The 111155-nt window shown below is 63.6% G+C and carries 113 protein-coding genes and 1 pseudogene (2 of these 114 cut by a window edge); 49 read left to right on the forward strand and 65 right to left on the reverse strand.

The window, feature by feature from the left end; translation table 11 throughout:
* The 3 genes and pseudogenes from GQA94_RS04695 to GQA94_RS04705 all read right to left on the reverse strand — a co-directional run.
* Window positions 1-628: the 5' portion of a 4-hydroxyproline epimerase gene (locus GQA94_RS04695; protein ID WP_158186986.1), read on the reverse strand. The gene continues 350 nt to the left of window position 1, outside the view; the window shows 628 of its 978 coding nt (coding positions 1-628); it begins with the start codon at window positions 626-628; its stop codon lies off the left edge, out of view.
* A gap of 134 nt (window positions 629-762) precedes the next feature.
* Window positions 763-1425: pseudogene (locus GQA94_RS04700) on the reverse strand (GntR family transcriptional regulator); the annotation flags it as partial.
* Between the two features lie 107 nt (window positions 1426-1532).
* Window positions 1533-2480 (reverse strand): LysR family transcriptional regulator, encoded by a 948-nt coding sequence (locus tag GQA94_RS04705; RefSeq protein ID WP_158186988.1) that lies wholly within the window; start codon window positions 2478-2480, stop codon window positions 1533-1535.
* 200 nt (window positions 2481-2680) lie between these two features.
* On the opposite strand from GQA94_RS04705, the gene GQA94_RS04710 reads away from it, so the two are divergent.
* The 3 genes from GQA94_RS04710 (at window position 2681) to GQA94_RS04720 (ending at window position 6772) form a co-directional block, all read left to right on the forward strand.
* The gene (locus tag GQA94_RS04710) at window positions 2681-4096 is read left to right on the forward strand and encodes an acetyl-CoA carboxylase biotin carboxylase subunit (RefSeq protein WP_158186989.1); all 1416 of its coding nucleotides are present in this window, start codon (window positions 2681-2683) and stop codon (window positions 4094-4096) included.
* A gap of 10 nt (window positions 4097-4106) precedes the next feature.
* A complete protein-coding gene (oadA, locus tag GQA94_RS04715; RefSeq protein WP_158186990.1) occupies window positions 4107-5921 on the forward strand; it encodes a sodium-extruding oxaloacetate decarboxylase subunit alpha in 1815 nt (604 codons plus the stop codon).
* A 155-nt stretch (window positions 5922-6076) separates the two neighbouring features.
* Window positions 6077-6772, forward strand: coding sequence for a carbonic anhydrase (locus tag GQA94_RS04720; protein WP_158186991.1), 696 nt, complete (start codon window positions 6077-6079; stop codon window positions 6770-6772).
* A 22-nt stretch (window positions 6773-6794) separates the two neighbouring features.
* Here the strand turns inward: GQA94_RS04720 and GQA94_RS04725 are convergent, their stop codons facing one another.
* The 3 genes from GQA94_RS04725 to GQA94_RS04735 all read right to left on the reverse strand — a co-directional run bounded on the left by GQA94_RS04725 (window position 6795) and on the right by GQA94_RS04735 (window position 8836).
* Window positions 6795-7583 (reverse strand): substrate-binding periplasmic protein, encoded by a 789-nt coding sequence (locus GQA94_RS04725; RefSeq protein ID WP_158186992.1) that lies wholly within the window; start codon window positions 7581-7583, stop codon window positions 6795-6797.
* 252 nt (window positions 7584-7835) lie between these two features.
* Window positions 7836-8288, reverse strand: coding sequence for a thioesterase domain-containing protein (locus tag GQA94_RS04730; protein WP_158186993.1), 453 nt, complete (start codon window positions 8286-8288; stop codon window positions 7836-7838).
* 143 nt (window positions 8289-8431) lie between these two features.
* Window positions 8432-8836, reverse strand: a complete 405-nt coding sequence (locus GQA94_RS04735; protein ID WP_158186994.1) for a YkgJ family cysteine cluster protein — start codon at window positions 8834-8836, stop codon at window positions 8432-8434.
* A 195-nt stretch (window positions 8837-9031) separates the two neighbouring features.
* Here GQA94_RS04735 and GQA94_RS04740 point away from each other — a divergent pair, with 195 nt between their 5' ends.
* The 5 genes from GQA94_RS04740 (at window position 9032) to GQA94_RS04760 (ending at window position 14219) form a co-directional block, all read left to right on the forward strand.
* Entirely contained in the window at window positions 9032-11491 is a 2460-nt protein-coding gene (locus GQA94_RS04740) for a glycogen/starch/alpha-glucan phosphorylase (RefSeq protein WP_158186995.1), read from the forward strand.
* 205 nt (window positions 11492-11696) lie between these two features.
* Window positions 11697-12707, forward strand: a complete 1011-nt coding sequence (locus tag GQA94_RS04745) for a class 1 fructose-bisphosphatase (RefSeq protein ID WP_158186996.1) — start codon at window positions 11697-11699, stop codon at window positions 12705-12707.
* A gap of 3 nt (window positions 12708-12710) precedes the next feature.
* Window positions 12711-13316: a DUF924 family protein gene (locus tag GQA94_RS04750; protein WP_158186997.1), complete on the forward strand. Its 606-nt coding sequence runs from the start codon at window positions 12711-12713 to the stop codon at window positions 13314-13316.
* Window positions 13317-13410: 94 nt separating this feature from the next.
* Window positions 13411-13665, forward strand: a complete 255-nt coding sequence (locus GQA94_RS04755; RefSeq protein WP_158186998.1) for a hypothetical protein — start codon at window positions 13411-13413, stop codon at window positions 13663-13665.
* Window positions 13666-13676: 11 nt separating this feature from the next.
* Complete coding sequence (locus GQA94_RS04760; RefSeq protein WP_158186999.1) at window positions 13677-14219, forward strand: lipocalin family protein; 543 nt, start codon at window positions 13677-13679, stop codon at window positions 14217-14219.
* A gap of 37 nt (window positions 14220-14256) precedes the next feature.
* Here the strand turns inward: GQA94_RS04760 and GQA94_RS04765 are convergent, their stop codons facing one another.
* Window positions 14257-14688: a hypothetical protein gene (locus tag GQA94_RS04765; protein ID WP_158187000.1), complete on the reverse strand. Its 432-nt coding sequence runs from the start codon at window positions 14686-14688 to the stop codon at window positions 14257-14259.
* 80 nt (window positions 14689-14768) lie between these two features.
* Between GQA94_RS04765 and pip the strand changes: the two genes are divergently transcribed.
* Window positions 14769-15740, forward strand: coding sequence for a prolyl aminopeptidase (gene pip, locus GQA94_RS04770; protein ID WP_158187001.1), 972 nt, complete (start codon window positions 14769-14771; stop codon window positions 15738-15740).
* Window positions 15740-16177, forward strand: coding sequence for a D-aminoacyl-tRNA deacylase (gene dtd, locus GQA94_RS04775; protein WP_158187002.1), 438 nt, complete (start codon window positions 15740-15742; stop codon window positions 16175-16177). Before pip ends, dtd begins: the two co-directional genes overlap by 1 nt.
* A 21-nt stretch (window positions 16178-16198) precedes the next feature.
* Here the strand turns inward: dtd and GQA94_RS04780 are convergent, their stop codons facing one another.
* The 10 genes from GQA94_RS04780 to ubiE all read right to left on the reverse strand — a co-directional run bounded on the left by GQA94_RS04780 (window position 16199) and on the right by ubiE (window position 22666).
* On the reverse strand, window positions 16199-16618 hold the full coding sequence (locus GQA94_RS04780; RefSeq protein ID WP_158187003.1) for a UPF0158 family protein: 420 nt from the start codon (window positions 16616-16618) through the stop codon (window positions 16199-16201).
* Between the two features lie 107 nt (window positions 16619-16725).
* Entirely contained in the window at window positions 16726-17433 is a 708-nt protein-coding gene (locus GQA94_RS04785) for a 16S rRNA (uracil(1498)-N(3))-methyltransferase (RefSeq protein ID WP_158187004.1), read from the reverse strand.
* Window positions 17430-18233, reverse strand: a complete 804-nt coding sequence (tatC, locus tag GQA94_RS04790; RefSeq protein WP_158187005.1) for a twin-arginine translocase subunit TatC — start codon at window positions 18231-18233, stop codon at window positions 17430-17432. The genes GQA94_RS04785 and tatC overlap by 4 nt, the downstream gene beginning before the upstream one ends.
* Window positions 18230-18634 carry a Sec-independent protein translocase protein TatB gene (tatB, locus tag GQA94_RS04795; protein ID WP_158187006.1) on the reverse strand — a complete coding sequence of 135 codons (405 nt, stop codon included), beginning with the start codon at window positions 18632-18634 and terminating at the stop codon, window positions 18230-18232. The genes tatC and tatB overlap by 4 nt, the downstream gene beginning before the upstream one ends.
* A gap of 6 nt (window positions 18635-18640) precedes the next feature.
* Window positions 18641-18871, reverse strand: coding sequence for a twin-arginine translocase TatA/TatE family subunit (gene tatA, locus GQA94_RS04800; protein ID WP_158187007.1), 231 nt, complete (start codon window positions 18869-18871; stop codon window positions 18641-18643).
* Between the two features lie 24 nt (window positions 18872-18895).
* On the reverse strand, window positions 18896-19228 hold the full coding sequence (locus GQA94_RS04805; RefSeq protein ID WP_158187008.1) for a phosphoribosyl-ATP diphosphatase: 333 nt from the start codon (window positions 19226-19228) through the stop codon (window positions 18896-18898).
* The gene (gene hisI, locus GQA94_RS04810; protein ID WP_158187009.1) at window positions 19221-19616 is read right to left on the reverse strand and encodes a phosphoribosyl-AMP cyclohydrolase; all 396 of its coding nucleotides are present in this window, start codon (window positions 19614-19616) and stop codon (window positions 19221-19223) included. The genes GQA94_RS04805 and hisI overlap by 8 nt, the downstream gene beginning before the upstream one ends.
* Before the next feature lie 49 nt (window positions 19617-19665).
* Window positions 19666-21276 (reverse strand): ubiquinone biosynthesis regulatory protein kinase UbiB, encoded by a 1611-nt coding sequence (gene ubiB, locus GQA94_RS04815; protein WP_158187010.1) that lies wholly within the window; start codon window positions 21274-21276, stop codon window positions 19666-19668.
* On the reverse strand, window positions 21273-21896 hold the full coding sequence (locus GQA94_RS04820) for a ubiquinone biosynthesis accessory factor UbiJ (RefSeq protein WP_158187011.1): 624 nt from the start codon (window positions 21894-21896) through the stop codon (window positions 21273-21275). The genes ubiB and GQA94_RS04820 overlap by 4 nt, the downstream gene beginning before the upstream one ends.
* Window positions 21896-22666 (reverse strand): bifunctional demethylmenaquinone methyltransferase/2-methoxy-6-polyprenyl-1,4-benzoquinol methylase UbiE, encoded by a 771-nt coding sequence (gene ubiE, locus GQA94_RS04825; RefSeq protein ID WP_158187012.1) that lies wholly within the window; start codon window positions 22664-22666, stop codon window positions 21896-21898. The genes GQA94_RS04820 and ubiE overlap by 1 nt, the downstream gene beginning before the upstream one ends.
* 257 nt (window positions 22667-22923) lie before the next feature.
* On the opposite strand from ubiE, the gene GQA94_RS04830 reads away from it, so the two are divergent.
* Window positions 22924-23202 carry a polyhydroxyalkanoic acid system family protein gene (locus GQA94_RS04830; RefSeq protein ID WP_158187013.1) on the forward strand — a complete coding sequence of 93 codons (279 nt, stop codon included), beginning with the start codon at window positions 22924-22926 and terminating at the stop codon, window positions 23200-23202.
* A 21-nt stretch (window positions 23203-23223) separates the two neighbouring features.
* Here GQA94_RS04830 and GQA94_RS04835 read toward each other — a convergent pair whose 3' ends face one another.
* The 5 genes from GQA94_RS04835 to trmL form a co-directional block, all read right to left on the reverse strand.
* On the reverse strand, window positions 23224-23598 hold the full coding sequence (locus tag GQA94_RS04835) for a gamma-butyrobetaine hydroxylase-like domain-containing protein (RefSeq protein ID WP_158187014.1): 375 nt from the start codon (window positions 23596-23598) through the stop codon (window positions 23224-23226).
* A 139-nt stretch (window positions 23599-23737) separates the two neighbouring features.
* Window positions 23738-25081 carry an ATP-dependent protease ATPase subunit HslU gene (gene hslU, locus GQA94_RS04840; RefSeq protein ID WP_158187015.1) on the reverse strand — a complete coding sequence of 448 codons (1344 nt, stop codon included), beginning with the start codon at window positions 25079-25081 and terminating at the stop codon, window positions 23738-23740.
* Between the two features lie 173 nt (window positions 25082-25254).
* Window positions 25255-25791, reverse strand: a complete 537-nt coding sequence (gene hslV, locus GQA94_RS04845) for an ATP-dependent protease subunit HslV (RefSeq protein WP_158190027.1) — start codon at window positions 25789-25791, stop codon at window positions 25255-25257.
* 133 nt (window positions 25792-25924) lie between these two features.
* Entirely contained in the window at window positions 25925-28288 is a 2364-nt protein-coding gene (locus tag GQA94_RS04850) for an FdhF/YdeP family oxidoreductase (protein WP_158187016.1), read from the reverse strand.
* A 130-nt stretch (window positions 28289-28418) separates the two neighbouring features.
* Window positions 28419-28880: a tRNA (uridine(34)/cytosine(34)/5-carboxymethylaminomethyluridine(34)-2'-O)-methyltransferase TrmL gene (gene trmL, locus GQA94_RS04855; protein WP_158187017.1), complete on the reverse strand. Its 462-nt coding sequence runs from the start codon at window positions 28878-28880 to the stop codon at window positions 28419-28421.
* Between trmL and GQA94_RS04860 the strand changes: the two genes are divergently transcribed.
* On the forward strand, window positions 28879-29334 hold the full coding sequence (locus tag GQA94_RS04860; RefSeq protein WP_158187018.1) for a hypothetical protein: 456 nt from the start codon (window positions 28879-28881) through the stop codon (window positions 29332-29334). The genes trmL and GQA94_RS04860 overlap by 2 nt on opposite strands.
* 26 nt (window positions 29335-29360) lie before the next feature.
* Here GQA94_RS04860 and ntrC read toward each other — a convergent pair whose 3' ends face one another.
* From ntrC to glnA, 5 genes are all read right to left on the reverse strand, one after another.
* Window positions 29361-30797 carry a nitrogen regulation protein NR(I) gene (gene ntrC, locus GQA94_RS04865; protein ID WP_158187019.1) on the reverse strand — a complete coding sequence of 479 codons (1437 nt, stop codon included), beginning with the start codon at window positions 30795-30797 and terminating at the stop codon, window positions 29361-29363.
* Window positions 30794-31876: a nitrogen regulation protein NR(II) gene (glnL, locus tag GQA94_RS04870; RefSeq protein WP_158187020.1), complete on the reverse strand. Its 1083-nt coding sequence runs from the start codon at window positions 31874-31876 to the stop codon at window positions 30794-30796. The genes ntrC and glnL overlap by 4 nt, the downstream gene beginning before the upstream one ends.
* A gap of 167 nt (window positions 31877-32043) precedes the next feature.
* The gene (locus GQA94_RS04875; protein ID WP_158187021.1) at window positions 32044-32679 is read right to left on the reverse strand and encodes a DUF4124 domain-containing protein; all 636 of its coding nucleotides are present in this window, start codon (window positions 32677-32679) and stop codon (window positions 32044-32046) included.
* The gene (locus tag GQA94_RS04880; protein ID WP_158187022.1) at window positions 32676-33203 is read right to left on the reverse strand and encodes a DUF4124 domain-containing protein; all 528 of its coding nucleotides are present in this window, start codon (window positions 33201-33203) and stop codon (window positions 32676-32678) included. Before GQA94_RS04880 ends, GQA94_RS04875 begins: the two co-directional genes overlap by 4 nt.
* Window positions 33204-33427: 224 nt before the next feature.
* Entirely contained in the window at window positions 33428-34834 is a 1407-nt protein-coding gene (glnA, locus tag GQA94_RS04885; protein WP_045160239.1) for a glutamate--ammonia ligase, read from the reverse strand.
* A gap of 343 nt (window positions 34835-35177) precedes the next feature.
* On the opposite strand from glnA, the gene thiI reads away from it, so the two are divergent.
* Both thiI and typA read left to right on the forward strand, forming a co-directional pair.
* Window positions 35178-36632: a tRNA uracil 4-sulfurtransferase ThiI gene (thiI, locus tag GQA94_RS04890; protein ID WP_158187023.1), complete on the forward strand. Its 1455-nt coding sequence runs from the start codon at window positions 35178-35180 to the stop codon at window positions 36630-36632.
* A gap of 161 nt (window positions 36633-36793) precedes the next feature.
* Window positions 36794-38605, forward strand: coding sequence for a translational GTPase TypA (gene typA / locus GQA94_RS04895; RefSeq protein WP_158187024.1), 1812 nt, complete (start codon window positions 36794-36796; stop codon window positions 38603-38605).
* Window positions 38606-39712: 1107 nt separating this feature from the next.
* Here typA and GQA94_RS04900 read toward each other — a convergent pair.
* Window positions 39713-40792, reverse strand: coding sequence for a serine hydrolase domain-containing protein (locus GQA94_RS04900; protein WP_158187025.1), 1080 nt, complete (start codon window positions 40790-40792; stop codon window positions 39713-39715).
* 195 nt (window positions 40793-40987) lie between these two features.
* On the opposite strand from GQA94_RS04900, the gene GQA94_RS04905 reads away from it, so the two are divergent.
* Window positions 40988-41446 (forward strand): DUF3859 domain-containing protein, encoded by a 459-nt coding sequence (locus GQA94_RS04905; RefSeq protein ID WP_158187026.1) that lies wholly within the window; start codon window positions 40988-40990, stop codon window positions 41444-41446.
* A gap of 136 nt (window positions 41447-41582) precedes the next feature.
* On the opposite strand, the gene GQA94_RS04910 is transcribed toward GQA94_RS04905, so the two are convergent.
* From GQA94_RS04910 to GQA94_RS04920, 3 genes are all read right to left on the reverse strand, one after another.
* Window positions 41583-42029, reverse strand: coding sequence for a DUF2147 domain-containing protein (locus tag GQA94_RS04910; RefSeq protein ID WP_158187027.1), 447 nt, complete (start codon window positions 42027-42029; stop codon window positions 41583-41585).
* A gap of 174 nt (window positions 42030-42203) precedes the next feature.
* Complete coding sequence (locus GQA94_RS04915) at window positions 42204-43823, reverse strand: NAD(P)/FAD-dependent oxidoreductase (protein ID WP_158187028.1); 1620 nt, start codon at window positions 43821-43823, stop codon at window positions 42204-42206.
* A 241-nt stretch (window positions 43824-44064) separates the two neighbouring features.
* On the reverse strand, window positions 44065-44793 hold the full coding sequence (locus GQA94_RS04920) for a carbonic anhydrase (protein WP_158187029.1): 729 nt from the start codon (window positions 44791-44793) through the stop codon (window positions 44065-44067).
* Window positions 44794-45091: 298 nt separating this feature from the next.
* Between GQA94_RS04920 and GQA94_RS04925 the strand changes: the two genes are divergently transcribed.
* The 3 genes from GQA94_RS04925 to GQA94_RS04935 all read left to right on the forward strand — a co-directional run bounded on the left by GQA94_RS04925 (window position 45092) and on the right by GQA94_RS04935 (window position 47384).
* Complete coding sequence (locus GQA94_RS04925) at window positions 45092-46360, forward strand: PQQ-dependent sugar dehydrogenase (RefSeq protein WP_158187030.1); 1269 nt, start codon at window positions 45092-45094, stop codon at window positions 46358-46360.
* A 91-nt stretch (window positions 46361-46451) separates the two neighbouring features.
* Window positions 46452-46769, forward strand: a complete 318-nt coding sequence (locus GQA94_RS04930) for a c-type cytochrome (protein WP_158190028.1) — start codon at window positions 46452-46454, stop codon at window positions 46767-46769.
* Window positions 46770-46925: 156 nt separating this feature from the next.
* The gene (locus GQA94_RS04935) at window positions 46926-47384 is read left to right on the forward strand and encodes a DUF1456 family protein (protein ID WP_158187031.1); all 459 of its coding nucleotides are present in this window, start codon (window positions 46926-46928) and stop codon (window positions 47382-47384) included.
* 80 nt (window positions 47385-47464) lie between these two features.
* Here the strand turns inward: GQA94_RS04935 and GQA94_RS04940 are convergent, their stop codons facing one another.
* Window positions 47465-47851: a DUF4168 domain-containing protein gene (locus GQA94_RS04940; RefSeq protein WP_158187032.1), complete on the reverse strand. Its 387-nt coding sequence runs from the start codon at window positions 47849-47851 to the stop codon at window positions 47465-47467.
* 151 nt (window positions 47852-48002) lie between these two features.
* On the opposite strand from GQA94_RS04940, the gene GQA94_RS04945 reads away from it, so the two are divergent.
* Together GQA94_RS04945 and GQA94_RS04950 are read left to right on the forward strand one after the other, a co-directional pair.
* Window positions 48003-49490: an ATP-binding protein gene (locus tag GQA94_RS04945; protein ID WP_158187033.1), complete on the forward strand. Its 1488-nt coding sequence runs from the start codon at window positions 48003-48005 to the stop codon at window positions 49488-49490.
* Complete coding sequence (locus GQA94_RS04950; RefSeq protein WP_158190029.1) at window positions 49483-50877, forward strand: sigma-54-dependent transcriptional regulator; 1395 nt, start codon at window positions 49483-49485, stop codon at window positions 50875-50877. The genes GQA94_RS04945 and GQA94_RS04950 overlap by 8 nt, the downstream gene beginning before the upstream one ends.
* Before the next feature lie 42 nt (window positions 50878-50919).
* Here GQA94_RS04950 and GQA94_RS04955 read toward each other — a convergent pair whose 3' ends face one another.
* The 6 genes from GQA94_RS04955 to GQA94_RS04980 form a co-directional block, all read right to left on the reverse strand.
* Window positions 50920-53289, reverse strand: coding sequence for a putative bifunctional diguanylate cyclase/phosphodiesterase (locus GQA94_RS04955; RefSeq protein ID WP_158187034.1), 2370 nt, complete (start codon window positions 53287-53289; stop codon window positions 50920-50922).
* Complete coding sequence (locus GQA94_RS04960; RefSeq protein WP_158187035.1) at window positions 53276-54364, reverse strand: polyamine ABC transporter substrate-binding protein; 1089 nt, start codon at window positions 54362-54364, stop codon at window positions 53276-53278. The genes GQA94_RS04955 and GQA94_RS04960 overlap by 14 nt, the downstream gene beginning before the upstream one ends.
* Window positions 54365-54535: 171 nt before the next feature.
* Window positions 54536-55111 (reverse strand): antibiotic biosynthesis monooxygenase, encoded by a 576-nt coding sequence (locus GQA94_RS04965; RefSeq protein WP_158187036.1) that lies wholly within the window; start codon window positions 55109-55111, stop codon window positions 54536-54538.
* Window positions 55112-55405: 294 nt separating this feature from the next.
* The gene (locus tag GQA94_RS04970) at window positions 55406-56407 is read right to left on the reverse strand and encodes an ArsA family ATPase (RefSeq protein WP_158187037.1); all 1002 of its coding nucleotides are present in this window, start codon (window positions 56405-56407) and stop codon (window positions 55406-55408) included.
* Window positions 56398-56661: a cory-CC-star protein gene (locus GQA94_RS04975; protein ID WP_158187038.1), complete on the reverse strand. Its 264-nt coding sequence runs from the start codon at window positions 56659-56661 to the stop codon at window positions 56398-56400. The genes GQA94_RS04970 and GQA94_RS04975 overlap by 10 nt, the downstream gene beginning before the upstream one ends.
* Entirely contained in the window at window positions 56658-58340 is a 1683-nt protein-coding gene (locus GQA94_RS04980; protein ID WP_158187039.1) for a carbon starvation CstA family protein, read from the reverse strand. Before GQA94_RS04980 ends, GQA94_RS04975 begins: the two co-directional genes overlap by 4 nt.
* A 562-nt stretch (window positions 58341-58902) precedes the next feature.
* Between GQA94_RS04980 and GQA94_RS04985 the strand changes: the two genes are divergently transcribed.
* Genes GQA94_RS04985 through GQA94_RS05020 form a run of 8 tightly spaced genes read left to right on the forward strand, consistent with a single transcriptional unit; the run spans window position 58903 to window position 65679 of the window.
* Window positions 58903-59397 (forward strand): Na+/H+ antiporter subunit E, encoded by a 495-nt coding sequence (locus tag GQA94_RS04985; protein ID WP_233270217.1) that lies wholly within the window; start codon window positions 58903-58905, stop codon window positions 59395-59397.
* Window positions 59397-59648 carry a monovalent cation/H+ antiporter complex subunit F gene (locus GQA94_RS04990; protein ID WP_158187041.1) on the forward strand — a complete coding sequence of 84 codons (252 nt, stop codon included), beginning with the start codon at window positions 59397-59399 and terminating at the stop codon, window positions 59646-59648. The genes GQA94_RS04985 and GQA94_RS04990 overlap by 1 nt, the downstream gene beginning before the upstream one ends.
* Entirely contained in the window at window positions 59641-59937 is a 297-nt protein-coding gene (locus tag GQA94_RS04995) for a cation:proton antiporter (RefSeq protein WP_158187042.1), read from the forward strand. Before GQA94_RS04990 ends, GQA94_RS04995 begins: the two co-directional genes overlap by 8 nt.
* Window positions 59930-60841 carry a hydrogenase subunit MbhD domain-containing protein gene (locus GQA94_RS05000; protein WP_158187043.1) on the forward strand — a complete coding sequence of 304 codons (912 nt, stop codon included), beginning with the start codon at window positions 59930-59932 and terminating at the stop codon, window positions 60839-60841. Before GQA94_RS04995 ends, GQA94_RS05000 begins: the two co-directional genes overlap by 8 nt.
* Complete coding sequence (locus GQA94_RS05005; protein WP_158187044.1) at window positions 60838-61119, forward strand: NADH-quinone oxidoreductase subunit K; 282 nt, start codon at window positions 60838-60840, stop codon at window positions 61117-61119. The genes GQA94_RS05000 and GQA94_RS05005 overlap by 4 nt, the downstream gene beginning before the upstream one ends.
* A complete protein-coding gene (locus GQA94_RS05010) occupies window positions 61116-62540 on the forward strand; it encodes a complex I subunit 5 family protein (protein ID WP_158187045.1) in 1425 nt (474 codons plus the stop codon). Before GQA94_RS05005 ends, GQA94_RS05010 begins: the two co-directional genes overlap by 4 nt.
* Window positions 62537-64033, forward strand: coding sequence for a complex I subunit 5 family protein (locus tag GQA94_RS05015; protein WP_158187046.1), 1497 nt, complete (start codon window positions 62537-62539; stop codon window positions 64031-64033). The genes GQA94_RS05010 and GQA94_RS05015 overlap by 4 nt, the downstream gene beginning before the upstream one ends.
* Window positions 64030-65679 (forward strand): complex I subunit 5 family protein, encoded by a 1650-nt coding sequence (locus tag GQA94_RS05020; RefSeq protein WP_158187047.1) that lies wholly within the window; start codon window positions 64030-64032, stop codon window positions 65677-65679. Before GQA94_RS05015 ends, GQA94_RS05020 begins: the two co-directional genes overlap by 4 nt.
* A gap of 195 nt (window positions 65680-65874) precedes the next feature.
* Here the strand turns inward: GQA94_RS05020 and GQA94_RS05025 are convergent, their stop codons facing one another.
* The 6 genes from GQA94_RS05025 to GQA94_RS05050 form a co-directional block, all read right to left on the reverse strand.
* Window positions 65875-66228: a hypothetical protein gene (locus GQA94_RS05025; RefSeq protein ID WP_158187048.1), complete on the reverse strand. Its 354-nt coding sequence runs from the start codon at window positions 66226-66228 to the stop codon at window positions 65875-65877.
* Window positions 66229-66479: 251 nt separating this feature from the next.
* On the reverse strand, window positions 66480-66923 hold the full coding sequence (locus tag GQA94_RS05030) for a ketosteroid isomerase-related protein (protein ID WP_158187049.1): 444 nt from the start codon (window positions 66921-66923) through the stop codon (window positions 66480-66482).
* 82 nt (window positions 66924-67005) lie between these two features.
* Window positions 67006-68403 (reverse strand): ATP-binding protein, encoded by a 1398-nt coding sequence (locus tag GQA94_RS05035; protein ID WP_158187050.1) that lies wholly within the window; start codon window positions 68401-68403, stop codon window positions 67006-67008.
* Window positions 68400-69077, reverse strand: coding sequence for a response regulator (locus GQA94_RS05040; protein ID WP_158187051.1), 678 nt, complete (start codon window positions 69075-69077; stop codon window positions 68400-68402). Before GQA94_RS05040 ends, GQA94_RS05035 begins: the two co-directional genes overlap by 4 nt.
* Window positions 69078-69150: 73 nt before the next feature.
* Window positions 69151-69753 (reverse strand): outer membrane protein, encoded by a 603-nt coding sequence (locus GQA94_RS05045; RefSeq protein WP_158187052.1) that lies wholly within the window; start codon window positions 69751-69753, stop codon window positions 69151-69153.
* A gap of 115 nt (window positions 69754-69868) precedes the next feature.
* Window positions 69869-70879 carry an SDR family oxidoreductase gene (locus tag GQA94_RS05050; RefSeq protein WP_158187053.1) on the reverse strand — a complete coding sequence of 337 codons (1011 nt, stop codon included), beginning with the start codon at window positions 70877-70879 and terminating at the stop codon, window positions 69869-69871.
* A gap of 335 nt (window positions 70880-71214) precedes the next feature.
* On the opposite strand from GQA94_RS05050, the gene GQA94_RS05055 reads away from it, so the two are divergent.
* On the forward strand, window positions 71215-72366 hold the full coding sequence (locus GQA94_RS05055; protein ID WP_158187054.1) for an acyltransferase family protein: 1152 nt from the start codon (window positions 71215-71217) through the stop codon (window positions 72364-72366).
* Here the strand turns inward: GQA94_RS05055 and GQA94_RS05060 are convergent.
* The 5 genes from GQA94_RS05060 to GQA94_RS05080 form a co-directional block, all read right to left on the reverse strand.
* The gene (locus GQA94_RS05060; RefSeq protein WP_158187055.1) at window positions 72352-72792 is read right to left on the reverse strand and encodes a hypothetical protein; all 441 of its coding nucleotides are present in this window, start codon (window positions 72790-72792) and stop codon (window positions 72352-72354) included. The genes GQA94_RS05055 and GQA94_RS05060 overlap by 15 nt on opposite strands.
* A gap of 38 nt (window positions 72793-72830) precedes the next feature.
* Window positions 72831-73760: a hypothetical protein gene (locus GQA94_RS05065; RefSeq protein WP_158187056.1), complete on the reverse strand. Its 930-nt coding sequence runs from the start codon at window positions 73758-73760 to the stop codon at window positions 72831-72833.
* 22 nt (window positions 73761-73782) lie between these two features.
* Complete coding sequence (locus GQA94_RS05070) at window positions 73783-74271, reverse strand: curli production assembly protein CsgB (RefSeq protein ID WP_158187057.1); 489 nt, start codon at window positions 74269-74271, stop codon at window positions 73783-73785.
* A 118-nt stretch (window positions 74272-74389) separates the two neighbouring features.
* Complete coding sequence (locus tag GQA94_RS05075; protein ID WP_158187058.1) at window positions 74390-74800, reverse strand: CsgE family curli-type amyloid fiber assembly protein; 411 nt, start codon at window positions 74798-74800, stop codon at window positions 74390-74392.
* On the reverse strand, window positions 74788-75372 hold the full coding sequence (locus tag GQA94_RS05080; RefSeq protein WP_158190030.1) for a helix-turn-helix transcriptional regulator: 585 nt from the start codon (window positions 75370-75372) through the stop codon (window positions 74788-74790). The genes GQA94_RS05075 and GQA94_RS05080 overlap by 13 nt, the downstream gene beginning before the upstream one ends.
* A gap of 475 nt (window positions 75373-75847) precedes the next feature.
* On the opposite strand from GQA94_RS05080, the gene GQA94_RS05085 reads away from it, so the two are divergent.
* Both GQA94_RS05085 and GQA94_RS05090 read left to right on the forward strand, forming a co-directional pair.
* A complete protein-coding gene (locus GQA94_RS05085; protein WP_158187059.1) occupies window positions 75848-76159 on the forward strand; it encodes a hypothetical protein in 312 nt (103 codons plus the stop codon).
* A gap of 124 nt (window positions 76160-76283) precedes the next feature.
* Window positions 76284-76577 (forward strand): hypothetical protein, encoded by a 294-nt coding sequence (locus GQA94_RS05090; protein ID WP_158187060.1) that lies wholly within the window; start codon window positions 76284-76286, stop codon window positions 76575-76577.
* A 64-nt stretch (window positions 76578-76641) separates the two neighbouring features.
* Here the strand turns inward: GQA94_RS05090 and serA are convergent, their stop codons facing one another.
* Window positions 76642-77871, reverse strand: coding sequence for a phosphoglycerate dehydrogenase (gene serA / locus GQA94_RS05095; RefSeq protein ID WP_158187061.1), 1230 nt, complete (start codon window positions 77869-77871; stop codon window positions 76642-76644).
* Window positions 77872-78068: 197 nt separating this feature from the next.
* On the opposite strand from serA, the gene GQA94_RS05100 reads away from it, so the two are divergent.
* The 4 genes from GQA94_RS05100 to GQA94_RS05115 all read left to right on the forward strand — a co-directional run bounded on the left by GQA94_RS05100 (window position 78069) and on the right by GQA94_RS05115 (window position 82210).
* Entirely contained in the window at window positions 78069-79463 is a 1395-nt protein-coding gene (locus tag GQA94_RS05100; RefSeq protein ID WP_158190031.1) for an FAD-binding oxidoreductase, read from the forward strand.
* A gap of 65 nt (window positions 79464-79528) precedes the next feature.
* Window positions 79529-80194, forward strand: a complete 666-nt coding sequence (locus GQA94_RS05105) for a fumarylacetoacetate hydrolase family protein (RefSeq protein ID WP_158187062.1) — start codon at window positions 79529-79531, stop codon at window positions 80192-80194.
* A gap of 103 nt (window positions 80195-80297) precedes the next feature.
* Window positions 80298-81209, forward strand: coding sequence for an SdiA-regulated domain-containing protein (locus GQA94_RS05110; protein ID WP_158187063.1), 912 nt, complete (start codon window positions 80298-80300; stop codon window positions 81207-81209).
* A gap of 95 nt (window positions 81210-81304) precedes the next feature.
* Window positions 81305-82210 carry an SdiA-regulated domain-containing protein gene (locus GQA94_RS05115; RefSeq protein ID WP_158187064.1) on the forward strand — a complete coding sequence of 302 codons (906 nt, stop codon included), beginning with the start codon at window positions 81305-81307 and terminating at the stop codon, window positions 82208-82210.
* 44 nt (window positions 82211-82254) lie between these two features.
* Here the strand turns inward: GQA94_RS05115 and GQA94_RS05120 are convergent, their stop codons facing one another.
* Together GQA94_RS05120 and rpiA are read right to left on the reverse strand one after the other, a co-directional pair.
* Window positions 82255-82599, reverse strand: coding sequence for a YegP family protein (locus GQA94_RS05120; protein WP_158187065.1), 345 nt, complete (start codon window positions 82597-82599; stop codon window positions 82255-82257).
* Between the two features lie 103 nt (window positions 82600-82702).
* Window positions 82703-83374, reverse strand: coding sequence for a ribose-5-phosphate isomerase RpiA (rpiA, locus tag GQA94_RS05125; RefSeq protein ID WP_158187066.1), 672 nt, complete (start codon window positions 83372-83374; stop codon window positions 82703-82705).
* Window positions 83375-83542: 168 nt separating this feature from the next.
* Between rpiA and ilvA the strand changes: the two genes are divergently transcribed.
* The 4 genes from ilvA (at window position 83543) to GQA94_RS05145 (ending at window position 87341) form a co-directional block, all read left to right on the forward strand.
* A complete protein-coding gene (gene ilvA / locus GQA94_RS05130; RefSeq protein ID WP_158187067.1) occupies window positions 83543-85057 on the forward strand; it encodes a threonine ammonia-lyase, biosynthetic in 1515 nt (504 codons plus the stop codon).
* 111 nt (window positions 85058-85168) lie between these two features.
* Window positions 85169-85609: a DUF2269 family protein gene (locus tag GQA94_RS05135; RefSeq protein WP_158187068.1), complete on the forward strand. Its 441-nt coding sequence runs from the start codon at window positions 85169-85171 to the stop codon at window positions 85607-85609.
* On the forward strand, window positions 85609-86877 hold the full coding sequence (locus GQA94_RS05140) for an SDR family oxidoreductase (protein WP_158187069.1): 1269 nt from the start codon (window positions 85609-85611) through the stop codon (window positions 86875-86877). The genes GQA94_RS05135 and GQA94_RS05140 overlap by 1 nt, the downstream gene beginning before the upstream one ends.
* On the forward strand, window positions 86874-87341 hold the full coding sequence (locus GQA94_RS05145; RefSeq protein ID WP_158187070.1) for a DUF2269 family protein: 468 nt from the start codon (window positions 86874-86876) through the stop codon (window positions 87339-87341). The genes GQA94_RS05140 and GQA94_RS05145 overlap by 4 nt, the downstream gene beginning before the upstream one ends.
* Here GQA94_RS05145 and GQA94_RS05150 read toward each other — a convergent pair.
* Window positions 87338-87991, reverse strand: coding sequence for an HAD family hydrolase (locus tag GQA94_RS05150; protein ID WP_158190032.1), 654 nt, complete (start codon window positions 87989-87991; stop codon window positions 87338-87340). The two genes, GQA94_RS05145 and GQA94_RS05150, sit on opposite strands and share 4 nt — an antisense overlap.
* 179 nt (window positions 87992-88170) lie before the next feature.
* Between GQA94_RS05150 and GQA94_RS05155 the strand changes: the two genes are divergently transcribed.
* Window positions 88171-88650, forward strand: a complete 480-nt coding sequence (locus GQA94_RS05155; protein ID WP_031310843.1) for an RNA pyrophosphohydrolase — start codon at window positions 88171-88173, stop codon at window positions 88648-88650.
* Between the two features lie 19 nt (window positions 88651-88669).
* A complete protein-coding gene (ptsP, locus tag GQA94_RS05160) occupies window positions 88670-90943 on the forward strand; it encodes a phosphoenolpyruvate--protein phosphotransferase (RefSeq protein ID WP_158187071.1) in 2274 nt (757 codons plus the stop codon).
* Here ptsP and GQA94_RS05165 read toward each other — a convergent pair.
* Entirely contained in the window at window positions 90940-91719 is a 780-nt protein-coding gene (locus GQA94_RS05165) for an NRDE family protein (RefSeq protein WP_158187072.1), read from the reverse strand. The genes ptsP and GQA94_RS05165 overlap by 4 nt on opposite strands.
* A gap of 182 nt (window positions 91720-91901) precedes the next feature.
* Between GQA94_RS05165 and GQA94_RS05170 the strand changes: the two genes are divergently transcribed.
* From GQA94_RS05170 to GQA94_RS05185, 4 genes are all read left to right on the forward strand, one after another.
* Window positions 91902-92684 (forward strand): sulfite exporter TauE/SafE family protein, encoded by a 783-nt coding sequence (locus GQA94_RS05170; RefSeq protein WP_158187073.1) that lies wholly within the window; start codon window positions 91902-91904, stop codon window positions 92682-92684.
* 10 nt (window positions 92685-92694) lie between these two features.
* Window positions 92695-93495: a prolipoprotein diacylglyceryl transferase gene (lgt, locus tag GQA94_RS05175; RefSeq protein WP_158187074.1), complete on the forward strand. Its 801-nt coding sequence runs from the start codon at window positions 92695-92697 to the stop codon at window positions 93493-93495.
* Window positions 93496-93600: 105 nt separating this feature from the next.
* Window positions 93601-94395: a thymidylate synthase gene (locus tag GQA94_RS05180; protein ID WP_158187075.1), complete on the forward strand. Its 795-nt coding sequence runs from the start codon at window positions 93601-93603 to the stop codon at window positions 94393-94395.
* Between the two features lie 93 nt (window positions 94396-94488).
* Complete coding sequence (locus GQA94_RS05185) at window positions 94489-95262, forward strand: ParA family protein (RefSeq protein WP_158187076.1); 774 nt, start codon at window positions 94489-94491, stop codon at window positions 95260-95262.
* Between the two features lie 9 nt (window positions 95263-95271).
* Here the strand turns inward: GQA94_RS05185 and GQA94_RS05190 are convergent, their stop codons facing one another.
* Genes GQA94_RS05190 through GQA94_RS05210 form a run of 5 tightly spaced genes read right to left on the reverse strand, consistent with a single transcriptional unit; the run spans window position 95272 to window position 99870 of the window.
* On the reverse strand, window positions 95272-96255 hold the full coding sequence (locus tag GQA94_RS05190; protein ID WP_158187077.1) for a branched-chain amino acid ABC transporter permease: 984 nt from the start codon (window positions 96253-96255) through the stop codon (window positions 95272-95274).
* Window position 96256: 1 nt separating this feature from the next.
* Window positions 96257-97144 carry a branched-chain amino acid ABC transporter permease gene (locus tag GQA94_RS05195; RefSeq protein ID WP_158187078.1) on the reverse strand — a complete coding sequence of 296 codons (888 nt, stop codon included), beginning with the start codon at window positions 97142-97144 and terminating at the stop codon, window positions 96257-96259.
* A complete protein-coding gene (locus GQA94_RS05200) occupies window positions 97144-97854 on the reverse strand; it encodes an ABC transporter ATP-binding protein (protein WP_158187079.1) in 711 nt (236 codons plus the stop codon). The genes GQA94_RS05195 and GQA94_RS05200 overlap by 1 nt, the downstream gene beginning before the upstream one ends.
* Window positions 97847-98659, reverse strand: coding sequence for an ABC transporter ATP-binding protein (locus GQA94_RS05205; RefSeq protein ID WP_233270218.1), 813 nt, complete (start codon window positions 98657-98659; stop codon window positions 97847-97849). The genes GQA94_RS05200 and GQA94_RS05205 overlap by 8 nt, the downstream gene beginning before the upstream one ends.
* 2 nt (window positions 98660-98661) lie before the next feature.
* A complete protein-coding gene (locus GQA94_RS05210) occupies window positions 98662-99870 on the reverse strand; it encodes an ABC transporter substrate-binding protein (RefSeq protein ID WP_158190034.1) in 1209 nt (402 codons plus the stop codon).
* A gap of 635 nt (window positions 99871-100505) precedes the next feature.
* On the opposite strand from GQA94_RS05210, the gene GQA94_RS05215 reads away from it, so the two are divergent.
* Both GQA94_RS05215 and GQA94_RS05220 read left to right on the forward strand, forming a co-directional pair.
* A complete protein-coding gene (locus GQA94_RS05215; RefSeq protein WP_158187080.1) occupies window positions 100506-101411 on the forward strand; it encodes a response regulator in 906 nt (301 codons plus the stop codon).
* Window positions 101412-101578: 167 nt separating this feature from the next.
* Entirely contained in the window at window positions 101579-102475 is an 897-nt protein-coding gene (locus tag GQA94_RS05220; protein ID WP_158190035.1) for a peptidoglycan DD-metalloendopeptidase family protein, read from the forward strand.
* A 75-nt stretch (window positions 102476-102550) separates the two neighbouring features.
* Here the strand turns inward: GQA94_RS05220 and GQA94_RS05225 are convergent, their stop codons facing one another.
* From GQA94_RS05225 to glcC, 6 genes are all read right to left on the reverse strand, one after another.
* A complete protein-coding gene (locus tag GQA94_RS05225; RefSeq protein WP_158187081.1) occupies window positions 102551-103891 on the reverse strand; it encodes a hemolysin family protein in 1341 nt (446 codons plus the stop codon).
* A 97-nt stretch (window positions 103892-103988) separates the two neighbouring features.
* Window positions 103989-105290, reverse strand: a complete 1302-nt coding sequence (phoR, locus tag GQA94_RS05230) for a phosphate regulon sensor histidine kinase PhoR (RefSeq protein WP_158187082.1) — start codon at window positions 105288-105290, stop codon at window positions 103989-103991.
* 126 nt (window positions 105291-105416) lie between these two features.
* Window positions 105417-106106 carry a phosphate regulon transcriptional regulator PhoB gene (phoB, locus tag GQA94_RS05235; protein WP_158187083.1) on the reverse strand — a complete coding sequence of 230 codons (690 nt, stop codon included), beginning with the start codon at window positions 106104-106106 and terminating at the stop codon, window positions 105417-105419.
* A 130-nt stretch (window positions 106107-106236) separates the two neighbouring features.
* The gene (ubiA, locus tag GQA94_RS05240) at window positions 106237-107133 is read right to left on the reverse strand and encodes a 4-hydroxybenzoate octaprenyltransferase (RefSeq protein WP_158187084.1); all 897 of its coding nucleotides are present in this window, start codon (window positions 107131-107133) and stop codon (window positions 106237-106239) included.
* A gap of 62 nt (window positions 107134-107195) precedes the next feature.
* The gene (locus GQA94_RS05245) at window positions 107196-107735 is read right to left on the reverse strand and encodes a chorismate--pyruvate lyase family protein (protein WP_158187085.1); all 540 of its coding nucleotides are present in this window, start codon (window positions 107733-107735) and stop codon (window positions 107196-107198) included.
* A 122-nt stretch (window positions 107736-107857) separates the two neighbouring features.
* On the reverse strand, window positions 107858-108628 hold the full coding sequence (glcC, locus tag GQA94_RS05250) for a transcriptional regulator GlcC (protein ID WP_158187086.1): 771 nt from the start codon (window positions 108626-108628) through the stop codon (window positions 107858-107860).
* A 234-nt stretch (window positions 108629-108862) separates the two neighbouring features.
* Here glcC and glcD point away from each other — a divergent pair, with 234 nt between their 5' ends.
* The gene (gene glcD, locus GQA94_RS05255; protein WP_158187087.1) at window positions 108863-110362 is read left to right on the forward strand and encodes a glycolate oxidase subunit GlcD; all 1500 of its coding nucleotides are present in this window, start codon (window positions 108863-108865) and stop codon (window positions 110360-110362) included.
* Window positions 110362-111155, forward strand: partial view of a glycolate oxidase subunit GlcE gene (gene glcE / locus GQA94_RS05260; protein ID WP_158187088.1) — the 5' portion only. The gene runs 268 nt beyond the window's last position; only the first 794 of its 1062 coding nucleotides appear in the window; it begins with the start codon at window positions 110362-110364; its stop codon lies beyond the right edge, outside the window. The genes glcD and glcE overlap by 1 nt, the downstream gene beginning before the upstream one ends.

Here is a 111155-nt window from a genome sequence, read left to right on the forward strand (position 1 = left end):
CGATGTGGTCCACGTCGCCACCGTCCTCGCCGCGTATGCCTTGCGCGTCGAGCGCTTGACGCACCGCCCAGGTGAAGGCTGTCAGCGCCTCGAGGTTGTCCCCCGCGACGCGTTGCCCATGCTCGGCGACGAGGAAAAACCAGTTGCCGCCCCAGGCGATATCGCCGGTCACCGTGCCGTAGCCGGGTACTGCGACGCCCACCGCCTTGCGGTAGCGGTAGGCCGGTACGTTGCGCACGCTGACAGAGCGGTCTTCATGCAGGGTCGCCTGCACCGTGCCGACCGGGGTTTCGATGCGGTGAATCCCGGGCTGGATGCGCCCCAGGTGGGCCAGCGAAACCATCAGGCCGATGGTGCCGTGGCCGCACATGCCCAGGTAGCCGCTGTTGTTGAAGAAAATGACCCCGGCACAGGCCGTCGGGTCGACCGGCTCGCAGAGCAGCGCCCCGACCAGTACATCGCTGCCACGCGGCTCGAGCACGGATGCGGCGCGCCAGTCATCGAACTGCTCGGCGAGCAGCCGACGGCGTTCAGCCATGCTTCCGGAACCGAGCGGCGGAAAGCCTTCGAGGATCAGCCGGGTCGGTTCGCCACCGGTGTGGCTGTCTAATACCTGGATACGTTTCATGCCACCTGCCTGTGCAATCGGGGTGGCACAAGCATCCGATGGCAGCCTGCTCAGGGCTTGAACGTTTTCGTCTGCTGGGATGACGAAATCGGCACAGGCCAGCTGGGCATTTCGATGCCTGCCCAGCGGTGACCATGGGGCAGATGCTCGAACAGCGCCCGACAGACGCCAATGATGTGACGTTCAATCAGCTCGGCAGCCAGATCCGTGTCCCCGCTGCGGCAGGCGCGCAGGATCTGGCGATGCTCAAGGTCGGCGCCTTGTTTGCCTTCATGGATGCTCATCTGCACCCGCAGGTAGCGTTCGACCTTGTCATGGATGGAACGGATCAGCTGCATCATGAAGGGCCGTTCGGCCGGGCCGTACAAGCATGCGTGGAAGGCCCAGTTCAGTTCAGCCCAGCGCGCCGCATTGTCTTCGTGGACGAACTCGGCACAGATGGACTCGGCTTGCCCGAACGTCGCATCGGTCATGTTGGGCACGGCGAGGCGGATGATCTGCGTTTCCAGCAGGACCCTCACTTCGAAGATCTGCGCCAGTTCCGGCTCGGTGAGCACTGTCACGACCGCACCCTTGTTGCGCTGGAATGACACCAGGCCTTCGGCCTCCAGGCGCTTGAGCGCCTCGCGGACCGGAATCTTGCTGACATTGAACAGGCGCGCCACGTCGTCCTGGCGAACCGGTTCTCCCTCCGCAAACTGGCCGCTGATGATCGCTTCACGCAGGTGCTTGGCGATCACTTCGGAAGCCGAGGGTACGATTCCAAGGTTCGGGGCGTTGAAGGGTTGAAGGGGCACGGTGGCGCGCTCGGCAGGATTGATTGCGATTGAGGATATCGTATACGCCGGTACGCTTCACGTTTTCCGACGAAGGAGGCAGGGACGTGATCATCCGGGGCCCTCGTTCAGCGTCGGCCTCCGGCACTGAAACATCGCTCCAGGGCATTGATGCGCTGCCGCTCGGTCCGGGCGAAGGCGAAGAACGTCTGCGCCACTGGGGACAGGTATTTGCCGCGCGGATGCACCAGGCACCAGCTACGCATCAGCGGCAGTTCCTCGACTGGAAGCTCGCACAGTTCGCCGCTTGCCAGTTCGTGCAGCACGGCGTGTCGAGGCAGCAGCGCCAGCCCGAGGCCGGCCAGCACGCCCTCTCGCTGGGCCTCCAGCGAACCCAGCTCCATGGTCTGCGCGAAGTGCGCGCGCTTCTGGTTGCAATACTGCTCGGTCGCACGCCGGGTGCCCGAGCCGGCCTCCCGGATCAGCAGCGGCCAGGGCGTGAGGTCCTGCAGACTGAGCGACTGCCGCTGGCACAACGGGTGATCGGGCGGGGCGACCGCGACGATGGCATTGTCCAGGAATGGCAAGAACTCCAGATCCATGTCCGCAGGCACCTGCGAGATCAACAGCAGGTCGTCGCGATTGGCGTTGAGGCGGTGGATCGCCTGCGCATGGTTGACCACCACCAGCTGCAGGCTCACCTCGGGATGGAGCTCACGAAACGACGCGAACAGGTGCGGTACGAAGTATTTCGCGCTCGATTCGACCGCCAGCTTGAGTTGACCCTGCAGTGAACCCTGAAGCGTGGACAGCTGCATGTCGAGGCTTTCCAGCCGGCCGAAAATATCCTCGCTGGTGCGTTTGAGCGCCTCGGCCGCTTCGGTCAGGTAGAGCTTCTTGCCGGTGTACTCGAACAACGGCTGCCCCAGCAGCTCTTCCAGCTGGCGGATCTGCAGGCTGACCGCAGGCTGCGTCAGGGCCATTTCCTCGGCGGCCCGACTATAGGAATGGTTATCGCAAACCGCCCGAAACACGCGCAGCTGGCGCAGGGTCATGCGCATCAGGGACTTTCTCACAGGGCGCTCCGCTGGCGATGGATGATGGGTCGTTCGGTCTGTTCTCGGGGTTGTATAAGCCAAACCTTATGCATAACCAAACAATTATTCATTTTCAGTAATTGCTGCTCAAGGGGTAGGGTAAATCGCATCGCCAGACGCGGCGATACCCCATCGGTCCGGACAGGACCGCTCTGCTCACTGATCCGAGGGATGACAGCGTGATCAAGAAGCTGCTGATCGCCAACCGCGGGGAAATTGCCGTACGCATCGTGCGGGCCTGCGCCGAAATGGGCGTTCGCTCGGTGGCGGTATTCGCCGAGCCCGATCGTCACGCCTTGCACGTCAAGCGTGCCGACGAAGCCTATTTCATTGGCGAAGACCCGCTGGCCGGCTACCTGAACCCGCGCAAGCTGGTGAACCTGGCCGTGGAAACCGGTTGCGATGCCCTGCATCCCGGCTATGGGTTTTTGTCCGAAAATGCCGAGCTGGCCGAAATCTGCGCCGAGCGCGGCATCCGCTTCGTCGGCCCGAGCGCGGAAGTCATTCGCCGCATGGGCGACAAGACCGAGGCGCGTCGCAGCATGATCAAGGCGGGCGTTCCGGTAACGCCAGGTACCGAAGGCAACGTAGCCGATGTCGCGCAAGCGTTGGCCGAGGCCGAGCGCATCGGTTACCCGGTGATGCTCAAGGCGACTTCCGGTGGCGGTGGTCGCGGTATTCGCCGCTGCAACTCGCGGGACGAACTGGAGCAGGCCTACCCACGGGTGATATCCGAGGCGACCAAGGCGTTCGGTTCGGCGGATGTGTTTCTGGAAAAGTGCATCGTCGAACCCAAGCACATCGAGGCGCAGGTACTGGCGGATTCGTTCGGCAACACTGTGCATTTGTTCGAGCGCGACTGCTCGATCCAGCGGCGCAATCAGAAGCTGATCGAAATCGCTCCCAGCCCGCAGTTGACGCCCGAGCAACGCGCCTACATCGGCGACCTGGCGGTGCGGGCCGCCAAGGCGGTGGGCTACGAGAATGCCGGCACCGTGGAGTTTCTGCTCGCCGATGGCGAGGTGTACTTCATGGAAATGAATACGCGGGTACAGGTGGAGCACACCATCACCGAGGAAATCACCGGCATCGACATCGTCCGCGAGCAGATCCGCATCGCCTCCGGCCTGCCGCTTTCGGTCAAGCAGGAAGACATCCAGTACCGCGGCTTTGCCTTGCAGTTCCGCATCAATGCCGAGGAGCCGCGCAACAATTTCCTGCCCTGTTTCGGCAAGATCACCCGCTATTACGCGCCCGGCGGGCCGGGCGTGCGCACCGACACGGCGATCTACACCGGCTATACCATTCCGCCGTATTACGACTCCATGTGCCTGAAACTCATTGTCTGGGCGCTGACCTGGGAAGAGGCGCTGGCGCGCGGTTCGCGTGCGCTGGACGACATGCGCGTACAGGGCGTGAAGACCACCGCGAGCTACTACCAGAAAATTCTCGAAAACCCGGATTTCCGCAGCGGACAGTTCAATACCAGCTTCGTCGACAGCCATCCGGAATTGCTGAACTACTCGATCAAACGCAAGCCGGGCGAACTGGCCCTGGCCATCGCTGCCGCCATCGCCGCCCACGCAGGCCTGTGAGGAACGAACCATGACTGCTCAGAAGAAAATCACCGTTACCGACACCATTCTGCGTGATGCCCACCAGTCGCTGATCGCCACCCGCATGCGTCTGGAAGACATGCTGCCGATCTGCGGCAAGCTCGACCGGGTCGGTTACTGGTCCCTGGAAGTCTGGGGCGGCGCGACCTTCGACGCCTGTGTGCGCTTTCTCAAGGAAGACCCCTGGGAGCGTTTGCGGCAACTCAAGGCCGCGCTGCCCAATACGCGGCTGCAGATGCTGCTGCGCGGGCAGAACCTGCTCGGCTACCGTCACTACAGCGATGACGTGGTCGAAGCCTTCTGCGCCCGTGCGGCAGACAACGGCATCGACGTGTTCCGCATATTCGATGCCATGAATGACGTGCGCAATCTGGAAACCGCCATCGCCGCGGTGAAGAAGACCGGCAAGCATGCCCAGGGCACCATCGCCTACACCACCAGCCCGGTCCACACCGTCGAACTCTTTGTCGAGCAGGCGCGGGTGATGCGCGACATGGGCGTCGACTCCATCGCCATCAAGGACATGGCCGGGTTGCTGACACCCTTTGCCACTGGCGAGCTGGTGCGCGCACTGAAGGCTGAAATCGACTTGCCGGTGTTCATCCACTCCCACGACACGGCGGGCGTGGCCAGCATGTGCCAGCTCATGGCCATCGAGAACGGCGCTGACCATATCGATACGGCCATCTCCAGCTTCGCCTGGGGTACCAGTCATCCGGGCACCGAGTCGATGGTCGCCGCCCTGCGTGGCACGCCCTACGACACGGGACTCGATCTGGAGCTGCTCCAGGAGATCGGGCTGTACTTCTATGCGGTGCGCAAGAAGTACCACCAGTTCGAGAGCGAGTTCACCGGTGTCGACACGCGGGTGCAGGTCAATCAGGTGCCCGGCGGAATGATTTCCAACCTGGCCAACCAGCTCAAGGAGCAGGGCGCGCTCAACCGCATGGATGAAGTGCTCGCCGAAATCCCTCGTGTGCGCAAGGACCTGGGCTACCCGCCGCTGGTGACGCCGACGTCGCAGATCGTCGGTACCCAGGCGTTTTTCAACGTGCTCGCCGGTGAGCGCTACAAGACCATCACCAACGAGGTGAAACTCTATCTGCAGGGCCGATACGGCAAGGCGCCGGGCACCATCGACGCCAAACTGCAGCGCCAGGCCATCGGCGGTGAGGACATCATCGAGGTGCGTCCAGCCGATCTGATCAAGCCGGAGCTGGACAAGCTGCGTCAGGAAATCGGCGCGCTGGCGCACAGCGAAGAGGACGTGCTGACCTACGCCATGTTCCCCGACATCGGTCGCAAGTTTCTGGAAGAGCGCGAGGCCGGGACGCTGCAGCCCGAGGCGCTGCTGCCGATTCCGGACGGTAGCGCGGTCAGTGCCGCTGGCGGCGAGGGCGTACCTACCGAGTTCGTCATCGACGTGCACGGCGAAACCTACCGCGTCGATATCACCGGCGTTGGCGTCAAAGGTGAGGGCAAGCGGCACTTCTTCCTGTCCATCGACGGTATGCCGGAGGAGGTGGTGTTCGAACCGTTGAATCACTTCGTCGGTGACGGCGGCAGCAAGCGCAAGCAAGCCAGCGCACCCGGCGACGTGAGCACCAGCATGCCGGGTAACGTGGTCGACGTGCTGGTCAAGGCCGGCGATGTGGTCAGGGCGGGCCAGGCGGTGCTGATCAGCGAAGCGATGAAGATGGAAACCGAAATCCAGGCGCCCATCGCCGGTACGGTGAAGGCGGTGCATGTCGCCAAGGGTGACCGGGTGACGCCTGGCGATCTGCTGATTGAAATCGAGGCCTGACGGATGTCCCTCAGGGGGCCGAAAGGCCCCCTTTTTTTTGGCCGGACGCGGTCCGCCTGCGATCCGCGGTCGTTACCGGCTGTCACAACTTCCAGGTGTCGAACACAGGGCGCGTAGCGTCGAACTCATCCCCATCCACAGAGAAGATGCCGAACATGAGTCTCGAAGATAAAACGAATGAAACGGCGCAGGAGGCGCTCGACAGTCTGGTCGCCGGTGTCGTGCGATTTCGCGAGGATGTCTATCCGCAACAGCGCGAGCTGTTCAGCAAGCTCGCGCATGAGCAAAAGCCGCGAGCCATGTTTATCACCTGCGCGGATTCACGCATCCTGCCGGAGCTGATTACCCAGAGTTCGCCTGGGGATCTGTTCGTCACCCGCAACGTCGGCAACATCGTGCCGCCCTACGGCATCATGAATGGTGGCGTGTCGACCGCCATCGAGTTCGCCGTCATGGCGCTCGGCGTTCATCACATCATCGTCTGTGGCCACTCCGATTGCGGCGCCATGAAGGCGGTGCTGAACCCGGCCAGCCTGAATGGCATGCCGACGGTCAAGAGCTGGCTGCGCCATGCCGAGGTGGCCCGCACGGTGGTGGAAGAAAATTGCGGCTGCGCCGACCACAACACCCTGGGCGTGCTGACCGAGGAGAACGTACTGGCCCAGCTCGATCACCTGCGCACGCATCCGTCGGTGGCGGCGCGGTTGGCCAGCGGCCAGCTGTTCATCCACGGTTGGGTCTACAACATCGGCACCAGCGAGATTCGCGCCTACGATGCGGCGCGCGGCGAGTTCCGCCTGATTGGAGACGGTCCGCTGCCCATGGCCACGCCCAAGTCGCGTTACGTGTAAAGGATGTCGAAGCAGGGCGCCGTCAGGGCGCCTTGCGGTCGCGAATCAGGTAGCACAGATCGGGCGTGTTGCTGCAGCCGGCGTAGCCTTCACCGATGATTTCATTCAAGGCGTTCTGCAGGCGGGCCACGGCCTCGTCCGGGGTGTCCTTGTGCAGCGCCAGGTAGAGATCGCTCGGATGAAACTTCAGTACCGGTTGCAGGCCCTCGGCGCCGTGCTGCCTGGCGTGGTAGCGCCAGACCGGATCGGCTGTCGCCCATAGGTCGATACGTCCGCTGAGCAATTTGCGCAGGTTCTCTTCCTCGCTCAGGCTGTCCACCGGCTGCAAGCCTTCGCTTGTCAGCAACTGGCTGACGCCGCTGCTTTTCTGAGCGCCGATCGCATAATTGCTGGCTTGCCCGAGGTCGGTCAGGGATATCCTCGCGCCGGGTGCGGCGAGCAGCACGGTTTCGTAGCGGGCGAGCGGTCCTACCCATTTGAACTGGGACAGGTTCTGCGCCGTGCGCGCGACCGAGAACAGGCCGTGGCCGGAGTCGCTTAGCGTCTGGGTGTAGATGCGGTCCCATGGCGAGCGCAGCGTGAGGCTGTAGTCGATCCCGGCGCGCTTGAATATCTCCCGCACGGTGTCGGTACCGATGCCCTGAACCTCGTCGCCTCGAGCGAAGTTCTTGTGGTTCGGTCCCATGTTGAAGGGTGGGAAGTTATCGGTCTGCAGGATGATCCGGTAGTCACTGGGCAGTTCGGCATAGGCAACGCCGACGTGGGCGAGCAGGACGCATAGCAATAGCGCGATTTTATGGGTGAAGCCCATGGTATCGGTTCCTTGACGCTGTTTTTATTGTTGGCTGGCCAAGGGTAGTCTCCCTGCGCTTCGGTTGCCAGCACCGGGGCGTGGCGACGTGAACCGGTCACAGTGTCGCGACGGCTTGACCAGGAGGCATCAATGACGGGCAGTGCGCAGGGCAGCGCATGGACCGGGCGGTCCGCTTCGTGAGCGCAGCGAAGTCCAGGTGCGCGACGCGCCATCAGCGCACCAGTATGGAGCGGGTTGGTCGTTCCGAGGCTATTTATGCAGCACGAACTGGCCGGTGAAGCGCACGGCGTCGCGGCCATCGGCGGCCAGTATCCGGCTGTTCAGCGTCAGGCGGGAGCGGCCACGACGACGATAGATGGTTTCGAAGCGATTCCAGGCGTCATCGCTCGGGGCCGAGCAGATGGCGGTGGCGTCGTCCACGACCGGCAACGGATAGTCGATCTGCCCCTCGTGGATGACGATATGACCGTCCTCGATCCCGGCCTCGCGCAAGCGCAAGTGCAGCCAACCCCAGCCCGCCAGCACCGAAGCGCAATACAGGCTGCCGCCGAACATGCTGCTCTTGTGGTTGATGTTCGCTTGCAGCGGGACCTTCAGGCGCAGCTCATGGTTTTCCCATTGCTCGACGCGCAGGCCCATTGCCCGGGTCAGTGGGATGTCGTGATGCAGAATGGCTTCCAGATAGCGGCTATCGCGGCTCATGCCGGGTGGATTCCTAAACGTTTGCGGATACTGGCAGACGTCAAGCATGACTGCTGAGTCACGAGATTGCCAGTTTCGACATTGGCTTTTTTCCCACTGGAGGACGAGGGCCGACGGCGCGCGCACCGGTCTCGATGGCGCGGTCAGCGGGTGGCGGTTTTCTGCTGGTAGGCGCAGTAACCGGGGCGCGGGCCGACCCTCGGATGGTTGCGGCAGGTGTCGGGTCGCTTGGCATAGACCGTGCACAAACGTGTCTGGCGATCGAGGTACAGGCAGTCACCGTTCGCCAGGCGCGTCAGGGTGAAAATGCCATGCTTTTGATTGAAGTGCTCGACGATGCCGGCCTTGCTCAGGCGCTTGGCGACGTTCTTGGGCGGTTCGTCGCGCTCGAAGGCGTCCACCACTTCCAGACGGATCAGGTCGTCGATGCGGACTTCGACCGGCAGGGTGCAGCAGGTCGCCCGGCAATCGCCGCACAATCCATTGCTGTAGCGGGCCCAGGTTTCCAGGCGATCGGGGTCGGCGGAAGCGATCAGTCGAGTCTTCAAGGCGGCGGTATCGGCAATGGCGGCGCGCGATGATAACGGCCCGTGGCGGAATTTACAGCGATTGCGACGAGTCGAACGCCGGACGGACGGTGTCGCAGATCCAGTCGAAACCTGCAAACCTGTCTGCATTGCGATTTGCCGAGGCCGCCCCCAGCGCTGCCACGAACGTCTTTTTCCAGCTTCACGAGGTGTGTCATGTCGTATGAATCGACCGCTCCCAATGCCGATGAAGTCGCAACCTTTCGCAACGCGATCATCAGCAAGCTGACCTACTCGATCGGCAAGGATCCGGAACACGCTTCCAACCATGACTGGTTCGAGGCGGTGGCGCTGGCTACCCGTGACCGCATGATCGACCAGTGGATGGACCGCACCCGTCAAGGCTACCGCGAAGGAAAGAAGCGCGTGTATTACCTCTCGCTGGAGTTCCTCATCGGTCGCCTGCTCACCGATAGCCTGAGTAACCTGGGGCTGCTGGACGTGGCTCGCGAGGCGCTGGCGGGCGTCGACGTGGACTTCGAGCGCATTCGCCTGGCCGAACCCGATGCCGCCCTGGGCAATGGCGGGCTGGGGCGGCTGGCGGCCTGCTTCATGGAGAGCATGGCGACGCTGGGCATTGCGGCCCATGGCTACGGAATTCGTTACGACCACGGCCTGTTTCGCCAGGCCATCGTCGACGGTTGGCAGCACGAGCAGACCGAAACCTGGCTGAACTTCGGTAATCCATGGGAGTTCGAGCGACCCGAGGTCACCTATCTGATCGGCTTCGGCGGCAGTGTTACGGCCATGCCCCACGATGCGAGCGGGGCGGAGCAACCCAAGCACTTCTGGCACTGGGCCGAAGGTGTCCGGGCCATCGCCTACGACACGCCGGTGGTCGGCTGGCGTGGGGCGAGCGTCAACACCTTGCGGCTGTGGCGTGCGCGTGCCGAGGCGGATTTCCATCTGGAGCGTTTCAACGCGGGCGATCACATCGGGGCCGTCGCCGAGGAAGCGCGCGCCGAAAGCATTTCGCGGGTGCTGTATCCGGCCGACAGCACCGAGGCCGGCCAGGAGTTGCGTCTGCGTCAGGAGTATTTCTTCGTCGCCGCCTCGTTGCAGGACCTGCTGCGCAGGCACCTGGATCAGCGCGGCACATTGTTGAACCTGCCGGAATTCGCCGCCATCCAGCTCAACGACACCCACCCGGCGATCGCCGTGGCGGAGCTGATGCGGCTGTTGGTCGACGTGCATGAGATCCCGTGGCGCAAGGCGTGGGAGCTGACCGTCGGTACCCTGTCCTATACCAATCACACCCTGTTACCCGAGGCGCTGGAAACCTGGCCGGTTGGGCTGATGGAACGGCTGCTGCCACGCCACATGCAGATCATCTACCTGATCAACGCCCAGCATCTTGACGCCCTGCGTGAGCGCGGCGTGCATGACCTCGATCTGCTGCGTTCGGTGTCGTTGATCGAGGAAGGGCATGGCCGGCGGGTGCGCATGGGCAACCTGGCATTCCTCGGTTCGCACTGCATCAATGGCGTGTCGGCCCTGCACACCGGCCTGATGCGCGAGACGGTCTTCACCGACCTGCATTCGCTGTATCCCAAACGCATCAGCAACAAGACCAACGGCATCACCTTCCGACGCTGGCTGTACCAGGCCAATCCGCAACTGACCCGGTTGTTGGTCGAGCATGTGGGTGAAGCACTGCTCGATGCGCCGGAAACCCTGCTTCGCAAGCTGGAGCCGTTCGCCGACGAGCCATACTTTCGGGCACGCTTCGCTGCCCAGCGGCTGGCCAACAAGCAATTGCTGGCGCGCATGATCCAGGACCGACTGGGCATCAGCGTCGATCCGAATGCGCTGTTCGATGTGCACGTCAAACGCATCCACGAGTACAAGCGGCAATTGCTCAACCTCCTTCACACCGTTGCGTTGTACCAGGCGATCCGCTCCGATCCGGGCGGTAGCTGGGTGCCTCGGGTAAAGATCTTCGCCGGAAAGGCGGCAGCCAGTTATCACACGGCGAAACTGATCATCAAGCTGACCAACGACATCGCGCGCACCATCAACGACGATCCGACGGTACGGGGCTTGTTGAAGGTCGTGTTCCTGCCCAACTACAACGTGAGCCTGGCCGAGCGCATCATTCCGGCTGCCGACCTCTCCGAGCAGATTTCCACCGCAGGCCTCGAAGCCTCGGGTACCAGCAACATGAAGTTCGCGCTCAACGGCGCGCTGACGATCGGCACGCTGGATGGCGCGAATGTCGAAATGTGCGAGCAGATCGGCGCCGAGCACATGTTCATCTTCGGCATGACGGCCCAGGAGGTCGAGGCGCGCAAGCAGGCGAACGAATACAACGCCGAAGCCACAATCATCGATTCGCCGCGCCTCAGCGAGGTGTTGATGGCGATTCGCAACGGCGCCTTCTCGGCGGATGATCCGGCGCGCTACACAGCACTGATCGATGGGCTCAAATGGCACGATACCTTCATGGTCTGTGCCGACTTCGAAGCCTATTGGAAGGCGCAACTCGAGGTCGAGGCGCGCTGGAGGGATGCCGACAGCTGGTGGCGTTCGGCGGTGCTGAACACTGCCCGTACCGGCTGGTTTTCCTCGGACCGGACCATCCGCGAATATGCCCAGGAGATCTGGAAAGTGCTTTAGCGTAACGCGCGGGCGCCCCGGCAACGGGTGCGCCGCGTGCAGGGTGGGTCGGCCGTTCAGCAGCCTGATCGCCTCGCAGACACGGTCGTTGCAGGCACTTTGCCGCTGCGCTGAACTCTGTGGCGCCTGGGAGGGTCTGAGGGAGGGTTAGTTTCCCCCTGGCCTGCTAAACTGCGCGGGTTTCCCCATCCTCCGGAGTCAATTCATGTCACGCGTAACCCTGAGCCGCTACCTGATCGAGCAGACCCGCAGTAACAATACCCCTGCGGATTTGCGCTTCCTTATCGAGGTAGTGGCCCGAGCGTGCAAGGAGATCAGCCACGCCGTGTCCAAGGGCGCGCTGGGCGGAGTGCTCGGTGCCACCGAAACCGAGAACATCCAGGGTGAAGTGCAGAAAAAGCTCGACGTGCTGTCCAACGAAATTCTGCTGGAGGCCAACGAGTGGGGCGGCCACCTGGCGGGCATGGCTTCCGAAGAGATGGACAACGCCTACCAGATTCCCGGCAAATACCCGAAGGGCGCCTATCTGCTGGTCTTCGACCCACTGGACGGCTCCAGCAACATCGACGTCAACGTCTCGGTCGGCACGATTTTCTCGGTGCTGCGTTGTCCGGGCGAGAGCTTCAGCCAGAACGATGCGTTGGGAGAGGAAGCCTTTCTCCAGCCGGGTACCCGCCAGGTGGCGGCGGGCTACGCCATCTATGGCCCGCAAACCATGCTGATGCTGACGCTGGGCAATGGCGTGATGGGCTTTACCCTGGATCGCGAGCTGGGCAGCTTCGTGCTCACCCACGACGACATCCGCGTGCCGGAAAGTACCGCCGAGTTCGCCATCAACATGTCCAACCAGCGCCACTGGGAGGCTCCGGTGCAGCGCTACGTCAGCGAGTTGCTGGCCGGCGCCGAAGGCCCGCTGGGCAAGAACTACAACATGCGCTGGATCGCCTCGATGGTGGCCGACGTGCATCGTATCCTGACCCGCGGCGGCATCTTCATGTATCCGCGTGATGCCCGCGAGCCTGAGAAACCCGGCAAATTGCGCCTGATGTACGAAGCCAACCCCATGTCCTTCATCATCGAACAGGCTGGCGGCGCCGCCACCAACGGCACCCAGCGCATCCTCGACATCCAGCCCGACTCGCTGCATCAGCGTGTGCCGGTATTCCTGGGATCGAAGGAAGAGGTCGAGCGCGCCACCGGCTACCACCAGGGCTGAACGATGCAACAGGCGCCCTGGCTGGAATTGCTGGACTGGTGGTTCGGCAAGGGCGTCACCGCCAGTGAGGTCGCGGGACACAAGCACGGCTTGTGGTTCGGCTACCGGGCCGAACAGGATGCCGATGCCGATACCCGTTTCGGTGGGCTGGTCGCCCAGGCGCTGGACGGTTGCCTGGGCGACTGGGCCGACTCCCCGCATGGCTGGCTGGCGCTGGTGCTGTTGCTCGATCAATTGCCACGCATGATCTACCGCGGGACGCCACGGGCATTCGCCGGTGACGAACGTGCCCAGCACCTGGTCTGCGAGGGCATGGCCCATGGCGGCGATGTCCTGCTGACGCCGATCCAGCGCGTATTCATTTATCTGGTGCTGGAACACGCTGAAGACCTCCGCGTACAGGAGCAGGCCGTCGCGCATTTCCAGAAGCTCTGTACGCTGGCGACGGCCGAAGATCGGGCGCTGTTTGCCGACTTTCTCGATTTCGCGGTGCGGCATCGCGACGTGATCGCCAGGTTCGGTCGCTTTCCGCATCGCAATGATGTGCTCGGGCGGGAAACCACCGAGGCCGAACAGGCTTTTCTCGCCACGCCCGGCGCGCGGTTCTAGCCAATGGGTACGGGCTCGATGCCGCCGCGAATCGTTCATTTGCCAGGCGTGGCCAAGCAAGGCCAGCCTCCGACCGACCCCAAGGAAACCTGCAATGTCGTTGCGTCATTTATCGTTGATCGCCGCTGTCGTGCTGCTGGCTGCCTGCAGCCCCGTCACCCAGGAAAACTTCGCCAAGCTCAAGGCTGGCATGCCACGCGCGGAGGTCGAAGCGTTACTCGGCAAGCCGGGTGAATGCGCCGGTGCGCTGGGTATGTCCAGCTGCACGTGGGGGCAGAAGAACCGGTTCATCAGCATCCAGTTCGCCGGCGACAAGGTCATGATGTTCTCCGGCCAGGGCCTGCAATAAAGGAGTGCTCCATGCGCCTCGTCACCACGCTGTGCTGTGTATTGCTGATCGCCGGGTGTGCGCGCTCGGGTGATTCCGAAGCGCCTGACACCGTCAATCAGGTCGACCTGCAGCGCTACCAGGGGACCTGGTATGAACAGGCGCGTCTACCCATGTTCTTCCAGCGCCACTGTGTGCGCTCGCAGGCCCGCTATCAGTTGCTCGATGCGGGCCGCGTGGCGGTGATCAATCGCTGTGAAACGGCGGACGGTGAATGGCGGCAGGTCCAGGGCGAGGCAGTTCCCCAGCAAGCCGGAAGGACCGATAAGCTCTGGGTTCGCTTCGATAACTGGTTCAGCACGCTTTTCCCGTCGCTGACCAAGGGCCATTACTGGATTCTGTACCTCGACGACGACTACCGAGTGGCGCTGGTGGGCAGTCCGGACCGCGACTACCTCTGGTTGTTGTCGCGAGAGGAAACGGTCGATCCGGCACTGCGCGACACGCTGCTCGATGAGGCTCGCAAGCGCGGCTACGACGTCAGCGAGCTGATCTGGCGTGGCGAGTCGGGCTGACGCGTGCTGGGCCTCGCAGGCGCCTGATCCGGCGCGGTCATTCCCAGTTCATTCGTGCCAATAGCCATTCGCCGTCCTCACGCCACCATTCGAGCCTGACCTGATAATGGCCGACGCGCTGGGGTAACCAGCGCTCGGCGCCGGCCAGCGCTACCTGTGCCTCGCTGTAGCCCTTGTCCGAATAGCTTGGGTCGATCCAGCTCTGGTCATTGAGCGCGATTACCCGCACGTTGGCATGACGCAGGAACATCAGGGTGGCCGTACGCCGCACCCAATCCCGGTCGAGGTGCTGATTGGCGCTGAAGTCGGGGTGGATCAGCGCCATCAGCTCGCCGTGGTCCTTGTTTTCAATGCTGTCCTGCAGCGATTGCGCGGCCGCATCCAGTGCTGCCTGGGGATCATCGCGACCGCAGCCGGCCAGCAATAGCGTGAGCACCACCGCTGCGGTGGCTAATTTCCATACGGGCATGCCGAACCTCTCGAACCTCGTTATGATGCCGGAAACGTCAGACGGGCCGTCGAGCCCGCGCACCGATCATGGAGTGTGCCATGCAGACCTTGTATCCGGAGATCAAACCCTACGCCCGGCACGAGCTGGCGGTCGAACAACCGCATGTGCTTTACGCCGACGAGAGTGGATCACCGGGCGGGCTGCCTGTGCTCTTCGTGCACGGTGGCCCGGGGGGTGGCTGCGATGCCCTGAGCCGCCGATTTTTCGATCCCAACCTGTACCGCATCATTACGTTCGACCAGCGTGGCTGTGGCCGCTCCACCCCGCACGCGAGCCTGGAGAACAACACGACCGCACACCTGATCGACGATATGGAGCGCCTTCGCACCTTTCTCGGTATCGACAAGTGGGTGCTGTTCGGTGGCTCCTGGGGCTCGACGCTGGCGCTGGCGTATGCCCAGGCGTATCCCGAACGCGTCCATGCGCTGATCTTGCGCGGCATCTTCCTCTGCCGGCAGAAAGAGTTCTCCTGGTTTTACCAGGAAGGCGCCAGCCGGCTATTCCCTGATTACTGGCAGGATTTCCTTTCGCCGATTCCGCCGGAAGAGCGTGGCGATCTGATGCAGGCCTACTACCGTCGCCTGACTGGCAGCGACCAGATCGCGCAGATGCACGCGGCCAAGGCCTGGTCGTGCTGGGAAGGCCGTACCGCCACGCTGCGGCCCAACACTCAGGTGGTCGATCGCTTCTCCGACACTCACCGGGCGCTGGCGATGGCGCGGATCGAATGTCACTACTTCGTCAACGGCGCGTTTCTCGAACCCGATCAACTGCTGCGCAACATGCACAAGATCGCGCACCTGCCGGGCATCATCGTGCATGGTCGCTACGATGTCATCTGTCCCCTGGACAACGCCTGGGAACTGCACGAGGCATGGCCCAACAGCGAACTGCAGATCATCCGTGAAGCGGGGCATTCGGCGTCCGAGTCCGGTATCTGTGACGCGCTGGTGCGTGCCGCGGCGGACGTGGCCCACCGCCTGCTTCGTCTGCCGCCCGAGGAAGCCTGATGAAGGCGCTGATCCAGCGGGTGAGGCATGCACGGGTCGAGGTCGCGGGCGAGGTGGTCGGTGGCATTGACCAGGGCCTCCTGGTGCTGGTGGGCGTCGAGCGTGAGGACGATCGCGCACGGGCCGACAAACTGTTGCACAAGTTGCTGCGTTACCGCGTTTTCAGCGACGAGCAGGGCAGGATGAACCGTTCGTTGAGCGACATCGGCGGCGGCCTGCTGTTGGTGTCTCAGTTCACCTTGGCCGCGGATACCGGCAGCGGCCTGCGGCCCAGCTTTTCCAGCGCGGCGGCACCGTCGCTCGGCGAAGAGCTCTACGAATACCTGCTCGGCCAGGCGCGTCGGCACCATCAGCCGGTCGCCTGCGGCCGCTTCGGCGCGGACATGCAGGTGCATCTGCAAAACGATGGGCCTGTGACCTTTCTGCTGCAAAGCTGAGAGGGTTCGCGGGCGGTTCGATCAGCGCTTCGACGGTTCCAGGCCGTTTTCGTGCAGCCAGGTCATTGCGTACTCGCGCAGCTGTACGGCCTGGTAGTCCAGCCAGGCCTCGCGGACCTCGGGGAAGTCTTCCAGTTTGAAATCGAACGTGCGCAGCGGTTTGCGGCCCTGCAGCGCATGGCTGAGCACCGCATGGGCGTTGGGGTCGTGCTGGGTAAAGAGGAACGCCTCACGCATGGCGATCGATTGCGCGAGCCCGAGCGGTTCGATGTGCAGGAAGCGATCGTCCTGCACGTCATATTTTTCATCCATGCCGGGCGCAGCTTCCCCCGGAAACACGGCGCGAATCTCCCCCGATTCCAAGTCGAGGTAGTGCTCGCTGGCATCACGGTTGTCCAGCGCATACTCCAGGCGGTGAAGGTCAATGGTCAATGGGCGCATGGCAGATACTGCTGTTTGGGGTTCAGTAGCTCTGACCTGCGCGGTCCGGATGCGTGCATTACGTTCATCGGTCACGCGTGGACATGCGACGACGCGCCCGGCGTCGATCAGAACAGACGCGCCAGCAGAGCGCTGACCGCCGTTTCCACGCGCAGGATGCGCTCACCCAACTGCACCGGCTGCAGTCCCGCTTCGGTGAATTTCTCGATTTCGTAGGGTATCCAGCCGCCTTCCGGACCAATGGCCAGCGTCACCGAGTCGGTGATCGCGCGCGGGCAATCGGGATAGCTGCCCGGATGGCCGACCAGGCCACGGGTACCGGCCGCCAGGTGTGGCAGGTGATCTTCGACGAAGGGCTTGAAACGCTTTTCGATGCTTACCTCGGGGAGCACGGTGTCGCGTGCCTGCTCGAGGCCGAGCACCAGTTGCTCGCGGATCGCGGTCGGCTCCAGGAAAGGCGTTTGCCAGAAGCTCTTTTCCACTCGGTAGCTGTTGAGCAGCACCAGCCTGGGTACGCCCATGCAGGCGACGGTCTGCAGCACCCGTCGGAGCATCTTGGGGCGTGGCAGGGCCAGCAACAGGGTAATGGGCAATTTGCTCGGAGGGGGCTGGTCCAGGTGGACCTCCAGCTCCGCCTCGCCGGCTTCCAGCCGCAACAGCCGACCCTGGCCCATCTCACCGCCAAGCACACCGACCCGCAGGCTTTCGCCTGCCTTGGCACGGTGCACGTCCTGGATATGCGCCAGGCGTCGATCACGCAGGACGACGCGATTGGCGGCAACGAAGTCAGCCGCTTCCAGCAAGAGCAGGTTCACGGACGAGGCGTAGGCGATTGGTCGCTGGGCGCCGCCGGCTCGGAATCGGCGTCGCCGCGGAATTCGCCCTCGCGTTTTTTCACCATGCTGCCGAAGATCAGCCCGGCCTCGAACAACAGCCACATCGGTATAGCCAGCAGCGCCTGGGAAAACACATCCGGCGGCGTCAGCACCATGCCGACCACGAAGCAACCGACGACCACGTAGGGGCGGCTCTTGCGCAGGGTGGCGACATCGACGATGCCGACCCAGATCAACAGAAAGGTCGCCACCGGGATCTCGAATGCCACACCGAAGGCGAAGAACAGGGTCAGGACGAAATCCAGGTACTGGCCAATATCGGTCATCATCGCCACGCCCTCGGGCGTCACGCTGGCGAAAAACCCGAACATGATGGGGAACACCACGAAATAGGCGAAGGCCATGCCGCCGTAGAACAGGAAAATGCTGGAAATCAGCAAGGGGACCGCGACTCGCTTTTCGTGCTTGTACAGGCCGGGCGCGATGAAGCTCCATATCTGATGGAGGATCACCGGCATCGACAGGAACAACGCGACCATCATGGTCAGTTTGAAGGGCGTCAGGAAAGGCGAGGCCACGCCGGTGGCGATCATCGTCGCGCCCTCCGGCAGATACGCTCGCAACGGCGCCGCCACCAGGGCGTAGATCTGCTGTGAGAAGTAGAACAATCCGCCGAACAGCAACAGGATGGCTGCCACGCAGCGCAGCAGACGCTTGCGCAACTCGGTCAGGTGCGCAACCAGCGGCATTTCCTGATCATCGATGGGAGTATTGCTCATGGCTCAGCGGGTCTGTCCGGGCGTGATACGGGGGCTGTTTCGGCGGGTTTTGCTTCGCTGGGGCTGGCTTCGGCCACCGCTTGTGTACCGGGCGCGCTCGCATCCGGCGCAGGCGTGGCGGACTGCGGGGACCCGCTGCTACCGGTGCCTGGAGGGCTGGGCATGATGCTCTGCTTCATTTCCCGTTCAAGATCGAGGATGCGCTCGTTATGCAACTGGCGGCGGATCTCGTCGGCGCCGATTTCGCGCTCGACCTCGGACTTGATGTTGGCGAAGCTGCGCTTGGCCCGACCAATCCAAAGCCCGGCGGTGCGCACGGCACCCGGAAGGCGCTCCGGGCCAAGTACGAACAGCGCAACCAGGCCGATCAGCAGCAGTTCGGTGAAGCCGATATCGAACATGGCGCCTCAGTTCTTCTTCGTCGGATCTTCGACCTTGCGGGCCTCGGCATCGATGGTGTGGTTCTGTTTCTCTTCGACACTGGGCTTGTCTTCATCGGTGCCCATGGACTTGCGGAACCCCTTGATCGCGTCACCGAGGTCCGAGCCCAGGCCTTTCAGCCGCTTGGTGCCGAAAAGCATGACCACAATGAGCAGAATGATCAGGAGTTGCCAGACGCTGATTCCACCAAAACCCATGCTGCGTTACTCCGAAGTTGAATATCAGGATTGCGGGCGCGCGGCTTTTTCCGCGTGCCCCGAAAGACCGAAACGCCGGTCCAGTTCGTCCAGTACCGCCTGGGGGTGCTGGTCCAGTGCGGCCAGCATCACCAGGCTGTGAAACCACAGGTCGGCGGTTTCGTAGATCAGGTCGCTGGCATCGCCGCTAGCGGCTGCATCCTTGGCGGCCAGTATGGTTTCCACCGACTCCTCGCCGACTTTCTCGAGGATCTTGTTCAGCCCCTTGTGATAGAGGCTGGCCACGTAGGAGCTGTCCGCAGCGGCGCCCTTGCGGGCTTCCAGCACCTCGGCCAGGCGGTCGAAGGTGTCACTCATGTTTGTGCTCCGCATAGATCGCGTCCGGGTCCTTGAGGACCGGCTCGACGGTTTTCCAGGCACCGTTCTCGAATACCCGATAGAAGCAGCTTTCACGACCCGTGTGGCAGGAGATGCCGCCCACCTGCTCAACGCGCAGCACGATCACGTCGGCATCGCAGTCCAGGCGCAGTTCATGCAGCTTCTGCACATGGCCCGATTCCTCTCCCTTGCGCCACAGCTTGCCACGCGAACGTGACCAGTAGATGGCGCGGTTCTCCTGCGCGGTGAGTGCCAGCGCTTCGCGATTCATCCAGGCCATCATCAGGATGCGCCCGGTCTGATGATCCTGGGCAATCGCCGGTACCAGGCCGTCTTCGTTCCAGTGTATGTCGTCCAGCCAGTTCATCGGATTCTCCGCTCAATGCGCCAAGTGTGCCAGCCCCGCCGACTGCTGGCTATCGGCGCACCACGATGTAGATACCGGCGCTGAGCATGATCCAGGCTGGCCATGTGGTGACGGCGGTAAAACTGTCCGCGGCCGCGGCGAGGGTCGCTCCACCACCCAGCAGCACGGCACCGATGAGGCGCAGCGGCCAGTGGCGATGACGCTCCCGCCAGGGCGGTGGCGGGTTGTTGGCATGTGGATTGGACATGCGTTCGAGCAGCTCGCGGGTCATGCTGGCCAGGTGCGGCAGCTGTTCGATCTGCGCATGGGCATTTTTCAGCAGTTGCCTGGGGCTCATGCGCTCGCGCATCCAGCGTTCGAGATAGGGCTGGCCGGTAGCCCACAGATCCAGTTCAGGATACAGCTCGCGGCCCAAGCCCTCGATGTTCAGCAAGGTCTTCTGCAACAGCACCAGTTGCGGTTGGACCTCCATGTTGAAGCGCCGCGCGACCTGGAACAGGCGCACCAGCAACTGGCCGAACGAAATATCCTTCAACGGTTTTTCGAAGATCGGCTCGCAGACGGTACGGATCGCTGCCTCGAACTCGTTGACCTTGGTTTCCGCCGGTACCCAGCCCGAGTCGATATGCAGTTGCGCGACCTTGCGGTAGTCGCGTTTGAAGAAAGCCATGAGGTTGCGCGCCAGGTAGTCCTGGTCCTCGGGCGTCAGGCTGCCGACGATGCCGAAATCCACCGCGATGTATTGCGGGTTCCAGGGCTGGTGGGTGCTGACGAAAATATTGCCGGGGTGCATGTCGGCATGGAAGAAGCTGTCGCGAAAGACCTGGGTGAAGAATATCTCCACGCCGCGCTCGGCCAGCTGTTTCATGTCGGTGCGCTGTTCGGCCAGCCGAGCCATGTCGGTCACCGGGACGCCGTAGATGCGCTCCATCACCAGCACCTGGGGGCGGCAGAAATCCCAGTACACCTGGGGAACGTAAAGCAGGGGCGATCCCTGGAAATTACGTTTGAGCTGGCTGGCATTGGCGGCTTCGCGCAGCAGGTCGAGTTCGTCGTAGATGGTCTTGGCGTAATCATCGACGACTTCGACCAGGTGCAGCCGGCGGGCTTCGGTGGAGGCCCTTTCAGCCATCTTGGCGAGCAGGAACAGCCAGGCAATGTCCTGACTGATCACAGGTCGCAGGTTGGGTCGCACGACCTTGACCACCACTTCTTCGCCGCTGCGCAACCTGGCGGCATGGACCTGGGCGACCGAGGCGGACGCCAGCGGCTTGCTGTCGAATCGTGCAAAGATTTCGCCCACCGGCGCACCCAGTTGGCGCTCGATCAACGCGGTGGCGACCGCCGAGTCGAACGGCGGTACGCGGTCCTGGAGCATCGCCAGCTCTTCAGCGATGTCCAGCGGCAGCAGGTCGCGACGGGTAGAGAGGATCTGGCCGAACTTGATGAAAATCGGGCCGAGGCCTTCCAGCGCCAAGCGCAGGCGCGCACCACGGGACAGCACCGTGCGACGACGCGGCAGCCAGCGCCAGGGCAGCAGATAGCTGGTCGAGCGCAACCACCAGGGCATCGGCAGGTCGAGGATGATGTCGTCCAGGCGGTAGCGAATCACCACCATCAGGATGCGGAACAGGCGTCGGGCGGCGGCGAACAGCTTCATTCGGGTCGGTCTGGTTTCAGAGATGGGTTGAGCCGCTCGACCCGGGCTTCGAGTCGGTCGAGATCGAGTTTGAGGCGATCGAGTTCAGCGAAGCGGGTTTCTGCCTCGTCCTTGCCGATCAGTACGCGGGATTCCTCGCTGAGGTAGTCAGCCAGGTCCTGGCGCAGGCTGTCGGCACTCTGTCGCGCCCAGTCGGCCTGCCGGCGGGCACCCGCCCCGAGCAGATGGGCGCCGACCGGTCCGAGCCAGCGCGACACTTCATACTCCCAGTCCAGCTCAAGGTCCTGCAGTACGTCGGCCAGGCTCATCAAAGGCGCGCTGTCGCCCTCGATCTCGACGTCCGGGCCATGCAGGATCGCAGTCTTGTTACGGCTGGTGGCCAATCGCAGCAAGCTCGCACCGGAGGCACGCAAGCGGCAGTCCGGCTCGCTGCCCCAGTCTTCGGCCAGTCTCAGGCCCTCGGCATCGGCAAGAATGAACAGCCGCCACGCCGGTGCCGTGCAGTCGACCTCGATGATCCGGCCACTGAGGCGGGCGAGGCGCGGCAGGGCAGTCGGGTCCAGACGCAGCACGCGATTGAGGCCGCGTTCGGCTCCGGCCAGCAGGGCTGCGCGCAGCATCAGGGCTTGATGCCGCGATGCAGGGCGACAATGCCGCCGGTCATGTTGTGGTAGGTAACGCGCTCGAAGCCGGCGTCGACCATCATGCCTTTCAGGGTTTCCTGGTCCGGGTGCATGCGGATCGACTCGGCCAGGTAGCGGTAGCTTTCCGAGTCGTTGGTGATCAGCTTGCCCATCATCGGCAGCAGGCTGAAGGAGTAGGCATCGTAGGCCTTGGAGAACAGCGGGTTGGTCGGCTTGGAAAACTCCAGCACCAGCAACCGGCCGCCGGGCTTGAGTACCCGCAGCATCGAGGCGATGGCGTCTTCCTTGTGTGTCACGTTGCGAAGGCCGAAGGCGATGGTGACCACATCGAAATGGTTGTCGGGGAAGGGCAGCTTCTCGGCATCGGCCTGGACGAATTTCACGTTGCCCGCCACGCCCTTGTCGAGCAGCCGGTCGCGGCCGACCTTGAGCATCGAGGCGTTGATGTCCGCGAGCACCACTTCACCGGTCGGACCGACGATGCGAGAGAACTGGCGCGTCAGGTCACCGGTGCCGCCGGCGATGTCCAGCACCCGGTTGCCGTGCCGCACGCCGGACAGCTCGATGGTGAAGCGCTTCCACAGACGATGCACGCCTGCCGACATCAGGTCGTTCATCAGGTCGTATTTGGCGGCCACGGAATGGAACACCTCGGCCACCTTCTGCGCTTTCTCGCTCTCCGGCACGTTCTTGTAGCCGAAGTGGGTGGTGGGCTCTGCGTCATGCTCTTTGCGAGGATCGGTCATGTCACTGTCACCGGAAGAATGTGTCGGCATTCTAAACCTAATTGAGGGTAAAGCCGATAAACGCGCCGGCGCTGGACGAGTGGCCGATACCCACGGCTCGGCACAGGCCGGGCGATGGCCACGCGTTGCGACATCGGGTCGCCCGACGCAGGGTTCGATCGCTGCGCCGCGCGGATGCCGAGCGGCTGTGCGGGAACGCCGTCAGCCGCGTCTTTGTTATAGTGCGCGCCTTTTTCGGCCCGCAGCCAGGAGTCGCCATGGCCCGCATCATCGTTGAGCGTACCCACCGCCTTGGCCGAGACGCCGCGCGGGAGAAAGCCGAGCAGTTGGCCGCGAAACTGGCGAACGATTACGGCGTGCGCTGCGAATGGCACGGCGATGTGTTGAAGGTGCGCCGCAGCGGAGCGGACGGCCATATCGAGGTCGGCCAGGACCGCGTCCGGGTTCTGCTGAACCTTGGGCTGTTGTTGTCGGCGATGGGCAGCAGCATCCAGGGCCAGATCGAACGCGCGCTGGACACGGCGCTGCAAGCCTGAACCCGGCCAGTCGCGAAGCGCTCAGAGCATCAGCTTGACCGGCGAGATGTCCGGGTCACGCGATTTTCCATCGCGCGCCAGGGCGGCGAGGTATTCATCCCAGATCTGTTGCTGATGGGTCGCCAGGTGATGCAGATAATCCCAGGTGTACAGGCCGCTGTCGTGGCCGTCGCTGAATGTCAGTTTCAGTGCGTATTGGCCTGCGGGCTCGATCCCTTCCAGCGCGACGTTGATCTTGCCGGTTTGCAGAATGGGGTTGCCATGGCCCTGAACTTCCGCCGAAGGCGAGTTCACCCGCAGAAATTCCGCTGGCAGGACGTAGCGCTGGTCGGGGCCGTATTCCAGCTCCAGCGTTTTCGATGCTCGGTGCAGTTTGACCGCAGTGGGGATGCGCATCGGTGACTCCATATGAGCGTGAAGCAAGACGCTGAAAGCCGAAGCCGTGCGGCTCGCAAATCTAAGGCGTCAGCCTTCGAACCGACCTGGGCGCGCAACGGGTGCGCGTCCCAGGCTTGCTGCGGGTTCCAGCTGCTGTTTAAAGAATATACCGCGACAGGTCTTCATCCTCGGCGAGCTCGCCGAGGTGGCTGTTGACGTAGGCGGTGTCGATGCGGATCGGCTCGCCGTTCTGCTGCCCGGCCAGATCGCCGGCACTGAACGAGACTTCCTCCAGCAGGCGCTCAAGCAGCGTATGCAGGCGGCGAGCACCGATGTTCTCGGTCTTCTCGTTGACCTGCCAGGCAATCTCGGCCAGGCGCTTGATGCCGTCTTCGGTGAATTCGATGCCCAGCCCCTCGGTCTTCAGCAGCTCGCGGTACTGCTCGGTGAGCGAGGCGTGCGGCTCGGTCAGGATCCGCTCGAAGTCTTCCGGCGACAGCGCCTTGAGTTCGACGCGAATCGGCAGGCGACCCTGCAGCTCCGGTACCAGATCGCTGGGCTTGGACAGATGGAAAGCACCGCTGGCGATGAACAGAATGTGATCGGTCTTGACCATGCCAAGCTTGGTATTGACCGTGCTGCCTTCGATCAGCGGCAACAGGTCGCGCTGCACGCCTTCGCGGGACACATCCGCGCCGCCGGTATTGCCGCGCTTGGCGACCTTGTCGATCTCGTCGATGAAGACGATCCCGTTCTGCTCCACCGCTTCGAGGGCGCGGCCTTTGAGTTCTTCTTCGTTCACCAGGCGGGCCGCTTCCTCGTCGCGCACCAGCTTGAGCGCGTCCTTGATCTTCAACTTGCGGCTCTTTTTCTTGCCCTTGCCCATGTTGGAGAACAGATTCTGCAACTGGCTGGTCATCTCCTCCATGCCCGGCGGCGCCATGATTTCCACGCCACCCGGGTTATCGGCGACCTCGATGTCGATTTCCTTTTCGTCCAGCTGGCCCTCGCGCAGGCGCTTGCGGAACAGTTGGCGCGTGTTGGAATCGCTGCTTTGTACGGGCTCCTCGCTGAAACCGACCGGGCGTGCCTGCGGCAACAACGCGTCGAGAATGCGTTCTTCTGCGGCATCCTCGGCGCGATGGCGCATCTTGCCAACTTCCTGTTCGCGCATCATTTTCAAGGCAGCGTCGGCCAGATCCCGGATGATCGATTCAACATCGCGACCGACATAGCCCACCTCGGTGAACTTGGTCGCTTCTACCTTGATGAACGGCGCGTTGGCCAGCTTGGCCAGGCGGCGCGCGATTTCGGTCTTGCCGACACCGGTCGGACCGATCATCAGAATGTTCTTTGGCGTGACTTCCGGGCGCAGCTCGGCGGACAGCTGCATGCGCCGCCAACGGTTGCGCAGGGCGATGGCGACGGCACGCTTGGCGTCGTCCTGGCCGATGATATGGCGGTTGAGTTCGTGGACGATCTCGCGAGGCGTCATGGACATTTTTTCGTTACTCCCGAAGCTGGGCAGGATACAAACAGGCCACTTGAAATACGTAGGCGAGGCCGGCAAGACGAGGCAAAAACACGCGAGGAAGCGGGGTTTAATCTAAATGAGCTTTCCGAGCGTGTTTTTAACGATGGTTGCCAACGCCGCTAGTTTTTTCATCGGCCTGCTCAGATCGCGCTGTCCAACTCCTCGATGGTCAGGTTCTGGTTGGTGAAGACGCAAATGGTGCCGGCAATGTTCAGCGCGGTTTCGGCGATATCCTGCGCCGACATGTCGTCGCCGCCTTTCTGCAAGAGCGCCAGTGCGGCGGCCTGGGCGAAGCCACCACCGGAGCCCATGGCGATCAGGTCGTGTTCCGGCTGCACCACGTCGCCGTTGCCGGTGATGATCAACGATGCGTCCTTGTTGGCCACGGCGAGCATGGCTTCCAGACGGCTGAGGGAGCGGTCGGTCCGCCAGTCCTTGGCCAGTTCGACGGCGGCACGGACGAGATGCCCCTGGTGTTTTTCCAACTGCCCTTCGAACCGTTCGAAGAGTGTGAAGGCGTCGGCGGTGGCGCCCGCGAAGCCGGCCAGGACCTGACCGTGATAGAGGCGCCGGACCTTTTTGGCGTTGCCTTTCATGACGGTATTACCCAGGGAAACCTGGCCGTCGCCGCCCATGACGACTTTGCCGTTGCGGCGCACTGAAACGATGGTGGTCAAGGGAAAATCTCCACGCAGCGGGGCGATGAATGCCCGAATGCGCTTGATATGGGGGACGCTGTCACGCATTTCAACCGGCGCGCGGGATTCAACCCACGCGGCGGCATGCCATTGGGCGCGGCCAAATGGCCCCTCAGGCGGCGCCGCGGTTCGCCGGCGGGTTCGGTTCGGCGGGCACGCTGGGGTCGTCGCTGAAGGCAATGACCTTGCGCAGGCGCACCGGGATCGATTTGGCCGCCGGCACCTTGCTGCGTTTGGCATGGTGCCAGACCGGCAGCAACGCGTTGCATTCGGGGTAGTAACCGGCGCAGCAGCCTTCGGGGATGTTGTAGGCCGTTACGCGCAACGGTCCGACGGCGCGATGCACGCCATCGTCTACCACCGTGACCGCTTGGATCTTGTCGCCTTCGGCCAGCCCGAGGCGAGCCATGTCATTGCTGTTCATCAGCACGACCGCGCGTGTGCCCTGGATGCCCCGGAAGCGATCGTTGTAGCCGTAGACGGTGGTATTGAACTGGTCGTTGCTGCGCAGCGTCATCAGTTGCAGTACGTCGCGCTGCTCGTGACCGCCTTGTTCGGTATCGGGATCTTCGGCCAGCGTCGACGGCAGGATGAAATTGGCCTTGCCGCTCTCGGTCGCCCACTCGCGTTTGCTTGCGCCCAGTGGTCGATGGAATCCGCCGGGCTCCATCATGCGGACATTGAAGTCGTGGAATATCTCCGGATAGCTTTCGGCGATGGCGTTGCGGACCAGGCCGTAGTCACCGACCCAGGCGTCCCAGTCGAGGTGCGGATTGGCAGCCAGCGTGGCCTTGGCCAGCCGCGCGACGATGGCCGGCTCCGACAACAGCCGTTCGTCCGCCGGCTCGGCCACGCCCCGCCAGGCGCGAATGCAGCCGGTGCTGTCTTCGGTGGTGTTGCGTTGCTCACCGGTGGCCTGGCGATCGATTTCAGTACGGCCCAGGCAGGGCAGGATATACGACACCTTTCCGGTAATCAGGTGGCTGCGGTTGAGTTTGGTTGAAATCTGTACCGAAAGTTGCAGGTTGCGCCAGGCCGGCTCCATCTGCAGGGTGTCGGGCACCGCCCTGACGAAGTTACCGCCCATGGCGATGAAGCCCTTGATCTTGCCGGCCAGGATGCCTTCGCAGGCTTCGACGGTGTTGACCCCATCGTCGCTCGGCGGCTCGAAACCGAACTGGCGGCGCAAATTGTCGGTTGGCACCTTTTCGGCTTTCTCGGTGATGCCGACGGTTCGCTGGCCCTGGACGTTCGAATGGCCGCGTACGGGCAGGATGCCGGCGCCTTCCTTGCCCATGTTGCCGCGTAACAGCAACAGGTTGACCAGCATCTGGATGGCCTCGACGCCGTGGCGGTGCTGCGTCAGCCCCATGCCATAGGCTGCCACCACGCGCTTGCAGCTGGCGTAGCTGACCGCGGCGGCCTCCATCGCACTGCGGCTCAGGCCGGATCGGCGTTCCAACACCGGCCAGCTGTACCCGACCATGCGCGCCTTGAACGCTTCGAAGCCGTGGGTGTGTTCTTCGATGAAGGCCCTATCGAGCACACCAGGTCGTCCGGCGGCCACCGCGGCGGCGTCCATATCGAAAAGCGCCTTGCACATGCCCGATATCGCAGCGATGTCGCCGCCGATCTTGAGCTGGTGATACTGCGTGCTGATTTTGGTTTCGTCCGGCGTCAGCATTTCTCGCGGTGACTGCGGATTGACGAAACGCTCCAGGCCGCGTTCGCGGATCGGATTGAAGGTGATGATCGGTGCGCCGCGCTCACGGGCCTGTTGCAGGTCATGCAGCATGCGCGGGCTGCAGGTGCCGGTGTTCTGGCCGAAGAACAGCATGCCGTCCATCTTCTCCAGGTCGTTCAGCGTGACCGTCGCCACCGGGACGCCGATGCTTTCCGGCAGGGCGACGGACGAACTCTCGTGGCACATATTGGAGCTGTCCGGCAGGTTGTTGGTGCCGTACATGCGGGCCAGTAGCGCGTACATGTAGGCGGTTTCCAGCGACGCGCGCCCGGACATGTAGAAGACCACCTCGTTGGGGTCGGCCATGGCCTTGAGCGTACGGCCAATTTCTTCGAAAGCCTGATCCCAGCTGACTGGCTGATACCTGTCGCTGGCCGGATCGTAACGCAAGGGGTGGGTCAGCCGGCCCTGTTGCTCAAGATCGAAGTCGGTCCAGTTCAGCAGCTCGCTGACGGTATGGCGGTGGAAGAATTCAGGGCCGCAGCGGCGACTGGTATTTTCCCACGCGGTCGCCTTTGCGCCGTTTTCGCAGAATGACAAGGGGCGCGACGGGTGCGGTTTGGCCCAGGCGCAACTGACGCAGGCGAAGCCGTCGATGGGCTTGTTCTGCTTGAGCAGCAGTGAGGCGCCCGTGAGCGGAATCTTTTCGCGGATGAGGATATTGGCGACCGAATAGGCCGAGCCCCAGCCGCCTGAAGGCGCGTCGTAGGGTTTGAACGTTGGCTGGCTCACGTCGTACTCCTGTGCCTTGTCGCGGATGCCGTGGCGACGAGTCTCTTGTTACGACGCAGAGCCGTGGCGGATCGTTCAACCTTGCGGATGACAGGGACATTTGCCGGTCGAGCGGGTGCCAGCCGACTCTTTATTGCATGGCGAAATCCAGTTGCCGCCAGGCTTCGTAAACCGCGACGGCGACCGTATTGGACAGATTCAGGCTTCGGCTGTCCGGACGCATGGGCAGGCGCAGGCGCTGCTCGTTGGGCAATGCATCGCGAATTTCCGCTGGCAGACCGCGACTTTCCGGGCCGAAGAGAAAGGCATCGCCGCGCTGGAACTGCACCCGATGGAAGGGCTGCGAACCTTTGGTGGTGAAGGCGAACACCCGCGTCTGGCCGATGCTCGCCAGGCAACTGTCGAGGTCGGCGTGGCGTTTGAGCGGCGCGTACTCGTGATAATCCAGGCCCGCCCGTCGCAGACGCTTGTCGTCGAGTTCGAAACCCAGCGGCTCGACCAGATGCAGGCTGCAGCCAGCGTTGGCGCAGAGCCTGATAATGTTGCCGGTATTCGGCGGAATTTCCGGCTGGAAAAGGATCACATGAAACATGCGCGTCACCGACTCTGAAAACGACCGGCATTCTACTGCGGCAGGCGACCCTGCGCCGCGCGATCCGCTACCTCGTTTGCGCCGTCGCTTTTTCGGCTCGCTGGTACTGATCGGGCTGCTGGTGGGTGCCATGATCGGGCGCGTTACGGCACCCGGGCCTGTGCAGTTGCTGCGTGTCGAGCCGGCCACCGATGGCCTGCAGCTCTGGTTCGACCGTGAACCACCGCTGTATGGCCAGGACGTTGACGGAGCCGTCGGCATGCTGTTCCAGGCGCAGGGCAATTCCGGCGACGGGCGGCTTGATCCGGGTGGCATGAATGTCGCCTGGCGCCTGCAAACGACCGAGAAGGGATTGCTGTTGCACTTCGTGGCGACCCGGCCTCTGGCCGCCGAATGGGAGGGCGAAAAGCGGGACGGCGACTGGGCGTTGAAGGTGCGGGTGGCGCCCCGCTGATCGCACCTTCTTGCCGCAGCGTCCGATCAGTTGTCCTCGCCTTCGTCCTCGTCACCGCCTTCCACGCCCATGCCCAGTTCCTTGATCTTGCGCGTCAGGGTGTTACGCCCCCAGCCGAGCAGTAGCGCCGCATCGCGGCGACGTCCAGCGGTGTGCTTGAGGGCGGTCTCGATCATGATGCGTTCGAACGCCGGAACTGCTTCGTCGAGCAGGTTCGATCGGCCTCGGGCCAACGCCAGGTCGGCCCACTGATGCAACGCCTGCTCCCAGTTGTTAGCCGGCAGGCTGTCGGCGGGCTGATTGAGCAGTTCCGGAGGCAGATCGCTGACATGCACCTCGCGCCCGGACGCCATTACGGTGATCCAGCGGCAGGTATTTTCCAGTTGGCGCACGTTGCCGGGCCAAGGCAGGTTCTTCAGATATTCTTCGGTTTCCGGCTTGAGCAGCTTGGTCTCGACGGCCAATTCCTGCGCGGCACTGGCGAGAAAATGCCGAGCCAGTGCTGGAATGTCCTCGCGCCGGTCGGAGAGCCGCGGAATGTGGATGCGGATGACGTTCAGGCGATGGAACAGGTCTTCGCGAAACTTGCCAGCCTGCACCAGGGTTTCAAGGTCCTGGTGGGTGGCGGCGATGATGCGTACATCGACCTTTACCGGCGTGTGGCCGCCGACGCGGTAGAACTCGCCGTCCGCCAGGACCCGTAGCAGGCGGGTCTGGGTATCGGCCGGCATATCGCCGATCTCGTCGAGAAACAGGGTGCCGCCGTCGGCCTGCTCGAAGCGCCCGCGGCGCTGGTTGGCCGCGCCTGTGAAGGCGCCTTTCTCGTGGCCGAACAGCTCGGATTCCATCAGATCCTTGGGGATCGCTGCCATGTTCAACGCGATGAACGGCGATGCCGCGCGCGGACTGTGACGATGCAGCGCGTGGGCGACCAGTTCCTTGCCGGTGCCGGACTCACCGTTGATCAGCACGGTGATGTTCGAATGGCTGAGGCGGCCGATGGCGCGGAACACCTCCTGCATCGCCGGAGCCTCGCCGATGATTTCCGGCGTGTGATGCTGGTTGGCCGGCTCCTGCAGGTTCTGCTGTTCCTGCGCATGCTGGTTGGCACGCTTGACCAGCGAGACGGCGTCGTCGACGTCGAACGGCTTGGGCAGGTACTCGAAGGCGCCGCCCTGGTAGGACGCCACCGCGCTGTCGAGGTCCGAATGCGCGGTCATGATGATCACCGGCAGGCGAGGATGCAGTTCGCGGATCTGCGCCAGCAGATCCAGGCCGCTGATACCGGGCATGCGGATGTCGGAAATGATCACATCCGGTTGCTGCCGCGCCAGCCGTGCGAGCACGCTGTCGGCACTGTCGAAACTCTGCGTGGCCATGCCTTCCTGTTGCAGGGCCTTCTCCAGTACCCAGCGGATGGAGCGATCGTCGTCGACGATCCAGACGTTTTCGCTTTGGCTCATACGCAAGAGGCTCCTTGTTCCAGCGGCAGGAAGATCGAAAACGCGGTGTGGCCGGGATGGCTTTCGCATTCGATCAGGCCTTGATGCTGGCTGATGATGTTCTGGGTGATCGCCAGGCCGAGTCCGGTGCCATCCGGACGGCCGCTGACCATCGGGTAGAAAAGCGTGTTCTGCAGCTCGGCCGGGATTCCCGGGCCGTTGTCGATGATTTCGATGCGCGCAACCAGACGATGGCGGACATGACCGATGGTGAACTGGCGCAACGTGCGCGTACGCAGGGTCAGGCGGCCGAGGCCCAGTTCGCACTGCCCGGCCAGCGCCTGCATGGCGTTGCGCATGATATTGAGCACCGCCTGAATCATTTGCTCGCGATCGAGCAGCACCTCGGGGATGCTCGGATCGTAATCGCGCACCAAAATGAGGCTTCCCTGGCTTTCCGCTTCGATCAGGCTGGCCACATGTTCGAGCACTTCGTGAATGTTGGTCATCGACAGTGAGGGCAGCTTGTTCGAGCCAAGCATCCGGTCGACCAGATTGCGCAGGCGGTCGGCCTCCTCGATGATGACCTCGGTGTAATCCTTGAGGTGTTCCTCGGGAAGCTCGCGCGACAACAACTGCGCCGCGCCGCGAATGCCGCCGAGCGGGTTCTTGATCTCATGGGCGAGCCCGCGCACCAGCAGCTTGGTGGTCTCGTGAGCGGACAGTTGCGCCTCTTCCTTGGTAATGCGCAACAATCGATCGCGAGGCAGTACCTCCAACAGCAACATCGTTTCCTTACGGGTCAGGATCGGCGTGACCGCGTAATCGACGGTCAGTGGCTGGCCGTTCGTAGACGTCAGGGTGGCTTCGCGCTTGGTGAACGGGTGCGCTTGCTCGACCGCCTGGCGCAAGGCTGCCAGCGCCTCGGAGGACTCGGTGAAAAGCTCGCTGATGAACTGCCCGTGGCTGCGCTGGCCGCTGACGGCGAGCAGCATTTCCGCTGCGGGGTTCATGTATTCCAGACGCAGGCGCGAATCGAGCAGCAGGGTCGCGGTGGTCAGGTTCTCGATCAGCAGGCGCTGTAGGGCTTCGTTGATCATGGCTGTCTGCATCCGATGGGTGAGACGGGAAATGCAAGAAGCAAACCAAGGCGCTCGTTTTCGGCGCGGCTGCATAGGCGCTGGCGCTCCAGAGCGGGGCGTTGCCGAAAACGAGGGAAGCGAGTCAGATTGGTCCGGCTTGCGCACCATTCAGGTGCATAGCATGGTCACAGAAAGGGCACGAAGGGAATATCTTTCTTTTCCTTGGGTTTGTCCTTCAGCGGGCACTCGGGTCGGACGCCGTATTCAGCCTTCTTGCAGGGGTTGGCCTTGCGCCGCTGTGCCAACGAGGTGCGCAGCAGGTGGAAGGTACGCGGCGGGCTGCTTTGCAGCGCCTGCCCTTGGTCGTCGATCACTTGCACCACCAGCTGGTGACTGCCACGGTCGATGTTTTGAAGGTCGAATGCGGGCTCGCTGCCGTCCGGGGCAATCGGACTGCCGTCCAACAGCAGCCGATACAGGTGGCCGGGTAGCAGGCCGGGGTCGCTGGATACGCTGACCGATACCGCGCCGGCATTGTTGCGGATCGTGGCGTCGGCTTCTGGTTGTGTGATGGCCAGCTGTGGGTAAACAAACGTGCGCTCCGGCAGTGCTTTGACCGGGGTGGCAGCGGGTGCCGAGGGCGTTGCGGGCATGCTGTTGACGGGCCTGGCATCGACCGGCTCGACCGCTCGGCCACCGGGACGGTCGGTGAATACGCGGTTACCCTGCGCGTCTATATAGGTGTAGATATCGGCGCTGGCGGGCAACGTGAACGCCGCCAGCAGGCCGAGCAGCCCGACGAGCCTACCGAGCGCGCTCATCGATGGCCAGGACTGGAGGTATGGACGCGCTGTACGGTGAACGCCTCGGCGCTGCGCTGCAACACCTTGTCGCCGTCAAGCACCTGGACCTCGATCCGGTGGGTCCCACGATCGACGTTGTTCAGTTGCAGCGAGGTCGCGCTGCTCGGTGCCGCCTGGGCGATGCCATCGAGCAGGAAGCGGACCTGATGGCCTCTTTGCAGTGGCGGGTCGAGTTGGGCGCTGACGACAAAGGTGCCGTTGTTCGCGCGCAACGCCTCATCATCCGGGATGCCGCCAATGGACAGGGTCCGGTATGCCGGTTGCTGCTGGCTGCCGTGCCCTTCAGGCTCCAGCGGCGGCGGGGGCTCGGGTGTGCGGATATTGACTGTATTGGCGGGGGGCAACTCGACCGTATCGGCCGCGACACCCTCTGGTGGCTGGTTGGTGAATACCGTATTGCCCTTGTCATCGGTGTACTTGTAGATCTGCGCCATGGCCGGAACCGTGGCGATCAGAAGCAGGCTGAACAATGCGATGCGCATGGGAAGCTCCGCGGGGTAGGTGCTGCAAGCCTTGCACCGCCCGAGCCCGCAGGCAAGCCTGATCCGCGCGAATTGAGAGCGACAGCAAGCTGGCTTGCGAGCCTGACGTCCAGCCCGGCCGGCGAAAGCTCGGTGGGGCCGTAGAAAACGAAAACCCCGCCGAGAGGCGGGGTTCTCAAGCACCACAGGCTTCCGGATGGGAGCCTGTGATGAACGTCGCGGGTTTAGACGCTGTAGTACAGGTCGTATTCCAGCGGGTGGACGAAGGTACGGACCTTGATCTCTTCCTCGCTCTTGAGCTCGAGGTAGGCATCGATGAAGTCGTCGCTGAACACGCCGCCCTTGGTCAGGAACGCACGGCCCTTGTCGAGTTCTTCCAGGGCTTCCTTCAGGCTGCCGCAAACCTGCGGGATCAGCTTGCCTTCTTCCGGCGGCAGATCGTAGAGGTTCTTGTCAGCGGCATCGCCGGGGTGAATCTTGTTCTGGATGCCGTCCAGGCCAGCCATCAGCAGTGCGGCAAAGCACAGGTAGGGGTTGGCAGCCGGGTCCGGGAAGCGGGCTTCGATGCGGCGGGCTTTCGGGCTGGATACGTACGGGATACGGATCGAGGCGGAGCGGTTGCGTGCCGAGTAGGCCAGCATGACCGGTGCTTCGAAGCCCGGGACCAGACGCTTGTAGGAGTTGGTCGACGGGTTGGTGAAACCGTTCAGTGCCTTGCCGTGCTTGATGATGCCGCCGATGAAATACAGCGCGGTATCGGACAGGCCGGCATAGCCTTCGCCCGCGAAGGTGTTCTTGCCATCCTTGGAGATGGACATATGCACGTGCATGCCCGAGCCGTTGTCGCCATACAGTGGCTTCGGCATGAAGGTCGCGGTCTTGCCGTAGGCGTCGGCGACGTTGTGCACGCAGTACTTGAGGGTCTGGACTTCGTCAGCTTTGTTCACCAGCGTGTTGAACTTGACGCCGATTTCGTTCTGGCCGGCAGTCGCCACCTCATGGTGATGCACTTCGACGACCAGGCCCATCTCTTCCATGGCGTTGCACATGGCCGTACGGATTTCGTGGTCGTGGTCGCACGGCGGAACCGGGAAGTAACCGCCCTTGACGGCTGGGCGATGGCCCTTGTTGCCGCCTTCGATGTCGGCGTCGGTGTTCCAGGAGCCTTGTTCGGAGAAGATTTTGAACATGGAACCGGAAATGTCGGACTTGAACTTCACTTCGTCGAAGATGAAGAACTCCGGCTCCGGGCCGACGAACACGGTGTCGCCGATGCCGGTGGACTTGAGGAATTCCTCGGCGCGCTTGGCGATCGAGCGCGGGTCGCGGTCGTAGCCCTGCATGGTGCTCGGTTCGACGATATCGCAAACCAGGATCAGGGTCGGCTCTTCGGTGAACGGGTCCAGCACGGCGGTTTCGTCGACCGGCATCAGGATCATGTCGGACGCTTCGATGCCTTTCCAGCCATGGATGGAGGAGCCGTCGAACATCTTGCCGTGCTCGAAGAAATCCTCGTCCTGAGCGTCACGCGCCGGAACGGTCACGTGGTGCTGCTTGCCCTTGGTGTCGGTGAAGCGCAGATCAATCCACTTCACATCGTAATCTTTGATCAGTTGAAGCGACTTCGACATGGTGCTCTCCAAGTGGTGGAAGCGTTGACAGATATGCTTCCGAAGTCAGGGGTGAAGCCGAGCGGTGATGTTCCGCCAAGGCGACCTGCCTCACAAGGGAGCAAATTGCATGCCAGTGCTCCGAGATGGTACCGGGCGCCTGAAACCGCAGGCTCGCGGTTGGTGCGGGTATTTCCTCTGCGCATATTTCGATTCCGGCGCACTTTAATGGTGCGCTCTGCGTGTTCTTTGTGCTATTTCAGTGCAGCGGACGGGCAGTTGAGAAAACTGCCTAAAGGTTGATCAATTTCCGATATACTCCGCCCCCCTCTTTTTACGCCTTGCTGGCGCGCGCGCTGTTTCCATGAAGCTGATCGTCAAAGTATTCCCAGAAATCACCATCAAGAGCCCGCCGGTGCGCAAGGGCTTCATTCGCCAGTTGGCGAAGAACATCCGCACCGTGCTGCGCGACCTCGATCCCGACCTTCGGGTGGAGGGGGTGTGGGACAACGTCGAAGTGGAAACCGCGCTCAGCGACAACCGCTTGCTGCACGAGATGATCGAGCGGCTGCGCTGCACGCCCGGTATTGCGCACTGTCTGGAGGTCCACGAGTATCCGTTGGGCGATCTGGACGACGTGTTCGAGAAATGCAGATCGCATTTTGCCGATCGACTGCCGGGCAAGATCTTCGCGGTGCGCTGCAAGCGCGCAGGCAAGCATCCGTTCAGCTCGATGGACGTGGAACGTCTGGTCGGCAGCCGGTTGCGCCAGGAGTGCGCCGCCGCCGGGATATCGCTGAAGGCGCCGGAAGTTGAGGTGCGGCTGGAAATCCGTGACCAGCGCTTGTTCGTCGTCCACGCCCAGCATGACGGCATCGGCGGTTATCCGCTGGGCGCGCTGGAGCAGACTCTGGTGCTGATGTCGGGCGGTTTCGATTCCACCGTTGCCGCCTACCAGATGATGCGCCGTGGTCTGATGACCCATTTCTGCTTCTTCAATCTGGGCGGGCGCGCCCACGAGCTCGGCGTGATGGAAGTCGCCCACTACCTGTGGAAGAAGTACGGCAGTTCGCATCGCGTACTGTTCATCAGCGTGCCCTTCGAAGAAGTGGTCGGCGAGATTCTGGAGAAGGTCGATAACAGCCAGATGGGCGTCGTGCTCAAGCGCATGATGCTGCGCGCCTCGACGCAGATTGCCGAGCGCCTGCACATCGATGCACTGGTCACCGGCGAGGCGATTTCCCAGGTGTCGAGCCAGACGTTGCCGAATCTCTCGGTGATCGACTCGGCCACCGACATGCTGGTGCTGCGCCCGCTGATCGCCAGCCACAAGCAGGACATCATCGATACCGCATTCGAGATCGGCACCGCCGAGTTCGCCAAGAACATGCCCGAATACTGCGGTGTGATCTCCAAGAACCCGACCACCAAGGCCAAGCGTTACCGGATCGAACACGAAGAGAAACAGTTCGACATGGCGGTACTCGAGCGCGCCATGGCAAACACCCGCCAGGTTGCCATCGATCGCGTGATCGACGAGCTGGGCCAGGATTTGCAGGTCGAAGAAGTGACCGAGGCTTCTGCTGGCCAGGTGGTGCTGGATATCCGCCACCCGGATGCGGCGGAGGACGAGCCTTTGCAACTGGACGGTATTGAAGTACAGACGTTGCCGTTCTATGCGATCAACAACCGCTTCAAGGAACTGGATGTGAACCGCCAGTACCTGCTGTACTGCGATAAAGGTGTCATGAGCCGCCTGCATGCTCATCATCTGCTGACTGAGGGGCATGTCAATGTGCGTGTTTATCGTCCGGGCTAAGCAGCCTGGCCTGCTGGGAGGCAGCATCCGTCATCGCCCTCCCGACCGGTAGCCCTGTTCGGGTTCACCCGGTTCGTGACGCCACCGGTACTCGCTCGCGCGAACCGGCAAACTTTCAGCTTCCGGCCTCCAGCTCGGAGCTTTTACAGAGAAACAGACTTGTGATTGAGAATCTTCGCAACATCGCCATCATCGCCCACGTCGACCATGGCAAGACCACCCTCGTCGACAAACTCCTGCGCCTGTCCGGCACCCTGGACCGCAAAGAGCTCGAAAACGAGCGCGTGATGGACAGCAACGACCAGGAAAAAGAGCGTGGCATCACCATCCTGGCCAAGAACACCGCCCTGAAGTGGAACGGCTACGACATCAACATCGTCGACACCCCCGGCCACGCCGACTTCGGCGGTGAAGTCGAGCGCGTGATGAGCATGGTCGACTCCGTGCTGCTGGTGGTCGACGCCCAGGACGGCCCCATGCCGCAGACCCGTTTCGTGACCCAGAAGGCGTTCAAGGCCGGCCTGCGTCCGATCGTGGTCATCAACAAGATCGACCGTCCCGGCGCGCGTCCTGACTGGGTCGTCGACCAGATTTTCGACCTGTTCGACAACCTCGGTGCCACCGACGAGCAGCTCGACTTCCCGATCGTCTACGCCAGCGCCCTGAACGGCATCGCCGGCATGGACCACGAGAACATGGACGACCACATGGACGCCCTGTTCCAGGCCATCGTCGATCACGTACCGGCTCCCGCCGTGGACGTCACCGGTCCGTTCCAGATGCAAATCTCGCAGTTGGACTACAACAGCTTCCTCGGCGTTATCGGCATTGGCCGTATCGCACGCGGCAGCGTCAAGACCAACACCCCGGTGACCGCCATCGGCGCCGACGGCAAGAAGCGCAACGGCCGCATCCTGAAGATCATGGGTCACTCCGGTCTGCAGCGCGTCGAAGTCGCCGAAGCCCAGGCCGGTGACATCGTCTGCATCAGCGGCATGGACGAGCTGTACATCTCCGACACCCTGTGCGATCAGCAGAACGTCGAGGCCCTGCCGCCGCTGTCCGTCGACGAGCCGACCGTTTCCATGACCTTCCAGGTCAACGACTCGCCGTTCTGCGGCAAGGAAGGCAAGTTCGTCACCAGCCGCAACATCAAGGAGCGTCTGGAGAAGGAGCTGCTGCACAACGTCGCCCTGCGCGTCGAAGAAGGCGACTCGGCGGACAAGTTCAAGGTGTCCGGTCGTGGCGAACTGCACCTCTCGGTACTGATCGAAACCATGCGCCGTGAAGGCTTCGAACTGGCCGTTGGCCGTCCGGAAGTGGTGATCAAGGAGATCGACGGCGAGAAGCAGGAGCCCTACGAGAACGTCATCATCGACATCGAGGAGATCCACCAGGGTCCGATCATGGAGCAGATGGGCCTGCGCAAGGGCGATCTGACCAACATGGTGCCGGATGGCAAGGGCCGTATCCGCCTCGAATACACCGTGCCGGCGCGTGGCCTGATCGGCTTCCGTAACTCCTTCCTGACCATGACGTCCGGTTCCGGCATCCTGACCTCGACCTTCAGCCACTATGGTCCGATCAAGCTCGGCGAAGTCGGCCATCGTCAGAACGGCGTACTGGTCTCCATGGCGACCGGCAAGGCGCTGACCTACTCGCTGGAAACCCTGCAAGACCGCGGCAAGCTGTTCCTCGAGCCCGGTCAGGACATCTACGAAGGCCAGCTGGCCGGTATCCACAGCCGTGACAACGACCTGGTGATCAACCCCACCAAGGGCAAGAAGCTCGACAACATGCGCGCTTCGGGCAAGGACGAAACCATCCAACTGGTTCCGCCGATCAAGTTCACCCTGGAACAGGCACTGGAATTCATCGACGACGACGAACTCGTCGAAGTGACGCCAAAGTCGATCCGCCTGCGCAAGAAAGTGCTCAACGAAAACGAGCGCAAGCGTGCCAGCAAGAACTGATACGCCGTTGTAGCCGCACAGCAAGGGCGCCTTCGGGTGTCCAGGCTGTCAACAAGAACCCCGCCCAGTGGCGGGGTTTTTTGTTTGTGTGGGCTTCTGCAGCCTGTGCTGGATATCGCGCCAGACTCTTGTGGGAGCCCCGCCCTCGGGGCGAAGCTTCTGCTTCACAGCTGCCCCGCCACTCGCATTCGCCGCGAGGCGCGCCTCCGACGAAAACGTTGCGGCCTAGTTTGTTGGATGCCATGTCCACCGCCGCCCCAGGTCTTTGTGGGAGCCCCGCCCTCGGGGCGAGCTTCTGCTTCAAAGCTGCCCCGCCGCTCATATTCGCCGCGAGGCGCGCCTCCTACGAAAGCGCTGCGGTCTGTACTGGACATCAGGTCCACCGCCGCCCCAGGTCTTTGTGGGAGGCCCGCCCTCGGGGCGAGCTTCTGCTTCAAAGCTGCCCCGCCGCTCATATTCGCCGCGAGGCGCGCCTCCTACGAAGCGCTGCAGCCTATGCTGGACATCAGCCCCACCGCCGCGCTAGCCCTTGTGGGAGGCCCGCCCTCGGGGCGAAGCTTTTGCTTCACAGCGGCCCTGCCACTCAAATTCGCCGCGAGGCGCGCCTCCTACGAAAGCGTTGCGGTCTGTGCTGGATATCAGCCCCACCGCCACGCCAGCCCTTGTGGGAGCCCCGCCCTCGGGGCGAAGCTTTTGCTTCACAGCTGCCCCGTCACTCGCATTCGCCGCGAGGCGCGCCTCCTACGAAAGCGCTGCGGCCTGTGCTGGAAATCAGCCTCACCGCCGCCACCAGGCCCTTGTGGGAGGCCCGCCCTCGGGGCGAAGCTTTTGCTTCACAGCTGCCCGGCCGCTCATATTCGCCGCGAGGCGCGCCTCCCACGAAAGCGCTGCGGCCTAGTTTGTTGGACGCCATGTCCACCGCCGCCCCAGGTCTTTGTGGGAGGCCCGCCCTCGGGGCGAAGCTTTTGCTTCACAGCCGCCCTGCCGCTCATATTCGCCGCGAGGCGCGCCTCCTACGAAGCGCTGCGGCCTGTGCTGGAAATCAGGCCCACCGCCGCGCTAGCCCTTGTGGGAGGCCCGCCTCGGGGCGAAGCTTCTGCTTTTCAGTCATGCGCTCGAGCCGGGCGGGGGCGCTTGATCTGCTGGCGGTGCGCTCTTGCGCGCTGCATCGATGATCCGGCCCAGCAGGCGATGCAGCGCATCGCGGTGGCCCATGGCGCCGCTCGAGGGTTGGTGTGTGTTCGAGGTCATGACCACGGTCATCTCCAGCCCAGGCACCACATAGAGCATCTGCCCACCGTAGCCCCAGCCATAGCGCACCGCTTCGCCTTCCAGCGAGGTGATGAACCAGCCGTAGCCATAGCCATGCCCGGTGTAGCGCGAGCGGGTGCGCGGCGTCCATGAGGCCTCGATCCATTCTTCGGACAGTAGTCGTTCGCCCGCCGCCGTAAGTCCGCCGCGGCGGTAGAGTTCGCCGAAGGCGAGCAGCGAGCGCGGGGTCATTGCCATTTCATTGCCGCCCAGGTAGATGCCCTGCGGGTCGCGCGTCCAGGCGCTGATGGCAAAGTCGTCGAGCGACGCGAGCCATCGGCGGGCCAGCTGCAGGGTCGATTGGCCGGTGCGGCGGGTGAGGATCGCAGAGAGCAGATGGCTTGATCCGGTGGAATAGATCATCGTCCCGCCGGGCTCGGCCTCGAACGGGCGCGCCAGCGCGGCGCGGACCCAGTTGCGGCTTGCCACCCAGGCACCATAGTTGCGCCCGGAGGTGGAGCCAAGCCCGGCTTGCATGGAAAGCAGATTGCCCACCGTGACGTCGTGCAGCCGGTGATCGGGATCGGCGGGAATATCATTGCGCAGCAGCTCGGCCATGCGCTGGTCGGTGCCGGTCAGAACGCCCTTGTCGATGGCGATGCCGACCAGTGCCGAGATGACCGTCTTGGATGCCGATTTGATGTTGGTAGGCGTGGTCGTCCGGTGGCCCCGGTAGCCGCGCTCGACGATTACCTGGCCGTGGCGGGAGATGATCAGGGTTTCCAGCTGATCGAGCTGTTCGGCCTGATCGACGACCGCGTTCAGTGCGCTGTCGGCCGATGCCGACGACCCGAGGGTGAGCAGGATCACCGCGCAGATCGCGCGCAGCGACGTGAACCAAGGGTGCGCCTGGGCGCTATGGGGTGATAAGCACATACGCGGTTTGACCGTTATCCGTCGGTGCCGTGCGATCGGAGTGGCGACCCCAACGGCGGGTTCCTGCATCCGGCTGCGCTGCCTCGGGCTGCTGGCGTGTGGGCCCTGGCGAGCGGCGGCGGCCTGTCTGGATCTGTCACGCGTCTGTCACGCGCAGGTCATAGGCTCGTAGTTTTTCGACAGGAAGAGTCCTTCATGCGCAGTCTTCGCCCGCTTCTGTTCGTTCTGTTCTTGCCCGGTCTGGCTATGGCCGATGTGCGGGTCGCCGGCCCGGTCGAGGCCGGTGTGTTCGAAAGCCGTTATCAGGACCAGCAACCCGGTGAACGGCTACTGACCCGTGGCGATCAGCGGATAAACGCCACGCAGGTCGTGCCCGCCAGGATCGGGACCAAGTTCGGTCTGCGCTATCGGCTGGAGGGCAAGCGCGCGGACGACACCCCGCTCACATTGCTATACCTCACGCCCGGAGTGATCGATGCGAACGGTGAGCGGCACGACCGTTACGAGGTGGTGCAGAAACTCGTTCCGGATGCGCCGCTGGATGTCATGGCCTTCGAGTTCACCGAAACCCATGAGCTGGTGCCCGGCCAGTGGCATTTCCTGGTCTTCCAGGGGGACCGCAAGCTGGCCGAGCATCGTTTTGACGTGCGCTGAAAGGGTCGAACCTCGTTCCAGCGTTCGTCGTGCGCGGGTCTGTAACGCCCAGGTGGCGCGAGTGCCGTGGCCCCGGGGCTTCACGAGGCGTTTGCGGGGCGCCGGGCGCATTGCGAGCCTGACGCATCGCGCGCCCTTACTGGCGGATCCAGGTCTGCGTGCGGCCTAGCGCCTCGATGCCGATATAGCCGCGCATCTCCAGCTTTTCGCCTCCTTCGGGCAGGGTCAGCTTGGCGCGATAGGTCTTGCCTTTGACAGGGTCGAGGATGTTGCCGTCGCCCCAGACGCGGTCGCCGTCGGGCTTGAGGCCCCAGAGAATCGTCATGCCCTTGATCGGCTGGCCTTTGCGCTCGCCCTCACAGGCGTCGCAGACCGGATTGGGGCCTTGCGCCGATTGCAGGATTTCAACCACTTTGCCGGTCAGCGTGCCGTCGGCGGCCCGCCGGATGTCGACGATGGACTTGGGCTTGCCGGTTTCGTCATCGATGGTTTGCCAGTGCCCTTCAGGCGAGTCGGTCGCGAAAGCCAAGGAACTGAGCGCGAGCGGCAGTGCCAGCGATAAGGCCGTAAACAGTGGGCGCATGGTTTCTCCTGCGGTAGTGGTTGGCTGCGCTGACTTTACCACCGTCCCCCGATCTGCCGCGCTGAAGCCGAATGCCGGCGCGGGAGCACGGGTGAAACGGGGCGCGCCACGCATCTATGACGGCCTGCCTGCGTCGAACGCTTCGAACGCAAGCGCCAGCGGCGCCTGGCAGTTTTAGCCCTGCAGATCGGTCAGCATGGCTGTGGCGACGGCTTCGGCGACCTTGATGCCATCGACTCCCGCCGAGAGAATGCCCCCCGCGTAGCCGGCGCCTTCACCCGCCGGGTACAGGCCTCGAGTGTTGATGCTCTGCAAGGACGTGTTGTCGCGCTTGATGCGCACCGGCGACGAGGTCCGTGTCTCGATGCCGGTGAGCACGGCGTCGGCACGGTCGAAGCCGCGGATCTGCTTGCCGAACGCCGGCAGTGCTTCGCGGATGGCGTCGATTACGTAGTCGGGCAGCGACGGCGCCAGATCGCCCAGGCGCACGCCGGGCTTGTAGGACGGCTCGACGTCGCCGAATGCGCTCGACGGCTGGCCGCGAATGAAATCGCCCACCAGTTGCCCCGGCGCGCAGTAATCGCCACCACCCAGCTCGAACGCGCGCGATTCCAGCCGCTCCTGAAGCTCCACCCCCGCGAGCGGGCCACCGGGGAAGTCTTCTTCCGGGTTGATGCCGACGACGATCCCGGCGTTGGCATTGCGCTCGTTGCGCGAGTACTGGCTCATGCCGTTGGTGACCACGCGGTTGGGTTCGGAGGTAGCCGCCACCACGGTGCCGCCCGGACACATGCAGAAGCTGTAGACGGCGCGGCCGTTGGTCGCGTGGTAGACGAGCTTGTAGTCGGCAGCGCCCAGTTCCGGGTGTCCGGCGTATTTGCCCAGGCGCGCGTGGTCGATCAGCGATTGCGGATGCTCGATGCGAAAGCCCACGGCGAAGGGCTTGGCTTCGAGATAGACACCGCGCTCATGCAGTATGCGGAAGGTGTCGCGTGAACTGTGACCGAGCGCCAGCACGACGTAGCGGCTGCGCAGCGCTTCACCGCTGGCCAGGCGCACGCCCTGGATGCGTCCGTCTTCGATGATGAAATCGACCACGCGGCTGTCGAAACGCACCTCGCCGCCCAGCGACTTGATTTCCTCGCGCATGGTCGAGACCACGCCGGTCAGGCGGAAGGTGCCGATGTGCGGCTTGCTGACGAACATGATCTCTTCCGGCGCCCCGGCGCGGACGAACTCGTGCATCACCTTGCGACCGTAGAACTTCGGGTCCTTGATCTGGCTGTAGAGCTTGCCGTCGGAGAACAGCCCGGCGCCGCCCTCACCGAATTGCACGTTGGATTCGGGGCTCAGCACCTTCTTGCGCCACAGCGCCCAGGTGTCCTTGGTGCGGCTGCGCACGTCGCGGCCGCGTTCCAGCACGATCGGCCTGAAGCCCATCTGCGCGAGGGTCAGCGCGGCGAACAGCCCGCAGGGGCCGAAGCCGATCACCAGCGGGCGTTCGCTCAGCCCCTCGGGTGCCTGGCCGACCGGGTAATAGCCGGTGTCCGGCGAGACGCGGATGTTGCGGTCGTCGGCCAGGCGCTGGAGCACCTTGGGCTCGTCGGTCACGCTGGCATCGATGATGTAGACGAAGGTGATTTCGCTGTTCTTCTTGCGCGCGTCATAGCTGCGCTTGAAGACGCTGAAATCGAGCAGGTCGGTATCGGTGACATTCAGGCGCGCGACGATGGCCTGGCGCAGGGCGTCGGCGGAATGATCGAGCGGCAGTTGCAGTTCGTTGATGCGAATCATGACGAGTCCTGGCCGGTGACCCCGGCAAAGGGAGGGACGAGCGCACCATTCGCGGCCATGCGAGGCAGGCGAGTCGGGCTGATCCAGGGAAGGCGCGCAGTGTAGCTTCGCTGGTCGAGCCTGTCATTCAGGCCCTGTGTCATCGTGGCGGCATCGGAGCGATCCCGCCACGTCGCGCCTGGACTGCATCGCCCGGACAGGTGTCCGCTACGGATGCGTCAGCCACGTTGAGGCTTTCGGATTACTGAAGCACGACTCGCGAGTTGAGGGGCTGCAACGGACGGTTGTTGGCATGGCCGACGGCGCTCTGCAGCGCTTCGATCTGTTGCTTCGAGGCGACAACCGGCTGTTTCAGCACCAGCCAGCGCACGCCCTCGGTGCAGGGTGGCGTGGTCAGTGAGCCGCTGAAACGGTAGTAATCCAGGTCGGCGGGTAGCAGTTCGGTCACGTTCATCGGGGCGATCTGCCGGGCCTGGCCCGCCTGCGGCGGTGCGTCCCACAGACGAGCCAGCGCGGTGTTCTGCTCGCCTTCCTTGAACATCAGTGCGATCACCGCGAGATTGCCCTCCTGGTCGGCGTGCACCAGATGGCCTTCGAGCGGATAGGACTGGCCCTTGATATGGTTTTCGCTGGGCATGTGGAAGTGGAACTGCAGCAGTTCGTAGTCATTGCCGTCGAGTGACAGCTGGCTACCGGGCGCGTAGGCCACCTGCACGGTATGCCCGGTGTTGACCACCTCGCTGGTGCCGGTCTTGTAGTTCAGCCGCAGCGGTGCGAGGTCCGCCTCGACGAGCCCGTCGATATCGACCGGGGCCTGGTTCTTGCCTGAGCAGGCGCCAAATTCCGGCGTCAGGGTGGCCCAGTTTTCCGGTCCTGCCTCACCGGAATAATCCCAATGAGTCCCCGGCGTTACCGCGCCTGCGTGGGCGCACGCAAGCAATACACCAACGCTTAATGCCGCTCTTTTCATGACAGCTCTCCAACTTCATCTATGGACATGAGCGAGCCTCGACAGGCATGGGCGCTCCCGCTCTCTGACAAGGCGAAACGGTGTGTTGCTCGGCGGGCAGGCGAGACGGGTGTGCAGAAGGGTGATCAGGTCGTGGGTGGAGCTTCTGGCAAAGGGCTCGTTTGGCGCTACGCTGTGACAGAGTTCTCGGTTTTCTACCCCTGAGGTGGCCCGCACGGCACCGCTGCGGCCTGGGTGACGCTGAGCGCAACAACAATAACGATCGTCCGCCGAGACGACCCTCGATGAGGTTGGCCCGATGAAACACGCACCGTTCACCCTGAGTGCCTTGCTGATCTGCCTGTCCGGGCTGGCGCTGGCCGCCCCTACCAGTGACGAAGCGCTGGAGCGCATGCGCTCGATGAAGACCACCGGCCAGTCGCTGGACATGAAAACCGTGCCGCAGGATGGCGAGGTGGCCGATGCGATTCGCCAGAACCTGGAACGGATCAAGCTGCCGGACGGCTTCAAGATCGAGCTTTACGCCGTGGTCCCCGACGCGCGCCACATGGCGGTAGGACCCTCCAGCGGCGTGGTCTTTGTCGGCACGCGCAAGACCGACCTGTGGGCCGTTACCGATCGCACCAAGAACCGCACCGCCGATGAGGTCAAGCGGTTCGCCCCGGCAATCTCCTTCACCCAGCCCGGGCCCTGCTTCAGCCCGGACGGTTTCCTCTTCGTGGCCGAGCACAATCGCGTACTGGTATTCCCCGCCGCCGAATTCTTCTACGAAGGGCCGGACGTCGCCGCCGATATCGTGGTGCCTACCGGCGAGCTGATCCCGACCGATGAGGAGAGCTACAACCACGGCGCGCGGGTTTGCGCCATCGGGCCGGACAACCGGCTGACCATTTCCCTCGGGCAGCCGCACAACGTGCCGCCGAAGGACAAGCTCGATCTCTACAACCAGCATGGCATCGGCGGCATCGTGCGCATGGAGCGCGACGGCAGCAAGCGGGAGGTCTACGCGACGGGTGTTCGCAACTCGGTGGGGATCACCTACAACCCGACCACCCAGGAGTTGTGGTTCACCGACAATCAGGTCGATGGCATGGGCGATGACACCCCGCCCGGTGAGATCAACCACGCACCGAAGGCCGGCATGCAGTTCGGCATGCCCTGGTATGGCGGCGGTCAGGTGCGCACCAACGAATACGCCGAGCAGACGCCGCCAGAAGGACTGACATTCCCGGTGGTGGAAACCGTGGCTCACGCGGCGGACATGGGGCTGACTTTCTACACCGGCAAGATGTTTCCCGAGCAATACCGAGGCGGGCTGTTCAGCGCCCAGCGTGGCAGTTGGAACCGTACCGTACCGGCTGGCGCGCGGGTGATGTTCACCCCGTTCGCCGCCGACGGATCGGCCCCGTCGGGCGAGACGGTGCCTTTCGCCGAAGGGTGGCTGGATGAAGAAACCGGGGAATATTTCGGCCGTATCGTGGACGTGGCCCAGCTCAAGGATGGTTCGCTGCTGGTCAGTGACGACACCGCCGGAGCGATCTATCGGATCTCCTATGACGCCGATTGACCTGGATCTTTCGCAAGGCTGGCCGGCTCGCTCGTCGAGCCGGCCAGCGCCGATCAGGGGTGTGCCTATGGTCAGGAATCGTCGCAGTCGGATGCTCATGGCCTGGCTGGTGCTGCTGGCGCTGCTGTTCACGGCCGAGGTCCGTGCCGCCGATGCGGGTGCGGGGCGTGCCAAGGCGAAAATGTGCGCGGCGTGCCATGGCCTCGACGGGCTGAGCAAGGTGGCCGATGCGCCGAACCTGGCGGGCAACGGCGAGTTGTACCTGGCGCGCCAGCTCCAGGCCTTTCGAAGCGGCGAGCGCAAGCACCCGCAGATGTCGGTGATCGCCGCTGGCCTGAGCGACGACGACATCGCCAATCTCGCCGCCTGGTACTCGGCGATCAAGGTCAGCGTCGAGTTGCCACAGTAACCGGGCGTCACGCTGGGCCTGGCGTCCGGCACGGGTTGCAGCATTTTTCTGAAATGCCCGGGCTATCCTCTATACTCGCCGCCATCCGGGCCGGCCCCGTCTCGCTGCACGAGCCGGGCGTGCCACGCTCGCTCATCCACGAAGTAAGGATTGTCCATGGTCAATAACGATGTGTTGCGCAGCCTGCGTTACATCCTGAACGTAAGCGACGCAAAGCTCGTCGAGATCACCCGCCTGACCGGCTACCAGGTCAATGAGGCCGATATGGTCGCCTACCTGAAGAAGGACGATGAGGACGGTTACAAACCCTGCGGGGACGAAGTCATGGCGCATGTGCTCGATGGCGTGGTGATCTACAAGCGCGGCAAGGACGAGAGCCGCCCGACGCCCGCTGTCGAGTTGCCGGTAACCAACAACATGGTGCTCAAGAAGCTGCGTGTGGCCTTCGAGCTGAAGGAAGATGACCTGCACGCGATCCTCAAGGCGGCGGATTTCCCGGTATCCAAGCCGGAGCTCAGCGCGCTGTTCCGCAAGGCCGGACACAGCAACTACCGTGTCTGCGGCGACCAGCTGTTGCGCAACTTCCTCAAAGGCCTGGCGTTGCGCGCCAAGTGATCGAACGCCTGCTCGTCGCACCTGTGGCGGGCAAAAAAAGCCCCGCCGCAAGGGGCGGGGCGCGTTGAACGGCTGAACGCTTAGTTCTGGACCATCGCGATGACACGGTCGCGCAGCTGTGGGTCGCTCTGCACCGCCTGGTTGATGGCGTTGTATTCCTCGATGCTGAGGTCGTTCTCGACCACGGTATTCATCATTTTCTCGTTCGCTTCCTGCTGCAGCTGCTGGGCTTCGGCTGGATCGCCGGTCTTTTCCAGCTTGGCGGTGAAGTCTTCGCGGATTTCCATGATTTCACCCAGTGAATCGGCAAATTTCTCCAGCTTCTTGTCGCTGATGTCCGCTGCCTGCACCGCGGGCGCGGGCTGAGTCGTCGGCGCTGCCTCCTGCGCGGACACCTGTGAGGTGCCGGCGGCCATGAGAAGAGCGGCAAGGCCGGCGGAAACGAGGCGGGCGTTTAGCTTGGTCATGTTGGATATTCCTGCGGTTTGAAGACGGCAGGGACCATTGCATCAGCCATGCCAGCCTGGGCTGCACATATCAAGCTACTGAAAATAAACGAATTATTCCGTTCGTCCTGTTCGGCTCGACGTTGCAGGGGCTGTTCTGTATGGTGCCAAAATGGCACATGTAGCAGTTTGGCAGAGAACCTCGACGCTCCGCGGCGCGCTGCTGTTGAAGGTCGTGATCCCGCTGGTGGCGATCATGCTCGGCTTCAGCTATCTGCTGTTATGGACGGTCGAGCGCAACAGCGAGCGGCGCCTGCAGGAAGAGGTCGAGCTGGTGGCGCGGGCGGTTCGGTTGCCGCTCAGCGACAGTCTGGAAAGGCAGCACGACCGTACCTCGCAACAGGTGTTGGAATCCGTGCTTGGCCTCGGTCGCGTCTATGGGGCTTATCTTTATGACGATCAGGGCAAACTGGTGGCCTTTGCAGGCGCCATCGAGCCGGATCAGGACCAATCTTCGATTCAGGAGCTGACCGCGGACGGCAAACGTCGCGGTGGCTATCAGCGCATCCGTGGGCGTGAGGTCTACTCCTATTTCCTTCCGCTCGAACAGAGCGGCGGGCGCATCAATGGCCTGTTGCAGGTGACCCGTCGCTGGAATGATTTCGAGCGCGATACACGACGCCTGCGCGTGATCGCCGGGATATCGGCCGCGGCGCTGGCGCTGGCCGCGGTTTGCATCGTCCTGCTGGGGCACTGGTCGGCCATCGGTCGCCATTTGCAGCAGCTGACCCAGAGCATGGCACGTGTCGCTTCGGGCGATCGCCAGCACCGTGCGCCACACAGCGGACCCCAGGAAATCGCGGTGCTCGGCCGCGCATTGAACCAGATGCTCGACAGCATCGCCGACGCCGAGCAGCGGATGGCTGCCCAGAAGGCGCGTGAGGCGGAACTCGAATCCCGGTTGCGACGTACGCAGCAGTTGGCTGCGGTGGGGCGCCTGGCCGCTGGGGTGGCGCATGAGCTAGGCAGCCCGCTCAGCGTCATCGACGGCAAGGCCCAGCGAGTGCTACGCAGCGAACACCTGGAAGATGGCCAGCGCAAGGGCCTGCTGCAGATCCGCAGCCAGGTGCGGCGGCTCAGCGAGATCGTTCGCCAATTGCTGGAGTTCGGACGCGCTGCTGGCCGCCCCGCACGGCGCATGCCCGCTGATGTGCTGGCGCATTCGGCCGCCGCCGCGGTTGCCGATGAGCTGGCCTCGCTGGATGTGAAGCTGCACCTTCAGGCGCCGGACGTTGCCCTGCATTGCGACGTCGATCCGCCGCGCTTCGAGCAGGCGTTGACCAATCTGTTGCGCAATGCCGCCCAGGCCAGTCCCGGCGGACGCGTGATGCTGCGCTGGTGGCAGGAAGCCGATTGCCTGATGTTCCAGGTCGAGGATGACGGTCCTGGCGTGGCCGAGCAGCACCGCGCTGCCCTGTTCGAACCGTTCTTTACCACCAAGCCGGTGGGCAAGGGCAGCGGCCTGGGGCTGGCGGTGGCGCATGGGGTGGTGGCCGAATGTGGTGGCCGGATCGAACTGGTGGAAAGCCCGCTGGGTGGCGCGGCGTTTCGTATTTCCCTGGCGCTCGCCAACGAGGATGACACGCATGCAAATGGATGACAGCGCGCCGCAGCGGGTGTTGATCGTCGAAGACGATGACAGCCTGCGCCAACTGCTGGTCGAGGAACTGGAAGATCGCCCGTTGCACGTACACGCCGTGGCGAGCGCGGAAGACGCCGTGCCGCTGCTCGACAGCTTCGAGCCGGAGCTGGTGATCAGCGATCTGCGTCTGCCGGGCGCCGATGGCATGGCGTTGTTGCGGCGGGTCAAGGCCATGCAGGCCGCGCCGGCGTTCCTGGTCATCACCGCATTTGGCAGCATTCAACAGGCCGTTGCGGCGCTCAAAGAGGGCGCCGATGAATTCCTGACCAAGCCGCTGGACCTCGAACACCTGGGGCTGGCCGTGTCGCGCGCGCTGGAGACTCGCCGGCTGCGCGACGAGGTGCGACGCTTCCAGCAATTGCTCAGCGACGATCGTTTTCACGGCATGCTTGGTCGCAGCCGTGTGATGCGCGGTCTGTTCGACCAGATTCGGCAGCTTGCGCGCGCCTCCGGCCCCGTCCTGGTCATTGGCGAAAGCGGCACCGGCAAGGAGTTGGTGGCGCGCGCGGTACATGCCGAGAGCGAGCGATCGCAGCGACCCTTTCTGGCCATCAACTGCGCCGGGTTGCCGGCCGAACTCCTGGAAAGCGAGTTCTTCGGTCATGCCGCCGGTGCGTTCACTGGCGCCAGTCGTGCGCACAAGGGGCTGTTTCAGCAAGCCGACGGCGGCACCCTGTTTCTCGACGAGATCGGCGAAATGCCACTGCCGTTGCAGGCCAAACTGCTGCGCGTGCTGCAGGAAGGCACCATCCGCCCGGTTGGCGGCGAGCGCGAACTGAGCGTCGACGTGCGCATCATCGCCGCCAGCAATCGTCCGCTGGAAACCGCCGCGGGACGTGAGTCGTTTCGCGAGGATCTGTTCTTCCGCCTGGAGACGTTCATCCTCCAGGTGCCGCCGCTGCGTGACCGCGAGGAAGACCGCGAGCTGCTCGCTGCCGGCTTCGTCGCGCACTTCGCCGCCCGTGATGGTCGTCCCGTGCGTGGGCTGTCGCGCGCGGCACTCGAGCAACTGCGGCGCTATCCCTTCCCCGGCAACGTGCGAGAGCTGCAGAACGCCATGGAACGCGCCGTCACCTTTTGCCATGGCCGCAGCATCGAGCTGGAGCATCTGCCGACGCGGATCGCCAGCTACCAGGAAACCCCGTCCGAAACCCGCTCCGATGAATTGCTCGGGCTGATGATCGACGGTCCCTTGCTACCGACGCTGGATGAGTTGGAGATGCGTTACATCCGCCACGTGCTGGAGCGGGTCGAGGGGAACAAGCGGCGCGCTGCGGCGTTGCTCGGCATCGGACGCCGCACCCTCTACCGTCGTCTCGGCGAAAAGGAAGTGGACGAGGGCTGAGCCCGCTGCTGCGCCGCTCAGGCCTGGTAGCGCTCGCGCCGTTCACCCCTGCGCGAGCAACGCCTGACCGCTCGGCGCGCCGAGGGGCGACCCTGGCGTGCGGTTGCGGATCGCCACCCATTCCTCCAGCGCGGCCGCCGAGCGCGGCGGCGAAATCAGATAGCCCTGGAACAGGTCGCACCCGGCTTGCAGCAGTGCCGATTGCTTCTCCAGCGTATCCACGCCCTCGGCGTTGACCCGCTTGCCCTGAGCCTGGCAGAACGCAACGATGGCCCTCAGGCTTTCCTGCATCTCGGTGCGGGTCAGGCGTTCGACGATGGCCATGTCCAACTTGATGGTGTCAGCCGGATACTCGAGCAATTGTTGGATCGAGGTGTACCCAACGCCGAAATCATCGATGGCCACACGGAAGCCGGCCATGCGGATCGCGCGCACCACTTCCATGGTGTTGTTGCTCAGCTCGGCGGCATAGGTCTCGGTGAGTTCGATCTCGATACGGCTGGTACAGATGCGGTAATGCGCGGCACGTTCGATCAGGTAATTGCAAAGGCGATCATCGGTCAGCTGTGCCGAGGAAACGTTGATGGCCAGGATCACCTCTTCACCGAACAGCCTGACCAGCTCCGGATAGCCTGCCAGGGCGTGATCGATCACCCAACTGTCGATCTTCGGGAACAGGCCGGCGCGCTCGGCGATGGGTATGAATTCCCCGGGCGAGACCGTGCCCAGCAGCGGCGAATGCCAGCGCAGCAGCACCTCGCAGCTGGTCACGGCGCCTCTGCGATCCACGGCGGGCATGTAGACCAGGCTGAACTGGTCGTCGCCGTCGAGCAGGCGCAACTGCTCCTCGATGACCCGGATGCGCAGGTTGCGCTGCTCCAACTGGGCCGAGAAGGCCACCGCGACGTTCTTGCCCTCGGCCTTGGCCTGGTACATCGCCGTGTCGGCGCGGGTCAGCAGTTGGGTGATGGAATCGGCATCGGCCGGATAGCGGGCAGTGCCGATGCTGACACTGACCGGGTAGAGACGATCCTCCAGGCGAAAACCGCCACGACACAGGCCCAGCAAGGCGTCGGTAAGAGCCGGCAGGCTGTCGTGCTCGACATCGGTCAGCAGCAGGATCGCGAACTCGTCACCCGACAGCCGGGCGAGCGCGGCTTCGGCGTCCGGGTGAGCCTGTCGATGACGGTCGAGCACACCCTGGACCCGTTTGGCGAATATCCGTAGCAGCGCATCGCCGGCATCGTGGCCGTGCTGGTCGTTGACCTGCTTGAAGTTGTCCAGGTCGAGAAACAGCAGCGCCAGCTGCCGCTTGCTATGCGCACACTGGTCGTACATGGCGGTGGCCAGCACACCGAAGTGGGCACGGTTGCTGATGCGGGTCAGGCTGTCTGTCCAGGAAATCTCCTGGATGCGCTGCAGGGCGGTGGTGTTGCGCTCGTGAAGGGTCTTCATGTTCAGCGTCAGCCGGCCGATCTCGCCGCCATCGCCGGGTTCGTCCAGTGCGTCGCGCTTGCACAGCAGCAGGTCGGTCAGTTGCCGGTCAAGCAGGCTGATCGGGTCGGTGACATAGCGCCGTATCAGCAGCAGCAAAAGGCCGATGGTGATCAGGCAGACCATCGAGCCGCCAACCAGGAAGGCCAGGCTCAGCGTCTGCAGGCGTGCGGCGATGTAGTCAGGCGCAGGTGCCAGCCGGGCATGCAGCGAGCGTGACAGCTCGATATCGGCCGACAGGCCCGGCGCAGCCGGCGGCAACGTCGAGGCAATCTCGATCGCTGCGCCGTATTCGCTCTCCAGGCGCTGCTTCAGCGCGACGAAATGATCCGGCCGCACGGCCAGCTGCAACGCGAACGCCTCCAGCCGTTGGCTTGGCAAGGGCCGGCTGCTGGAGGCCGACAGCAGGAACTCGGTGGCCAGCAAAAGCGGCCCCTGGTCGGCGCTTGCCAAATAGCTCGTCTTGCCGGCGTCGGTTGCCTGCCGGGCCTCGCGAACGAGCTGTTGTTGTTGGGCGCTCATGGTCGAAAAGGGCGCCAGGCTGCTTTCGAAGTAATACGCCACCTCGCCGTCGGGCTGCACGATGGCGAACGAGACGAATGACAATCGACTGGTGGACAGCGAACGGACACTCTGCTGAATGCGCAAGCTGAGCGTCTCGTTGCGGTAGGCGGTATTGGTCTCGCGCAGAAACAGCAGCAGCGCCTCGCTCTCCATGATCGAGTTGAGCACGCTGCGGTTGAACGCCTCATAGTCCATGTAGGCGGATTTCAGGGCCGACAGCTGTTGCGCCAGGCGCGCTTCTTCGAGGCCCAGCAGCGAAGCCCGTTGGGTCAGGTAGGCGGTCGTCGCGGCCAGCAGCTGGATGATCAGGATGACCGGAAAGATCACCAGCAGGGCGCGCTTACCGAGCGTCATGGGCGTTGATCAGTGCGCTGATGATGCGCCGCCGCGTCTGCGTGGCATGCGGCGGCAGGGGTTCGAACGACTGGCTGCGCGCCAGTATGTCCTCCGGCGGATAGATGGTCGGGTCCTGTCGCATCGCTTCGGGCAACAGTGCCCGGGCCGCCGCATTGGGTGTCGCGACGCCCAGCTCGGCGGCGTTCAATGCGGCGATCCGGGGGTCGCTGATGAAGTCCAGAAAACGGTACGCCAACGCCTTGTTCGGGGTGTTGGTCGGAATCGACAGGCAGTCGACCCAAAGCAGCGTGCCTTCCTCGGGCACCGCGTAACGCCAAGGCGCGCCGTCGACCCCGGGCGCCTGATTGAGCACATGCTGGTCGCCACTGTAGGCCAGCGCCATGACGGCCTGGTCCAGGTAGCGTTGGCGACCCAGCGAAGTGATCGCGTATTCATAGGTGAGCACGGCGCTGGCCTGGGCGCGGAGCAGTTCGAACGCGGCCTTGAGCTCATCGTTGTCCGAACTGTTGATCGAGCGCTGCTGGTAGATCAACGGAGCAGCGAGGATGTCCTCGTGGTCCTCCATCATGATGATGTGCGGCTCATCGCCTCGGGTTGGCAGCAGCAGGTCGGCCCAGGACTGGGGCGGCTCGTCGATGCGGTCGGCGCGGTAGGCAATGCCGAGGGTGCCCCAGAGATAGGGGATGCTGTAAGAGCCGCAACGGTCGCGCCAGTGTTGCGAAACATGGCGCAGGTTGGGCAGTGCCGCCTCATTGATGGGCTCGAGCAGGCTGCGACTGCCGAAACGGTAAGCGCTTACCAGCGCCGTAAGCACCAGGTCGATCTGGTGGTCGGGCGTGGCCAGGACCTCGTCGCGCTTGTCGCCGCTGTCGAAGTAGATCTGCTGGATCGCCACCCCGGTCTCGGCTTCCCAACGCTGAATCACCGCATCGCTCAGGTAGTGCTCCCAGTTGAGCAGCGTCAGGCTTTGGGTGGCGCGAACAACGGTCGAAGGGAACAGCAGGCTGGCCGACACCAGCGTCGCGGCGACAAGTCGCCGTCCATACGACGACCCCAGTTTCTTGTTATTCATCCGTTGCTCCATCCGCAATGACACCGCCTGAGTCGACGGCCCGCACCGGCTCGATGAGCGTCAGTGCATCAAAAAGGGGCGTCGGATGGCTATCGGCTCGCGGAGGTGGCACTTTAATGGCGCCAGACGAATGGCAGCAATGTTTTTATCAAGCCGGTCGGGCCGTTCCGATCAGCGGACAGGGGCCGGTTGTTCAGCGTGTCGCATACGTGGGCGGGGCGGGCTCTGCAGCCACGGTCGCAGCAGTCGTGTGGACAGCGGTATGAACAGGTAGGTCATCAGTGGCGTCAGTGCGAGCGTCGTGATCAGGATGCGCATCACCAGACTCAGCTCGCCGAGCAGCCCACCGAGCGACAGGTTGAATATCAGCGACACGGGAAAGAAGGCCAGCCAGATCGCCACGCTCTGCTTCCAGCGCGGAGGGGGAGGGCTGTCGTTGCCGCCGAACCAGGCGTCGATGCCACGTGCGCGGTGCTCATGCGGCTGCCCGAACAGCTCGCCGCCACGCTGCAGCCAGGCCCTGCGCGAGGCCGAATGCTCCCAGCTGTCGAGGGTCTGTTCATCGGCGAAGCGGAAGACGATCTGGAATTCGTCGTCCCCGGGCGGCGGTGCCAGCACGCCGGAACCCAGGTAGCCGGGAAAGTCCGCGGCCAATTGCTCGCCTTCGTGCAGCCAGGCGAGTAGATCGTGGTAGCGGCCATCGCGCACGCGGCGGGCAACCATCAGAGTGACGGGTTCGGTAGACATTGTGTATCTCCAGCATCAGGCCGGCCACCCGGGTAGGGCATTCGGCAAACGCAGCGCCGGGGTGATGGGCTGCGAACTTGGTCAGGCAAGGATCATGCCTTGGTCATCAGACCGCGCCAGGCCTTGTGAGGTCGGTACGTCGGAGGACGACGGCGCACTATACGGAGATTCGTCGCACTTGGAAGGGGCATGCGCGCCCGAATGCGTTCGAGAAACGGCAGGTGCCGTCCGGCCAGCCCGGCAGGCGACGACCGGCCATGCGTGCGCTATGGCTCCGATCGTTCGGCACGAGGCTCAGAAGGACGTGCGAAGTCCCAGCCGTTCGCCGAAACGCTCGAGCGCGGCTTCACCGACCACGTCTTCAGCGAGCAGCGGCAGTTCTTGCAGGGCAAGGTCCGGGAGCGCTTGTCGCAGGGCATCCAGATGTCGCTGTTCCTGGGCATGTCGCTCGGCCAGAAAGGCGCCGGCGTCGGCTGGTGAGCGCTTGTTCACCACCAGGCCGGCGACATCGATGCCACTGCGCTGCAACTGGGCGTGCAGCTCGATGGTTTCCAGGACCGGCAACCGCTCGGCGGCCAGGACGATGACGAATGCGCAGCGTTGTGGGTCCTGGATCACTTCGCGCAGCAGGCTGAAACGCTCGCGACGCCGGTAAAGCAACTGACGCACGCGCTGTTGACGATCACTCCCGTCGCTGGGCTCGCGACCCACCACGCTTTCGCCCAGTCCCCCGTCATCCTTGCCCAGATTGCGCAACACATCGCCAAAGCGCTTGCTGCGTTCCTGGCGTTGCAGCAGGCCCTCGGTCCAGGCGGTCATCATTTCCGGCAGCGCCATGAGCCGCGAGGTATGGCCGGACGGGGCGGTGTCGAAGACCAGCAGGTCGTAGTCTTCGAGGCCCTGGATCAGGGTGTCCGCGATGCGCTCGAGCAGCGCCGCTTCGTGCATGCCGGGCGCATCGCGAGACAGCGCCATGTGCTTGTCGACTTCGCCGGCCAGATGCGGCGGCATCAAGCGGCGCAACGCACCGCCCACTTCGTCGAGGTGTTGGCGCACCGTTTCATCGGGGTCCAGCTCCAGGCCATCGAGGCCGGCCGCCAACCGAACGCTACTGGAGCCAATGGCTCGATTCCACAGATGGCCCAGGTTGTGCGCCGGATCGGTGGATACCAGGAGCACACGGCGCCCGGCGCGCGCCTGCTGCAATGCCGTGGCGGCGGCGACGGTGGTCTTGCCGACGCCGCCCTTGCCGCCGATGAACAGCACCCGCTTTCGGGCGGCCAGTGCTAGCAACATCCGATGTGGTCCAGTGGAGAGTGCTCCATGCCCATGCGTCGATGCCAGTCATGGAAGCGCTGGTAGAGTTCCGGCATCAGTTCCAGGGTGTACCAGGTGGCCGGGTTCGGCACGCCCAGCGCTTCGGAGAAGACCAGCAGCATGAACAGGTCGTCCTCATCGCGCCGGGCGCGGGCGAACGTGCGCCGGTAGGGCGCTATGTAGAACTCCCGCAGCCCATCCGACAAGCGCTGGAAGAACGGCCGCGGTGTCACGGCAGCGGCTCGTCGGTGGTCATCTCGGCAGCCGGATCGCGGCCCTGGCGCATGGCGATGATCGCCTCGAGTGTGACCCACAGGGCGGCAATCAGGATCACGATGTCCATACCCAGCAGCAACCAGTTTTCCGCGCGGTAGAACTGACCCATCTGCACCAGCAAGGCGTAGATCGACATGGTCAGCAGGAACACAAGTGGCACCAGGGTATACACGGCAGGACGGCCCTGCTTGATCAGCAACACGGTGATGATCGATAGGGTCAGGCCCGCCAGCAGCTGGTTGGTGGTGCCGAACAGCGGCCAGATTGCCATGCCGCCGCTGCCCTCGGCACCGGCGCCGAAGGCCAGCGCCATGCACACGCCAACCGCAATCAGGGTGCCGACGAGGGTGTTCACTTTCATTCCGGCCAGCTCGCCCGCTTCCTGGATCACGAAGCGCTGCAAACGCAGGCCGGTATCCATGGTGGTGCCGGCGAAGAGGATTGCCATCACCGCGAGAATGGTTGCACCGAGATCTGCCGGCAGGCCCAGGCCGTTGGCAAGCAGGGTCCCGCCGCCCTGAACGAAGGCGTTTACACCGCCTTGGCCGAACGCGGTGTACACCTGCTGCCAGTCCAGCAGCGTGGCGAAGCCGGCCGTGCAGCAGATGATCGCGGCCAGCGAGAGCATGCCTTCACCGACGGCGCCGAAATAGCCGACGAAGCGGGCATCGGTTTCCTTGTCCAACTGCTTCGACGTGGTGCCGGACGCCACCAGCCCGTGAAAGCCGGAAATGGCACCGCAGGCGATGGTGACGAACAGTAGCGGCACGATGCTCGGGCTGTCGCTCGGCAGTTCGGCGTTCCAGGCGGGCGCGACCAGCTCCGGTGCGCCGAACAACACGGCGAAATACAGCAGGCCGAGGCCGACGAACAGTTGCAGGCCGTTGATGTAGTCGCGCGGCTGCAGCAAGACCCACACGGGAAGCAGCGAGGCGATGGCGGCGTAGGCGAACAGCAGCAGAATCCAGAACGATTTCGCACTGAGGCCCATCACCGTTTCGGGCAGGCTGATCGGGTAGGCACTGCCCAGCAGAATCAGCAGGTAGAGCACGATCACGCCGCCCAATGACGGCCACAGCAGCTTGACGTTGTAGCGGTAGATCAACTGGCCGATCACCAGGGCCACGACGATCGCACCCCACACCGGAATCACCGAGGTCGGCGTCGACACCAGCAGGTTCGAGATCACCGCGGCAAAGGCGCCGTTGACCATCAACAGCACCAGGAAGATCACCACCAGAAACAGGCTGCGCCCGCGCGAACCGATCAACCGGCCGCTGAGCATGCCCACCGACTGGCCTTTGTTGCGGGCGCTGGCCCACAGCGCGCCGAAATCGTGGATGCCAGCGAAAAAGATGGTGCCCAGCACCACCCAGAGGAACGCCGGGACCCAGCCCCATATCACCGCGATGGCCGGACCGACGATGGGTGCCGCGCCCGCCACCGAGGTGAAGTGGTGGCCCCAGAGCACGAATTTGTTGGTCGGCACGTAATCCACGCCGTCGCGCATGGTATGGGCCGGGGTGCGGTAGTTGGGGTCGAGGCGATAGATCTTCTCGGCGATGAACTTCGAGTAGAACAGATACCCCAGCGACATCGCCGCCAGCCCCACAATCATCAACGCAATCGCACTCATTCGATAGCTCCTCGCACGCGTGCCCGACAGGCATCACGCAGGCTTGGGCTGCTGCCCGACAATGACTTGATCACCCCAGCGGGTGCGGTGTTCGGTATCGACCAGCAAAGCCCGGCGTTGACGCCTCGGCGTTGTGCCAGAACTGGCGATTGAGGTTCGAGCGGCTGCGGCGTGAAAGGTTTCCCGTCGATGACCGCACGAGCCCTGACCCGGCATCCCGCGCGTCGGCCATGGCGACGGGTTCGGGACGGGTCTGGCCCCCGATTGACCAAAACCGATTCTGCCTGTGTAGACAGCGAAACGCGAACCCTCGCCGAGCATTCAGGTCCTTTGAAGACAAACCTGGGCCAGGGGCTCGCGTTCGGGCGGCCGGCGACGCGCTGGATCGATGCCGCTTTGCGGCCATGAAGGATCCTCGTGCAACGCCGCGAAAGCCAGGCGGGCAAGCCTGCAGCGCCCGCGGTCGGGCTGTCCACGGCGTTGGCCACCAGCGCGAACGAGCCGGCCCCCGATCCGATGGAAGCAAGCGGACCTCGACGATCCGCGTGAACAAGGAGACGCCGTGACGACAGACACCGGATCGCATCGCCGCTGGCTCGATGGGCTGGCGTGGTCGCTGTTCTACGCCGCGATCTGGGCGTTGTTCACCAGGGGCAGCGGCTGGACGCTGGGCCTGCCAAGCGTGCTGCTTGCTGCTGGGCTGTCGCTCTGGCTGGGGCTGCGGCCCTGGCGGCTCTCCTGGCGGAGATTGCCGGGGTTCGTCTGGTTTTTCCTGAGCCGCATGGCGTTCGGCGCCTGGGACGTTGCCGTGCGCGCGATGCTGCCTGGACCCTCGCTCCAACCGGTCTGGGTCGATTATCGGATGCGCTGCCAATCGCCACGGGTACGGTTGCTGCTTTCTGCGATGGTCGGTTTGCTACCCGGCACGTTGTCGTCGCGAATCGACGGCGATTGCATGCGCCTTCACGTGCTCGATGAGCGGCAACCATGGCACGCGACGGTGATCGATCTGGAAGCTCGCCTGGCGCGGCTGCTTGACGGCAGGGGCGAGCCCTGATGGCGCTGTACTCAACGCTGTTGCTGGTGACCATCGCCGTTGGCCTGGTGCGCGTGGTCCTGGGCCCGACACGGGTGGATCGGCTGCTGGCCATCCAACTGTTCGGCACCGCTGGCACGGCGTTGCTGCTGGTCCTGGCGCACTGGCAGGAGCAACCGGCACTGCGCGACGTGGCGCTGCTGATGGGGTTGCTCGCCGCAGTCGCGACGGCCGCCCTGGTTCAGTTGCTGCGGCGCAGGCAGCATGACTGACCTGCTGATCGCGGCGCTGAGCGGGCTGTTGATGCTTGGCGGCCTGTTTTTCTTCGCCGCCGGCAGCCTTGGGCTGCTGCGTTTTCCCGATGCGGTGAGCCGGCTGCATGCCCTGACCAAGGCCGATACGCTCGGTCTCGGGCTGGTCGTCGCTGGCCTGTCGATTCGTACCGAGAGCCTGTACGAGGTGGGGCAGATGCTGTTGATCTGGCTGTTGCTGCTGGCTTCGGGCGCCACGGCCTGCCAGTTGCTGGCACGGCAGGCCGGTGAGGGTCCGCGCGATGACTGAGTGGCTATGGGATGGCGCGCTGGGGTTACTGCTGCTGGGGCTGGCCGTGGGTGCGCTGCACGGGCGGCACCTTTACACCAGCGTGCTGCTGTTCATTGCCTTCGGCCTGGCGCTTGCGTTGGTCTGGGCACGCCTGGGGGCGGCGGACCTGGCGCTGGCCGAGGCCGCCATCGGAGCCGGGCTGACCGGTGTTCTGCTGTTCTCTGCGCTGGCGCGTCGAGCGGGACCGGCCGAGCGGCCGACCATGGCCCCGACGCGCCAGCGCCTGGCCGCGGCGGCGGTGGTGTTGCCATTGCTGATCATGCTGGTGCAGGGGCTCGCACCGCTGGCTGATGGCCGCTCAGCGCTGCCTGATGAAATCGACCGGGTGCTGCCGAGCACTGGGGTCAGTCATCCGGTCACCGCCGTGCTGTTGAACCTGCGTGCCTGGGATACCTTGCTGGAGTTGGCCGTGCTGTTGCTGGCGCTGATAGGCGCACGACAGCTCGGGCCACAGCGTCTCGACCTGGCAGAGCCGTGGCCGCTATTGCGTGCCTGGGCTCGGGTGCTGGCACCGCTGCTCGTGCTGACGGCCGGCTACGTGCTCTGGCGTGGCGCCCACTCACCGGGCGGGGCGTTCCAGGCGGGTGCATTGCTGGCTGCCGGCGTGGTGTTGCTGCGCTTGTCGGCGTTGTTGCCCGGATTGCGCTGGTCCTTCGTCCCGCTTCGGATGCTGGTGCTCGGCGGCGTCTGGCTGTTCCTCGTCGTCGCCCTGCTTACCGCCTGGCTGGGGGAGGGCTGGCTGGACTATCCGGACGGTTGGGCCAAAACGATCATCCTGCTGATCGAAGCGGTGGCGACACTGTCGATCGCCGCCAGCCTCAGCCTGTTGGTGATCGGTGAAGGCGAGGAGGCCTCGCGGTGAGCGCCGCGTTGTTCTGGATGGTCGTGGGGGCCGCGCTCTGGCTGCTCGGATTGCACGGCCTGTTGACCCTGCGCCAGGCGTTGCGGCGGATCATGGCGTTCAATCTGATGGGCAGTGGCGTGTTTCTGGTGATGATCGCCCTGGCGACGCGTAGCCAGCCGAGCGATCCGTTGCTGGTGGCGCTGGTGGTTACCGGGCTGGTGGTGGCCGTCAGCGCTACGGCGCTCGCCCTGCGACTGGCCGGGGCCATGCGCGGCGAAGGGGCACGGCATCGATGACGCCGGCCCTGGTGAGTCTGTCGCTGCCGTTGTTCGGCGGCCTGCTCTTGCTGGCGATACAGCCGCGCCGTAACGGCCTGTGGGTGATTGCGATCAGCTTCGCCAGTCTGCTGGCGGCGGCCGTGGCGTTGCACCAGACCATGCTGATGGGACCGCAATGGCTGCACCTCGGTGGCTGGGACACGCCGCTGGCGATCCGTTTCCGTCTGACTGCGCTGACCGCCTTGCTGATGGTCTTCACCGCCGGGCTGCATCTGCTGGTGGCGCTTTACGCCGCGCGCAGCCCGCATGCCACCGGGGGCGAGGACTACTGGCCACTGTCCTGCCTGCTGCACGCCACGCTGGTCGCGCTGTGGCTGTCTGCGGATCTGTTCAATCTGTACGTCACGCTCGAATTGCTCAGCCTGGCAGCGGTTGCGTTGGTGGCATTGGCCGGACGCCAGGCCTACCGGCCAGCCTTCAATTACCTGATGCTGTCGCTGGCCGGGTCGCTCGCTTATCTGTTCGGCGTCGCGCTGTTCTATGGCCGCTACGGCATGCTCGACATCGCGCTGCTGAGCGAGCAGGTCGAGGCCGATGCCAGCACCCGGCTGGCGCTCTTGCTGATGACCGTCGGTTTGATGCTCAAGGCCGCGCTATGGCCGCTGCACCTGTGGTTGCCACCGGCACACTCCGGCGCGCCGACGGCGGTCAGTGCGCTGCTCTCCGCCCTGGTGGTCAAGGGGCCGATCTATATCCTCTGGCTGGTCTGGACCCAGCTCGCCCCGCCCGAAGTGGCCCGTCAGGCGGGCGGTCTGTTCGCCGCCGCGGGCGTGCTGGCGCTGCTGTCGGGTGGCTGGTCGGCGCTGCGCGCGCCACGCCTGAAGATGCTGGTGGCCTATTCGACCGTCGCGCAACTGGGGTATGCATTGCTGGCGCTGGGCCTGCTGCTGCGCTGGCAGGAGCCGCGCATGACAGCGGCATTGTGGTTGTTCATCCTCGCCCACGGCCTGGCCAAGGTCTCGATGTTCCTTGCCGCCGGCGAGCTGCAACGGGTGCTCGGCACGCGTCGGGTGCGTGCATTGAAAGGCGCCAGCCAGAACATGCCGGTGGCGATGGCGACCTTCGCCGTGGCCGGCGCCAGCCTGATCGGCTTGCCGCCCAGCGGGGGGTTTCTCGCCAAATGGCTGTTGTTGCAGCCGTTGTTCGAGCGGCCACAGCATTGGCCGTGGGCCTTAGGCGTACTGCTTGGCACGCTGATGTCGGCGGCCTACGTATTTCGCGTGGTAGCGCTGGGCTTCGATCGTGCCCGACCGAACCCGCCGAGCACCGTGCCGGATCGCCTGGCGCAATGGTTGGCCATGCTGCCGGCGCTGCTGGTGCTGAGCCTGGCGTTGATCAGCGAGCCCCTGCTGCTCTGGCTGGGCGGGGTGGCGCGATGACCTGGACGAGTTGGCTGCCCCTGGCGATCGTGCTCAGCTCGCTGCTGCCAGGGTTGCTGATCTTTACGCTTCGCGAGGATCAGCAGCGAACCCGTGTGACGCTCAACCTGCTCGGCGTAGGGATCAAACTGGTATTGGTGGGCGCGATGATCTATGGCGTCAGCCGTGGCCTGGCGTTTCGCTTCAGCCTGCCGTTCCTGCCCGGCGCGCCCCTGGTGTTGCAGGCCGATGCGCTGTCGCTGCTGTTCGTCGCGCTGTCATCGGTGCTGTGGATGGCCACTACGGTCTATGCCATCGGTTATCTGGAGCACTCCCCGCTGAGGTCGCGCTTCTTCGGCTATTTCAGCCTGTGTGTCAGCGCCACGGTGGGTCTGGCGCTGGCGGGCAATCTGGTCAGCTTCCTGCTGTTCTACGAAATGCTGACCCTGGCCACGTTCCCGCTGGTGGTCCATCGCGGCACGCCCGAAGCGCTGCGTGCCGGACGGGTTTACCTAGCGTATACCGTCGGCGGCGGCGCGCTGGTGCTGATGGGCGTAGCGTTGCTGCACGGCTTGGCCGGAGGGCAGGATTTCCAGCCGGGAGGCTACCTGCTGGACAAGGTCGGCGAGCAGGATCTGGCGCTGCGCGTCGCCTTCGTGCTGCTGGTGGCCGGGCTCGGGGTCAAGGCGGCGCTCATTCCCTTGCATGGCTGGTTACCCCAGGCGATGGTGGCGCCGGCGCCGGTCAGTGCATTGCTGCATGCGGTGGCGGTGGTGAAGGCCGGGGCCTTCGGTATCGTGCGGGTGGTTTATGACGTCTTCGGCGCCGAGGCACTATCCCGGCTGGATATGGCCATGCCGCTGCTGTGGCTGGCCGCGGCCACCATACTCTACGGCTCGTTGCGAGCCTTGCAGCAGCAGGAACTGAAAAAGCGCCTGGCCTACTCGACCATCAGCCAGGTGTCCTACGTGACCCTCGGGGTGGCGCTGCTCGGACCCATCGCCGCGGTCGGCGGTCTGGTGCATCTGGTGCACCAGGGGTTGATGAAAGTGACCCTGTTCTATTGCGCCGGCAACTTCGCCGAAACGCTTGGCATCCACCGTATCCGCGAGATGGATGGGGTGGGGCGGCGAATGCCGCTGACCATGACGGCATTCAGCATCGGCGCGCTGGGCATGATCGGCATCCCGCCGATTGCCGGGTTCGTCAGCAAGTGGGCGTTGGGCATGGGGGCTCTGGAAGTCGGCCAGGACTGGGTGTTGCTGGTGCTGATGGGGTCCGCGCTGCTCAACGCCGGTTATTTTTTACCGCTGCTGTGGCGGGGCTGGTTCGCCGAGCCAGCCGACTGGCACGAAGATAACTGGCGCGAGGAGCGCTGGGAAACCCACTGGATGCTGCTGATCCCGGCGCTGTTCACGGCGCTGCTGGCGGTGCTGGTAGGTCTGCTGGCCGGTACTGCGCTGAGTCCGCTCGGCTGGGCGCAACTGATTGTCGACCGGGAATTCGAGATATGAGCGCCTGGCTCTGGCTACTCGTCCCGTTGGCGCCTTTGTTGGCCGGCGTGTCGCTGCGCTGTTGCACGCGCGCGGTCGGCTGGCTCTGGTTGGGATGCCTGCCGGCGCTGGGCATGGTGATCTGGCCGATGCCGCCGCTGGAACTGCCGATGCTGTGGGAAGGCGTGCGCTGGGGTGCCGATGACGCGCTGACTCGCGCCTGGCTGGGCTTTACCGCGCTGTTGTGGGGATGCGCCGGGGTATTTGCCGGCAACAGCCAGCGGGACGATCCCAGGCGATTGCGCTTCTGGACGTTCTGGTCGCTGGCGCTGTCGGGCAACCTGCTGTTGATCATCGCCACCGACGCGCTGAGCTTCTACCTCGGCTTCAGTGCCATGAGCCTGGCCGCCTACGGCTTGATCGTGCATCAGGGCGGTCCGGGGCCCCGTCGCGCGGGGCGGCTCTATCTGCAGTTGGCAATCTGTGGCGAAATGGCCCTCCTGACCGCCCTGCTGCTGCGCAGTCATGCCGCTGACGGAGCCTTCGCTTTCGTCGCCTGGCAGGCATTGCCGATGGACGGCCTGACGTTGCTGCTGTTGCTGATCGGACTTGGCCTCAAGGCCGGCTTCTGGCCATTGCACGTGTGGCTGCCGCTGGCGCACCCGGCGGCGCCGGCGCCGGCCAGCGCGGTCCTGTCCGGGGCGATGCTCAAGGCGGGGTTCCTCGGTCTCTGGCGCTGCTTGCCGGAGAACGATCCGCTGCTGTCCGGCTGGGCTGAGGTCGCGCTCGCGGTGGGTATTTTCAGCGCGATCTACCCGGCTTTGCTGGGGCTGTTCACCGCCCAGGCCAAAGCGGCCCTGGCCTACTCCTCGGTCAGCCAGATGGGGTATCTGCTGATGCTGCTGGCGCTGGCCTGGCGGCATCCGCAGCAAGCGCAGGAGCTGACCGTCGTGCTGATGCTTTATGGCGTGCATCACGGACTGGCCAAGGGCGCGCTGTTTCTCGCCGCAGGGATGATCCATGCCGGTCGGCTGTCACGCGTGGGCTGGCTGCTGCTGAGCTTACCGGCCGCGGCAATCGCGGCTGCACCCTTGACCAGCGGCGGGGCGGTGAAGACGGCGCTCAAGGAAGTGTGGCAGGCCAGTGAGTTCGAGCGTTGGCTGGTCTGGCTGAGCGTCGCCAGCCTGACCACCGTGTTGTTGCTGATCCGGGCGTTGTGGTTGCTGTACCGGGATGCCGATGACGCGCCGAGCGCGCGACCGCCCCTGCCTCAATTGCTGCCCTGGGCATTGTTGAGCAGCCTGGCCGTGTTGTTGCCCTGGCTTTGGCCGACGCTGCGTGAGCCCATGCTCCAGGGCCTGTATCCCGGCGGCATCTGGGCAGGGCTATGGCCGCTTTTGCTGGCCCTTGCGCTGGCGGCGCTGGCGTTGCGCCTCGGCTGGCGTGTTCCGGCATGGATGGCAGCATTGCCAAACCCCGCGCTGGTCGTGTCGTTGCGGCTCAAGCGGCTACTGCAGCGACCGCCGCTGGCAGTACCGCGCGCCGGGCCGAACCCGTCACGGTGGCGCCAACGCGAACGTCGCTGGAATCGTTTGTGGGCCAGTGGCACGTTCGCCATAAGCGCCTGGTTATTGGTGGCTCTGCTGTGGTTGGGATGGTTTTGGTAAAGGGATCAGATATGGGGATGTAATGGCTGGCACTTTATTTGATCGGGTTATTTATTCAATGGTTGAACAGTGCAGCGACGATCGTTTGGTTAGTTGCGCTGTGATGATCGATACAACATCGAAGTGCGCCTTTTTCGCGGTGCTTGATCGGGCAATAAAAAAGGCGCCAACGGCGCCTTGAGTGAATCGGTTGTTTCATATCCGCCCTAGCTGGGTTCGGTCACTGCCGTTTTCCGCAAGACGCTGCCCCAGCGGCGTACGGTCGAAGCCATCGTCGGCGAGACGGTCGGCTTGCGGCGTAAGATCGAAGCCATCTTCCGCCAGTTGTTCGCCAAGTGGCGTCAAATCGAAACCATCTTCGGCCAGCCGCTCGCCCAGCGGGGTTCGTTCCGAGCCATTTTCAGCCAGGCCGTGGTCGGTCAGGATATGCTCACGCACAGTATCGCTACCCTGCGCTTCACCCAATAAGGGTTGTGGCTGGCTCGGCGGAACGGCGAAAGCGGAACCGGTGAGTCCGGTCAGCAGGAGCGTTGCGATCAGCTTTTTCATAGGTCTGTCCTCGGTAGGAGTGGTACGGAACCTATGCTAAGTACGAACGCTGGTTGAACAAATGCGAACGTATCAATAGTGCTAATCGACAAAGGTGATAGGGCAAACTAGCCACTAAGACCTAACTGAATAGCCAATAAAATAAGCCGATAAGTCCGATATATTTATTCGATGAAATATCGCGGGCCAGCTCCAAGCGAGCAGGCCGGGTCTGGCGATGTAGCAGCCGGGCGGCGGGTGAATGCAGACCGTCAGGGCAGCGCTTTTTCCGAATAGGTACGCGTGGGCAGCCCCAACTGAGAGCGGAAGCTTTCCATGTCGAACATGGTGCAGATTTCACGGATCTGCCCGCTCGGCGTCAGTGTCCAGAATGCCATGGCTGAAATGCTCAGCACCTTGTCGCTGGGCGGATAGCCCAGAGCGGCGTTCTCGATGGTGCCGATCAATGTGCTCCAGGTAACCACCTTGTCGCCTTCGGCAACGCATTCTTCGATGACCACTTCGAGATCAGGCATGGCGGTGCGAATCTGCATGATCATCCCGACAAACTCGGCGCTGGTCATGGGGCGACCGACGAACGAACTCTTGTAGAGAAAATCCTTGCTATGCAGCTGCTCGGCCAGCGCGAGGTGGCCGCGGTTCCAGCTCAGTTCGACGTGTTTGCGAACCAGCCTTTTGTTCTCGTCCACTGACATGTGATGCGTCCGTTGCATGGCGGGAATGCGAATTTTAGCAGCTGCGCGGGGACTGGGCAGTACCGTATCCACTTGGGCCTGCTCAGTCCAGCGGCAGCCGTATCCGGAAGGCGGCGCCGCCAAGCGTGGAGTCGTCGAGCCTCAGCTCGCCGCCATAGCTGTCCAGAATGTCCTTGACCACCGCCAGACCGATGCCCTGGCCAGGGTGCTGGGTATCCAGGCGCTCGCCGCGACGAAGGATACGCGCACGCTGATCGACCGGAACGCCGGGACCGTCGTCTTCGACGCTCAGTAGCAGTTGATCGCCTTGTTGCTGCAGACCGATGCGCACCTGATGCAGGCAAAGACGATAGGCGTTTTCGAGCAGGTTGCCGAGCACCTCCATCAGTGCGCCGGACTCCAGAGGGAGGGTCGCGCCCGGCGGGAGCTTCAGGTCGACCCGAACGCGCTTGTCCTGATACACCTTGTCCAGGGTGCTGCACAGGCGCATCAGCATCGGTTGCAGCGCTACCCGGTGCCTCACCAACCCGCTTTGGCCCAGGCTCGCACGTTGTAGCTGATAGCCGATCTGCTGGCTCATGCGTTCGATCTGGGCGTGCATGACGCGCGCCTGTTCGCGATTGTCCGGCTGCGCGCTGATCACCTCGCCCACGCTTTGCAGGACGGTCAGCGGCGTCTTCAGGCTGTGGGCCAGGTCGCCCAGGGAGTTGCGGTACTGTTCACGCTGGCGGTGCTCGCCGTCGAGCAGGCGGTTCAACGATCGGGTCAGGCGCAACAGCTCCTGGGGGTGCTGGTCGCTGAGCCGGTCTCGTTTTCCAGCTTCGACCTGATCCAGCTCGCGGCTCAGCCGTTTCAGCGACCGAAAGCCCCAGGTCAACCCGAGCCACAGCAGGCTCAGCAGCACCAACAGGCCGCCGCCCAGCCACAGGTAGAGCTGCTGGCGAAATTCCTCGAACAGACTGCGGTATTCGCTGGTGGGTTGCATGGTCACGAAGCTGAACGCCTGGCGCTCATCGTCGGTCAGGCGCAGCTCGACGTCATAAACGAAGTATTCCAGGCCATCGACGTCATGCACCCGACGAAACTCGGTGACGTCGCCGTGCAGGCGGGGTCGGTAATCGATGTTTTCATCTTCGGCCGAGCGTGACTGCCAGAGCCGTTGGCCCTGAGGGTCGTAGATGTAGCCGAGCAGCTTGGCATCCGGCAGATTGAACTCTTCATCGGGCAATCGATCCGGCATGACCAGTCGTCCGTCGACCAGGCGAGAGGCGGTGATCAGGGTGTTGGCGTCGGCGGCCAGGCGCTCCTCGATGACGCGCTCGAAGGCGAGGCTGAACGCGGCCTGCAGCACGGGCAGCAGGGCCAGCATGAACAGGACGGCCAGCAAGGTCGCGCCCAGCATGAGGCGCAGGCGCAGCGACAAGCCGCCATTGCGGGTGGTCCGCGCCCGTACTCGCCAACGGTTCCAGCGGCGGTTCACCGGCAGCGCTCGGTGAACAGATAACCCAGGCCGCGAACGGTATCGATGGGTTTCAGTCCGCCTTGCGCTTCGAGTTTGCGCCGCAGCCGGCCGACCAGGACCTCGATGACGTTGGCGTCTCGCTCATTGTCGTCCGGGTAGAGCTGTTCCATCAGCCGTTCCTTGGCCACCACCTGCTGCTGGTGACGCATCAGGTATTCGAGGATGCGGTATTCGAAGGCGGTCAAAGCCAGCGGCTCGTCGTTGACCAGTGCCTGCTTGCGGTTGAGGTCGAGCTTCAGCGGCCCGGCCTCGATGCTGGCCTGAGTGAAGCCCGATGAACGACGTAACAGCGCGTTGAGCCGCGCTTCGAGCTCTTCGAACTGGAACGGTTTGACCACGTAGTCGTCGGCCCCGGCGGCGAGCCCTTCCACCTTGTCCTGCCAGTTCCCGCGCGCGGTGAGGATGAGTATGGGGAAACGCTGGCCATTGCTGCGCAACTGGCGAATCAGGTCCAGGCCACTGATGTCCGGCAGACCCAGATCGACGATTGCGAGGTCATGGTGATATTCGCGGGTCTGGTAGAGCGCCTCCTCGGCGCTGGCCACCGCGTCGACCACATGGCCGCTTTCGCTCAGGCGAGTCCATAGGTGGTGGCGCAGCAGCGCCTCGTCTTCCACCACCAGCACTTTCATTTGCGGCTCCTGTCATGCAAAACGGCCGGGGCGATCCCGGCCGTGGTCCCAGGGTGAAGCAGGCGATGACGGCTTAGAAGTGATAGTTCACGCCCAGGTAGGCCTGCTTGCTGCTGTGCACGTCGATCGAACCGACCTTGCCGACGCCTCGCTCGGCGACTTCGGTACCGGCGTTACTGCGCAGGTAACGGTAGCCGGCTTCGATGGACGCATTCTTGCCGACATCCTGCAGCACACCGGCCTGCAGGCCGACCAGATAGCCGATGTCGCTGTCACGGCGATAACCGCTGGACTCGTTCTCCAGCTTGGTCAGGCCAGCGCTGGCGCCGCCGAACAGGCGAGTGGTATCGCCGACCGGCAGGAACATATCGTAGCTGCCGATCAGGTTCTGCTGGCGCAGCTTGAGCGAGCTGCCGTAGTCGTCGGAAACGTTTTCGTAGGTGGCATAGTAGCGTGCTTCGTCGGTCATCTGCCCGGCGCGCACGCCCCAGGTGCCGCTGTTCTTGATGATATCGTCGAACCGGTCCTGGCCCATGTTCTGTTTCAGGGTGCTGGAACGGTCGATGTTGACCGTGCTCTTGCCCCAGGTGAGGCCGGCGAAGTTTTCCGCGGCATGCGCGCCAAGGGTGAAGAGGCTCAGGCTGGTGGCGATGGCCAGGGTATGCAGCTTGTTCATGTGTCGCTCCTTTGCAGGCATGGATAAGTGACGTGATCATCCTGCCTGCGAGGCCCTGAACCGCGCCTGAACCCTGGCTGAACCTGAGCTGAACGAGCGTGCTGTGCTCGTCGATCTAGCGGCCGCGACGACCCAGCAAGGCGACCAGCGCTGCCGCGCCCACTGCGACGGCGGCCGTGGTCGCGATCGGGTGTTGCGTGGCCCGGGTATAGAGGCTACGGGTCAATACCCTCCCTGGGTAATCGCCGCTGGCCTTGCCTTCGTCGACACTGCCGACATCGCTCGCGTACAGCGTGCCGCGTGGATGCCGGTCCGGGCGGCCGCTTTGCAGGGCGTCGTAAACCAGGGTGCGGTTGATCCAGTCAGCCAGTCGCGGTGCGTTCTGGGCCAGGCGCGACAACAGCTTGGCGTTGCCGATGTAGACGTCGCGCTGCGGATGTTCGGCGGCGTGGAGGATTGCCCGCGCCACCACTTCCGGCGCATAGACCGGTGGCGGAAACACCGGCGCGCTGGGCAGGCAGTTCTTCGAGTGATCCATGAACTGGGTGTCGGTCGAGGACGGGCGCACCAGTGTCACCGAGATCGGCGTGCCGGACTTCTGCAGCTCGACGCGGAGCACGTCGGTCATGGCCTTGACCGCATGTTTGCTGGCGGCGTAGCTGGCATGGAAGGGCAGCGCGTTGGCTGACTCGACACTGCCGATGTTGATCAGCGCACCGCCCTTGTGGCGCAGGTGCTTCACGGCGATGGATGAGCCGTAGTGGGTGCCCCAGAAGTTGGTCTGCATGACCTGGTAGTGATCCTCGTCGCTGACCTCGTCGAAGCGCCCCCACACCGAGCTGCCTGCGTTGTTGATCCAGGTGTCGAATCCGCCGAAATGGGCAATCGTCTCGTTGGCGACCCGTTCGAGCTGTTCGCGCTGCCCGACGTCGGCCATGACATGCAGGACGCGGTCACCGGCGTTCAGGTCGCGTTCGATGTCGGCCAGGGCCACTTCGTTGCGAGCCACCAGGACCACGCGCGCGCCGCGCTCGACGGCCAGCCGCGCGGTGGCCAGGCCGATGCCGCTCGAGGTCCCGGTGATGACGATGACTTGCTCGTTCAGGGGTTTCAGGGAAATGCGCATCGGATCGCCTCGCAAAACGGCAGGTGGGTGGGCTCGGTAGAAGCCATCGACCCGCCTCGGGTTCCGGACAGGCGATGGATGGCAACGGGGCCGGGAGCCTGTCCGAGCGCTCGCTCAGTGGCGGTATGGCAGGCGCGGCCCGTCGCCAATCGAATCGATCAAGTCGCCGGTTCGCCACTCGGGCGGCGCCGATACAGTGTGTGTGCCACGGTCTCGGAACTCTTTGATGGCCAATTGCTCTCAATCTGGCTCGGGAGCTTCTCCCGCTTATCCCCCTCGGCCAGCACGCGTCGCGATGATCGTGCAGCGGGCTGGCCTGATGCGAAGGTGCAGGAATGAAACGCTTTGTAGTGCTGGATAGTTTTCGCGGTATTTGCGCGGTCGCGGTGGTGCTGTTTCATACCCAGATACTCTTGAGCTTTTCCGAGCTGAGTTTCTTCCGGCATGCCGATCTGTTCGTCGAGTTCTTTTTCGTGCTCAGCGGCTTTGTGCTGTTTCACGCCTATGGCCGGCGCGATTTTGGACCCGACGCATTCAAGCGCTTCATCATCAGCCGTACCTTTCGGCTGTATCCGCTGCATCTGGTGATGCTGCTCGTCTTCATCGGGCTGGAGTTCGGCAAGCTGTGGGCCGAGCACCATGGGTTCTCCTTCAACGATGCGGCGTTCAGCGGCAAGACGGCGCCGAGCGAGATCCTGCCCAATGCCTTGCTGCTGCAGAGCTGGATCGGCGACTTCAACAGCCTGTCGTTCAATACGCCGGCCTGGAGCATCAGCATCGAGTACTACCTGTACATGGTGCTGGGGCTGGTGCTGCTGGTCATGCCACGCTACTGCGCACAGGTGCTGGCGCTGGCGACACTGATTTCGTTCGCGGCGCTGTATGTCGAGCTGGATGTGATCAAACCATTCATCTGGCGTGGCGCGTCCTGCTTCTTCGCCGGCGCACTGACCTATCGCCTCTATGAACGGCTGGAACCGGCGATCGCGCGCCTGGATGATCGGCCCTTGTTCACCGCGCTCGAGGTCCTTTGTCTGCTGCTGGTGTACCGCACGCTGACGCACGAAACGCCTCATCAGGGGATGGTTGCCAGCCTGCTTTTCTGCGCGGTGGTGCTGGTGTTTGCCAACGAACGTGGCGCCCTGTCGCAACTGCTGCAGCGGCGCGGCTTCGCGCGCCTGGGCGAGCTGTCGTTCTCGATCTACCTGACGCACGCGGCTGTGATCTTTGCCTTCACCAGCGCCGCGGTGGTGTTGTCCAAGCTCACCGGCAGCCAATACACACTGATACTCCAGCAGCCTGGGAGCGAGCAGATCATGCGCTACATCAGCACGGGCAGCGTACTGATGGACGACCTGCTGACAATGGTGGAGCTGGGCGCGGTCCTGGCGGTATCGTGCCTGACTTACCATTACGTGGAGCTCAAGGGCATCGAACTGGGCCGCCGCCTGGCGCGCAATGAGCCGCTGCGGCTATCGCAGGTTTGAGCCGACCCTGACGATCAGTTCGTCCGGCGCAAGCGGTCTTGGCAGCGGTGGCAGGTCCGGTTCCGGTGACCCGGGGCTGGCGGGCTGGGTTGCGGGATAGCGCTGGCGCAAGGGTGGTTGTGCCTGGCCATCGATGGACCAGGTCAGCGTCGCTTCGATCCGGCTGCCTTCGGGCAAGCCGAGGCGGTTGTTCAGCGGGCATTGCACGACGGGCCCGCTGGTCAGCTCCCCCGATTGCCGGCTGCGGCTGGTGCCGGCGCGACCGAGGGTATGTACCTCGAGCTGATAGGCGATTGGGTAGGGTTGTGCGCTGCTGAAGCACAACCGAAGGCGGACGAGGTCGTCGTCGGGGGTGAGGGCGAGCTGCACGTCCACCGGCACGGCGACCGTGGCGAGCATCAGGGTCGCGAGCGTGATCGAAAGCATGGGCGGCTCAGGTCTGCGAGGCGCATCAGCGATGCGGCCTATTGCTGGTGCACGGTGGCCTGATTGCCGCTGCCGGTTTGCATGATCACGGCATTCATCCCGGCGGCGCTCTGCATGATGAAGGCCTGGTTGGTCGAACCCATCTGGCTGACGCGGGCTTCGTTGTATTCGGCGAGTTGGCGTACATCGGCCAGGTTACCGTCGCCGGTCTGCACGATGCTGGCCTGGTTGCCGTCGAACCATTGAACCAGATCGACGCTGTTGTCATCGCCGATCGACGAGCCCCTGAACGCGTGGCCTCGTCCGGTCTGCTCGACGTTCAGCACGTTGCCGTCGCCGACCTGATTGAAGGTCACCTCGCCGAACAGGGTGTTCTGCATGATCTGCGCGGTGTTCAGGTTACCGTTCTGAGCCAGTGTTATCTGGCCGGCATCGCCCTGATCGAGCGTGGCCAGGTTCTCGTTACCGACCTGATAGACCGCCATCCGTGTGCCGTGATAGATGCCATCCTGGGTGAGCGTGACCGAATTGTCGTTACCGATCTGATAGGCCTCGGCCTGCGCGAAGCCCTGTTGGATGGCGGAAATAGAATTGCCGTCACCTACGCTGCTCAGTTGCAGCTCGTTGGTGTACCAGGTCTGCTCGACCTCGGCGCGGTTGCCGGTCCCTTGCTGATAGATGCTCGCGGTCGCGAAGTGGCTGTCCGGTCCCTGGTAGACAGAGGCATCGTTGCCGGTGCCCAGTTGCACGATGCTCGCCTGGTTCGCCTCGGCGATATCCGTCTGGTAGACCGCGCCTGAGTTGGCGGTGCCGTTCTGTCTGATCAGGGCCTCGTTGAGCAGGCCGGTCTGCTCGACGGTGGCGCTGTTGTCGGTGCCGGTCTGCTCGATGATGGCGCTGTTGTCGGCCTGCAGCTCGCCGGCGGACAGCAGGACAGCGAGTGCGGCGAGAGGCAGGTAGCTGCGCATGGCAAATTCCCTTTGGGTTGTTCTACTGGTGCTGAACGATCTGGATGTGCTGGCCGCTGCCGTATTGGATGACGCTGCTGCTCAGGCCACTGCCCAATTGCTCGATGCTGGCGTTGTTGTTGGCCCCCATCTGAGCGATCGCGGCCTGGTTATCGCTGCCGATCTGGCTGATGTCGGCCAAATTGCCCTGGCCGATCTGAACAATGCTGGCGAGCTGGTTCTCGCCCTGTTGGAGAATGAACGCCTGCTGGTCGCTGCCCTGCTGCACGATGCTGGCCAACTGGTTTTCGCCGATCTGGCTGAGGTCGGCAAGGTTCGCCTGCCCTTGCTGCAACACGTCTGCGCGTTGCCCATGAGGCACTTGCAGGGCGAGCGCTGTCGGCGCGCCAAGAGCAAGTGGGCCCTCGACGAGGTCGGCGTTGTCCAGCAGGTCGGCCGCGTGGAGCGAGGCGTGGCCGATGAGCAGGAGGGCGGCAAGCAAGCCGCGACGAAACAGTGCTGGACGATCCATGCTGACACCTCGAAAGCGTGCTCGGATTCTTGCCTGAAAGGCGAGGCGGTGAACATCCATCGAACGATCCAATGCAATCGCCTGGTGATCGGTGGGCCGGATTAATGCCTTGGCCGGGTCACAGCTCGTCACGATCCATATCGAAGGTGTCCTGGAGCAGGTTCTGCAGCTTGCTGCGGTTGATTTCTTCCAGTATCAGCTGTGCCGCCTGGGTGGCGATCGCCTCGATCTCTGCAACGTTGGGCTGAAGAAAGCGCCGGTAGACGGTGTGCTGGCCATATTCAACCCAGACCAGACTGCCCCAGCGTGCCGAAGGGCGTTCGCGGATCACCAGATCGCTTTCCAGCTCGCTCGTATCCTGCAACTGGTAGCTCAGGTAGCGGTGAAAGTCGTGGCCAAAGCGGGTGATGGTGTTATCGATGATGAGTCCGCTCAGCTCGGCCTCGGCTTGCCCCTGTGTCTGCTCGGCCTGCGCCACCCATGGGCCGCTCAGGATGAGCGCGAGCAGGACACCGGTCAGACGTGGCACGACTCGGACCAATCCAGCCGGCCCCGTAGCAGAAAGGCGGCTTCGGCACGGTTGGAAGCGCCGATCTTGCGCAACAGGTTATGAATATGGCTTTTGATCGTGTGGGGGCTCAGGCACAACTGCTCTGCAATTTCGGCGTTCGACAGTCCCTTTCCGGCGAGGCTCAGGATCTCCCGCTCGCGCAGGGTCAGCGATGGCTTGCTACCGGCTAGCTGACGCATGCGGCGCCATTGACTGAGCAGGCGTTCGGTCAGTACGCGCGGCAGCCAGTCGCCGCCGTCCAGCAAAACCTGGATTCCGTCGAGCAGGTGCTCTCGCGTGGCGTGGCTGTAGAACACGCCGCGAATGCCAGGGTGCTTGTCCACCAGCTGTTCGGCCTGTTCGGGGGCGATATTCACTAATGCGACGGGCGTCTGCTCGTCGAGCTGATCGAGAAGCGTCGAAAGCTGCTCGGTCTGACTGTTGCCCGCATCGACGAGATAGAGGTCGGTGGTTTCCCTGGCGGCTTTCTCCAGCCGGGCCAGAGCCACGTCCAGTTGAGCCTGTTCGCCAATGAAATGTTTGAAGAACAGCCCCAGCAGCTCATTGCTGGTAAGCAGGGTGACGGTAGGCCGGTTACGTTCCTGGTGAGTGAAATCCGCTTCGTCCATGTTCGATCCTTGGTCTGAGGTGCCGTTATTCTGCATAGAAAAGTTACTAAACGACCGACGTGATTTGACGAAGTTCAGCATCCGCGTCGCGATTGAGCAGGCATCTGCGCTGGAACGGTAGATAACCCGACGGGCGGTTGGGCGGCGCGACACGTGGAGCGATAGCGGCGGGCGAGTCAATCGCCCGTACGATGGACGTCGGCGCGAGACGGGCCGTTGCGTCGATCAGGCGGCGCCGGGGTGACTGCTATTGCTGCAACCGGGCAAACCGATGGTCGGCGCTGGGTGCTGGCGGGCATGCCTGGGTGCCGATGGAAAACTTTGTAATGGTCTCGATGCAACCCCTGCTGCCATCGGCTGTTCGAATGCAGGCAACCCATGGAAACAGGAGAACGCTATGCAAAGCAAAAAACTGTCTGCCTTGGTTCTGGCAGGGCTGATGTCCACCGGTGTTTTCGCAGCAGGCACGACCGACAAGGACAGCGCAACCAGTGGTGAAACCCGGCAAGAGTCGATGGACGGCCAAACCACCGATGACACCAATCGCTCGGGCATGACCACAGGCGCGGGCACCACCACCAGCACCGGCACCGAAGCGGGTCCCGGCACTGGCACCGGCACCAGTGTGGGCAACACCACCGGCACCGGCAACACGGCGACCGGGTCAGGCACAGGCGGTTCCGGTGGTTCCGGCGGCTCGGGTAACTGATGCGGCTGTGGCCAGATCGAAGCCCTGACCCCTGGTCGGGGCTTTTCATTTACAGGCAGCGCTGAGGCCAGGCGTAACGTCTCCGGTGCGCGAGGCGCTCGAACTGCCGTTCTGGAGGTGAGCCATGGACCTGCGTCTTTCGATCTTCATCGCAAGCCTGGCATTGGCGTCTGCGGCATTGGCAACGGGCACGGGACCCACCCTGCCGGAGAAAAGCCGCGAACATCCACTGGATACGCGCGAGCCGCGACAGGACGTTATCGACTTGCCCGACGGCGGCGAGGGCCAGCCACGTCCGCCCACCCTCGAAGCGCCGCCGGAGATTCCGCCGGTCGAGCCTACCGAACGCCGGGCCCCGTCGGATCGCCCCGAGCGCCGCGGCACCGATACAGGCGTCAATCCCGCGTCGGCCAGTTGATCCGCTGAACAGCGAGCATGAAAAAGGGGAGGCCGAAGCCTCCCCTTTTCCTGCGCCGTGTCGCTTAGAACAGCACGCGGCTGCGGATGGTGCCGTTGACGTGCTGGAGTTTCTCCAGGGCCAGGTCGGAATATTCCTTGTCCACGTCGATCACCACGTAGCCGACCTTCTCGTTGGTCTGCAGGAACTGACCGCAGATGTTGATGCCGTTGTCGGCGAACACCTTGTTGATCTCGCTCATCACGCCGGGGATGTTCTGGTGGATGTGCAGCAGGCGGTGCTTGCCCGGATGCGACGGCAGCGCGACCTCAGGGAAATTGACCGAGGATACGGAGGTGCCGTTGTCGCTGTACTTGACCAGCTTTTCTGCCACTTCAAGGCCGATGTTGGCCTGGGCTTCAGCAGTGGAGCCGCCAATGTGCGGGGTGAGGATGACGCGATCCAGGCCACGCAGCGGGCTTTCGAACTCTTCGTCGTTGGACTTGGGTTCGACCGGGAACACGTCGATGGCAGCGCCGATCAGGTGCTCGTCCTTGATCGCTGCGGCCAGGTGGTCCAGTTCGACCACCGTTCCGCGGGCCGCATTGATCAGGATGGCGCCTTTTTTCATCGCGCGGATTTCCTTCTCGCCGATCATCCACTGGGTGGATGGCAGCTCGGGGACGTGCAGCGATACGATGTCGCACATGCCGAGCAGTTCGTACAGCGAACCGATCTGAGTGGCATTGCCCAGTGGCAGCTTGGTCACCACATCGTAGAAGTACACCTGCATGCCGAGGCTTTCGGCGAGGACCGACAGCTGGGTGCCGATGGACCCGTAACCGATGATCCCCAGCTTCTTGCCGCGAATTTCGAACGAATTGGCGGCCGACTTGATCCAGCCACCGCGATGGCAGGACGCGTTTTTCTCAGGGATGCCACGCAGCAGCAGGATGGCTTCGGCCAGGACCAGCTCGGCGACAGAGCGGGTATTGGAATAGGGCGCGTTGAAGACCGCGATACCGCGTTCGCGAGCGGCGTTGAGATCGACCTGGTTGGTGCCGATGCAGAAACAGCCGACGGCGATCAGTTTCTTCGCGGCGTCGAAGACTTCCTCGGTGAGCTGCGTGCGCGAGCGGATGCCGATGAAATGGGCGTCAGCGATCTTGTCCTTCAACTCCGACTCGGTCAGGGCGGTCTTGAGGTACTCGATGTTCGAGTAGCCTGCGGCCTTGAGCGTGTCGACAGCGTTCTGGTGGACGCCTTCGAGGAGAAGGAACTTGATCTTGCTCTTGTCGAGAGAGGTCTGGCTCATCTGCGTTAAAACCTTAAGGCCGAAGGATAGGACTGATGTGTCCAGCGAAGGCTGGCCGGCTCGGTATCACCGGCGCCGGAAGTCTGCCGAGGCACGTTCAAAGGGGGGCTTATGCTAGCATACGGGCCCCCCGAAACACCCCTGTCCTGAGCTGAAGCGTGCTCAGGGTGACCATGAATCGAATGAGAGTTCCCATGATGACCGATGCTGCCCTGATCGATGAGCTGAAGACCCTGGTCGAGCCCGGCAAGGTGTTGACCGACGCCGATTCGCTGAACGCCTACGGCAAGGACTGGACCAAGCATTTCGCTCCGGCACCCTCGGCCATCGTGTTCCCGAAGACCGTCGAGCAGGTGCAGGCCATCGTGCGCTGGGCCAACGAACGCAAGGTTGCGCTGGTGCCATCAGGCGGGCGTACGGGTCTCTCTGCTGCGGCTGTGGCGGCCAATGGCGAAGTTGTCGTGTCTTTCGACTACATGAATCAGATCCTGTCCTTCGATGAAATGGATCGCACCGCCGTTTGCCAGCCCGGCGTGATCACCGCGCAACTGCAGCAGTTCGCCGAGGACAAGGGGCTCTACTATCCGGTGGATTTCGCGTCGGCCGGCTCCAGCCAGATCGGCGGTAACATCGGCACCAACGCCGGCGGCATCAAGGTGATTCGTTATGGCATGACCCGCAACTGGGTGGCGGGTCTGAAAGTGGTGACCGGCAAGGGCGATCTGCTCGAGCTGAACAAGGACCTGATCAAGAACGCGACCGGTTACGACCTGCGTCAGCTGTTCATCGGTGCCGAGGGGACGCTGGGCTTCGTGGTCGAGGCCACCATGCGCCTGGAGCGCCAGCCGACCAACCTCACCGCGATGGTCCTGGGTACGCCGGATTTCGAGTCGATCATGCCGGTGCTGCACGCCTTCCAGGACAAGCTGGACCTCACCGCCTTCGAATTTTTCTCCGACAAGTGCCTGGACAAGATCCTCGGGCGCGGCGACATCCCCGCACCCTTCGAGACCCGCGCCCCGTTCTACGCGTTGCTCGAATTCGAGGCCACCACTGAAGAGCGCGCCGAGCAGGCGCTGGCCACGTTCGAGCATTGCGTCAACGAGGGCTGGGTGATCGATGGGGTGATGAGCCAGAGCGAGCAACAACTGCAGAATCTCTGGAAGTTGCGCGAGTACATCTCCGAAACCATCTCGCACTGGACGCCCTACAAGAACGATATCTCCGTGACGGTTTCCAAAGTGCCGGCTTTCCTCGCCGACATCGATGCCATCGTCAGCAGTAACTATCCGGATTTCGAGGTGCTCTGGTACGGCCATATCGGTGACGGCAACCTGCACCTGAACATTCTCAAGCCGCAGGCGTTGTCCAAGGACGAGTTTTTCGACAAGTGCGCCGCGGTGAACAAGTGGGTGTTCGAGACGGTGGAGCGCTACAACGGCTCGATTTCAGCCGAACATGGTGTCGGGATGACCAAGCGCGACTATCTCGAATACAGCCGCTCCCCTGCTGAGATTGCCTACATGAAGGCGATCAAGGCCGCCTTCGACCCCAACGGCATCATGAATCCGGGCAAGATATTCGCAGTGTGAGGCAGGCGGGTTAGCATCCGCCGATGGCAACGGCGGGTGCACCGCCCTACAGGCAGGAACTGTTCATGAATTACAAACACCAGTACACCGACGGCACGCCCATTCATTTTCCGCTGGGCAAGGTGGTCTGCATCGGTCGCAACTATGCCGAGCACGCAAAGGAATTGAATAACCCGGTGCCGACCGAACCGCTGCTGTTCATCAAGGCCGGAAGCTGCACCGTGCCGTTGGAAGGCGGTTTCAGCATCCCGTCCGAGCGTGGCGCCGTGCACTACGAGGCGGAGATCGCCGTGCTGATCGGCAAGCCGCTGTCACGAAAGCCGAACGAAGAAGAGGTACGCGATGCGATCTCCGGCTTCGCCCCGGCGCTGGACCTGACGTTGCGCGACGTCCAGGCCAGGCTCAAGGAAAAGGGTCACCCCTGGGAAATCGCCAAGAGCTTCGACGGAGCCTGCGTGCTGGCGCCGTTCGTGCCAGGTGACGCGGTGGACGACCTGGGCGATATCGGCATCCGCCTGAGCGTCAACGGCGAGACTTGCCAGGACGGCAACAGCAGCCAGATGCTCAATGCGATCGTGCCGCTGCTGCAACACATCGCTGGCCATTTCAACCTGCAGCCCGGCGACGTGGTACTGACCGGTACGCCAGCCGGCGTCGGGCCGTTGGCCCAGGGCGATCAACTGGTACTCGAACTGGTCGGACTGTCGCGCTTCGAAAGTCGCGTGCTCTGAGCGAACAGGCCGGGCCCATGGGTCCCGGCCTGTTCCGTTACCGTCATAGCCCCGTTATTCGAGGTCATGCTGTAATTGCAGGCCCTCCCTGGGTTTGTGCCTCATGCCTAAGATCGCCTTTCGTTCCGTTCGTCTGCGAGGAGTGCTCCTTGCGCTGCTCCTGCTCGTCATCGCGGCAGTGACAGTGGCCGGGTGGCTGCTGCACTGGAACGATCAACTGAAGCTCTACTGGCAGGAGCAGTTCGTCGATGCCGAACAACGCGCGGCAAGCGTCTGGCTGCCCGACTATCGCCTGACACTGGAAACCGCGCTGGTCGGCCTGGAGGAAGACGAGACCTCCGGGCTGACCTGGAATCCGTCGACCGGCACGTTGTTCACCGTCACCGGGCAGAACCCTCAGCTGGTGGAATTCACCCCCGGCGGGGTTGTGCTCAGGCGCGTGCGACTGAACGGCTTCTCCGACCCCGAGGCGGTCGAAGCGCTGGACGACGGGCGTCTGGCCATCGTCGATGAGCGCCGTCGCCTGGTTGCGGTGTTCCGGCTCGCGCCAGGGGTGGACAGCCTCGACCTCGACGACCTGGCCCGCTACGACCTGGGCTTCGAAGGGGCGGGCAACAAGGGTTTCGAGGGCTTGGCCTGGAACCCGCGCACGCAGCGTCTGTTGCTGGCCAAGGAGCGCGACCCGCAAGGTTTGTTCGAGTTGCCCTTCCCTGGCGAGGACGGTGCGGCCGGCGCGCTCGAGGCCTTGCCCAGTCAGCCGCTGCTGGTGCGCGATATCTCATCAGTGGCCATCGACCCGCTGACCGGCCATACCCTGATGCTGTCCGACGAGTCGCGGCTGTTGGTCGAGCTGGACCTGCAGGGGAAGCCGCGCAGCTTCATCAGCCTGTTCGGTGGTCTCAACGGACTGGTGGAGGGTGTCGGTCAGGCCGAGGGCGTGGCGATCGATGGCGAGGGCAACATCTATGTGGTGGCTGAGCCCAACCGATTCTACGTCTTCAGCCGCACGCGATAACCCAATTGGAGCCCGGCCGGGGCGCGCCTCGTTAAGCCTCGGGTAAGCTTGTCTGCGCACAATCGCGCGTCTTTCTTGGGCTGACGGGCGATGGGATGCGTCTAACGGTAAAAATCTGTTTGGCGGCGTTGGCCGGCCTGCTCCTGTTGCTGGCGGTGGTTGTAGCCGTGCGTTACCAGTGGTTCGAGCGTGCCTGGTTCGATTTCCAGCAGTGGCATCAAGGCGGGGCGCAATCGGCGGCATCGTTGCGACTGCCGGATTACCGGGCGGTGATCCAGGCCAAGGCGATACGGGGTGTGGACAGGGACCTCTCGGCGTTGACCTACGACCCGGACCGCCGCAGCCTGATGGCGGTCACCAACAGCAATCCGCAGCTCCTCGAGCTGAGCCTCGAAGGCGATCTGCTGCGCGCGATACCGCTGCGTGGTTTTCGCGATCCGGAGGCGATCGCGTACATCTCGCCCGGGGTATACGTGGTCAGTGAGGAACGATCGCAGCGCTTGCTGCGCATCGTGGTGGATGAGCAGACCCGGCTGATCGATGCCGCGCAGCTGCAACAGCTGTCACTGGGGATCGGGCTGAACGGCAACAAAGGCTTCGAAGGGCTGGCCTATGACGCGGCAGGCAAACGCTTGTTCGTGGCGAAGGAGCGCGACCCGGGGCGTATCTACGAGATCGAGGGCTTTCCTTACCCCGACGAAGGCCGGCCATTGGCCGTCCACGTCAGCGAGAATCGCGAGCGCGACGACGATCTGTTCGTGCGCGATCTGTCGAGCCTGCAATACCACGAGCAGAGCGGCCATTTGTTGGCGCTGTCGGACGAGTCGCGCCTGGTGGTCGAACTGGACGTCAACGGCAAGCCGATCAGCGCCCTGCCGCTCAGTGCCGGTCGACACGGCCTGCGAAAGGACGTGCCCCAGGCCGAGGGCATCGCCCTGGGCGCGGACGGCACGCTTTACATCGTCAGCGAGCCGAACCTGTTCTACCTGTTTCGCAAGTGACCGGGTGGCTGGCGGCAGCCAGCCTCACCCGGATGCCCGATCACTCAGGCCGATGCGATGCTTTCATCGAGCAGCACGGCATCAGGGGCATGGCGGCGGACCGATTCGCAACCCTGCTCTGCGCTGCGCAGGCTGCTGTACATCTGGCTCTGGCCGATGATCTGGCCATTGCCGGCCTTGAGCACGAAGTAATGCTTGCCGTTGCTGGACCCCTTCATTTCGAAGGCGCCTTCGCGCAATGCATGCTTGCGCACCGAATCGATGCCGCTCAAGGCAGAGGCATGGGCCTTGTACCGCTCGCTGGACAATATGACCTGACCGTTGCTGGCCGTCAGGTTGAAATGAAACTGACCCGTGCCACTTTTTTTCAGCTGGAACTTGCCGGACATGACGACACCCTCCTGTTGGTGGTCTGTGCTAGCGAATGTTCTGCATCAACAAGCGTAGCCGCACCGGGAGGATGTCGCCGTTTCGTTTCAGCGTTTCAGCGTTTCAGCGTTTCAGCGTCTGCACACCGTCCTTGGTACCCAGCAACAGGATATCGGCCGGTCGAGCGGCAAACAGCCCGTTGGTGACCACGCCGACGATGTTGTTGATCTGCGCCTCGAGCTCGGGTGCAAAGCCGATCGACAGGTTATGCACGTCAAGAATGACGTTGCCGTTGTCGGTCACCACGCCGTCGCGGTAGACCGGATCGCCGCCCAGTTTGACCAGCTCGCGGGCCACGTGGCTGCGTGCCATCGGAATGACTTCCACCGGAAGCGGGAATGCGCCGAGGCGCTCGACCCGTTTGCTGCCGTCGGCAATGCAGATGAACGTCCTGGCCACCGCCGCGACAATCTTCTCGCGGGTCAGGGCCGCGCCGCCGCCCTTGATGAGTTCCAGGTGATCGTTGGCTTCGTCCGCGCCGTCGACGTAGAACTCCAGCTCCGGAACCGAGTTAAGGTCGTACACCGGGATGCCGTGGCCCTTGAGGCGTTCAGCCGTGGCGTCGGAGCTGGCGACGGCGCCATCGAAGAACCCCTTGTGCCTGGCCAGCAGGTCAATGAAGAAATTGGCGGTCGAACCGGTGCCGACCCCAACGATGCTGCGGTCGTTGAGCTGCGCAACGATGAGGTCGATGGCGGCCTGAGCTACGGCCTGCTTGAGTTGGTCCTGAGTCATGCGTTTAGGTCCGGGCGGAGAGGATCGAGGTGCGAAATTATACCGGGGCCGCGACGACGGGTGTTGCACGCTGAGCCGTACCGGTCTTGAGGGGCCGATTGCCGGTGGTCGACGGGTTTTACGCAAGGTAGACTCGATGGTCCCGCAAAGCCCGCCAAGATAGCCACGATGCTCGAACAGTACGTCAAGAAAATCCTCACCTCGCGCGTCTACGACGTTGCGGTGGAAACCCCCTTGCAGCCCGCGCGCCAGCTCTCCGAGCGGCTCGGCAACCAGATTCTGCTCAAGCGCGAAGATCTGCAGCCGGTGTTTTCATTCAAGATTCGCGGTGCGTACAACAAGCTGGCGCAGTTGTCGCCCGAAGAATTGGCTCGTGGCGTGGTCACGGCATCGGCCGGCAACCACGCGCAGGGGCTTGCGCTGGCTGCACGGGAGCTGGGCATCAAGGCGACCATCGTCATGCCGCGAACGACGCCGGAGCTGAAGGTTCAGGGCGTGCGTGCGCGGGGCGGCAAGGTCGTGCTGCAGGGCGATGCCTTTCCGGAGGCGCTGGCCTACTCGCTGAAACTGGTCGAGGAAAAGGGTTACGTCTATATCCATCCCTACGACGACCCGCACGTGATCGCCGGGCAGGGCACCGTGGCGATGGAAATCCTGCGTCAGCACCAGGGCCCGCTGGACGCGGTATTCGTACCGGTGGGCGGCGGCGGTCTGATTGCGGGGGTGGCCGCATACATCAAATACCTGCGCCCGGAAACCAAGGTCATCGGCGTCGAGCCGGACGACTCCAACTGCCTGCAGCAGGCCATGGCGGCCGGTGAACGCGTGGTGTTGCCGCAAGTCGGGCTGTTCGCAGATGGCGTGGCGGTCGCGCAGATCGGCCAGCACACCTTCGACATCTGCCGGCAGCATGTCGATGAAGTGATCACGGTCACTACCGATGAAATCTGCGCCGCGATCAAGGATATCTACGACGATACCCGCTCGATCACCGAGCCGGCCGGGGCGTTGGCGGTGGCGGGTATCAAGCGCTACGTCGAGCGCGACGGCGTGGCCAATCAGGTGCTGGTGGGCATCGACTCCGGCGCCAACGTCAACTTCGACCGCCTGCGCCATGTCGCCGAACGGGCCGAGCTGGGCGAGAGGCGGGAGGCGATCATCGCCGTGACGATCCCTGAGCAGCCCGGCAGTTTCAAGGCGTTCTGCGAGGCGATCGGCAAGCGCCAGATCACCGAATTCAATTACCGCTATCACCAGGACCGCGAGGCGCACATCTTCGTAGGTGTACAGACCCATCCGGAAAACGACCCGCGCCTGGCGCTCGTCGAAGGGCTGCGCGCCAAGGGCTTTCCGGTGCTCGACCTGACCGACAATGAACTGGCCAAGTTGCACACGCGTCACATGGTGGGCGGGCATGCGTCCGGGGTCAGCGACGAAGTCGTGTTTCGCTTCGAGTTTCCGGAGCGGCCGGGCGCACTGTTCAACTTTCTCAACAACCTGGGCGGGCGCTGGAACATCTCGATGTTTCATTACCGCAACCATGGCGCCGCCGATGGTCGTGTGGTCGCCGGGTTGCAGGTGCCGGCAGAGGAGCGTCATCTGCTGCCGGCGGCGCTGGACAAGATCGGCTATCGCTATTGGGACGAGACGGACAATCCGGCCTACCGGCTGTTTCTCGGTTGAGCCCGGGCCGGCTGCTGGCCGGCCCGGCGGGATCTGGCGGGGTATCGTCGTCCCGGTCACCCGGCGCTGCATGAGCGAACCTATCCAACGACAGGCCACGAGCGAGAAACAATGGAACACTATCAGCTGCTGAATATCGTCCATGCCGCACTGGCGATCCTTCTGACGCTCGGACTGATCGCGCACATCGCCATGCTCTGGAAAGCCTGGCGCCGCGCCGATGCCGCCGTGATGCAGCAGAAGCTGCGACGCACGCGGCTGTTTTCCCTGCCTCTGCTCGCCGTCCTGGCCTTGTCGCTGCCGCTGACGGGCTGGTGGCTGGCGCACCTGGCAGGCTTTGCACTGGGCCAGTTCTGGCTGCTGGCCAGTTCGGTACTGTTTCTGCTGCTGGTGCCCCTCGGCCTGTTGCTGGGCGGCCGCCTGCGGGCCTGGCAGGGCCTGGGTGAAACGCCGGCACCCGCGAAGTTGCCACGATTTGCGCTGGCCTACGCTGGGCTGATCGTGCTGATACTCATCGCGATCATGGGGTTGATGGGAGCCAAGCCGGTCTGATGCGCATCCTGCTGGTAGGCGCCAGCGGCTTCATCGGCCGGCATCTGCTGCGGGCGTTACATGGCGAGGGCCATGAACTGATCGCAACGTCGCGCTCGGGGCTCGGTGTCGAACATCCGGGGGTGCGCTGGCAATCGTTGGACCTCGCCAGCCTGACGGCTCGCCCCGAGTCGTTTGCCTGGCCGGACCCCGTCGATCTGTTGATCAACGCCAGCGGGCTGTTGAGCACCGATCCGCGGCGGCTCGCCGAGGTGCAGGACCGTGGCCTACGCGCGCTGTTCGATCGTGCCGCCCGCAGCGGCACGCGGGTGCTTCAGTTATCCGCGCTGGGCGCAGGGGTGCACGCCGATAGTCCGTTTCTGACGACCAAGGCGGCCGCCGACGATTACCTTCTTGCCCTGCGGATACCCGCTGTGGTGTTGCGGCCTTCGCTGGTGGTCGGACCGGGCGGGGCGAGTAGCGGCTGGCTGACGCGCCTGTCGCCGTGGCCGCTGATTCCACTGCTGGACACACAGGCCCGGACGCAGCCGCTGCACGTCGACGACGTCGTTGCAGCGGTGCTTGCGTTACTGCGCCACTGGCCGGCGACGCCCAGGGTAGTGCCGTTGGTGGGCCCCGAGCCGCTGACCTTGCCGCAACTGCTCGACCGTCTGCGTGCTGCTCAGGGCTGGGGCCCGGCGCGCTACGTCCGGATCCCGGCGGTGATTGCCGATCTTGGCGCGCGGCTCGGTGACCGCTGCGGCTGGCGGGCGCTCAACTCGCAGACCCGGTTACTGGCTCAGCGCGACAACCTGGCTTCGCCCGAGCCGATGAAAACGGCTTGTGGTTTCCTGGCCGCGCCGCTGGCGAGCCGGTTGGGCGACTGGCCTCGGCGGGAGCAGAGCGTGGCCATGGCGCTGCGCCCATTGCTGATCGCAGTGTTGGTGCTGATCTGGCTGGGCACGGCGGTGGTCTGTCTCGGGCCGGGCTACGATTGGGGCCTTCGGATTATGGGCGAATTGGGCGTGGAGGGCAGGCCTGCCGCCGTCGCCATCGTATCCGGCGCCCTGGCCGATGCGCTGCTGGGCGCAGGCCTGCTGGTGAAGCGCTGGCGCCGCCATGCGCTGCGTGCACAACTGGTGCTGATGCTCGGTTATATGCTGATCATCAGCCTATGGCTGCCGCATTACTGGTTCGATCCCTTTGCCGCGCTAGCCAAGAACCTCGTGCTGCTGGTAGCCACGCTGTGGCTGTTGTGGACGGAGCCAATGCCGGGGGATGGACGATGAGCCTGTATCTGCTGCTCAAGACGCTGCACATTCTGTCCTCCACCGTGCTGTTCGGCACGGGCCTGGGCTCGGCCTATTACAGCTGGCGCGCCTGGCGCAGCGGTCGGGTCGAGGTCATCGCGGCGACGTTCAGGCATCTGGTGTTCGCCGACTGGGCGTTCACCGCGACCACCGCTGTCATCCAGCCACTCAGCGGGCTGGCACTCGTGCACCTGGCCGGCTTCGATCTGCGCCAGCCCTGGCTGATGTGGAGCATGGGCCTCTATCTGCTGGCCGGCGCTTGCTGGTTGCCGGTGGTGTGGTTGCAGATTCGCGTGCACACACTCGCCGAGCAGGCGCTGCGTGACGGGACGCCGTTGCCCGCCGCGACCTATCGCTACATGCGCTGGTGGTTCGCCCTCGGCTGGCCTGCGTTCCTGGCCTTTGTGGTCATTTTCTATCTGATGGTCAGCAAGGGCGCCTAGCGCAAGCTGATGACGTCCCAACCGCGCTGTTGCGCGATCTCACGCAGGATCGGATCGGGATCGACCGCCACCGGGTGACTGACGCGCTCGAGTAGCGGCAGGTCATTGCGCGAATCGCTGTAGAAGTAGCTGTCTTCCAGGCTCTGCCCGGTCTCGTTCAGCCAACGCTCGATGCGCGTGACCTTGCCTTCCTGGAAGCAGGGCACGTCGGTCAAGCGGCCGGTATAACGACCGTCCAGCATTTCACACTCGGTGGCGAGCAGCGTGTCGACGCCCAGTCGCGCGGCAATCGGCCCGGTGATGAAGCGGTTGGTGGCGGTGATGATCACGACCCGGTCACCGGCCTCATGATGCTGGCGCACCAGCGCTTCGCCCTTGGCCAGTACGATGGGCTCGATGAAGTCACGCATGAACTCGCCATGCCATTGCCGCAGCTGCGCCATCTCGTTGCGGGCAAGCGGCTCCTGGCAGAAATTCTGGTAGGCCTCGACATCCAGCTCGCCGGCGAGATAGTCCTGATAGAAGGCATCGTTGCGAGCCTTGTAGTCCGCGCTGTCGACCAGGCCGCGCTGGCAGAGAAATTCGCCCCAGGCGTGGTCGCTGTCGCCGGCCAGCAGGGTGTTGTCGAGATCGAATAGAGCCAGGCGCACGCTGGATTCCTCGGTGCGATGAACGGAGGCGAAGCATAGCGGGATTCCCTGGCGCATGGCACCCTCGAGGCACGTCCGTTCGGTCCGCAAGCGGTTGATCAACGGCGGTTCAGCGCGCTTTCTGCTTTTCGCCTTTTTGTGGAACAATGCCGTGACATGCGTTTGCGAGGTTGTATGCCGTGATCGACTCCGATGGTTTTCGCCCTAACGTCGGCATCATCCTGACCAATGATGCCGGGCAGGTGCTATGGGCTCGGCGGATTAACCAGGATGCGTGGCAATTTCCGCAAGGTGGCATCAATCCGCGCGAGACGCCCGAAGAGGCGCTTTACCGCGAGCTCAACGAAGAGGTCGGCCTGGAGCAGCAGGATGTGAAAATCCTCGCCTGCACCCGTGGCTGGTTGCGTTATCGTCTGCCGCAACGCCTGGTGCGTACTCATAGCCAGCCGCTGTGCATCGGACAGAAGCAGAAGTGGTTTCTGCTGCGCCTGACCGGCGCCGAAGACCGGGTACGCATGGACCTCACCGGCAAACCCGAGTTCGACGGCTGGCGCTGGGTCAGCTACTGGTACCCGTTGGGGCAGGTGGTCACCTTCAAGCGCGAGGTTTACCGTCGCGCCTTAAAAGAACTCGCCCCGCGCCTGCTGGCGCGGGACTGACGGGAGAAAGCCCCTGAGCATGCTCGGCACGCTGCGCAAGATCGTCCAGGAAGTGAACGCCGCCAAGGACCTCAAGGCGGCGTTGGGCATTATCGTGCTGAGGGTCCGGGAGGCCATGGGCAGCCAGGTCTGCTCGGTTTACCTGCTGGACCCCGAATCCGGTCGCTTCGTCCTGATGGCCACCGAAGGCCTGAACAAGAAAGCCATCGGCAAGGTCAGCATGGCGCCCAACGAGGGCCTGGTCGGCCTGGTCGGCACCCGCGAGGAACCGCTCAACCTCGAACACGCCTCCGAGCACCCACGCTATCGCTACTTTGCCGAAACGGGCGAGGAACGCTACGCCTCGTTTCTGGGCGCACCGATCATCCACCACCGCCGGGTGATGGGCGTGCTGGTTATCCAGCAGAAGGAGCAGCGGCTGTTCGACGAGGGTGAAGAAGCCTTCCTGGTGACCATGAGCGCACAGCTCGCCGGCGTCATCGCCCATGCCGAGGCGACCGGCTCGATCCGCGGCCTCGGACGGCAGGGCAAGGGCATCCAGGAGACTCGCTTCATCGGCATTCCCGGCGCGCCCGGCGCAGCGGTGGGGACGGCGGTCGTGGTGCTGCCGCCGGCAGACTTGGACGTGGTGCCCGACAAGACGATCGATAACATTCCCGCCGAGCTCGAGTTGTTCGAGTCTGCGCTTGAGGCGGTGCGCGCGGACATGCGCGCGTTGTCCGAAAAGCTGGCGACGCAGATGCGCAAGGAAGAACGCGCGCTGTTCGACGTCTACCTGATGATGCTCGACGACTCTGCCCTGGGCGGTGAGGTGGCCAAGGTCATCCGCAGCGGCCAATGGGCGCAGGGTGCCTTGCGCCAGGTCGTGAGCGACCACGTCGGGCGCTTTGAAATGATGGACGACGCCTACCTGCGCGAGCGCGCCTCGGACGTCAAGGACATCGGCCGCCGCCTGCTCGGCTATCTGCAGCAGGCGCGCCAGCAGACACTGACCTATCCGGACAACACCATCCTGGTGAGCGAAGAGCTGTCGCCGTCCATGCTTGGCGAGGTGCCCGAAGGCAAGCTGGCGGGCATGGTTTCGGTGCTCGGCTCGAGCAACTCGCACGTGGCTATCCTGGCCCGCGCGATGGGCATCCCGACCGTGATGGGTGCCGTCGATCTACCGTATTCGAAGGTCGACGGCATCGAGCTGATCATCGACGGCACGCGTGGCGAAATCATTACCAACCCGGCCAAGGTGCTGCGCGAGCAGTACCTGGTGCTGGCCGAGCAGGAGCGCCAGCTCTCCGAAGGCCTGGATATCCTGCGCGAGCTGCCCTGCGAAACGACCGATGGCGTGCGCATCCCGCTGTGGGTCAACACCGGCCTGCTGGCCGACGTGGTGCGTGCCCAGGAGCGCGGCGCCGAAGGGGTTGGCCTGTATCGCACCGAAGTGCCCTTCATGATCAAGGAGCGCTTTCCCAGCGAAAAGGAGCAGATGGCGATCTATCGCGAACAGCTGCAGGCCTTTCATCCGCTGCCGGTCACCATGCGCAGCCTCGATATTGGCGGTGACAAGAGCCTGCCGTACTTTCCGATCAAGGAAGAGAACCCTTTCCTCGGTTGGCGCGGTATTCGCGTCACGCTCGATCACCCCGAGATATTCCTGCTGCAGACACGCGCCATGCTCAAGGCCAGCGCAGGGCTGAATAACCTGCGCATCCTGCTGCCGATGATTTCCGGCACGCGGGAGCTGGAAGAAGCGCTGCACCTGATCCACCGCGCGTGGGGCGAAGTCCGCGACGAAGGCACGGACGTCGAGATGCCGCCCGTGGGCGTGATGATCGAAGTACCGGCCGCGGTCTATCTGACCCGGGAGTTGGCGCGTCAGGTCGATTTCCTCTCGGTGGGTTCGAACGACCTGACCCAGTATCTGTTGGCGGTCGATCGCAACAATCCGCGCGTGGCCGATCTCTACGATTACCTGCACCCGGCCGTGCTCGAGGCGTTGCAACGTATCGTTCGCGAGGCGCACGACGAAGGCAAGCCGGTAAGCATATGCGGCGAAATGGCCGGCGATCCCGGCGCGGCCCTCCTGTTGCTGGCGATGGGCTTCGACAGTCTATCGATGAACGCCACCAACCTGCCGAAAGTGAAGTGGATGCTGCGTCAGATCAGCTCCGTCACCGCCCGCGAGCTGCTGGCCAAGGTTATGGTCATGGACAGCCCGCAGGTGATTCATGCCACGGTGCAACTGACCTTGCGCAACCTCGGCCTGGACCGGATGCTCAATCCGTCGGCGGCGCTCTAGACCTGTATCGGCCCGCGATCCTCGTCGAAGGGTGGCAGGCTGAGGCGGCGCTCGCCCAGCGGGCCAGCCGGGCCGAAACGGCGCTCGGTGAGTTCCGTCGATCCGTCCTCGCGACGGATCAGGACCGTGCTGGCACGGGTCCCGTAGTCAGTGCTGGCGATGAATACGCTGGACAGCTTCTTCTCCCACTCGTACGGCACGCCAGTGCAAGGTAGTTCGTCGTCCGCGGCGGTACGTGGGTCACCCAGCAACTCGAGCAGTGTTTCCGTCTCCGGTGCGCCCAGGCATTGCTGCAAGGCCGAGCGCGCCCGTACGAGTTTCGGCCATGGCGTATCCAGCGCCGCGTTGGACAGACCGTAAACGCCGGCCGGCAGGCGCTGCGGTGTGCCAGTGGCAGAGTGCAGATACCACATTTCATGCGCGTCTGCGGCCAGCAGGTTGAACCCCGAATAATGCTGAAGGTGCCCTGAAAGCTCTGTCAGGTAGGCCTGCGGAGAAAGCTCACCCCGCAAATAGCGTTCGGGCAGCTCACCTCGGGAACGAGCCCCCACGGGTCTCTCGGGGGCGCGGATATTGGTCAGCGCGGCGAAGCGGCCGGCCGGTCCTGCCCCCAACCATGTGCCGCCCGCCTGCAAGTCGCGCCCGGCGATGATCTGTGGTGCGTCTTCCCAGGCTGCCAGTGGCAGGCTGGGGCGCGCATGGAACTCATCGCGGTTGGCGGCAACAATCAGGGGCAGCGCATGGCTGGGGCGCCAAGCGAAGACGATCAGGCACATAGATGAGGTCGATGAAAACGGGAGACGCTTGAGGCTAGACGAAAAGGCCGCCGAGCCACAACCTGCAAATTCCCGTGCATGACGATGCGGGTCGGCCCTACGCTTGGCTCCAGCTTCCAGCTTCCAGCTTCCAGCTTCCAGCTTTTCCGCTACCATGCTGCTTTGTTTTCAAGGGTGGTCCGATGGAGTTCGCGCTTTACCTGCTGCTGGGTGGTTTCGCCGGGGTGCTGGCCGGACTGTTCGGTGTGGGCGGCGGAATGGTCATCGTCCCGGTGCTGGTATTCAGTTTCACCTTGCAGGGATTCGATCCGCAGGTGCTCACCCATCTGGCCGTTGGCACTTCATTGGCGACAATTGTATTTACCTCGCTGAATTCGATCAGGGCCCACCACCGCCGGGGCGCCGTGCTATGGACGGTGGTGCTGTGGATGACCGTCGGTATCCTGGTCGGTGCGGCGTTGGGCAGTCTCACCGCGGCGTCGATCCAGGGGCCGGTGTTGCAGAAGATCATCGGCGTGTTCGCCATTGCCATGGCGATCCAGATGGCCTTCTCGCTGCAGCCCAAGGCCAGCGGTGGCGTGCCTGGCAAGCCTGGACTCACCCTGGCGGGCGTCGTCGTCGGCTGGGCGTCGGCGATCTTCGGCATCGGCGGTGGCTCGCTGACAGTGCCTTTTCTCAGCTGGCGCAGTGTGCCCATTCAACAGGCGGTCGCGACGTCCGCAGCCTGTGGCTTGCCAATCGCCATCGTCGGTGCGTTGAGCTTCGCGGTGGTCGGCTGGCAGGATGCGCATCTGCCTGAGTGGAGCCTGGGGTTCGTTTACCTGCCGGCAGTGCTCGGCATCGCGATGACCAGCATGTTTTTAGCCCGCATCGGTGCGCAACTGGCGCATCGACTGTCCGCGCTGATGCTCCGGCGCCTGTTCGCACTGTTGCTGCTGAGCGTTGGTATCAATTTCTTGATCTGAGGAAACCCGGATGTTGCCTTACCCGCAGATAGACCCTGTGGCCGTTTCGCTTGGCCCGCTGCAGATCCACTGGTACGGCCTGATGTACCTGATCGGCATCGGTGGCGCCTGGTTCCTGGCCTCGCGCCGACTGCATCGATTCGATCCGAGCTGGAACAAGGACAAGTTGTCCGACCTGGTGTTCTGGGTTGCGATGGGTGTGATCGTCGGCGGGCGGCTGGGCTACGTGCTGTTCTATGACCTGGCGGCCTATCTCAACGATCCGACGCTTATTTTCCAGGTATGGAAGGGGGGCATGTCGTTCCACGGCGGCCTGATCGGCGTGCTGCTGTGCACCTGGATATTTGCCCGGCGCAACGGCAAGCGATTCTTCGAGCTGATGGATTTCATTGCGCCGTTCGTGCCCATCGGCCTGGGGGCCGGGCGCATTGGCAATTTCATCAACGCCGAGCTGTGGGGCAAGGCAACGGATGTGCCCTGGGCCATGGTGTTTCCCACCGATCCGCAGCAACTGGCGCGGCATCCCTCGCAGCTCTATCAGTTCGCGCTGGAAGGCGTGGCGCTGTTCGTCATCCTCTGGCTCTACTCCAGCAAGCCACGACCGACCATGGCGGTGTCCGGGCTGTTCGCCGTCTGCTACGGCATTTTCCGCTTCCTGGTCGAATTCGTGCGGGTGCCGGATGCTCAGCTCGGTTACCTGGCTTTCGGCTGGCTGACCATGGGACAGGTGCTCTGTGTGCCCATGGTGCTGATCGGTGTCGGCATGATCGCCTGGGGCTATCGCAGCGCGCCGGCGAAGGCGTCGGCCTGATCGGATCGCCCGGCTTCGTCGCAATCGCGAGACAAGTCGGGCGTCGGCTCTTACTATGCGCAGGTTCCTTTTCACCGCGCCTCGGCGCCCGCTTCGAGCCCCTCGATGAAACAGTATCTCGACCTCATGCGCCACGTGCGCGAGAACGGCACCTTCAAGAGCGACCGCACTGGCACCGGCACCTACAGCGTGTTTGGCCATCAGATGCGCTTCGACCTGGCCGACGGTTTCCCACTGGTCACGACCAAGAAATGCCACCTGAAATCCATCATCCATGAACTGCTGTGGTTTCTGCAGGGCGATACCAATATCCGCTACCTGCAGGAAAACGGCGTGCGCATCTGGGACGAGTGGGCCGATGAGAACGGCGAACTCGGGCCGGTGTATGGCTATCAATGGCGCAACTGGCCGGCACCCAACGGCGAATCGGTGGACCAGATCAGCAAGCTGGTCCAGATGATCAGGCAGAATCCCGACTCGCGCCGCCTGATCGTCTCGGCCTGGAACCCGGCGCTGGTCGATCAGATGGCGCTGCCGCCATGCCACGCGCTGTTTCAGTTCTACGTAGCCGAAGGCAAGCTCAGCTGCCAGTTGTACCAGCGCTCGGCCGATATCTTTCTCGGTGTGCCGTTCAACATCGCCAGCTATGCACTGCTGACGTTGATGGTCGCGCAGGTCTGCGACCTTCAACCGGGCGAATTCATCTGGAGCGGCGGCGACTGCCACCTGTACGCCAACCATTTGGAACAGGCCGATCTGCAACTGACGCGCGAGCCGCTGCCGCTGCCGACGATGAAGCTCAATCCCGCGGTCAAGGATCTGTTCGCCTTCCGTTTCGATGATTTCGAGCTGGTTGGCTACCAGGCGCATCCGCACATCAAGGCGCCCGTGGCGGTGTGAGGTTGGACTTTGGTCGGGTTCGCCCCGGTCGATCACCTGATTGTCACATTTGCCGTATAGACTCGACCGCTCAGGAGTTTCGAGGGTCGCGGCATGCGCAGGGTCGTGTTCAATCAGAAAGGGGGCGTCGGCAAGTCGAGCATCGCCTGTAACCTCGCCGCGGTGAGCGCGGCGCAGGGCTATCGCACGTTGCTGGTGGACCTCGATGCCCAGGCCAACTCCAGCCATTATCTTTCAGGCGTGGCGGGAGACGACCTGCCAACCGGCATCGCGGACTTCTTCAAGCAAGTGCTCGCGGGAGGCGCGGCCGGCAAGAAGGCGCGACCACCGATCAGCGAGACGCGCTTCGACAACCTGCATCTGGTCGGCGCAACCGCGGAACTGGCGGACCTGCAACCCAAGCTCGAGGCCAAGCACAAGATCAACAAGCTGCGAAAACTGCTCGACAATCTTTCCGAGGAATACGAGCGGATCTATATCGACACGCCTCCGGCGCTGAACTTCTTTACCCTGTCTGCATTGATCGCAGCGGATCGCTGCCTGATTCCCTTCGATTGCGACAGCTTTTCCCGTCAGGCGCTGTACAGCCTGCTCGCCGAGATCGAAGAGTTGCAGGAAGACCACAACCCGGCGTTGCTAGTCGAAGGGATCGTGGTCAATCAGTTCCAGCCGAGGGCGGCGCTACCGCAGCAGATCATCGACGAGTTGCTGGCCGAGGGCCTGCCGGTGTTGCCGGTGCACCTGATGAGTTCGGTGCGGATGCGTGAATCGCATCAGGTTTGCCTGCCACTGGTTCATTTCGATCCGAAACACAAGCTGACCCAGCAATTCGTCGCGCTGCACGAGCACCTCGAGAGCCGGGCCTGAACGGACGGTTCATTCCTCGCGGGCACGTTCGATCCTGCGGCCCAGGCGCGACGCGTAGAGTTCGCCGATGATGCCGCGGCGAAAGATCAGCACGCAGACCATGAAGATGATGCCGGTCACCAATGTAACCGGCAGTTCCGAGGTGGCGAAATAGTTGCCCAGCGTGGTCACCAGCGCCGCGCCGAACACCGGGCCCACCAGGGTTCCGATCCCGCCGAGCAACGTCATCAGCACGACCTCTCCAGACATCTGCCAACTGACGTCGGTCAGGGTGGCGAACTGAAATACCAGGGCTTTCAGCCCCCCCGCCAGCCCCGCGAGGGTCGCCGACATGACGAAGGCGCCGAGCTTGTAGCGCGACACCGTATAGCCCAGCGAAATGGCGCGGTTCTCGTTCTCGCGGATCGACTTGAGGATCATGCCGTAGGGCGAGTTGATGATCCGCCAGATCGCCAGCATGCCGAGCAGGAACACGGTCAGCACGAAGAAATACATGTTCAGCGGCTCTGACAGGTCGATCAGGCCGAACAGGTGACCGCGCGGAATACCCTGGATGCCGTCCTCGCCATGCGTGAACGGAGCCTGAAGGCAGAAAAAGAAGAACATCTGCGACAGCGCCAACGTGATCATCGTCGAGTAGATGCCCTGCCTGCGTATCGCCAGGAAACCGATCACCAGGCCCAGGAACGCGGCCCCGACCACGCCCACCAGAATGCCCAGTTCTGGCGTCAGGCCCCATTCCTTGACAGCGTGCGCGGTGAAATAGGCGGCGCCGCCGAAGAATGCCGCGTGCCCGAACGAGAGGATGCCGGTGTAACCCAGCAGCAGGTTGAAGGCGCAGGCGAACAGGGCGAAGCACATGATCTTCATCAGGAACACGGGATAGAAATACAGCGGCGCCAGGACCAGCCCGATGATTCCCAGCGCGATCAGGACGGTCTCCGGGTTCCAGTGCTTTCGCTTTGCGGCGCGAATTGCGGTCGTTTGCTGCATGTCAGCCATCCCTTCCCATCAAGCCCGCGGGCCGCACGAGCAGCACGATTGCCATGACCACGAAGATCACGATATTGGACGCCTCGGGGTAGAACACCTTGGTCAGTCCTTCGAGAATGCCGAGCATGTAGCCGGTGACGATGGCACCCAGGATCGAGCCCATGCCACCGACCACCACCACGGCGAACACCACGATGATGAGGTTCGAGCCCATCAGCGGGCTGACCTGGTAGATCGGTGCCGCGAGAATCCCTGCCAGTCCGGCCAGGCCCGCGCCCAGCCCGTAGGTGAAGGTCAGCAGCAGCGGCACATTGATGCCGAAGGTGCGAACCAGCGTTGGGTTTTCGGTAGCGGCTCGCAGGTAGGAACCGAGTTTGGTCTTTTCGATCAGCAGCCAGGTGCCCAGGCAAATCAACAGCGACGCCAGCACGACCCAGGCACGGTACTTGGGCAGGAACATGAACCCGAGGTTGTAGCCGCCCGACAGCAGACTCGGCACCGCATAGGGCTGCCCGGACGAGCCGTAGTAGTAACGAAAGGCGCCTTCCAGCGCGAGGGCCAGGCCAAAGGTAAACAGCAGGCCATAAAGGTGATCGAGGTTGTACAGCCGTGACAGCGCCAGCCGTTCCACGGCCGCACCGGCCAGACCGACGATCAACGGTGCCAGGATCAGCGCCGGCCAGTAGCCGATGCCGAGTACCGCCAGCAGCAGGTAGCCGGCGAACGCGCCCATCATGTACTGCGCGCCGTGGGCGAAGTTGATGACTTTGAGCAGGCCGAAAATGATCGCCAGGCCGAGACTGAGCATGGCATAGAAGGAGCCGTTGATCAGTCCGATCAGCAGCTGCCCGAGGAACGCCTGAATGGGTACGCCGAAGATCTCCGTCATCAGACCCCCAGGGTTTCGTTGAGTATCGTCATGCGGCCCTGAAGCTCGCTGACGTGGAAGTTATCGACGATCCGGCCGTGGTCGACCAGGTAGAAACGGTCGGCGACCTTGCTGGCAAAGCGGAAATTCTGCTCTACCAGCAGGATGGTCATGCCGCGCTGCTTGAGCGTCAGCAGCACGTCACCGATGCGCTGGACGATCACCGGGGCCAGGCCCTCGGTTGGTTCGTCGAGCAACAATAGCTTGGTGCCGGTGCGCAGAATCCTGGCGATCGCCAGCATCTGCTGTTCGCCGCCCGAAAGCTTGGTCCCGGCGCTGTTTCGGCGCTCCTTGAGGTTGGGGAACAGCGTGTAGATTTCCTCGCTGGACATGCCACCCTTGGCGATGATCGGCGGCAGATTGAGGTTTTCATCCACCGTCAGCGTAGCGAAGATCCCGCGTTCTTCTGGCACGAAGCCCATCCCGGTGTGCGCGGCCCGGTGCAGCGGTACGCGCATCATGTCGTGACCATCGAAGCGGATCGTTCCGGTTCGTTTGCGGATGATGCCCATGATCGAGCGCAGCGCCGTGGTCTTGCCTACGCCGTTGCGGCCGAGCAGCGTTACGGTCTCGCCCTGGTGTACGTCCAGGTCGATGCCATGGAGCGCATGGCTTTCGCCGTACCAGGCATTCAGCTCGCGAACGCTCAATAACGGGGTCGCGTCATTCATCTTCCGTCCCCATGTAGGCTTCGCGGACACGTGCGTCCTGGCTCACGCTGCGGTAATCCCCGGAGGTGAGTATTTCTCCGCGCTGCAGCACGGTGACCTGATCGCAGAGGTCGGCGACGACTTTGAGGTTGTGCTCGACCATCAGCACCGCTCGGTCGCGTGCAACCTCACGAATCAGGTCGGACACGATGTGCACGTCCTCGTGGCCCATGCCGGCCATCGGCTCGTCGAGCAGCAATACCTTGGGTTCCAGCGCCAGCGTGGTGGCGATTTCCAGTACCCGTTTGCGACCATAGGAAAGGTCCGCCGCCGGGCTGTTGCATGCGTCCTGCAGGCCAACCGACTCGATCAGCGCCATGGCGCGCTCGTTCAGCCGATTCAGTGAGCGCAGCGGCAGCCAGAACTGGGTCGCCAATCCGCCGGGGCGTTGCAGGGCCACACGGACGTTCTCCAGCACGCTCAGGTGCGGAAACACCGCCGATATCTGAAACGAGCGCACCAGCCCCATGCGCGCCACCTTGGCGGGGTCGGTGCGGGTGATGTCATGGTCGAGTAGCCTGATGGTGCCGCTCGAAGGCTGCAGGAACTTGGTCAACAGGTTGAACACCGTCGTCTTGCCGGCGCCGTTGGGCCCGATCAGTGCGTGGACCCGTGCGTGGTGGACGTCCAGATCGACGTTGTTCACCGCCACGAAGCCACCGAAATCACGCCGCAGTCCGCGTGCCGACAGCACGACGCGCGGTTGTTCGTCGGTGCCCGGGGTCGCCGCGGCTTCCCCGGCTGTGCCGCCGTTGCTGAGCCCCATGCTTATGGCTTGACCAGGTCGCAGCCGCTTTCGGCTGGATCGATATACGCCTCGTCGCCTGGAACCGTGGCGAGGACCTTGTAGTAGTCCCAGGGCTCCTGGCTTTCGTCGGGCTTTTTCACCTCCATCAGATAGACGTCGCTGATCAAGCGACCGTTGGCGCCAACCTTGGCGTTGCGTGCAAACAGGTCCTCCACCGGCATCTCGTGCATGGCCTTGGCGACGGCTTCGGTTTCATCGGTACCGGCCTTGTCGATCGCCTTGAGGTACTGCAGCACACCGGAATAGGTGCCGGCGTGAACCATGTTCGGCATCCGACCGGTGCGTTCGAAGAAACGCTTGCCGAACTCTCGGGACTGATCGTCGCGGTCCCAGTAGAAGCTTTCGGTAAGGGTCAGCCCCTGTGCGGCTTCGAGGCCCAGCCCGTGGACTTCGGAAAGGGTGAACAGCAATGCTGCCAGACGCTGACCGCTGGCGACGATGCCGAACTCCGCGGCCTGCTTGATGGCGTTGGCGGTATCCAGCCCGGCGTTGGCCAGGCCAATGACTTCGGCGCCGGACGACTGTGCCTGCAGCAGGAACGAGGAGTAATCGTTGGTCGCCAGCGGGTGCCGGACAGAGCCCTTGATCTCGCCACCCTTGGCTTTGACGAAGGCACTGGTCTGCTCCTCCAGCGAATACCCGAAGGCGTAGTCGGCGGTGAGGAAGTACCAGCTGTCACCCCCCTGGGATACCAGTGCGCCGCCGGTTCCGACGGCCAGTGCATGAGTGTCGTAGGCCCAATGGAACCCATACGGCGAGCACTGCTTGCCGGTCAGCTCGGCCGTTGCCGCGCCGGTGACCAGGTTGATCTTCTTCTTTTCGCGGGAGATGCCCTGGACGGCGAGGGCCACGGATGACGTGGTCAGTTCCATGATCGAGTCGACCTGTTCGCGGTCGTACCATTGGCGGGCGACGTTGGAGGCGATATCGGGCTTGTTCTGATGGTCGGCGGTCACGATTTCGATCGGAGCGCCCTGTACCGTGCCGCCGAAATCCTCGGCGGCCATCTTCGCTGCTTCGTACGACCATTTTCCGCCGAAGTCCGCGTAGACGCCGGACTGGTCGTTGAGAATGCCGATTTTCACCTTGCCATCGGATATCTCGGCAGCCGACGCGGGAAGCGCGACAGCCGCGCTCACAGTGGCCGTTGCAATTGCCAGAAGCTTCATCATCGCCTATCTCCTTGCAGGGGTTGACCGCTTACAGGACGGCCCTGGCGGGCTGCCACGACTGGACGGTTCGGTGGGTAACTGGCTGCGACACGGCGCGCCTGTCTCGCGGCAGGGTGGTGAAGCACCCTTGGCGTGTCGATCAAAAAAATCAGGGCTGCGGCAGCAATGGCGCTTGCGCCGCAGGTGCGGTCTGGCGCCCTGGCGGGGCGCGGATAGTCGGTGGGTGCTGGGGCTGTCATTCGGCCTGGCATACGACTCTTCTAATTATTGTTAGAACTTAAACGTAGCAGGGCTTTGGCCAGACGCAACTGATCGATTCGCACGAAATCATCCCGCGTTGACCGCTTTTCTGGCGCAGCCTGCGAGCTTGACGCTGCCGTTAAGGTTAACGATGAGTGGGCGATTCCACCGCGTGACGACGCGGCGCTGTCGGCCAGCGATGGGCCGCCCGTGCAAGGCATCCGCTCAAAAAGATGCGGGCGTGGCCGACCGGCGTCCGTTTGCAGGCGCGGGGCAGCCGGCCGATCGGCGCACGACCCGGTGGATGGAATTAAAGTGCCACGTTGGTCGGCTGTGCTTTTGTCGGTCAGCGGCTACCGCTATGCTGACGGCCATTCAAGCAGGAGCGATCGATGAGCAAGGTCAGTGTGCTGGTAGTGGATGACGCCCCCTTCATTCGGGATCTGGTCAAGAAGGGCTTGCGCAGTCATTTTCCCGGCATCCGCATCGAAGACGCGGTGAACGGTCGGAAGGCCCAGCAGATGCTCGATCGTGAATCTTTCGATCTGATCCTGTGCGACTGGGAAATGCCCGAGATGTCCGGGCTCGAACTGCTCACCTGGTGTCGCGCTCATGAAAAGCTCAAGACCACGCCGTTCATCATGGTCACCAGCCGTGGCGACAAGGAAAACGTGGTACAGGCGATCCAGTCCGGCGTGTCGGATTTCATCGGCAAGCCGTTCTCCAACGAACAGCTGACTACCAAGGTGCGCAAGGCACTGAGCCGGGCCGGCAAGCTCGATGCGCTGGCCGCCAGCGCGCCCGTACGGCCGACCAGCACCGGAATGGCCAACGACTCGCTGGCCGCGCTAACGGGGGGTAAGGCCGAGGTCGTCAGGCCGGCTGGCAATCCCGCAGCGCCGGCGGCGTCCGCGGCACCGCTGATCCGCCCCGGCGCGCCCAGACCCTCGGCTTCTACCGCCGGGCGCGGTCAGGGCCAGTTGCGTCTGGCATCGGGCACGCTTGCCTGTGTGATAAAAGCCTTGAGCCTCAAGGAAGCTGCGCTGGTGATCAAGCGGGGTGATGATCTGCCACAGGTTCTTGAAAGCGCCGTGCTCGATCTGGAACAGGGCGAGGGCGGCGAGGTGGCGCGCCTCAATGGCTATCTGCACGCGGTCGCGGCGCTGGAACCGAAGCCTGACAGCGAATGGCTACAACTGACGTTCCGCTTCGTCGACCGTGACCCGCAAAAGCTCGACTATCTGTCGCGGTTGATCGCGCGTGGTACCGCCCAGCGGCATTTCGTGCCGGGCGCCTGAGACGGGCGCGAAAAGGTCATCTGGCGCAAGGAATGCGGCTCCGTTCATCCGAAAGTCGCCTCATCGGAGGAACGATTTCACAGCCCGATGGTCGGCGGCTCGCGCACGCCTCGCTGCGCTGCTAGGCTGCGGTGCTCTGAACACTTGACCACATGAAGTCTGCCGTTATGTTGGGGCGCCTCTTTCTTTGTCTTGGGTTGTTCTGGCTGGCATTGCCCGCCTCGGCCCTGACCATCTACAAGTACACCGACGCCAATGGCGTGGTCACGTACAGCGACCAGGCCGCGCCGGGCGCGCAGGTGTTTGCGTTCAACGACCGCATGGTCGAAAAGCTCGATACCCAGGTGAAGCTGGAGACCCGCAAGCACGCCGCCGGCGAAACCCTGCTGGTGCGCAATGACCTGTTTGCACCGGTGGACATCGAGCTTCAACTGAACGGTGTCGAGAATGTGACCGGCGCGCCGGACAAGCCAATCCGCTGGGTCTTGCCGCCGCGCAGCCAGATCAGGCTGGCGACGCTGGCCCCGCTCGATCCCGACAAACCGATGAAATACACGCCCAGGCTGCGCCATGCCCTGGGCGATCCGCGCCTGATACCCAAGCCCTACCGCTACCCGCTGCCTTGGCAGGGCGGGCCGTTTCGCCTGACCCAGGGCGCCAACGGCAAGTACAGCCATTTCACCCCCAAGGGCCGCTATGCCGCCGATATCGCCATGCCTGAAGGCACGCCGATCGTCGCGGCGCGCGGCGGCGTTGTGGTGCGGGTGGAAAACAGCCAGACCGGGCGCGGCAACAACCCCTCCGGCAACTACGTGCGAATCATCCATGACGACGGCACGATGGGGGTTTATCTGCACCTGATGAAGGGGTCGGTCAGCGTCCGGGAAGGTCAGCGAGTCGGCACCGGCATGGTCATCGCGCGATCGGGCAATACCGGAAACAGCACCGGCCCGCATCTGCACTTCGTCGTGCAGCGCAATGTCGGGCTGGCGGTCGAGTCGATTCCGTTCGACTTTTCCCAGCCGGTCAACAGCCTGCCGAATTTCGCCGTGGGTGGCGACTGAGCGCAGCCAGGCTGCGTAGGCGTTAGGCTGAAAACAGCTGGGCGCCCGTTTGCAGCGGCTTATCCGGGCTGCAGGTCAGTCCTGCTTGAGCACCTTGGCCAGCACGATCTTCGGGCCGCGCATCTTCTTGATGACGATCTGCAGGCCCTCGATGTACAGCACCTCGTTTTCTTCCGGTACCCGCTTCAGGGTCTCGTAGATCAGGCCGGCCAGGGTGTCCGCCTCGATGTGATCGAGGTCGACGTCCAGCAGCCGTTCGACCTTGAACAGCGGCGTGTCGCCGCGTACCAGCAGCTTGCCCGGCTGATAGGCGAGGATGCCGCGTTCGGTCTTGCGGTGTTCGTCCTGGATGTCGCCGACCAGCACCTCGAGCACGTCCTCCATGGTCAGGAAGCCCACCACCTTGTGGTCGCCTTCTTCCACCAGCACGAAATGCGCGCCGCCCTGGCGGAACTGGTCCAGCAGCGCGTTGAGTGGCAGGTGGCGGGAGACCCGCTCCAGCGGCCGCAACAATGCGCCGAGGTCGAAGTGCTGCGCCAGCGCATCGTCGCTGGCCAGCGCCAACAGCAGGTCCTTGATGTGCAGCAGACCGATGTATTCGCCCTGTTCGGCATCGAACACCGGGTAACGGCTGTATTTGTGGCGTCGAATCAGCTCGAGGATATCGCCCAGCGAGGCGCTGTGCTCCAGTTGCAGCAGGTCTTCGCGCGAGTTGGCCCAGTCGGCCACTTCCAGTTCGCTCATTTCGACCGCCGAGGCGAGCACCTTGATGTCCTGGTTGGCCGGGTCGAGCGCGCGGTTGGAGTGCAGGATCAGCTTCAACTCCTCGCGACTGTAATGATGTTCGTGATGCCCGCCGGGCTCGCCCTGCCCGGCGACCCGCAGGATTGCGTTGGCGCTGGCGTTGAGCAGGTAGATCGCCGGGTACATGGCCCAGTAGAACAGGTACAGCGGCGCCGCCGTCCACAGCGACAACAGCTCGGGCTTGCGGATCGCCCAGGACTTGGGCGCGAGCTCGCCGACCACGATGTGCAGGTAGGAAATGATGAAAAACGCCGTAAAGAAGGCGATGCCGTGCACCACTGCTGGCGATTGCACGCCGACCGCAGCCAATACCGGTTCGAGCAGGTGGGCGAAGGCAGGCTCGCCGACCCAGCCGAGACCGAGCGAGGCCAGGGTGATGCCCAACTGACACGCGGACAGGTACGCATCCAGCTGGGAGTGCACCTTGCGCAGGATATGCCCGCGCCATCCATGCTGCTTGGCAATGGCTTCGACCTTGGTGGCGCGCAGCTTGACCATGGCGAATTCCGCCGCAACGAAAAAACCGTTGAGCAGAACCAGGAACAGGGCAAAGAGGATCAGGCCGAAATCAGCGAAGTAGGAGGGCGCGGTGTAACTAGGGGAAGGGTCCATTAAAATGTCGGGTAGTCGAAGACGGCACCAAGCATGGGGCCGGCTCTCGGTTATTTCAAGGCGCGGGCGGTGACGATGGTCGGCAAGTGCTGGGCGCTCAGCGAACGATGGCCTGGGACAGCGGGAAATGGCAGGTGAAGGTACTGCCTTTGCTCGGCGTGCTGTTCACGTCCAGGCGGCCCTGGTGGCGCAGCAGTACATGCTTGACGATGGCCAGGCCCAGCCCGGTCCCGCCGGTGTTGCTGGCGCGGCTCGAGTCGACGCGGTAGAACCGTTCGGTCAGGCGCGGCAGGTGTTTGGACTCGATGCCGATCCCTGAATCCTGCACGGCCAGATGCGCGCCATGCTCGTTGTGCCACCAGCGAATTCGTATCTCGCCGCCGTCCGGGGTGTATTTCACGGCATTGAAGACGAGATTGGAGAACGCGCTGCGCAACTCGGCCTCGCTGCCTTTGAGCACAAGCGTGGGGTCCGCCTCGAGGTTGATGACATGGTTACGATCGGCGGACAGCGCGAGGGCGTCGCCTCTGATGGACTGCAGCAGGGCGGCGACGGCCACCGGCTGGGTCTTGGTCGGCGGGCTGGTCGCCTCCAGCTTGGCGAGCAGCAGCAGGTCGTTGAGCAGGTGCTGCATGCGTCCGGCCTGCTGGTTCATCTGATTCAGCGCCCGCGTCCAGCGCGGCGGCATCTCCTCAATGTGCTCGAGCATGGTTTCCAGGTAGCCGGAGATGACCGTCAGCGGCGTGCGCAGCTCATGGGACACGTTGGCGACGAAGTCTTTGCGCATTTGCTCCAGCTGCTGCAGGCGGGTGATGTCGCGCACCACCATCAGGTGCTCGCTGTTGCCATAGCGGGTGATGGTGATCTGCAGCCAGAGGCGGTCGTTGACCGGCGATGACAGCTCCAGCGGCTCTTCGTGGCGGCCGCTGTCGAAATACTCCTTGAAACTCGGGTGGCGCACCAGATTGCCGACCGGGTGCCCGGTGTCCTGTGGTTTCTTCAGGCCCAGCAGGCGCTCCGCGGCGGGGTTCCACCATTCCAGGTTGCCGTCGCTGTCGAGCATGACCACGGCGTCCTTCAGCGCTGCGGTTGAACCCTGGACGCGGTCGATCACCGACTGCAACTGGCCGCGCAGGCGCAGGTCGCGGCGCTGCATCTGATACAGATTGTCGAAGATGTCGCCCCACAGGCCATGGGCGTCCGGCGGCGGCTCGTCCGGCTGGCTGCGTCTGAGCCATTCCTGCAGGCGTCGCATCTGATGGAGCGTCCAGCCGAGATAGCCGATCAGGCCCGCGACCAGCGCCCAGGCATACTCACCCGTGATCAATCCGACCAGCAGGCAGCCGGCCAACAGCAGAAGCAGCTGACGCACCAGCGCGCCTTGCCAGTCTTGGTTCACCGCTAACGCTCCTTGAGGCAGCTTGGGGCTGGCCGGAAATCATGTTTGCCAATACCGGCGCAGGCAGCTGGCCTGCGTGAACGGATACCCGATCGTGCCACTGCACGCCGCGCGTATGGGTGGCGTTCAGCTCTTGGTGGAAAAACGATAGCCGGTACCGCGCACGGTCTGCACCAGGTTTTCGTAGGTCTCGCCCAGTGCCTTGCGCAGCCGGCGGATATGCACATCCACGGTGCGTTCCTCGACGTACACATTGCCGCCCCACACTTGGTCGAGCAATTGACCGCGGGTATAGGCGCGTTCCTGATGGGTCATGAAGAACTGCAGCAACCGATACTCGGTCGGGCCCATATCCGCAGGGGTGCCATCGATGGTGACCCGATGGCTGATGGGATCGAGCAGCAGGCCACCGATTTCGATGGGCGTCTCGTTGTCGCTGGGCGCCGCGCGGCGTAATACCGCTTTCAGGCGCGCCACCAGCTCACGGGGCGAGAACGGCTTGGTGATGTAATCGTCCGCACCGACCTCCAGGCCCTGGATCTTGTTGTCCTCGGCATCCTTGGCGGTGAGCATGATGATGGGCGTATTGGCGGTCATTTCGTCACGCTTGAGGCGGCGGGCCAGCTCGATGCCGGACGTGCCGGGCAACATCCAGTCCAGCAGAATCAGGTCAGGTTGACGATCGATGATCAGCGCGTGGGCCTGCTGCGTATTGTCCGCCTCGAGGCATTCGTAGCCGGCCATTTCAAGCGCCACCACGATCATCTCGCGGATCGGTGCTTCGTCATCGACGATCAGTATGCATTTGCCGTTCATGTCCGCTCTCGGTCCGTTTCTTGTCGCTCGGCATTAGATAACGGAAATGTTGCAGGGATGTGACAGATCATGGCCTGTGGCTGTGGGCGAGCCGGGCGGCTGCGCCGTACGCCATGGGAGCATCGCGCGGTCATCCAACCCTGTTCGCGTAATCGAGGATGATCCCGGCGAGGATTGCCAGGCCCGCCCAGTGATTATGCAGGAACGCCTTGAAACAGGCCTGCGGCTTGCGCGAGCGGGTTTTCCAGAATTCCCAGGCGAAGCAGGCAGCCGCGATAGTCAGGCCCAGGTGGAACCACTGGCCAAGCTCGAAGCGCACGCCGGCCAGAATCAGGCAGAACAACGCCAGCCCTTGCAGGATGAGAACGATGATCCGGTCAGCTTCGCCAAACAGGATCGCGGTGGATTTGATCCCGATCTTGAGATCATCTTCGCGATCGGCCATGGCGTAGTAGGTGTCGTAGCCCACGGTCCAGATCAGGTTGGCGATGAACAGCAGCCAGGCTTCGGGTGGCAGCACGCCGCGCTCGGCGGTGAATGCCATGGGGATGCCCCAGGAAAAAGCCGCGCCGAGCACCACCTGTGGATAGTAGGTGTAGCGCTTCATGAAGGGGTAAAGCGCTGCCACGCCCAGTGCCCCGAAAGACAGCCAGATAGTCGCCGCGTTGGTCAACAGGACCAGGCCGAAGCTCAGCCCCACGAGCACCGCGAAGAGAACCCAGGCTTCCCTCGGCGTGATCCTGCCGGTGGCCAGCGGACGGCCCTTGGTACGGCTGACATGACCGTCGAAGTTGCGGTCGGCGAAATCGTTGATGACACAACCTGCGGCGCGCATCAGGATCACGCCGAGCACGAAGATGATGACGTTCTTCACGCTGGGCGAGCCTTCGCCGGCGATCCATAGCGCCCAAAGCGTTGGCCACAGCAGCAGATAGGTGCCGATGGGCCGCTCCAGGCGCATCAGCTGTATGAAGTCCCAGGCGCGCGGGTGCAGGCGATTGCTCGATTGCAGCAGCTTTTGGTACATCGACGGGGTCTCCAATCAGTTACGGAATGTCGGCGCGGCCCGACCGGCAGTCTGGCCGGCCTTCAACAATCGATCCGTGCCGCGTGCCACAGCGCGGGCAGAAACACTTCGGCCACCAGTACGCGCAAGTCGCCCTGGATAAAACAGGAGCGTCTCGCCCACAGCTGTTCCTGGCGAACCGCTTCGGGTAGCCAGGCGGCGGGATAACGGCAGGCTTGCAACGGGCCGCGAGTGAAGGCGCGATCGCTGAACAGCAGCTCGCCGAGCGAGCGACTGCCAAGGCCTTGCAGGTCTAGGCCCGACTGCTCCAGCGCGGTGCGGGCCGCAACGCTACGGGCGAAGACCCAGGGCTGCAGGCGCCCCCGCAGGTACACCTCGCGGACCCACCCCTGGCTGCCGTTGGACACCCCCAGGGCTCCGCATTCGTCGTCGCGCAGGGTCTGCCAGCCTTCCTCGAGTGGCACCACGCTGAAGGCGCCATCGGCCAGCGCGGTCAGGCGCCGCGTCAGCGAGCCTTTATCGACGAACAGCCAGTCGTGCACGGCGGGATCGAGCGGAGCGGGAAGGTGGGCGGCCGATAGCCAGGGTTGAAAGTCAGGCACGAGCGATAGTGATAGTGAAAAAGAGCGCCGAGTCTAGCACGCGGGCCGAACGGCAGCGTGAAGCCTGGCGCCGCACGCTGGGGTCGGATGCAGGCCTGACGTCTCGCGGTTCAGCCGCGTCCTTACGTCCATCCTTCCAGGCGCATGGTGGCGCGAACCAGGCGCTGCTCCTCCTGCTCGATCTCCTTGAGGTTGTCGCGGATGCTATGGATGTGGTCGCGTGCGGCGCGTTGTGCCTGATCCGGCAGGCGCTCGGTAATGGCGTGGTACAGCCGCGAATGCTGGCGATCGATCTGCCGCTTCTGCATCGGTCGGTGATACAGGTTGTTCACCGAGGCGAATACGGTGGACAGCATGAGGTCAGTCAGCGATTGCAAGGTATGAACCAGCACCGGGTTGTGCGACGCCTCGCTGACTGCCAGGTGGAATGCGTGATCCAGGCGCGCATGCTCGCGGGGGTCGCCGCCTTCCGCTGAATGTGCTGCCAGCATTTCCTCATAGCGGCGACGCAGCAGCACGAAATCGGCATCGGTGCCGCGCAGCGCCGCCAGCCGGGCCGACTCGCCTTCGAGCAGGGCGCGGACTTCAAGCAGGTCGAACAGCGTGCGGGGCTGGGAGTTGAACAGGTGCATCAGCGGGCTGGCGTCCTGTTCGCCGGACAGCTTGGCTACGTGGGAACCGCGGCCGTGAGCGGTTTCAATGATCCCCCGGCTGCGCAGTACGCGCAGCCCTTCACGCAGCGCCGACCGCGAGATGCCGAGCTTTTCACACAGCCGACGCTCCGATGGCAGCGCCTGGCCGACCTTGAGCACGCCGTCGACGATCAGGCGCTCGATGCGCTCGGCCACCACGTCCGCCAATTGACGACGATCCGGTGTGTTTTCGGGCAACATAAGGCCTCTCCTGACTGGTAGGACCACTTTGGAAGAAGTCTACTACAGCTGAAGGAGAGACCGGTACAGGCCTTATTGCACGTGATATCTCGAGTAATCGGGTGAAAGGGAACTGAAAGAAACTGGTAGGACCAGTGGTTTTCAGTGTGGACGACGCAGGACATCGGGCCGATGATGCGTCAACACACCGCAGCTGGCCGTGCTGACGGTGAACAATCAAGAGCACCGACTGCCATGAATATCCTCTACGACGAACGCGTCGACGGTGAGCTGCCCAAGGTCGACAAGGCGGCACTGCTCGCCGACCTGCAGGCGCAGTTGCCCGACATGGACATCCTGCACCGTGGCGAAGACCTCAAGCCCTACGAGTGCGATGGTCTGTCCGCCTACCGCACCACGCCGATGCTGGTGGTATTGCCCGAGCGCGTCGAACAGGTCGAAACACTGCTGAAAATCGCGCACAAACGGGGTGTGCCGGTCGTTGCGCGTGGCGCTGGAACCGGGTTGTCCGGCGGCGCATTGCCGCTGGAACAGGGCATTCTGCTGGTGATGGCCCGCTTCAACAAGATTCTCGAAGTCGACCCGGCCGGTCGCTTCGCTCGTGTCCAACCTGGCGTGCGCAACCTGGCGATTTCCCAGGCGGCGGCGCCTTATGAGTTGTATTACGCCCCGGACCCCTCATCGCAGATCGCCTGTTCGATCGGCGGCAACGTGGCGGAGAATGCCGGCGGCGTGCATTGCCTCAAGTACGGCCTGACCGTGCATAACCTGCTCAAGGTCGAAATCCTCACCGTCGAGGGCGAGCGCATGGTGCTCGGCTCCGACGCGCTGGACTCGCCGGGCTTCGATCTGCTGGCGCTGTTCACCGGCTCGGAAGGCATGCTCGGCATCGTCACCGAGGTCACGGTCAAGCTGCTGCCCAAGCCGCAAGTGGCCAAGGTACTGCTGGCTGCGTTCGATTCGGTGGAGAAGGCCGGCCGCGCGGTGGGCGACATCATCGCGGCAGGGATCATTCCCGGCGGTCTTGAAATGATGGACAACCTGTCGATCCGCGCCGCCGAGGATTTCATCCGGGCCGGCTATCCCGTGGATGCCGAGGCGATCCTGCTCTGCGAGCTGGACGGCGTCGAGGCTGACGTGCACGACGACTGCGCGCGCGTCGGCGAAGTGCTCACGCGGGCAGGGGCCACGGAAGTGCGGCTGGCCAAGGACGAGGCCGAGCGGGTCAAGTTCTGGGCCGGGCGCAAGAACGCCTTCCCTGCGGTCGGGCGAATCTCGCCGGACTATTACTGCATGGACGGGACCATCCCACGTCGCGAGCTGCCCGGCGTGCTCAAGGGCATCGCCGATCTGTCCGAGCGCTTCGGTCTGCGCGTGGCGAACGTGTTTCATGCCGGCGACGGCAATATGCACCCGCTGATTCTCTTCGATGCCAACCAGCCAGGCGAGCTGGAGCGCGCCGAAGAGCTGGGCGGAAAGATCCTGGAGCTGTGCGTCGAGGTGGGCGGAAGCATCACCGGTGAGCACGGTGTGGGGCGCGAGAAGATCAACCAGATGTGTTCACAGTTCAACGCCGATGAGTTGACGCTGTTCCACGCCGTGAAGGCGGCGTTCGATCCGAGCGGTCTGCTCAACCCTGGCAAGAACATCCCGACGCTGCACCGTTGCGCCGAATTCGGCCGCATGCATATCCACAACGGCGAGCTGCCTTTCCCCGAGCTGGAGCGCTTCTGATGTCCGTATCTGCACACGACGCCAGCGCGCAGCTGGTCGACCAGGTCAACCAGGCACTCGCCGCCAACGCCCCGCTGCGCATCCAGGGTGGCGGCAGCAAGGCGTTTCTCGGCCGTGCGGTCGAGGGCGTGCTGCTCGACACCCGTGAACATCGCGGCATCGTCAGCTATGACCCGACCGAACTGGTAATCACGGCACGTGCCGGCACGCCCTTGGTCGAGCTGGAAGCTGCGCTGGAAGCAGCCGGGCAGATGCTGCCTTGCGAGCCGCCGCATTACGGGCCCGATGCCACGGTTGGCGGCATGATCGCCGCCGGCCTGTCCGGACCGCGTCGGCCGTGGAGCGGTTCGGTGCGCGATTTCGTGCTCGGCTCGCGCATCATCACCGGTCAGGGCAAACACCTGCGTTTCGGTGGCGAAGTGATGAAAAACGTTGCGGGTTACGACCTGTCGCGCCTCATGGCCGGCAGCTTCGGCTGCCTCGGCGTGCTCACTGAAGTCTCGCTGAAGGTGCTGCCCAAGCCGCGCCTGTGCCGCAGCCTGCGGGTGGAGATGCCGGTTCCCGGAGCGCTGCTCAAGCTCGCCGAATGGGGCCAGCAACCCGTGCCGATCACTGCTGCGAGCCACGATGGGCAGGCCCTGTATCTACGTCTGGAGGGCGGTGAGGGTTCGGTAAATGCGGCCTTTGAGCGTATCGGTGGCGAGACGCTGGACACCGCTTACTGGAACGAGCTGCGCGAACAGCGACTGGGCTTCTTCAGCGATGCGCGCCCCCTGTGGCGTCTCTCGCTGCC

Source organism: Stutzerimonas stutzeri (assembly GCF_009789555.1).
In the GTDB taxonomy this organism is placed as follows: Bacteria; Pseudomonadota; Gammaproteobacteria; order Pseudomonadales; family Pseudomonadaceae; genus Stutzerimonas; species Stutzerimonas stutzeri_R.

Bases quoted from the DNA above. Each gene is read 5' to 3' on its own strand.
- oadA (WP_158186990.1), top strand. From the start codon at position 4,107: ATGACTGCTCAGAAGAAAATCACCGTTACCGACACCATTCTGCGTGAT.
- GQA94_RS04720 (WP_158186991.1), top strand. From the start codon at position 6,077: ATGAGTCTCGAAGATAAAACGAATGAAACGGCGCAGGAGGCGCTCGAC.
- GQA94_RS04725 (WP_158186992.1), bottom strand. From the start codon at position 7,583: ATGGGCTTCACCCATAAAATCGCGCTATTGCTATGCGTCCTGCTCGCC.
- GQA94_RS04730 (WP_158186993.1), bottom strand. From the start codon at position 8,288: ATGAGCCGCGATAGCCGCTATCTGGAAGCCATTCTGCATCACGACATC.
- GQA94_RS04740 (WP_158186995.1), top strand. From the start codon at position 9,032: ATGTCGTATGAATCGACCGCTCCCAATGCCGATGAAGTCGCAACCTTT.
- GQA94_RS04745 (WP_158186996.1), top strand. From the start codon at position 11,697: ATGTCACGCGTAACCCTGAGCCGCTACCTGATCGAGCAGACCCGCAGT.
- GQA94_RS04750 (WP_158186997.1), top strand. From the start codon at position 12,711: ATGCAACAGGCGCCCTGGCTGGAATTGCTGGACTGGTGGTTCGGCAAG.
- GQA94_RS04755 (WP_158186998.1), top strand. From the start codon at position 13,411: ATGTCGTTGCGTCATTTATCGTTGATCGCCGCTGTCGTGCTGCTGGCT.
- GQA94_RS04760 (WP_158186999.1), top strand. From the start codon at position 13,677: ATGCGCCTCGTCACCACGCTGTGCTGTGTATTGCTGATCGCCGGGTGT.
- GQA94_RS04765 (WP_158187000.1), bottom strand. From the start codon at position 14,688: ATGCCCGTATGGAAATTAGCCACCGCAGCGGTGGTGCTCACGCTATTG.
- pip (WP_158187001.1), top strand. From the start codon at position 14,769: ATGCAGACCTTGTATCCGGAGATCAAACCCTACGCCCGGCACGAGCTG.
- dtd (WP_158187002.1), top strand. From the start codon at position 15,740: ATGAAGGCGCTGATCCAGCGGGTGAGGCATGCACGGGTCGAGGTCGCG.
- GQA94_RS04780 (WP_158187003.1), bottom strand. From the start codon at position 16,618: ATGCGCCCATTGACCATTGACCTTCACCGCCTGGAGTATGCGCTGGAC.
- tatC (WP_158187005.1), bottom strand. From the start codon at position 18,233: ATGAGCAATACTCCCATCGATGATCAGGAAATGCCGCTGGTTGCGCAC.
- tatB (WP_158187006.1), bottom strand. From the start codon at position 18,634: ATGTTCGATATCGGCTTCACCGAACTGCTGCTGATCGGCCTGGTTGCG.
- tatA (WP_158187007.1), bottom strand. From the start codon at position 18,871: ATGGGTTTTGGTGGAATCAGCGTCTGGCAACTCCTGATCATTCTGCTC.
- GQA94_RS04805 (WP_158187008.1), bottom strand. From the start codon at position 19,228: ATGAGTGACACCTTCGACCGCCTGGCCGAGGTGCTGGAAGCCCGCAAG.
- hisI (WP_158187009.1), bottom strand. From the start codon at position 19,616: ATGAACTGGCTGGACGACATACACTGGAACGAAGACGGCCTGGTACCG.
- ubiB (WP_158187010.1), bottom strand. From the start codon at position 21,276: ATGAAGCTGTTCGCCGCCGCCCGACGCCTGTTCCGCATCCTGATGGTG.
- GQA94_RS04820 (WP_158187011.1), bottom strand. From the start codon at position 21,896: ATGCTGCGCGCAGCCCTGCTGGCCGGAGCCGAACGCGGCCTCAATCGC.
- ubiE (WP_158187012.1), bottom strand. From the start codon at position 22,666: ATGACCGATCCTCGCAAAGAGCATGACGCAGAGCCCACCACCCACTTC.
- GQA94_RS04830 (WP_158187013.1), top strand. From the start codon at position 22,924: ATGGCCCGCATCATCGTTGAGCGTACCCACCGCCTTGGCCGAGACGCC.
- GQA94_RS04835 (WP_158187014.1), bottom strand. From the start codon at position 23,598: ATGCGCATCCCCACTGCGGTCAAACTGCACCGAGCATCGAAAACGCTG.
- hslU (WP_158187015.1), bottom strand. From the start codon at position 25,081: ATGTCCATGACGCCTCGCGAGATCGTCCACGAACTCAACCGCCATATC.
- GQA94_RS04860 (WP_158187018.1), top strand. From the start codon at position 28,879: ATGCGCGTCACCGACTCTGAAAACGACCGGCATTCTACTGCGGCAGGC.
- trmL (WP_158187017.1), bottom strand. From the start codon at position 28,880: ATGTTTCATGTGATCCTTTTCCAGCCGGAAATTCCGCCGAATACCGGC.
- ntrC (WP_158187019.1), bottom strand. From the start codon at position 30,797: ATGAGCCAAAGCGAAAACGTCTGGATCGTCGACGACGATCGCTCCATC.
- glnL (WP_158187020.1), bottom strand. From the start codon at position 31,876: ATGATCAACGAAGCCCTACAGCGCCTGCTGATCGAGAACCTGACCACC.
- GQA94_RS04875 (WP_158187021.1), bottom strand. From the start codon at position 32,679: ATGAGCGCGCTCGGTAGGCTCGTCGGGCTGCTCGGCCTGCTGGCGGCG.
- GQA94_RS04880 (WP_158187022.1), bottom strand. From the start codon at position 33,203: ATGCGCATCGCATTGTTCAGCCTGCTTCTGATCGCCACGGTTCCGGCC.
- glnA (WP_045160239.1), bottom strand. From the start codon at position 34,834: ATGTCGAAGTCGCTTCAACTGATCAAAGATTACGATGTGAAGTGGATT.
- thiI (WP_158187023.1), top strand. From the start codon at position 35,178: ATGAAGCTGATCGTCAAAGTATTCCCAGAAATCACCATCAAGAGCCCG.
- GQA94_RS04900 (WP_158187025.1), bottom strand. From the start codon at position 40,792: ATGTGCTTATCACCCCATAGCGCCCAGGCGCACCCTTGGTTCACGTCG.
- GQA94_RS04905 (WP_158187026.1), top strand. From the start codon at position 40,988: ATGCGCAGTCTTCGCCCGCTTCTGTTCGTTCTGTTCTTGCCCGGTCTG.
- GQA94_RS04910 (WP_158187027.1), bottom strand. From the start codon at position 42,029: ATGCGCCCACTGTTTACGGCCTTATCGCTGGCACTGCCGCTCGCGCTC.
- GQA94_RS04915 (WP_158187028.1), bottom strand. From the start codon at position 43,823: ATGATTCGCATCAACGAACTGCAACTGCCGCTCGATCATTCCGCCGAC.
- GQA94_RS04920 (WP_158187029.1), bottom strand. From the start codon at position 44,793: ATGAAAAGAGCGGCATTAAGCGTTGGTGTATTGCTTGCGTGCGCCCAC.
- GQA94_RS04925 (WP_158187030.1), top strand. From the start codon at position 45,092: ATGAAACACGCACCGTTCACCCTGAGTGCCTTGCTGATCTGCCTGTCC.
- GQA94_RS04930 (WP_158190028.1), top strand. From the start codon at position 46,452: ATGCTCATGGCCTGGCTGGTGCTGCTGGCGCTGCTGTTCACGGCCGAG.
- GQA94_RS04935 (WP_158187031.1), top strand. From the start codon at position 46,926: ATGGTCAATAACGATGTGTTGCGCAGCCTGCGTTACATCCTGAACGTA.
- GQA94_RS04940 (WP_158187032.1), bottom strand. From the start codon at position 47,851: ATGACCAAGCTAAACGCCCGCCTCGTTTCCGCCGGCCTTGCCGCTCTT.
- GQA94_RS04945 (WP_158187033.1), top strand. From the start codon at position 48,003: ATGGCACATGTAGCAGTTTGGCAGAGAACCTCGACGCTCCGCGGCGCG.
- GQA94_RS04950 (WP_158190029.1), top strand. From the start codon at position 49,483: ATGGATGACAGCGCGCCGCAGCGGGTGTTGATCGTCGAAGACGATGAC.
- GQA94_RS04955 (WP_158187034.1), bottom strand. From the start codon at position 53,289: ATGACGCTCGGTAAGCGCGCCCTGCTGGTGATCTTTCCGGTCATCCTG.
- GQA94_RS04960 (WP_158187035.1), bottom strand. From the start codon at position 54,364: ATGAATAACAAGAAACTGGGGTCGTCGTATGGACGGCGACTTGTCGCC.
- GQA94_RS04965 (WP_158187036.1), bottom strand. From the start codon at position 55,111: ATGTCTACCGAACCCGTCACTCTGATGGTTGCCCGCCGCGTGCGCGAT.
- GQA94_RS04970 (WP_158187037.1), bottom strand. From the start codon at position 56,407: ATGTTGCTAGCACTGGCCGCCCGAAAGCGGGTGCTGTTCATCGGCGGC.
- GQA94_RS04980 (WP_158187039.1), bottom strand. From the start codon at position 58,340: ATGAGTGCGATTGCGTTGATGATTGTGGGGCTGGCGGCGATGTCGCTG.
- GQA94_RS04990 (WP_158187041.1), top strand. From the start codon at position 59,397: ATGGCGCTGTACTCAACGCTGTTGCTGGTGACCATCGCCGTTGGCCTG.
- GQA94_RS04995 (WP_158187042.1), top strand. From the start codon at position 59,641: ATGACTGACCTGCTGATCGCGGCGCTGAGCGGGCTGTTGATGCTTGGC.
- GQA94_RS05000 (WP_158187043.1), top strand. From the start codon at position 59,930: ATGACTGAGTGGCTATGGGATGGCGCGCTGGGGTTACTGCTGCTGGGG.
- GQA94_RS05010 (WP_158187045.1), top strand. From the start codon at position 61,116: ATGACGCCGGCCCTGGTGAGTCTGTCGCTGCCGTTGTTCGGCGGCCTG.
- GQA94_RS05015 (WP_158187046.1), top strand. From the start codon at position 62,537: ATGACCTGGACGAGTTGGCTGCCCCTGGCGATCGTGCTCAGCTCGCTG.
- GQA94_RS05020 (WP_158187047.1), top strand. From the start codon at position 64,030: ATGAGCGCCTGGCTCTGGCTACTCGTCCCGTTGGCGCCTTTGTTGGCC.
- GQA94_RS05025 (WP_158187048.1), bottom strand. From the start codon at position 66,228: ATGAAAAAGCTGATCGCAACGCTCCTGCTGACCGGACTCACCGGTTCC.
- GQA94_RS05030 (WP_158187049.1), bottom strand. From the start codon at position 66,923: ATGTCAGTGGACGAGAACAAAAGGCTGGTTCGCAAACACGTCGAACTG.
- GQA94_RS05040 (WP_158187051.1), bottom strand. From the start codon at position 69,077: ATGAAAGTGCTGGTGGTGGAAGACGAGGCGCTGCTGCGCCACCACCTA.
- GQA94_RS05045 (WP_158187052.1), bottom strand. From the start codon at position 69,753: ATGAACAAGCTGCATACCCTGGCCATCGCCACCAGCCTGAGCCTCTTC.
- GQA94_RS05050 (WP_158187053.1), bottom strand. From the start codon at position 70,879: ATGCGCATTTCCCTGAAACCCCTGAACGAGCAAGTCATCGTCATCACC.
- GQA94_RS05055 (WP_158187054.1), top strand. From the start codon at position 71,215: ATGAAACGCTTTGTAGTGCTGGATAGTTTTCGCGGTATTTGCGCGGTC.
- GQA94_RS05060 (WP_158187055.1), bottom strand. From the start codon at position 72,792: ATGCTTTCGATCACGCTCGCGACCCTGATGCTCGCCACGGTCGCCGTG.
- GQA94_RS05065 (WP_158187056.1), bottom strand. From the start codon at position 73,760: ATGCGCAGCTACCTGCCTCTCGCCGCACTCGCTGTCCTGCTGTCCGCC.
- GQA94_RS05070 (WP_158187057.1), bottom strand. From the start codon at position 74,271: ATGGATCGTCCAGCACTGTTTCGTCGCGGCTTGCTTGCCGCCCTCCTG.
- GQA94_RS05085 (WP_158187059.1), top strand. From the start codon at position 75,848: ATGCAAAGCAAAAAACTGTCTGCCTTGGTTCTGGCAGGGCTGATGTCC.
- GQA94_RS05090 (WP_158187060.1), top strand. From the start codon at position 76,284: ATGGACCTGCGTCTTTCGATCTTCATCGCAAGCCTGGCATTGGCGTCT.
- serA (WP_158187061.1), bottom strand. From the start codon at position 77,871: ATGAGCCAGACCTCTCTCGACAAGAGCAAGATCAAGTTCCTTCTCCTC.
- GQA94_RS05100 (WP_158190031.1), top strand. From the start codon at position 78,069: ATGACCGATGCTGCCCTGATCGATGAGCTGAAGACCCTGGTCGAGCCC.
- GQA94_RS05105 (WP_158187062.1), top strand. From the start codon at position 79,529: ATGAATTACAAACACCAGTACACCGACGGCACGCCCATTCATTTTCCG.
- GQA94_RS05110 (WP_158187063.1), top strand. From the start codon at position 80,298: ATGCCTAAGATCGCCTTTCGTTCCGTTCGTCTGCGAGGAGTGCTCCTT.
- GQA94_RS05115 (WP_158187064.1), top strand. From the start codon at position 81,305: ATGCGTCTAACGGTAAAAATCTGTTTGGCGGCGTTGGCCGGCCTGCTC.
- GQA94_RS05120 (WP_158187065.1), bottom strand. From the start codon at position 82,599: ATGTCCGGCAAGTTCCAGCTGAAAAAAAGTGGCACGGGTCAGTTTCAT.
- rpiA (WP_158187066.1), bottom strand. From the start codon at position 83,374: ATGACTCAGGACCAACTCAAGCAGGCCGTAGCTCAGGCCGCCATCGAC.
- ilvA (WP_158187067.1), top strand. From the start codon at position 83,543: ATGCTCGAACAGTACGTCAAGAAAATCCTCACCTCGCGCGTCTACGAC.
- GQA94_RS05135 (WP_158187068.1), top strand. From the start codon at position 85,169: ATGGAACACTATCAGCTGCTGAATATCGTCCATGCCGCACTGGCGATC.
- GQA94_RS05140 (WP_158187069.1), top strand. From the start codon at position 85,609: ATGCGCATCCTGCTGGTAGGCGCCAGCGGCTTCATCGGCCGGCATCTG.
- GQA94_RS05145 (WP_158187070.1), top strand. From the start codon at position 86,874: ATGAGCCTGTATCTGCTGCTCAAGACGCTGCACATTCTGTCCTCCACC.
- ptsP (WP_158187071.1), top strand. From the start codon at position 88,670: ATGCTCGGCACGCTGCGCAAGATCGTCCAGGAAGTGAACGCCGCCAAG.
- GQA94_RS05165 (WP_158187072.1), bottom strand. From the start codon at position 91,719: ATGTGCCTGATCGTCTTCGCTTGGCGCCCCAGCCATGCGCTGCCCCTG.
- GQA94_RS05170 (WP_158187073.1), top strand. From the start codon at position 91,902: ATGGAGTTCGCGCTTTACCTGCTGCTGGGTGGTTTCGCCGGGGTGCTG.
- lgt (WP_158187074.1), top strand. From the start codon at position 92,695: ATGTTGCCTTACCCGCAGATAGACCCTGTGGCCGTTTCGCTTGGCCCG.
- GQA94_RS05180 (WP_158187075.1), top strand. From the start codon at position 93,601: ATGAAACAGTATCTCGACCTCATGCGCCACGTGCGCGAGAACGGCACC.
- GQA94_RS05185 (WP_158187076.1), top strand. From the start codon at position 94,489: ATGCGCAGGGTCGTGTTCAATCAGAAAGGGGGCGTCGGCAAGTCGAGC.
- GQA94_RS05190 (WP_158187077.1), bottom strand. From the start codon at position 96,255: ATGCAGCAAACGACCGCAATTCGCGCCGCAAAGCGAAAGCACTGGAAC.
- GQA94_RS05195 (WP_158187078.1), bottom strand. From the start codon at position 97,144: ATGACGGAGATCTTCGGCGTACCCATTCAGGCGTTCCTCGGGCAGCTG.
- GQA94_RS05200 (WP_158187079.1), bottom strand. From the start codon at position 97,854: ATGAATGACGCGACCCCGTTATTGAGCGTTCGCGAGCTGAATGCCTGG.
- GQA94_RS05205 (WP_233270218.1), bottom strand. From the start codon at position 98,659: ATGGGGCTCAGCAACGGCGGCACAGCCGGGGAAGCCGCGGCGACCCCG.
- GQA94_RS05210 (WP_158190034.1), bottom strand. From the start codon at position 99,870: ATGAAGCTTCTGGCAATTGCAACGGCCACTGTGAGCGCGGCTGTCGCG.
- GQA94_RS05215 (WP_158187080.1), top strand. From the start codon at position 100,506: ATGAGCAAGGTCAGTGTGCTGGTAGTGGATGACGCCCCCTTCATTCGG.
- GQA94_RS05220 (WP_158190035.1), top strand. From the start codon at position 101,579: ATGTTGGGGCGCCTCTTTCTTTGTCTTGGGTTGTTCTGGCTGGCATTG.
- GQA94_RS05225 (WP_158187081.1), bottom strand. From the start codon at position 103,891: ATGGACCCTTCCCCTAGTTACACCGCGCCCTCCTACTTCGCTGATTTC.
- phoB (WP_158187083.1), bottom strand. From the start codon at position 106,106: ATGAACGGCAAATGCATACTGATCGTCGATGACGAAGCACCGATCCGC.
- ubiA (WP_158187084.1), bottom strand. From the start codon at position 107,133: ATGTACCAAAAGCTGCTGCAATCGAGCAATCGCCTGCACCCGCGCGCC.
- glcC (WP_158187086.1), bottom strand. From the start codon at position 108,628: ATGTTGCCCGAAAACACACCGGATCGTCGTCAATTGGCGGACGTGGTG.
- glcD (WP_158187087.1), top strand. From the start codon at position 108,863: ATGAATATCCTCTACGACGAACGCGTCGACGGTGAGCTGCCCAAGGTC.